Origin of the sequence: Paraburkholderia bryophila (assembly GCF_013409255.1) — a bacterium.
Lineage (GTDB): Bacteria > Pseudomonadota > Gammaproteobacteria > Burkholderiales > Burkholderiaceae > Paraburkholderia.
Window position 1 is genome coordinate 4,421,054 of the sequence record NZ_JACCAS010000001.1, and the last position, 115,343, is coordinate 4,536,396.

The window sequence follows — 115,343 nt, forward strand, 5'->3', positions numbered from 1 at the left end:
CAGCAGCGCATCCGCACCGCGCCAGTCGGTGAGGCGGATGTCGGCATCGTCGTCGGCGCCGACGCGATGCGTGCCCGGCGTGAGCTGCAACTGCGCTCCCGCGTGAACGCCCGTCAGAATCCGCAGCAGTTTCATCGTGCTCGCACAGGGTGGGTGGGAGGGGCGCCGGAGGAGCGCGCGGGTTGCGCGGCTCGGCCGGCTCGATCGTCTTTAATGTAGCCGCGCGATGTGGCGGGCCGCCGCGAGGATGCGAAGGCGCCGCATGGGATGCGAAGCCGCGCCGCAAACGGCTAGCGGCTGCCGCCTGGAAAGGCCCGGCGCGGGGTCGGCGGGGCAACGCCGGTTGCGCTGCTGTCGATGGCGGAGCGCTCGGCGGCGCCCTGCACGGCAGATGCGCCGGATGCACCAGCCGCGCCCGATGCACCCGATCCACCCGATGCACCAGCCGCACCACTAACCGTCCGCCCAAGCACACCACCGCGCAGCCCGCACAACGTATCGATCGACCGGCCGCGTTGCGTCACCGTGGCGGGTTTATCCGCATGCAGCCACAACAGCGGAAACAGCAGATTGAAGCGCTGCACCCGCTCAGGCGGCGGCAGCCGCGTCACCCCCTGCGCACCCGAGCCGCCCACATGCTCACGCAATGCGGCCACGCCCGAATTCGCCCCCGGCAGCGCCCCCGCAAGGCTGCCGATGCGCTGCTGCACACCGAGCAGATCGATCGACTGTTCGAGCACGCGCGCGTCGAGCGGCATCTGCGGATTGGCGGCCAATTGCTCGCGCAGGTTCAGCATGTCGCCGCGCCACGCGTCGCGTACCGCCGCAGCGCGCACACCTTCCTGACCCGGCTGCCCATACTGCGCGGCGACCGCGTCGAGCCGACCGGCCGGCGGCGGAGGCACCGCGCCGCGATCGCCGCGCGCCTTGATCGCGGGCGCCGTGCCGGTGCCGTGCTCGTCGCTGTGATCGCCTTGCGACTGGCCACCGCCACCACGTCCACCGCCGTCGCGGTTCACCTTATGACCTTCCGCGTGATTCGCTTCGGCGTCGTCCGGGCCGTCGTCGTCGAGGCCGGCGCCATTACTACGCTGTTTTTTGGCCGCGCGCCGCTTGCGCGCCAACTGGTCGGCCATGCGTTTCGCGCGCACCGAACTGACCGACGGTCCGTGCTGCGCGTCCGACCCATACGTGAAATTAGTGGTGCCGCGATACAGCGCCGCGAACTGCGCGCCGTTGCGCGCGCCTTGCGCATTGGCCGATTTCTGCTGCGCATCGGCGGTGTGCTGCGCGTGCGCCGCAGCCGCGTCGTTACCCTGATGAGAGATGCGGCTCATATCGATCGCCTCGCAAATTGGCCCGCTCGGGCGGAAAGGGCGGGCAGGGCGGGCCGTGCGGGCCGCGTCACAGCGGCACGGCGGCCTGCATCATTTCGTTGGCGAAGTGCAGAATCGCCGCGCACGACAACGGCGCGGCGACCACGATCACCACCGTCACCGCGATCAGCTTGACCGCGTGCGACAAGGTTTGATCCTGCATCGACGTGATCGCTTGCAGGAACGACACGCCGAGGCCGACCACGGCCGCGACGATCACCGCCGGCAGCGACACGGTCAGGCACAGCAACATGCCTTCGGTCGTGAAGCGGATCAGCGAATCGATTTCCATCTGGATCTCCGAAGGCGACGCCGCGCTATTTGTAGGACATCACGAGGCCGTGAATCAGCGTCGACCAGCCGTCCATCACCACGAACAGCAGCAGCTTGAACGGAATCGCGACGTTGGTCGGCGTGACCTGGTTCAGGCCCATCGCGAGCAGCACGTTGGCGATGATCAGATCGATCACGATAAACGCGATGTACAGCAGAAAGCCGATCTTGAAAGCGTCGGTCATCTCCGTCAGCGTGAAGGCGGGCGCGAGCACGATCAGGTCGTCTTCCTTGATCTGCGCGGCTTCTTCCTTCGGCCACACTACCGAGGCCGAGCGCAGGAAGAAACGCTTCTCGCGCTCGTTGGTGTGCTTGACGAGAAACGCGCGGAACGGTTCGCGCGCCGCGCCGAACGCCTGGATCAGCGCTTGCGACGGTTGCGTCGCGAGTTGCTGGCCTTCGAGCGTTTTCGCGGCGAGCATGCCGATCGGCGCCATCACGTAGATCGAGACGAGAATCGCAATGCCGTTGAGCACCATGTTCGGCGGCACCTGCTGCACGCCGAGCGCATTGCGCAACAGCCCGAGCACGACGACGATCTTCGCGTACGAGGTGACGACCATTGCAACGAAGGGCAGCAGGCTGATCGCGACGACGACCAGCAGCAGCCCGGTGATATCACTGAATTGGACCATGCCTATGCGCCATGCGAATGATACGGATACCGAGATGCTCGCCGACCGTCACCAGCTCGCCATAGCCGATGGTCTGGCCATGCGCGACGAGCCGCAATTGGGCGTCCGCTGCTGGGACGGGCAGTTCGAGCACATAACCTGGGCCGAGCGCCGACAACTGGGCGAGCGGTAGTGCCACCGTATCGATCTCGAACTGCACGGGCAGCTCGAGCTCACCGATCCGGATCGGATCGGCGGGGTCGTCGATGGCGAGCCCGGCGTCGGCGCTCGCCGGGTCAAGCTCTTCTGACATGTTCGGCTCCTTGACGATGACGAGCGATTGCCCGTCGATTTCCACAGCGGCACACACACGGGTGAGCCCGGGGGTTCCCCACGCGGCGACGGCACGCAGCCGCGCGCGGGGTGCAGATGATGAATCGTGCGATGTGCCGGGCAGCGCCGCATCGAGCGAGGGAAAGGTGGCGCGCAACAGCACGTCGCCGGGTTCGAGCGCATGCAGCGTGTCCACCGGCAGGCGCTTGACGCCGAGGATCAGGCTGCCCGGCACGTCGAGTTCGACGGTGGGATGGGCCGATTGATCGTCTGACTCGAAGGCGGCGCGCGGGTCGGTGTTCGCGGCGACGACGGCGGTGGCGACGGCGACGCTAGCGGTGCTCGAAGCCTGCGCCGCGGCGCGGGTATGCAGCAGCCGGTCGAGCAGGTCGTAACACGCGGCAGGCGCGCGCAGCGCGGCTTGATAACGGCGCCCGGCAAGCACGAACGACAGCGCGATTACCGGTGCGACCACTGGCGGGGCGGCATGAGTCCGGGCCGTGACCTCGCGCAACGGCCGCGTATCGTCGAGACGTCCACGGCACACATCGGCGACGCGTAGGTCCTTGAAACCGGCACTGCCGAGTCGCGTCAGCAACGGCTCCAGCACGACGCCCGCCACGGCCTGGCGCAACGCGGCATCGGCGGGCGGCTTCGCGCTCAGCGCGTCGCTGTCCGGCCACGCCGCGATCGACAGCGCCGGATACGCATGCAGATCGAGCGCCAGATGCAGGCTGACCGGTGCGCCGCCGTCAGGCGAAGCGAGTGTCAGGTCGACGATGCCGGGGTCCACATACGTAGCATCGAAATCGCGCGTGCTGGTCAGCGCCGCTTGCCATTCGGTGATGCCGAGCGTCGTGCGCAGATGACCGGCCAGGCGCGTATCGCAGACGGTTCGCGTGATCCGTGCAGCGGGGCGCGTGATGGCCGGCATCGTCAGCGGCGCGATGCGGGCGTTTTGCGTTTCGCCGGAAGCGGCAGCGTGCGCCGAGACCGCCGCCGTGGCGGTGGCCGTTGCTGCCACCGCAGGTGTAGCACTCGCCGTTCGCCGCGCCTCACTCCGCACTCCATCGCCCGACGACGCAGCCGGTTCCGTCGCGCACGCACGCTCACCGGCCGCATGCGGATCGGCGATGGCTTCGTCTTCGGTCGTCGGCTCGTCGAGCGGATAGATCATGCGCAGAGAATCTGTCACCAGACAGTGAGTTCGATGTCGCGGGCTTCACCCCACGCGCGCAGCAAGGTGTCGAGTTCTCGCTCGAGCAGTGCGCTGTGTTCCAAGAGTAATTGCCTCGCGACGGTATCCGTCGTGTCGAACCGAAGCTGCAGACTGAAACGCGAAAGCGTCAGATACAGCGTGGTCTGCGGCAGCAGTTTCTGATCGAGCGGCAGTTGCACTTCCCAGTTGCCGGCTTCGGCAATCGACGGATCGCCGCAGAACGCGCCGATCTCGCGGGCCAGCGAGCCGAGCAATTGCACGAAGCGCTGCTGCTGCCGGTAGACGGCAGACACGACGGGCTGCGCGGCGTCTTCGACGCGCGAGCCGATCGCGAGACGTTCGGTTAGGAGCGTATGGCCCGCGCTCGCTGCGCCATTCGCGCTGGAACCTGCGCCGTCTTCGGTCGCTGGCGAGCCGCTGCCGTCTTCGTGAGCGAAGAACGGGCGCGGCGCGGCAGGGATCGATGCGTGCTCGGCGACTTCGGCGTCGTCCGAGGGTTGACCGTCCTGCGAGCCGGTATCCGCATCAGCACCGGCCTGGTGATTCAACCGAAGCACCGCACGCCGACGTCCAAGCAGCGACGCGTAGTCGAAACCGCGACCGCGTGACGCTGAGCGCGCAGCAGCGTCGTCGTCGGGCGTGCCGTTGTCCAACTCGCCCGGAATCACGCGCACGTGGCGCGACACGATATGCGTCATCGCCGCGGCCTCAGATCGACACGCGGCCGAGCGGCCGCAACTCGACGTGCTCGCCGAGTTCCTGATACGAATACACCGCGAGCCAGCCGAGGCGCGCCTCGATCATGCGCCGCACGTAACGGCGAATATCCATCGACGTCACCAACGCCACGCCCTCGCGCGGCGTCGCGCCCACGAACGACTGGATCTTGTCGATCAGCAACGTGGCTTCATCCGGCGGCAAGGCGAGGAAATTGCCGGTGGGCGTTTGCTTGATCGACTGGCGAATATGCTGCTCGACCGGCATGTCGAACAGCACCGCCGACAAGGTCCGCTCGCCGCTCGCCGCCCGATGCGCAAGAAAGCGCGAGAGATCGCCGCGCACGTACTCGGTCAGCATCAGCATGTCTTTTTCTTTCGGTCCCCAGGTGATCAGGCTTTCCATGATCGTGCGGACGTTGCGGATCGAAATCTGTTCTTCGAGCAGCCGGCGCAGCACGTCGGCGATCCGTTGCGGCGGCAGGACTTTCTGCACCTCGGCGACCAGACCCGGATAGTCGTTCGCGAGCTGGTCGAGCATCCATTGCACTTCCTGAATGCCGAGAAACAGCGGTGCATGCCGCCGCATCAGCGCGACGCAGGCATGCGCAATGGCCTGTTCCGCGCGCCATACCGGCGTCTTCGGCGGCACCGCGCGTTCTTCGAGCCAACGTGTCGGCGCGCCGCTCGGATCGATCGGCGGACCGGCTTCGGCTTGTGCGATGAGCGCGTCCAGCGCCGCGCTTTCCTCGGCCGTCAGCGTGACGGCGGCAGCCGAATGTGCGAGACGGCTCGCTTCGGGCAACATCACCTTGCCGGCGGGCAGTTCGATAGTCCGTTGCGGCACGTCGTGCACGAGGATCTGACAGGTGGACGCCGGCAGCGCGGCATAAGTCCACATGGTGATGCCGGGAAACGGCAGGCCGAGTTCTTCCTGCAGCCGCGCGCGTTCGCTTTCGAACGACTTGTCGAGCGCCGGCATGGTGAGCCGGGCCACGAGGTCGGGGGCGATCCGCACACCGAGCGGGCAGGTGAACTGCGGCGCGCGCGCCAGAATAACCGGCACGTCGATCTTCGAGCCCGAGCGTTGCATGGCGTGCAGCGATTCACGTTCGTGGCTGCTCTGCTGCGGCTTTTTCGCGTCCAGCCGCCACGCGGTGAACGCAAGCGAGCCGGCCAGCAGCAGGAACAGCGCGGCGGGGAAGCCCGGCACCGCCGCGAAACCGAGCAGCAGCACCGCCGCGAAATACAGCGCGCGCGAACTGGAGCCGAGCTGGCGGCCGATTTCATCGCCGAGCGAAGCGGGTTTCGCTTGCCGCTCGTCGGCGACGCGCGTGATCATCACGCCGGCCGCGACCGAGAGCAACAGCGACGGAATCTGCGACACCATCGCGTCGCCGACCGACAGAATCGAAAAGCGGTTCGCCGCTTCGCCCGCGCTCATGTTGTGATACGCCACCCCCACCGCGATCCCCGCGACGATATTGATCATCGTGATGATCAGCCCAGCGATCGCGTCGCCCTTGACGAACTTCATCGCGCCGTCCATGCCGCCGTGCAACTGACTTTCCACGGCGAGCGTCGCGCGCTTGCGGCGGGCTTCCTCGGCGCTCAGCAGATTGGCGCGCAGGTCGGCGTCGATACTCATCTGCTTGCCGGGCAGCGCGTCGAGCGTGAAGCGCGCGCCGACTTCCGCGACCCGCTCCGAACCCTTCGCGATCACGATGAACTGCACCGTGGTGATAATCACGAACACCACCAGGCCGACCACCAGATTGCCGCCCACCACCAGTTCGCCGAAACTCTCGATAATGTGACCCGCTTCGGCATGCAACAGAATCGACTTGGTCGACGCGATGTTCAGCGACAGCCGGTAGAGCGTCGTGAACAGCAGCAGCGAAGGAAACGCCGACAGCGACACCACGTCGGGCACGTACAGCGTCACCATCAGCAAGGTCACGCTGATCGCGATGTTCACGCCGAGCAGAATGTCGATCAGCGTCGGCGGCAGCGGCAGGATCATCAGCGAGATGATCGCGACGATCAGGGCGACGATGCCGATTTCGCCGCCGGCAGGAAGTTTCAGTGTCTTCAGCATGGTGGGTCTCGTCAGTGGAGGGCGGGCGGCGGGGCGGTGGCGTCGTGCGAAGAACCGGACGACGCGGCGTCGGCGTCGTCGAACGCCGGCATGCCGGCCGAGCGCCGCGCGCCGATCGATTCGACCCAGCGCAGAATCGCCGCGACGGTCTCGAACAATTCTTCGGGAATCGGCTCGTCGAGGCCGACCTTGTACAGCGCGCGCGCCACCGGCGGATTGCCGATAATCGGCACGCCCGCATCGCGCGCCGCACGGCGCAGTTCGGCCGCACTTTCGTCCATGCCCTTGGCGATCACGCGCGGCAGCGGATGTTCGTCGGGGGCGTAGCGCACAGCGACCGAGTAGTGCGTGGGATTGACCACCATCATGTTGGCCATGCCCACTTTCGACTGCGGCGGCGAGTTCAGAATCTCGCGTGCGAGGCGCCGCCGTTCCCCCTTGATGCGCGGATCGCCCTCCTGATTCTTGTGCTCGCGTTTGACCTCGTCCTTGGACATCTTCATCTTCTTGAGGAACATGAAGCTCTGCAGCTTGACGTCCGCGGCGCCGACCAGCACGAACACTGCCGCGGCCACCATGAACAGCTTGATCAGCAACTCCCAGAACATCCGCACCAGTCCCGGCAGCGGCTGATAAAGCGAGCCGACGATCAGCGGAAACAGCCATTTGATGGTCTGCCACATCACGCAGAACACGATCGCCGCCTTGACGATCATCTTCGCGCACTCGATCAGCGTGCGGACCGAGAAGATCTTCTTGAGGCCCGCCATCGGACTGACGGCTTTCGGGTCCGGCGTGATCGGCTTGGTGGAGATCTGCATGCCGACCTGGCCGATCGAACCGGCGATCGCGGCGAGCGCCGCGATACACACGCACGGCACGATCGCCGAGAGGGCGAGGCCGCCGAGCCTGTACAACTGGGTCTGCATATTGGTCAGCGAATGATCGCCGTCCACGAACCCCGTGGCGATCAGCACCGTTTCGCGCAGCACGTCGCTGAAGTGGCTCGCGCCCGCCATCAGCAACAGCACGACCGCCGACATCGAGATCGAGTCGGTCAGATCGCTGCTGCGGGACACCTGTCCTTCCTTGCGCGCGTCTCGCAGCTTTTTCTGGGTTGGCTCTTCGGTTTTTTCGTCGCTCATGTCGGCTCGGTCGCGATTGGAGAGGGCGCTGGGTAGACGCTGGGCGGACGCTGCGCGTGCCGGGGGGCGGGTTCACGCGTCGAGCGTGACGGACGCCGCGAGGGACGCTTGAGACCCCGCCTGACGATAGCGCTCGCGCCGGCCACGCGCGCCGGGCGAGGCGAAGCGGCCGCACGCAGCGCGAAGCACCCGCGCGGCTTCGCATCCGGTGCGGCGACTTCGCATCCGGGCGTTGTCCGCCGCGCGGCGGTTGATATGTTTGCGTCATCCTTCCCGACCTGCTGCAGCCCGCAAGGTCGATTTCAACGCTTCCGTCAGGAGCCCATCGCCATGACCGTCAGCACGCCGGATTACCTGAACTGCAGCCCCGATGTCGTCGGCGGCCTGATCGAAACCGTCTCGACCGCCTTGCTTAGCCACTTCCCGAAAGTGTCGGCCGATCCGTACGACATCGAACTCGTGCTCGACGCGCTGCGCGTGCTGCGTCCGCGCGTCGCCGAAATCGATACGCTCGACGGCATCCTGCACATGGTGCGCGGCCACTGGGACGACGCCATTCACGTGCTGCGCCAGGTCGGCGAAAACGCGCCGCGCTTCGGCTACGCCAAGGCGCTGCTCGCCTTCTGTCTGTCCGCCAAGGGCGACCCCGACTGGAAGCAGTGCGCGGCCGAAGCCATGGCCGACAATCCGACCCGCGATACGCAGTCGCTGGTGCGCGCGCTCGAAGCCCGCGAGGATCTGCTCAACGCGATGAAGGTCAAGCGCGCGGGCGGCCAGTTCGTCACGCCGAAATCGTGCGAGACGCTGGCGGAGTTCGACGCCGAGACCGCTGAAGGCGCCGAAGCCACTGCCGCCGCCGGCACGGCGGAACCGGTCGCGCATGCTGCGGTGGCGGCCACGCCCGCGCCGCTCGACTACGCGAACCAGTCCTTCCTGCGCGCCTGATTGCGGAGCCGCATATGACCGTCAATGCCACCACGACCGCCCTGCAGGCGTCGCTCGATCAGATGTCGCAAAGCGCGGCCGCCGGGCCCGCCGCGCAGACTTCGCCTGAACTGGCCGACAAGTTCCAGTCGCTGATGCAGAAGGGGCAAATGAGCGCGCCCGCCACGCCGCAGCAGGACGGCACCGCGGTCGCCTCGAAGCTGGTCGCGACCCAGGACGCCGAGCTGCAACACACCGTCAACGACGCGCTGCAACTGGCGCAGCAGGCGCCGAACATGACGATGAACGAGATGAGCGCCGGCACCATTCGCATGACGCTCGAACTCGCCAGCACGCAGCTCGATCTGGAAGCGAAGATGGGCGTGGTGGATTCGTCGAAGTCGGCGATCGAAACGTTGATGAAGAACCAGTAACGCTGCCACGGACGCCGCCACCATGTTCGACCGATTGCCCACTGCGCGAGCCAGCCGCCGCGCCGCGCCGTTGCTCTGCGTGCTCGCGCTGTGCATCGCGCTCAGCGGCTGCAAGAAGGAGTTGTACGGCAATCTGTCCGAGCAGGACGTCAACGAGATGGTGGTGGCGCTGCTCGAACGCGGCGTGGATGCGTCCAAGGACACCTCGGATGCCGGCAAGACGTGGTCGCTCGACGTCGACGATACGCAGATGGTGCGCGCCATGGAGGCGTTGCGCGCGCGCGGTTTGCCGCACAGCAAGTTCGACGACCTCGGCGCGCTGTTCAAGAAGGACGGCCTCGTTTCGACGCCGACCGAGGAGCGCGTGCGCTTCATCTACGGCACGTCGCAGGAGTTGTCGTCGACGCTGTCGAAGATTGACGGCGTACTCGTCGCACGCGTGCAGATCGTGCTGCCGAACAACGATCCGCTCGCGCAGACCATCAAGCCTTCGTCGGCGGCGGTGTTCATCAAGTACCGGCGCGATTCCGATATCGGCGCCCTGGTGCCGCAGATCAAGACGCTGGTGATGCATAGCGTCGAGGGCCTCACCTACGATCAGGTCAGCGTCACCGCCGTCGCGGCCGACCCGGTCGAATACTCGCAACAGCCGCAGAGCGGCGGTATGCCGGCTTGGCTGCTGGGCGTGCTGGCGGGTGTCGTGGTGCTGGCGGCCACCGCGCTGCTGGTGCTGGCGCGCCGTGGCGTGCTGGCCGGGCGGCCGCGCGCCGACGCGGCGGGCGGCGACGGCGCGGCGAGCGGCCGGCTGGGCGGATTGCTGGCGCGCCTGCGCCGCTTGCGACCCGCGAACTGAACGGGCGACGCGGCAACGATGAACGCGCCGACCGATCTGCCTTTCCAACGCGTGGCCGCGGCGCTCGATGCGTATCGCCGCAACCTTGCCACTGTGGCCCGCTGGGCCGATCCCTCGTGGAGCGCCGCGTTGCTCGGCGCCGACGCCGCGCAACTGGAGGCCTGGCGCGGCGCGCTCGAACGCGCTGGTGCGGCGGCCGTCGAAACCTGTTCGCAGGCGCTCGCCGATGCCGCGGGCGTTAAACCCCCTTCATTCGCCGCTCTGACGCAAAGCGCGCTCAAGGCGTCGGCCTCCGGCGCGGCTCAACCGAACGCCGTGCTGCTCGACGCGTTGCCGGTGCGGCACGCGCTGCAGGTGCTGTGCATGCGCGCGTTGTCGTTCCGGCGCGCGGAAGCACGCCGTCTGATCGACAAACGCACGCGCTCGCTGCTCGCCGAGTGGACCGGGGTCGGCGTCGACCGTCTCACGCAGGACGCGCATCTGGCCGACGCGCCCGATATCGCGCGTCTCGCCACGCGCGCGGCGATGCCGCCGCTGACCGCGCTTGATGCGAACGCGCTCGCTGTCGAAGGTTGCGCGTTGCTGTTGCGCGATCTGGGCAGCGCAAGTGCAGCGCAGGGCATGCATGACGCGCAGGGAATGTACGCGGCGAACGCGGGACACGCGGCCGGCGAAGCCAACCGGCTGCCGTTCCCGTTACTGCGGCTCGCGTTGCCGCGCGTGCTGCCCGCGCCGGCCTGGCTCGCCGCCGTCCCCACAGCGCTCGATGCGCCCGGCTCGGCGCGCCTCTTCGCGCGGCTGTCCGATCTGCTACCGGAGTTTGCATGGCTATTTGGTTGAAGCACGCTCGCTCCGCTTTTGGTGAGAACGATGCACAGGGATGGGTCGCGCGCGTCGGCGTGTCGACGGATGTGATTCCGCGCGCGACCTTCGGTGAACTGGTCTCGATCGACGAAGCCTACGCCGCGCTCGCCGTTGAACGCGAGGCCTTGCTGGCCGACGCGCGCGACGAAGCCGCACGCGTCGTTGACGCCGGGCATGCGCAGGCCGCCGAGATCGCCGCGCAGGCGCAGCGCGATTACGACACCGCTAGCGAGCAGGGCTACCGCGACGGCTGCGATCGTGCGCTGGCCGACTGGATGCAGCGTCTCGCTGACGTGGCCGACGCGCAGAGCCAGTTGCAGATCCGCATGCGCGAGCGGCTGGCGCAGATCGTCGCGTCGGCGGTCGAGCAGATCGTGCGGGTGGAGCGTCACGAAGCGTTGTTCGAGCGGGCGCTCGCCACGGTCGATCGCATCGTGGAAGGCGCGACCTATCTGCGCGTGGCCGTGCACCCCGACGACTACACCGAAGCCAAAGCCACCTTCGACCGGCTCGCCTCGCGCTGGCGTGATCTCGGCCAGCCGATTCCGCTGTCGGTGATCGCGGATAAACGGCTCGATCCCGGCAGTTGCGTCTGCGAGTCCGACTTCGGCACCGTCGACGCGAGTCTCGACACGCAATTGCGCGCCATGCGCAGCGCGGTATCGCGTGCGTTGAAGCGTTCGGTGGAAGTGGCCGACGCGCAAGGCGAAACACCATCGCCTGACAGCGCGGCCGACGCGCGCACCGACGAGGACGCCGCATGAGCACGCCGTGGCTGACGGGCACGGTCGATTTCGACCGGCTCACCGACGAGATCGAACGCGAGATTCTGGCCGAGCCGGGTGTCACGCGGACCGGTAAAGTGCTCGAAGTGATCGGCACGCTGATCAAGGTCGCCGGACTCGATCTGTCGCTCGGCGAGTTGTGCGAGTTGCGCGCGGCGAACGGGACCTTACTGCAGCTTGCCGAGGTGATCGGCTTTACCCGCGACGTCGCGTTGTTGTCGCCGTTCTCGCGGCTGGAAAACATCTCGCGTTCGACCCAGGTGATCGGCCTCGGCCGTCCGCTCTCCGTCAAAGTGGGCGACATGCTGCTCGGCCGCGTGATCGACAGCCTCGGCGAACCGGTCGACGGCGGCCCGCCGATTGAGTCCGACACGCTGCGGCCGATCTTCGCAGCGCCGCCTGCGCCGATGAGCCGCCGCATGATCGACGCACCGTTGCCGACCGGCGTGCGCGTGGTCGACGCCATGATGACGCTGGCCGAGGGACAGCGGATGGGGATTTTCGCGCCGGCCGGCGTCGGCAAGAGCACCTTGCTCGGCATGTTCGCGCGCGGCGCTTCGTGCGATGTCAACGTGATCGCGCTGATCGGCGAACGCGGCCGCGAAGTGCGTGAATTCGTCGAGTTGATTCTTGGACCCGAGGGCATGGCGCGTTCGGTGGTGGTGTGCGCCACTTCCGATCGCTCGTCGATGGAGCGCGCGAAAGCGGCCTATGTCGCGACCGCGATTGCCGAATACTTTCGCGACCGCGGCCAGCGCGTGCTGCTGATGATGGACTCGCTGACGCGCTTCGCTCGCGCCGGCCGCGAGATCGGCCTCGCCGCCGGCGAACCGCCTGCGCGGCGCGGCTTTCCGCCGTCGATTTTCGCCGAATTGCCGCGCCTGCTGGAACGCGCGGGGATGGGCGAGACCGGTTCGATCACGGCGCTCTACACCGTGCTCGCCGAAGACGACAGCGGCAGCGATCCGATCGCCGAAGAAGTGCGCGGGATTCTCGACGGCCACATGATCCTGTCGCGCGAGATCGCGGCGAAGAACCAGTATCCGGCCATCGACGTGCTGGGCAGTTTGTCGCGTGTGATGCCTCAGGTCGTGCCGGACGATTATGTGCAGGCGGCCGCGCGGATTCGCGAATTGATGGCGAAGCATCGCGAAGTCGAGATGCTGTTGCAGATCGGCGAATACCAGCCGGGCATGAACGCGCTGGCCGACGAGGCGATCGCCAAGGCTGACGCGATCAAGGCGTTCCTGTCGCAGCGTACCGGCGATTACGCGGCGCCGCAGGACACCGAGGCGCAGCTCTACGACCTGAGCGGGCTCGGTGCATGAGCGCGTCGAAAGGCATGCAACAGCGGCGCATCGTCGCGCTGGAACGATCGTGCACGCGGCGTCGCCGTCTCGGCGAGACTTTGCGTGCCGCGCTCGCGGCGCAGCGCAATGCCCACGCGCCGCTCGAAGCCGCGCGCGACGCGAAGCAGGCGCAGTTCGCGCACGAAACCGGCGTGCTGCGTTTTTACGAGCATCGCATGGACGGCATGATGACGGGCACCGAGCCGTTCTCGCTCGACGACTTCAACAATTGCCGCTTGTATATCGGCGTGGTGAACGACCGGTTGCGTCTTCTCGAAGCGGAACTCGCGCAAGCGGAAGCCGCCGTGCAGGCGAATCTTGCGGCGATTGCGCAGACGCAACGCGAGATCGCGTTGAATCAAGGTCGCATCGATCTGTGCGGCGAGCGGATTCACGACATTCGCCGCGCGCAGGACAACGCCGAGAGCGACGCGAGCGACGAAGAGGCCGAAGAAACCGCGCTCGCACGACGCTTCCACGCACGCGGGGCGCACGCATGAACGACATCGCTTCCGCGCTGCCGCAACTCGGCGCGCTGCTGGTCGGCTACATCACGTTGATCGGCGTGTGCTCGTTGCGTCTGTTTATCGTGATGTTCATCTTTCCGCCGACCGCCGACGGTCTGCTGCAAGGCGTGGTGCGCAATGCGGTCGTGCTGCTGTTCAGTTCCTATGTGGCCTATGGTCAGCCCGTCGCGTTCATGCAATCGCTGCACGGCGTGATGCTGCTCGAAGTCGGTTTGCGCGAGGCGCTGATTGGGCTCGTGATCGGCTTCGCGGCGTCGATCGTGTTCTGGGTCGCAGAAGGCGCGGGCACCTATATCGACGATCTGACGGGCTACAACAACGTGCAGATCACCAACCCCACGCGCCAGGAGCAATCCACGCCGACCGCCACGCTGCTCGGGCAGATTGCCTCGGTGGCGTTCTGGGCGCTTGGCGGCATGACCTTTCTGCTCGGCACGCTGTACGAGTCGTATCACTGGTGGCCGATTGTCTCGGCGGCGCCGAACGTGTCGAACATTCTCGAATCGTTCGTGCTCGCGCAGACCGATTCGCTGATGCAAACCGTCGCCAAGCTCGCGGCGCCGATGATGTTCATTCTGCTGCTGATCGACTTCGCGTTCGGCTTTGCCGCGAAGTCCGCCTCGAAGCTCGATCTGATGACGCTCAGTCAGCCGGTCAAGGGCGCGGTCACGGTGCTGATGCTGGCGCTGTTCGTCGGTGTCTTCGTCGATCAGGTGCGCGATCAGGTCACGTTGCGCGGTCTCGCCGCGGAGTTTCGCGTGCTGTCTGATTCGACGAAGACGCCGGATGCATCGCAAACACCGCGCACGCCGGATGCCGCCACGCCGACGAACCACCCTTGAGCTTGCGTTGAGAATGTTGCATGACGTACCGCATAAATCGCTGCGTCGCAGCGAGATCGCGGCAAAACTCAAACCTTCTCAAACACGCCGCGAATGTCAGATTAATTGAAATTTCGCTCGAGCCGCCTGGCTACATTGACTCCACCGACGCAACGCGCTTGCCGCCTGCGACGCGTTCCCGCACTCAGAGGAGTCGTCCATGCTTTCGATGCTTTATTTCCCCGTGGTCTCCGCGCTCGCGACACCGACGCCGTGTGCTAACACCGCGCCGTCCAGCCGCTTCCTGGACACCTTGCTCGACGGCAAACTGAACGCCGCGAGCCAGCTCGCGAGCCGCTGGACCGATGAAGCCGGCAATGCCGATTTCGCGCCTCACGCGCTGCAATTGCACGCCGATCTGCAACTGATGCTGGGTATCGAAGTCGAGGCGGAAGAAAACTATCGCCGGTCACAGAAACTGATTCGTTCGTCGAAGCACGCGATCCGCACCGCATCCTGCCGGAATGCCGCCTGGCAGGCATTTTTTCGTCATCGGCTAGGCACGGCGCTCGCGTGTTTTTCGCGTGTCGCCGACGAGCCCGAAATCGAGCCGGCGCGTGCCGTGGAGGCCCACTTCGGGATGGTCTGCGTGCTCTATGAACTGGGTCGCACCAGCGAAGCCGCCGACGCGCTCGACGATCTGATCGAACGGGTGGAGCGCGACCTCGACGATACGCAGGGCGATTGGCACACGCTGCTCACGACCTTGCGTTTCGACTTCGCCGTGCAGGCGGAAGTGCGCGGCGCAACGGCGCTGCGCGATCACGTCTACTGGCACTCGGGTTTGTCGAGCGAACGCGCGCCGCGCCCAGGCCAAGGCACGGATGCGAGTGTCGACGGTCTCGCGCGAGCGGTGTTCGGCGTGCGCTCGCCGTTGCTGCGTGCGCGGATCGACTACTTGCAGCAATTGAGGCTGGCTGCGTGTGCGGATCGCGATGCGATCGGCGAATTGCAGCGGCATTTGCAATGGTCGCGCGAGCAGGGACTCGCCGACTATCAGCGCACGCTGCGCCTCGAAATCGCCCTTGCGACACTGGCCGGCGCGGCGCCGCATCTGGCGTGCTCGATTCTCGAACCGCTGCATCAGGTCGGCCGTAACGGCACGACCGGCCACCGTCAGCTCGAATACCTCTACTGCAGCGCGAAAACGCGTCAGGCCGAAGGGCGCGCGCAGGAATCGCTGCAGCTTTACAGCCGCTATGCGCTGGTCGCGATGCAGTGCCTGCGCGAAGACTCTCAGGTCCGCGCGCCGTTCCTGCAGCGCAGCGCGAAAGCCTCCCCGCAACTGGACGACGTGGGCGCGCGTCTGCCGGCCAAGTATCGCCGCGCCTACGTCTACGTGCTGGACAACCTCGACCGGCGCGATCTGTCGGTGCGCGAAGTGGCCGCCGAAATCGGCGTGACCGAGCGCGCCCTGCAAAGCGCCTTCAAGAATTTCCTCGGACTGTCGCCGACCGAATTGATCCGCCGTCAGCGCATGGAACGGATTCGCGCGGAACTCACCGACCGGTCGTATTCGAGCGAGCGCGGCGTGCTCGGCGCGGCCAGCAAATGGGGCGTGCAGAACCGTTCGACGCTCGTCAACGGCTATCGCAAACAGTTTCACGAAGCCCCGTCCGAGACGCTCGAACGATAGCGCGGCCACGGCTGCTTACTGCGGCCCACCGCGGCGGTGCGAGCGGGCATTCATCATTTTTCTTTCACCTTCACACAGTCGACTCCATGAAATCGAAGACGCTGTTCTGCGCCGCGTGGCTCGCGGCGTCCCTTACGTTGGGCGCGCTGCAACCCGCGAGCGCCGCGCCGGTGCGCTGGCGCGGCACGACCGTACACATTGCCGTCGAAGGCAAGGATCTGAAAGACGTGCTGCGCGATTTCACCGCCAGCCAGGGCGTGGCCGCATCGATTGCGAGCAATGTTCAGGGCGCGGTGACGGGGCGTTTCGATATGTCGCCGCAACGCTTTCTCGATACGCTTGCGTCGACCTTCGGCTTCGTCTGGTTCTATGACGGCAGCGTGCTGTCGATCAGCAGCGCCAACGACGTCACGCATCAGGTGATCAAACTCGACCACGCGTCCGCCAGCGATCTACGTGCCGCGCTGCACACCATGAGCGTCGACGACGCGCGTTTCCCGGTGCTTTATGACGAAAGCGCGGGGACGGCGATCGTCAACGGGCCGCCGCAATATGTGCAGATGGTCGGCGAGATCGCGAAGCGGCTGGACGAGAACGCCAGCCGCCGCAGCGGCTCGGTGATTCGCGTGTTCAAACTGAAGCATGCGTGGGCCGCCGATCACAAGGTGCAGATCGACGGCAATACGATCACGGTGCCGGGCGTGGCGACGGTGCTGTCGAACATGTATCACGCGAAGCAGGAGAAGGGCGGAGGCGGTGGGCAGTCGCAGACCTCGGTGTCGCCGAACCTGCAGCGCGTCCCGCCGATGACCGACGTCAATGGCGGCAACAACGGCGGCGGCCAGGTGAACAATCCGCCGTTGCCGCCCAACATGGCAGGCGGCGATGGTTCCGCGCTCGGCGGTCTGGTCGGCAATGCGCAGCCTTCGAATTACGGTAGCAGCGGCGCCGTGGGCTACGCGAATACGCCGGGCTCCTCGGGGATGAGCCAGCCGAGCGGCGGCGATCTGACGTTGCCGATCATGCAGCCCGATCCCACCACCAACTCCGTGCTGATCCGCGATACGCCGCAGCGCATCGACCAGTACGCGTCGCTGATCGAACAGCTCGACACGCGGCCCAAGCTGATCGAGATCGAGGCGCACATCATTGAAATCGACGACGACCTGCTCAAGCAGATCGGCGTGGACTGGCGCGCGCATAACAGTCATCTCGACTTTCAGACCGGCAGCGGCACGTATCAGCAGAACAGCTACGCGAACGGTTCGATCAATCCGAACTTCGGCACCTCGACGCTCGCCGACGGCACCACGGTCGTCTCGGCCACGCCGGTCGGCGCGTCGATTACCGCCGTATTGGGCGATGCCGGGCGTTATCTGATGGCGCGCGTCAATGCGATGCAGAGCAGTTCGAAGGCGAAGATCGACGCGTCGCCGAAGGTCGCGACGCTCGACAACGTCGAAGCGGTCATGGACAACAAGACCAGGTTCTTCGTGCGCGTGTCCGGCTATACGTCGGCGGATCTATACAGCGTGTCGACCGGCGTGTCGCTGCGCGTGTTGCCGATGGTGGTGCAGGAAGACGGCCAGACGCGCATCAAGCTCGAAGTGCATATCGAGGACGGCCAGCTCACCGGGCAGCAGGTCGACAATATTCCAGTGATCACCAGCAGCGAGATCAATACGCAGGCTTTTGTGGGCCAAGGCGAGAGTCTGTTGATCGCCGGTTATAGCGTGGACAACAACTCGAACGGCATGACCGGCGTGCCGGGCTTGTCGAAGATTCCGCTTATCGGTGCGCTGTTCCGTTACAACAATGACGAGCGCTCGCATATGGAGCGGGTCTTCCTGTTGTCGCCGCGAGTGCTGGATCTGTAAGCGGGTGGGCTGAGGCTGGATCGACGCAGAGCAGGGGGCAAGGCGGTGATGGTCGCGCTTGCCCCTTTTCAGCCGCTGCCTAGCGGCGTCGTGCGTTGCCGCCCAACAGCGCGGCGGGAATCGAGAACGAGGTCAGCGCGACCGATGCCTCGCCGTCCGAAGCCTCCGCGCCGGCCGCCGTAAAGCCCGCCAGCCGATGCACGACGTGCGTCGTACCGCTGTGCCACATGGCGGCATACTGGCCCCACGGTTGCGCGTTGCGTGCCGTCTCACTGTCTTTTGCATGGATGTCCGCGCGTACCGGGCGTGCCGTCTGCGTGGCGCAGTCGCTCGCGATTTCCTCGCGCGCGCTGTATACGGCCTGGGTGATCGCGACGATCGCATCCGCGGTCCGCGTGGCTCGCGTGCTTTGTGTGGGTTGTGTGGCTTGGGCGGTCCGCGTCAGATCCGCCGCGATCACCTCGCCCTCTGCCCGGCCGTCGCACAACTCAACGCGATAGCCGTGCGCATACATCGTGCGGAGTTGCACACCGGACGCACCGTTCAACGCCAGCTTCTTGCGCAGCTTGTAGATGTGCTGCTCGAGCGTGCGTCCGACGATATCTTCCGTGCTGCTCCAGATCGCACCCGCAATCTGCCGGCGGCTCACATACTCGCCGGCGCGCGAGAACAGCAGCCACGCAATCGCGAATTCGCGCACCGTCAGGCGGATTTCCTGATCGTCGACCAGTACGGTGCCCGTGCGCCGGTCAAGCCGGTACGGTCCGAGTTCGACCCAGTCTTCGGACTGCACCGGTGTAGGCGACTGGAAGCGGCGTAGCGCCTGGTAGGTGCGTGCTTCGAGTTCGCCGCGGTCGATCGGCGAGAGCACGACGTCGTCGGCGCCGATTTCAAAGGCCCGCGCGATGCTGTCGCGATCGGCAAACGCGCCGATCACGATCAACGGCGCGCGTCGGTCGCCGTAACACGCGCGACGGGCGAACACGGCGCGCGTCGCGTCGATCCCCGTAGCGGCGTCGACAAGAATGGCGTGATAGTCCTCCCGATAGATCGCCCGGGATAGCGCGACGTCATCGAGGAAACGGCAGCATTCGATTGCCTCGTCGTGAAAGCATTGGCAAATCAGATTGAACAGACTGCTGCTGGTGGTCATCACGGCGAATTTCAACATGCCCTCCCGGGACTGATGCTTAAGGTTGCTTCCCAAACCATCTGGCGTGCCCCGAAAATTACGGCCCTTAAAATATCAGGGCTGTAACGAATTGTTTCGCTCTAAGAAGTAGAGAAAGTGCATGAAATTCAGGCGAAGGGTTTCGAATCGCTTTATGCCGGCCAATAAGGTTAAAGATGGCGCACGTTGAATGGAGATGAATGGTTGAACCGGTTTACGGTATCAATTTCACCCGATATGAATAGGGCCGGTAAAAGAGACCCAAATCGGCCGGAATCGCACGCGAAGCAAGGTTCGCAGCACCTTTCAGCGTTGCAAGGCCTATTTACTTTTGTTGAGAATCGCGCGACTGCGTTTTATGCGCATAGCTTCGGATTGGCATGAGTTTTTTTGAAACTGTGGGACAGCCGGCTACTTAGACTCGCATGAGGCGCCCGGAAAGCGGCGCCACGCTATTTTTTTTCATGCCGATTCCATTGCGAGTGCGTCCATGTCCTTTCTGCTAAATGCCTGGTATGTCGCCGCGTTCTCCCACGAGGTTCGTCCCGGCACGCCGTTTTCGCGCGCGCTGCTCGGCCGGCCGGTGGTGTTGTATCGCGATGCCGAACAACGCGCGATCGCGCTGGACGATCGTTGTGCGCATCGCTTCGCGCCGCTGTCGCAAGGCCGGGTCGTCGACGGCGTGCTCGAGTGCCCTTATCACGGTCTGCGCTTCGGGGCGAGCGGGCAGTGCGTACACAATCCGCACGGCGACGGCCGGGTGCCGGCGGGCGCGAAGGTGCGCACTTATCCCGCGCTCGAACGTTACGGCGCCATCTGGTTCTGGCCCGGCGACCCGTTGCGCGCCGACGAGGCGCTGCTGCCGTCGTTTCCGTTCGTCGATCCCGCCACGCACGTCACTCACGATGGTTATCTGCACACGCGCGCGCACTATCAACTGAGCGCCGATAACCTGCTCGATCTGAGCCACTTCCAGTTTCTGCATCCCGATACGCTGGGCAGCGAGGCGATCGCGCGGGGCGACGTGCAGTCGGGCAACCTCGGCGACATCGTTTGGGTGCGCCGCAGCGCGTACGACGAAGCACTGCAGCCGTTCGTCGCGCAAGGCTTCGGGATTCCGCCGGGGACGCGGGTGGACCGCTGGATGGATGTGCGCTGGACGCCGCCGGGGCTGCTGTCGATCGTGATCGGCGTAACCGCCGCGGGCATGCCGCGCGAAGCCGGGTTGATCGCGCCGTCGGCGCATTGGCTGACGCCGGAGACGGAGCGCACGACGCATTACTTCTTCGCGTTCGGTTTGCCGAAAGAGATGGGCGAGGCCGCGCACGAACTGGTGCGCTATGCCGTCGACGGGTTGATGAAGCCGTTCGAGTGCGAAGACCTGCCGATGCTCGAAGCGCAGCAGAGGAACCTCGGCGACAACGACTTCTGGGCGATGCAACCGGCGCTGCTGCCCATCGACGCCGGCGCGATTCGCGCGCGGCGCGTGATGGAGCGGCTGATCGCGGCGGAGCGGGCGGCGGGCGAAGTGCCCGCGCGCACGATCCCGATCACGCCGGTGGCGGGCGCTTCGCGAGCGGTCGCGTGATGGCGGTCGTTTTTGATGATGCGACGATGCGCGATGACGTACTTCGCGGCAGCGACGCGATGGATGAGGAAGTGCGTCACGGTAGCGACGCGACGGACGATGAAGCGCTTCGCGGCAGTGCTGCTACGGATGACGAATCGCTCAATGCGGTCTGGGTGGAATGCATCGTCGAGATGTTGAGCGCGGCCGGTGTGCGTCATGCGGTGTTGTGCCCAGGTGGACGCGCCAGTGCGATGTGCCTCGCGGTCGATGCGCATCCGCGTATCGCCGTCGAGATGGTCTGCACCGACGAGCGCAGTGGCGCGTTCGTCGCGCTTGGACTCGCGAAGGCGAGCGGGTCGCCGGTGGCGATTGTCACGACCTCCGGCTCGGCGGTCGCGAATGTGTTGCCGGCGCTGACCGAAGCGGACGCCGCCGATGTGCCGCTGGTGGTGCTGACTTGTGATCGTCCGCGAACTTTGCGCGGTACGGGTTTCGGGCAGATGGCGGATCATCTCGGCGCGACGCGCGCGTTCGTGCGCGCCCAGGCGGATCTGGGCGATCCTGTCGATTCGCCCCAAGCGGTGGAGCAGGCGAGGGGCAGCGTGGCGGCGGCGCTCGCGGCGATGGCCGAGGGCGTGGATGACATCGACGATGGCTTGTCGCGCGCCGATGCGCATCCACCCGCCAGGCGTCCGACGCGCGGACCGGTGCATGTGAACGTGCCGCTGGCGGGTGTCTACGATGCGGTCGAGACGCAGCCGGTGTCGTGCGAAACGGTTCGCGCGGCGCGTGCGCAGCGGGGGGCCGGTGACGTGGCCGGTGTCGTACGCGGGATGGTGACGCAGCGCGATGTCGCTGACGCCGCAGAAATTCAGGCGTTGGACGCGCAGGCCGCACGCGCGGTTGAGCAGGTGAACGAGCACGTGGTTGAACGGGCGCGCGTGAACGAGCAGGCGAACGGGCACACGAACGAGCAGGCGATTGACCAGGTCGTTGCGCGCGTGATGTCCCGCGTGCTGGCGAAGCGCGGCGACCGACCTTTCACTGAACGTCTCGATGGCTTGATCGTCGTCGGACCTGAACCCGGCGTGCCGCTTGACGCGATTTTCGCGCTGGCTGCGTCGAGCGGTTTTCCGGTGCTAGCCGATGCCGGCAGCGGACTGCGTTCGGGACCGTCCGCACTAGCGCCTCAGACGGCAGCGCGCGGCGCGGCGGGCGCGCTGATCGTCAACGCCTTCGACGTATTCGGCGGTGCCGCGCGGCTCGCGACGACGCGTGCGGAATTGATCGTGCGCTTCGGCCTCGCGCCGGTGATGCCGGTGCTGCATGCCTACCTCGAAACGCAGGCCGACGTGCCCACCATCAAGATCGCGCCGTGCCGTGTGGCGCATGACTATCTGCATCAGGCGCTCGATTCGCGCGATGTCGTGGTGGCGCCTTCGGTTAGCGCTTTGCTGGAGATGGGTCGAGCATTGGGCGAAGCGGTGCGCGGCGGGACGCATTTGCATGCGTGCAACGAAGCAAACACCGGAGCAAACACCCACCCCAGCCAACCCGCCGCGCCCGTTGCCTTCTCGTGGCGCGACCGCTGGGCCAGCGTCGCGAGCTACGGCGCGCGCGAGCGACGCGCTTTCGTCGCGTCGCTCGAATGGGGCGAAGTGTCGGCGGTGCATCGCGTGCTGGCTGCGCCGGGTTTCGCCTTCGTCCATCTCGGCAATTCGATGTCGATGCGCCATGCCGATATCGGCTACGACGTGCGCGCCACCCGCCAAGACATCTATGTCAATCGCGGGGTGAGCGGTATCGACGGCACGCTGTCGACGTTCATCGGCGAGGCGCTCGCACGTCGCGACGCGGGGCTGCTGCTGCTCGGCGATCAGGCGTTGGTCCACGATCTGTCCGCGTTGGCCAGCGCGCAGCGTGTGCAGACTCCCGCCTGCGTCTGCGTGGTCGACAACGGCGGTGGCGCGATCTTCGATTTTCTGCCGATCGCGCAAGCGCCGGCTTATCGGCGCGCGATCCGCAATCCCTATCGGCTCGACCTTGGTGCGCTGGCGCAAGGATTTGGATTGGCGCACCGGCGGGTCGGCACGCGTGCCGAGCTGGACGCGGCTCTCGCCGATGCCAACGTCCACGCTGGCGTGACCATCGTCGAAATCGCTGTCGAATCGTACTCCGGCGCGACGCAGATGAATCAACTCGCGCAAGCGTTGGGGGCGGCATGATGGATTGGGACGTCGTGGCCAGTCAGTTGGAGCGCTCGCTCGCGGCCTTGAACCGGTATGCGAGCGCGAGCGCGCCGGATGAAGTGTTTCTCGATGACTTGCAGCAACGCATCGGCGCGGCGCGGCGTGCGTCGGCGCGCGGGGGACCGCGTGCGCCGGGCGAGGGGCTAGGTGCGCCGAGCGCGGCAGTTGCGTCAGGTGCCTCAACTGCGGCAACTGCCTCAACTGCCTCAACTGCGCCAGGCGCCTCAAGCGCCGCGCCGCGTGTCCTCCTGCTCGGCTACAGCGGCGCGGGCAACACCGGCGCCGATCTGCGCACGATCGAAACGATCGCGCAGCTACGCCGCCTACTCGCGCCGCGCGTGCCGCAGATCACACTGTTCGCGCTCGGCGACTGCTTCGATCATCCACTGCTGGCCGACACGCCGCGCCTCACCCCGGCGCTACCTTATCTGCCCGATGCCCTCGATGCCGCCGTGCGCGAAGCCGACCTCGTGCTGAATGTCGAAGGCTCGACGTACACGTCGAAGTTTTCGGATTCGCTGGCGGGCGTGCTGATCGGCGGCCTTGCGCTCGCGCACGCGCATGGGCGGCCGGCGATTGCCTATGGCGTCGACAGCGGCACGATGAGCGCCGCGCTGACGCGCTTCGTCGAACGTAATGCCGATGGCGGCGAGATCATCTGCCGCAACGACGCGGCGCGGCAACAACTCGCGTCACTCGGTGTGCTCGCGCAGGCCGGCGCCGATACCGCATGGACTTATCGGGCGCGGCCTGAAGCAAGCGACGCGACGTCGCCCGCCGCGCGCCGCGTCGCGCTATGTCCGAACAATCCATTCTGGTGGCCGGTGCGCGCCGATGCCGCGCGCGCTCGTGAGCTCGACGCGCGTGGTGAAGCATCGCCGTTGCGTTATGGGCCGCTGCATTTCCACAGCTGGGACGCGGCGCGCGCCGAGGCTTATCACGCGTATCTCGATCGCTTCGCACAGGTCGCCATCGGCTTGCGGGAGCAGGGTTATACGCCGGTGCTGGTGGGCATGGAGCAACTCGACCACAGCGCCTGCGTCGATCTGGCCGCGCGGCTGCCGTTCGAGATCGAGCTCGTCACGCGTGGCCCGCGGACGCTCGACGAAGTGGCCGCGGCGGTCGCGCATGCCGCCTGCGTCGTGACGACGCGCTATCACGCGGCCGTGCTTGCGATATCGCACGGTGTGCCGGTGTTCGGGCTGTCGATGGACACGCGCATCGAGCGTTTGCTTGGCGAAGTGGGATGCCCGCAATGGAGCGCGGCTTGTGACGACGCGGACGGCGCGAAAGCCGCACTGACGGCGATCGGATCGCTGTGCCGCGACGAGGTACGCACCGCACTGATCGCCGCTTACGCAGACTATGCAACGTCGCAACGCGCCCGTATCGATGCGATGGGCCACAGACTGCGCGCAGCACTCGAAGGCTGAATGCAAATCGCGCGAGTGCACGGATGCATGCGCCTTGATGTGCCGTGCCACGACGCGACTCGACCTCGCCTGACCTGACCTGACCTGACGCGGCGCGACCCGCCGCACCGCGCCGCACCCATCCGTCCCGCATCAAAACTTCCCACAACCGTCATCACGCTGACAAAAACTTCGCGTGGCCGTTCGGCAGTTCCGTTTTGCGTTGGGTCGACACATCGATTTCCGATGTACTGACGAATCGAGCCCCGACCGCCACGGAGAACCGCATGTCGACACCGTCCATTCCAAGTTCGCCCCGTGCTGGACATGTGCCGGACCCGGCCAACGGCGAGCATCCGTCCACCGATCCTTCCCACCCGGCCCCCGCATCGACGACGCCCACGCCGACGCAGCAAAGCAGCGCGCAATTGTCGACGCTCGGCAAGCTGAAGGCGAAGCTGTCGAAGACGACCAAAAAGACCGGCGAAGGCATCGCGGCAATCGAATCGCCGCTCGGCACCACGGCGTCCGGCGGCTATCTGGGGTGGGGCGTGAACAACGCAGCGTCGTCCGGCGGCGGCCTGGCAAGCGCCGCCGGCCACGCCTCCGAAGGAACGAAAACGCTCGCCGAAGTCGCGGGCTCGCTCGGCGCGGTGCCTCAGGCGCTCGACATCGTCGCCACCACCGTCAGCACCGCGCACAAGGCCTTCAAGGTCAAGAACAGCGCGAACAAGGTCAAGACGACGGAAAAGGGCACGCTGGACGGCGACGAAGCGCGGCGTGCGCTGGCTCAGGACAAAGGCAATCTCCAGCGCGCCGCGCCCGGCGCGTTTCGCGATGTCGGGCTGGGCGCGCTGAACATGACCAGCCGGATGGAATCGGTCACGCACCCGGGCACCTCGCTCTACGGCAAGGCGCCGGGGCCGGTGTATGCGGACGGCGCGCTCGCGATCGCTTCCGGCGCGATGTACACGGCGGCCGGCGCGCTGCAAAGCCGGGCGGTCGACCGCAAGGTGCAGCGCACTCACGCGTTCAGTACCGCGCTCGACCGTCCGGCGAGCGCGCGCACGGACGCGACGAGCCCGGGTCTGCAAGAGCTCGACGATCTGCACGCGCGAGGCAGGATCGACCCGAATGTTTATTCGATCCTGCGTCAACGCAGCGATGCCGAGGTCACGAAATTCACGCAGAATTTCGCGTCGGTGGGCGGCGGTGGACAGACGCGACTGAACCAGATGCTGCATTTCCCCGGCGAGCGGATCAAGCTCAACGTCCTCAACTTCAACCGCAAGACCAATCTGAATACGGCGAGTACACGTCGCGCGATTCGCGAGGACGTGATCGACGCCTTCATCGCCGCCGACGTGAGGCCGGGCCGAACCGATTCCCTGTTCTCGCATCTGGCGACGGTCCGGGAAGAGTCGCGCGGCAAACGGGCCGGCCCAGATCTGGGCAAGCTGGACCCGCACTTCGCGACACACGGCTTGCAGAAGAGCGAGTTCGACAAGAACGCGCTGACGGCGATCGCCCGCTCGGGCAATCCGGATGCGTTTCTCGAACGCTACAAAGGACTCTCCGAGACCGACCGTTCGCGGGTGCGCGACACGTTGCACTTCGGCTCATGGCGTTTCTGGAAAAGCGACGCCACCTTGCCCACGACGAAATATCAGCGCGGCGATATCCGCCAGGCGCTGGCGAAGCACTTCAACGGCGGTGCGACGATCGAGCGGATGCAGGAGCTCAAGACGCGCTACAACGCGAAAGTCGTGCCGTTGAAGTCGAGCGGCACGACACCGCAGACCGCCGCGCCGCCGGAGATGCTGAAGCAGCATCTGTCGGCTTACCAGGCTCTCAATCTCGACAATCTGAAAGAGGAAAAGCGGCACGCGAAGGTGCAGGTCGCCTACGGCGCCGTGAACATGGCGGCCGGCGTCGCCGAGCTCGCGGTGAATCCGGTCGCCGCGGCGACCGCGGGCCAGGTGAGCGCGTCGCGCGCGGTGCTGAGCCCGGTGTATCTGATCTATGCGGGTCGCCGGGGGATCGTCAGCTATATCACGCAAAAGAACGCCCGGCCGATCGACGCGAAGATGCGCGAGGAAGCGCTGATGCGCGCGCTGCCGCGGGTGCGTGAACGGATCGAATCAGGCGCCGCGTCGACGCAGCGTCTGCAGCACCGGGACATGTTCCTGCGCAACGAACTGAAACTCGGCGACGCGGACATCAAGAAGCTCGATGGACTTGAGCGCGCCGGCAACCATGCGGGCGCCCGCGAATTTCTGGCGTCTAAAAACCCGGAGAACAATGTGCTGGTCGCGCTGCGTGTTATGGCCGACGAACGCGGCGGCGTCGCCTCGCATTTTCACCGCAATCAGGCGCGGCAAACGATCGATGCCGAGGCGCAGACCCATAATTCCGCCGTCTTGCGCGCGATCGACGACGACTCGAATCCGGACGAGTCGTTTGCCGCGCTGAAGACGCATTTCCTCGATGAAGCGGCTTACCATCCGGCCGCCGGAATCGGCACGCTGTCCGAACAACTGTCGACGGGGCACGCCACGGGCGACCTCGGTTTCGATAAGGCCGGCTATCAGGGCAAGACGCCCGCAGCGATCGCGGAGCACCTGAAAACACGTTTCGCGCAGGACAATCCGCCGTTCGCGGTTCGCCAGTTCGTGGCGGGTTGGCGCGACGGCGGCGAGGGCGCGGTGGCGGCGCGGAACATGCTGCGCGATTTCCGCTTCACCGAAAAGGATATCGCTGGCCTGGAGGGTATGAGTCGCAAGGACGCGTGCAAGTGGCTCGAAGGTCATCTGTTCGGCGAAAACGTGCGGCGGCGTTTCTCCACGGTCACGCTCGATCAGGCGGGCCGCAATCGCGCGGCGGACGCGGTCGAACGGGTTCAGCTTCAGCCCTCGGATGCGGCCGAGCCGTTGCAGTGGCGCAACCATTTCGAGGAGGCTGGTGTCGATGTGATCGACAACCCGGGTACGCCGGGTCTCGATTCGATGTTGTACGCGTTGCACCAGAATATCTCGGGCAAGAGCGATGCGTCGTCGAGCGAGATGAACAGGCAGGTGATGCAGGCGCGTGCGCAAGTGATTCAGACGCTGCGTCAGAGCCAGGGCACACCGCCCGGCGCCAGCGCGCCGCCGCTGCTGCCCATCGACGTGGCGCAGCATGCCGACGTGATCGCACAGGTCGCGGCGCAGGTTTATGGCAAGCCGGGCGCGGCGGTCAAACTCGTGGATGCAACCGGCGCGCAAGCGCATCAACGGATTGGCGGCGATGGCAATCCTGCCGCGCCGGTCGCTGCCGTGCTTTGCTACGACAGTCAGTCGAAGCGCACCTTCACGTTGCACGGCGGGAAGCCGGCTCCTACGCCGGCGGTGAGCCCGCCGGCGTCCGGTTTCAGGCCGCTGCAAAATGTTGGGGGTTCCGGTCTCGACCCGAATGCCACGGGCGCGATCGAGATGCAGCCGATGGCGGCATTGCCTTCGGGTTCGTCGAGTAGGTTGCCGGGGCCGAGGCCGATGCCGATGGCTAGTCCGCAGAATAGGCCGTCGGTTACGGCGAGTGGGGCGCCGCCGATTACGCCGCCTATTGCGCCGCCGATCACCGCGAGCGTGTCGCAGTTGAACACGCTGCCGGCGTCGACGAATACGTCGGCGACGCCCAAGCCGCCGAAGCCGGCGGTCAGCGCGAGCTTGTCGCAGCCGCTCAATTCGCCGCCGCCATCGACCACGTCGCAAACGCCGCCGTTGACCACGCTGCAAACGCCCACGCCTAAATTGAACACCGTGGCCGCTTCGAGCGCTTCGAGCGCCGCATCATCGTCCAGCTCAGCGGCCACGCCGGTCTCGCCCTTGGCGCCGGAGCGCGAGGCGCGCGACGACCGGATCAATGCCGCGTTGAGCGCGCTCAAGGCACTGCCGCAAAGCACGCCCACGATCACGCCATGGAACAAATTGCCCGGCGAGATGAAGGCGGTCTACGGCAATAAGCAGTGGGAGTACGAAAAGCAAGCGACCATGGCCGCCACCGATTTCGGTTCAACGCGAGCTAGCCTCGAGCAGAGCGGCTTCAGCGTCGTGACAAACAACGGCGACATGAACAACTGTCTGCTCATTTCCATGGTGCAGCATGCGACCGGCGACTATAGCCAGCCTCACACGCAGCGGGTGGACGAGTACCGGCAGAAACTGGTGGGCGAAGGACACGTCCTCAATGGTGAACCGATGACGTTCACCGGCGATGCCGGCAAGCGTCTGGTGGCGTTGATCAACGATGACCCGAAGACACAGCATCCGCTGCATGTGGTGGGTGTCACGCAGGTGGCGGGTAGAACGCACCTGGATCACATCGGCGCGGATCAGCAGGCTGCAAACGTGCGTGAGGTGATGATCTGGGATCAGGGCGGTCACTTCGAAGCCGTCAAGCCGAAGGACCTACCGGCGGTCTGAGTGTTTCCCGCAGGTCGAGCGCCGGGCATGCCGGCGCTCGATCGCTTGAAACCGGGTGTGGTGCGCTAGTGCTGCTTGCCGCTCAGCACTCAGCACGCACCACGGCCAAATTCACCACGCCAGCGTTGACTCCCACTGCGGACGCGGCGACGACTCCTCGCGCGCATCAGCCGCCGTTTCGCGCGTGAACGCCGGCATCACATCCCGCGCGAAACGGCGCATGGATGCCATCGCCATGTCATGCGGCATCGAACCGAACCAGAAGCTCGCGCTGAAGTAGTCGCAGCCGAGCCCGGCTTGAATCCGGCGCAGTTGATGAATGCATTCGTCCGCCGTGCCGATCACCAGAAAATCGTTGCGCAACGTGTCATCCGATGGCTCGTCGGGCAGCGGCTCCGCGGGCACGATGCCGTCCACCACGTCGCCCCAATCGTGACGCAGACGCAGCGTCGCCCGTCCGTTCCAGCGCGCATGCTCGACGGCCTCGCGAGCCTGCGCTTCGTTCTCGGCGACGAACACCGGCCGCTGCGTGCCGATGCGCACCGTCGACAGCGCATCGGCGAGATCCGGATAGTGGCGCCGCACATCGGTCAACTTCGAAATCGGTTCGAGCACGCCGGTGAAGAGATTGGCGCGCCGCTTCACGGCCTGTTCGACCGACGCCCGCCGGCTCGAATTGACCACTAGCCACAGCGGTATCACGCGTTGCAGCGGCTGCGGCACGAGGCCGGTGCGGGGAATGTCGAAGTGCTCGCCGTGATGCGAGAACAAGGGCTCGCGCAATGCCTTCAGGAGTACGTCGATCGCTTCGTCGTCGCGTGCCGCGCTTGCGCCTTTGGTGAGCTGGAAGCGCTCGTACTGGTAGCGCTGATAGCCGCTGCCGAGACCGGCTTCGACACGGCCGCCGCTGAGCACGTCGAGTGTCGCGAGCTCTTCGGCGATCACCAGCGGATGATGCAGCGGCACCGGAACGATCGCCGGTCCGAGACGCAGATGACGCGTGCGCGCGGCGATATGCGAGAGCAGCATCAGCGGGCGCGACGAGTGCGAATAGTTCGTGAAGTGATGCTCGGCGAGCCACAGATGACTGAAGCCGAGCGTATCGGCGGCTTCGGCCATGGCGAGCGCGCGCTGGTAGAGCTCGGCGGCGGGCGTGGGTTCAGGCGCAGGCAGCGTCAAGAACAAACCGAATTGCATGGTCGACTCCCGGGTAGTCAATGCAGGGTCTGGTTCGCCGACAAGGCGACCGGCGCGAGCCCTTTGGCGCGATAGAACATATAGGTCGCGCCGTAGGGCACCAGCAGATGAGCGCCTTCCAGTTCGCATGCGGGCAGAGGCGGCAGGCCACCCGAGGTGTCGATGCGCTGGATCGAACTGATGTCGGCAAGCCGGCCCTCGCCGGGGCGTCGTGCCGCGACGAAGCGCGCGGTGTAACGCACCCAGGTCAGCGCGTTCGCGCCGACCTGGCTTTCGCCGGCCACGTTGCCGATCACGTAGCTGCCGTCGTACGCGAGAAAGTACCGGCCGGGTGCGATGGTGCCCACGCTCTGGCCGCTTGCGTCGACGAGCAGGGCTTCGGATCCCAGCGGATCCCACAGCAGTTGCGTGCCGTCGCGGGCGATGCCGGGCTGCAACGCGGCGCCGACGGCGGGCACGTCGGACTTGATGCGTCGGCAGACGTAGGTTTCATCGCCGTGGGTGGTCATCACTTCCTGGAGCACTTCGTTCTGGCCAGCGCGTAGGTCGAGGGGGAGGGACTCGTTGGCGGTGGGTGGCGGCGTTCTGGACGTCGTCGCGCAGGCGGCGAGCGCGAGCAGGCAGCCTGCCGCGAGACAGGTCAGCGATGGGCGCGATAAAGGCGCGAGTCGGGCGAATGGCGCGAATGGCGCGAATAGTGCGGGGCGGGGCGGGAAACCAGTCATCGGCGGAAAGGGAAGGCGAACGATGCTGGCATCACACCCGATCCTGTGCGGTGCCGTGGGCGCCGACACGAAAGACTGCATCGAAAAGCGCACGCAACGAGGCCGGGCGCGTTACCTGCCAGGCGAGGTAGCGAGGTAGCGAGGTAGCGAGGCAGCGGGACGCGGCGGTTCGCCTGAGCATGCAATGGTTCGCGCTTCGGCCAAACGCGTTCGGATGGCGGCCGATACTGACTCAGGCTTGCCGCCACGCTCAACGTAGCGTGACACCAGCGGTTTCGCCTCTCTTCCGACCAACGGCCCGAGCGCCCACCCGAACCCGCGATGGAATCGACACTTTCGAACTCCCCTGGCTTGCCCCGCGTCTCGTGGCTCGACATCGAGCCGATGCCTCTCACGCCGCTTGCGGACGAAGACCGGGCGTACCCCTATCTGGCGATGATCCGCCGCTACATCGGCGGTGCGGCGGATACCGACGCGAACACCGACGCGAACACCGACGCGAACGCCGATACGCCCGCCACGGCCGACGCCCCGATCAACGCCGCCGATTGTCTCGAACGGCTAGCCGAAGCGGATCGCGTCTTCGCCGACTGGCTCGCGCCGCTGCATCGCACGGCGGCCGAGGTCGCCGGCGTCGATCCTTCGCGCATGGCCGATGCGCTCAATCACATGCATCACGCGTCGCACCGTTTGACCCTGTGCGATCCCGTGCTGCTCGACAACGTCGTCGACCTGGCGCGCGTGACGATCGACGAACAGGTGCCGGGCGACTTCATCGAAACCGGCGTGTGGCGCGGCGGCGTGACGATTCTGCTGCGCGCCGCGCTGAACGCGTTCGGCGACCCGGGCCGCAGCGTGTGGGTGGCCGACTCGTTCGCGGGACTGCCCGCGCCGGACCCCGCGGTCGATCTGCGCGAGGCCATCTGGCATCACCTGATGGGGGCGGTCGGCGGGCTGCGCAGCGATCTGGCCAGCGTGCGCGAGTCGTTCGCCCGAGCGGGACTGCTCGACCGCCGCGTGCGCTTCCTGCCGGGCTGGTTCGCCGATACGCTGCCCGCCGCGCCGATCGAGCGGCTGGCGCTGATGCGGCTCGACGGCGACTGGTACGAGTCGACCCGCGTGGCGCTCGACGCCCTTTATCCGCGTCTGTCGCCGGGTGGCTTCGTGATCGTCGACGATTACGGCTTGCCGACCGGCTGCGCGCGTGCCGTCGATGAATATCGCGCCGCGCATGGGATCGATGCGCCACTGACGCGTGTCAACGGGCAAGCGGTCTACTGGCGTAAGCCATGGTGAGCCGTGACGCGCACGCGGCGTTGAGTGCGCTGCTGGAAGCGCGGCTCGCGGAGCACTATGTCGCGCCGCCGCAGGCGTTAGCGGTCGATCTGATCGTCAGCGATTGCGCCGAGCTTTCGCGGCGCTTTGTGCTCGGCCCTTCGATTGAGTCGATGCCGACGCCGACGCCGACTCTGACGCCGATGCCGACCGCGACCGCGACTGCGACTGCGACTGCGACTGCGACTGCGACTGCGATTGCGACTGCGACTGCGACTGCGACTGCGACTCCAGTTCCTGTTCCTATTCCGACGCCCTCTAGCGGCGCGCACCCCGCCGCAGCGCGCATCACCCTAAACCACGCGCTACTAAGCGCGATGCTCGACGACCCAACCGGTTTCGATCCGCGCAGCGCCACCTCCCTCGCTCTCGGCGGCATGCGAATCGACGGCTCAGCGCGGCTCGCGGCGTACTGGCTGCAATTGCTCAAACGTCCTTCAACAGCGGGCCGCGCGGCGCTCGAGCGGGCCAGGCAACGCGCGCCTGCCGCCCTAGCGACGGTGCGTGTGATAAGCACGCAAGGTTGCAATCACAACGGCCTGTGCACGGCCCTGGCCGACGCGCTCGACGCCTCGGTCCCACTCGTTCTGCGCCACATGATCGACTGGCCGGAAGTCTCGTGGACCCTCGACGACTGGTGCCGCCATGAAGGCTCGACGGTGCTGCGCCCGGACCCATCGAGCGGCGCGGCGCAGACCGTGGCCCGCTTCATCGACGGAATGGCCGCGCGGTGCGTATCCGAAGCCGGCGCCGCGACTTACACGGAAGGCTGCCTGCTGCCACCGGCATGGGAAGCGCGCTTTGCGTTGCCACGCTTGCCGGCGCGTCTATTCGGCGCGGGTCAGCTCTGGTTTGGCCGAGCCAGCGGGGCGGCGCTGGTGACGCGTTTGCACTGCGATCTGGCGAACTCGTTCCTCGCCCAGATTCACGGCCGCAAACGCGTGCGTCTTTACGCGCCGGGTCAGGAAGCCACGCTCTACGCGTTCGATTCGTTCAACACGTATCGCCCGTGCCGTGTCGATGTGGCGTCGCCCGATCTGACGCGCTTTCCGCGGTTTGCCCAGGCGCGGGGCGTCGATATCGTGCTGGAACCCGGCGACCTGCTGGTGATTCCAACCGGCTGGTATCACTGCGTCTGGGCGCTGGATCACGTGCTGTCCATCAGCCGTTTCACCGCCGATACCACCGATGCCACCACCGCTGCGATGCTGCGCGACGATACGACTTCTCAATCGAAACTCACGAACACGGCGAGGACTGGATGAATGATGCAACCCGAAGCGACTCGCGTCGCGCGCGCTTTCTGATGCGGGTAGGCTGCTCGTGCGCGGCGGCGCTGTTGGCGTCGGCCGCGTCGCTGAGTCCGCTTCCCGCACTAGCGCAAACGCAACCGCAACCGCAACCGCAAACGCAACCGCAACCGCAAACGCAAACGCGAGCCCCAGCGGCGATGACACAGGTCTGCGCGATGCGCGCGAACAACGCGAAGCTGATCGCGCAGGACCGCGACGCGGGCATCAGCAAACAGGACGAATTACGCAAGACGCAAGCGGTGGCGGCGGCGATGCCGATCGAGCGACAGGTCTACGCGGAAGCGGAACTGGCGACCTTTGTCGAACGGCTGTACGGGCGCTACGCCAAAACGCCGCCGCAGCAAGCCTACGACAAGTATTTCGCCTATTGCGAAGGCCAGGCCGCGCGCGGCGCCGCTCAGGTGCAGTGACGTTCAGGGGGGCAGTGCCGCCCAGATGCGTGACGCGTCGCGACGCAGTCGTCGCTTCGCATTTCCAGCGCGCTTTTCGGATGGCGCGCCATGGTCCCAATGCGACCCCCTAGCATTAGTCGACCCCGGACCGCCGCTGTGTGTGTTTCGCATCCGCTTCACCGATGGCGGTCAATCTTCCCTTGCAGAGGACGCCATGACCGCAGTCGTCAACGACACCGTTTCCAGTTTCTCCACGCCCAACACCGACGATTCGTTCTCGTCGGAGAATCAGAACATCAAGCAACTCGAGCAGCAGGTCGACCAGATGATCAATCAGGCGCTGCAGCAGAGCTCGTCTTCGCTCGGCCAGAACACGACCGGGCAGGACGCGGCGGGCACGCTCGCGAGCTACATGAATCAGAACGGCATCTCGTCGCTCGACCCGAACAAGCTGTATCAGCTCGCGAATAATCCGCCCGCCGGCACGCCGCCCGAGGTGTCGTCGGCGTCGTCGTACATGCTGCAGAATCCGGATGTCTACCAGCAGATCGAAACGCACGACGTGTCCGGCGCGGACGGCATTTCCGGCGTGGGCAATTTCGAATGGGCGGCGCAGGGCGGTCTCGACAGCGAGCCGTCGTCGAGCACGACCGACTCAATGAATTCGACGTCGACGCAGGGCGCGATGATGGGCGCGCAAGACGCGGCGGGCACGCTGTCGAGCTATATGAGCCAGAACGGCATCTCGTCGCTCGATCCCAACAAGCTCTACCAGTTGGCCAATAATCCGCCCGCCGGCACACCGTCGGACGTATCCGCAGCGGCGTCGTACATGCTGCAGAATCCGGACGTCTACCAGCAGATCGAAACGCATGACGTATCCGGCGCGGACGGCAAGTCCGGCGTGGGCAACTTCCAGTGGGCAGCGCAAGGCGGCCTCGATCAGATGGTGTCCGACGGCACGTCCAAACTGCCTGACATGAACCTCGATCTGTCGATGAACATGCCCAATATGCCGGACTATACGCAGACGCTGTCTGCGTGATTGCTTGCGGTTGCGGTCGCGGTTGCGGTCGCGGTTGCGGTCGCAGTTGCGGTCGCGCGGCGTTCAAGATCAAGTTCAGGAACTGACTGGTGGCATAGGAACCTGTGCCACCCAGTTCGCTTCACCCTTCGACGCGTGTTCGGTGCGCTGGGTTTATTTCCCCAGCGCGCCGCCAGCCGTCTTCGTTCCCCACACGACATCCCCATCCACCGCGTAAAGCCGGCAACCGCTATGACCGTTTGCGCAAGCAACGAGCGCATCGTTCATTGGATCCAAACCCGAAGCCACGCCCCACGCGCCATCGGGTGCAATCGCGAACGCCCGTGGCCGGCGACTCGTCAGGAACGCGCCATAAGCCTTACGTCCTTGCACGTTCAGATACGGAATCGCCGATGCATCCGTCAGCGCCGCAAAGTGCGTGCTCGGCGGTTCCGATTCGAGCCGAGGCCAGACGACCTTAGTGTCGACCGCGTACAACTGGCAATAGTGCGTGCGTTCCGAACAGTGCTGCATGGCGGTCGCGGCGGCATCGAAACCGCCCGATGACCAGACCGCATCGGTCGTCCCGATAGCGATCGCACGCGGCAGCGGCGCCGCCAGAAAACCGCGATACAGCGTCTCCCGTTGTTTCGCGTCCAGATAGGGCAGCGCGCTGACGTCATTGAGATCGGCATACGCGCTCGTCGTGTAGGCCTGGTTCGGAAGATACTCCGGATTGACCTCGCGACCGGGCATACCGATGCCGGTGAGGAACGCATCGGCTTTCTTCACCCACAGAGGCAAGCCCGCCGCCGACGCCGTCATTGCATGCGCATCCTTCTGGAATACGCCGTAGTCGACGAGTTCCGCAGGCGCGCCGGCCGCCGCGTATTGTCGAAACATGCCGCGCCAGGTCGACGTGGCGAAGGTCTGATCGTTGTCGCCGAAGAACCAGATCGAGTGCAGTTTCGTGTGCGCGCCGAGCTGGCCGGCGCCGTTGATCAGGCTTGCGTCCGGTTCGTGGCAATCGGATTCCTTTAGGCCGCCCGCGAAGCTGACGAGTCCTTTTACATCGGGCGGGCTCTGCGCGCCAAACACCAGCGTGTTCCATCCGCCCATACTTTTGCCGACCATGACGATCCGCGAGGCATCCACGCCAGGTTGCTGTTTCACAGAGTCGAGTACTTTGCGAATGTCCCGCGCGGCGTCCATGCCGGTTGCCACGAGATCGCAACCGTGCGGACGCATGGTGCCTTCAGACCCGGCGTAGCCGCGCATCATCGGCATGGCGACCGCGTAGCCGCGCGATAGAAAGTAGTACGGGATGAAGTTATCGGCAATGCGCGGTGCGTTCGCCGGATCGTGCGACGCACCGTGATTGATGAGCGCGAGCGGGAATGGGCCGCCGCGCGATGGCATATACACGGTCACCTTCAGCCGCACCGGCGGTGACGAGTCGACGGGCACCGTCAGGATGCGCTCGTTGAGCGGCGCGCTGGGTGAATCCGACGCGGTTGCGGCCGTATTGGCGAGACCCGAATAGGCAAGCAACGCGAGCGATGCCAGGAGCGGCAGTACTTTACGCGTGCTTGCTTTCTCCATGGGGCGCGGGATCACTTCAGAAACGAGGGGTTTTATTCGAAAGGATATCTTTGCGATAACGGCTGGTCCGGCGTTTTCTGTAGCCCGCGCAGCAACCTTTATCTTCCTGGCGCAAAATGGACGCCCCGTGCCGGAAACGATTCCGTCCACGGGCTTCCCACCACGAGCGCAGGAGACAACCATGACATTCGACGGTTCGGCCATCAAGACGTTGCTTAACGACGCGGTTTCGACAGGCGGCATTCACGGCATCGCGGCCGTGGTCGTCGACCGTAACGGTCCGCTGTTTCATCACGCGACCGGCGAGGCAAGCCAGCATACGATGTTCCGCAACGCGTCGATGACGAAGGCCGTGGCCACCACCGCGGCGCTTCAGTTCGTGGAGAAGGGGCTGCTGAATCTCGACGCCACCGTCGAATCGATTCTGCCGGCGTTCGGCGAGTTGCAGGTGCTGGACGGTTTCGACGGCGACACGCCGCGTTTGCGCGCGCCCGCCAGCAAAGCCACCGTGCGCCAACTGATGACGCACACCGCCGGTCTCGGCTACTTCTTCCTCAGCGAAAAGCTGATGCGCTATCACGAGTTGACCGGCGTGCCTCAGCCGCTCACGGGATTGAAGCAGAGTTTTTCCGCGCCGCTCGTCAACGATCCCGGCACCGTCTGGGAATACGGCACCAACACCGACTGGCTCGGGCTCGTCGTCGAAAAGCTGGCGGGGCAGAGTTTGGGCAGCTATATCAGGCAGCACGTGTATGAGCCGCTGGGGATGAACGACTCGACCTTCGAACCGAACGCGGATCAGCGCGGCAGATTGCTGCGCGTGATGCAGCGCCAGGCCAACGGCACGCTCGCGCCTTCGGCGATCGATCTTCCGCCAGCCTCCGAATGGGACGCTGCCGGTCACGGCTCGTACGGCACCGTGCAGGACTACGGCCGCTTCGTGCAGGCATGGCTCAACGACGGCGCCGGCATCCTCGAACCGGCGACCGTGCGGATGGCGCTGCAAAACCATATCGGGCAAATCACGCTTCCGGAGTTGATGAAGTCCACCCTGCCCGAACTGTCGAACGACACGCCCGGCGCGCCGTGGCCGCAGAGCTGGGGGCTGGGCTTCCACCTGACGCTCACCGATCTGCCGGGCATGCGCAGCAACGGCACCGGCGACTGGGCCGGCGTGTTCAATTCGTTCTACTGGATCGACCGCTCGAAGGGCATCGGCGCGGTGCTGATGACACAGTTGCTGCCGTTCTTCGACATGCCGGTGATCGAGACGTTGATCGGTTTCGAAACGGCGGTGTATCAGCAGGTGGGGGCGGCCGTACCGGCGGCGTGATGTCCGCGCGCGTAGAATCCCGGCTCTCTTGAAGCGCTACCGGCTTGTCACTGCAACCCACGCGGAACGGACATGGAAATCAAGTGGATCGAAGACTTCATCGCGCTTGCCCGCTATCAAAGCTTCTCCCGGGCAGCGGAATTTCGAAGCGTGACGCAGTCCGGCTTCAGCCGACGCATTCAGTCACTTGAACAATGGGTGGGCGCCGATCTGATCGACCGGAGCAGTTTTCCGCCGACGCTCACGCCGGCAGGCCGTCTGTTCCGCGAAGCCGCCGAAGACATCCTGGAGAAGCTTTTCGACACCCGCGCGATTATCCGCACCGAGCAGAGAATGGCCGGCAAAGGTCTACAGATCGCAGCCGGCCACACCATCGCGCTGAGCTTTCTGCCCGCCTGGTTGAAGGCACTGACCGCGCATGTCGGCGAGGTGCGCGCGCGGGTGATTCCGACCAACGTGCACGACTCGATTCTGATGCTCGTCAACGGCAACTGCGAGCTGATGTTTGCGTATCACCATCCGGAGTTGCCGCTGCATCTCGATCCGGTGCGTTACCAGCATCTGACGGTCGGCGTCGATACGTTCATGCCGGTGTGCCGGCCCAATGAGCGCCTCGCGCCCGCATTCCGCTTACCCGGCACCGCGAACCGTCCGCTGCCGCTCATCTCGTACACGGAAACCAGCTACTTCGGCCGCTGCCTCGCGCTGCTTCTCGGTCGCGCCAGCGCTGCGCCGGTGCTGCAACTGCATTACGAATCGGACATGGCCGAAGTGCTGAAGAAACTCGTGATGGAAGGCGAGGGTTTGGCGTGGCTGCCCAAAAGCTCGATCACGACCGAACTCGAATCCGGCGAGCTGGTTCCCGCCGGACGCGCCGAATGGCATCTCGAAGTCGAATTGCGCGTGTACCGCGACGCGTCGAATCGCAGCGAGTTTCTGGAGACGCTGTGGGGGCACATTCGCGCGGCGAGCCAGCCTTCGTGATAGGGTTTTCACGGGTTATGCGAAATCAGCATAGGCGCATGCAGTACTAGCATTGCCGTCTTTTTGAGGTTCCTTAATATCCGTCCAGACACAGAGACCGGCCAACACAGCATGGTTTCTGCCTTTCCTGCGCGTGGTGTGCAACTCGTCCACCAGCGCTACTCCTGGACGGATTCACATGAAGAATCGCCTCACTCTCTACATCTTTGTCGGCATGGTGCTCGGCGTTATCGTCGGGTACCTCTGTCACCGCTCGGTGGCGAATGCCGACGAAGCGAAGGCCGTTGCCGGCTACTTCTCGATCATCACCGACATCTTTCTTCGCCTCGTGAAGATGATCATCGCGCCGCTGGTGTTCGCGACGCTCGTCTCGGGACTCGCGGGCATGGCGGGGACCAGCGACGTGCGCCGCATCGGCTTCCGCTCGGTGGGATGGTTCCTGTGCGCGTCGCTGCTGTCGCTCGCGCTCGGCCTGGTGCTGGCGAACGTCTTCCATCCCGGCGCGGGGCTCAATCTGGTGCAGACCAGCGCCGACGTCAGCACCGGGCTGAATACCGCCGGTCTGAACTTCAAGGATTTCGTCACTCACGCGTTTCCGACCAGCATCATCGACGCGATGGCCCGCAACGACATTCTGCAGATTCTCGTGTTCTCCGTGCTGTTCGGCGTGGTGCTGAGCGTGATCAAGAGCGACCCGCGTGTCGCGCCGCTGGTGGCCGGCGTCGATGCGCTCGTACCCGCCATGCTGAAGCTGACCGACTATGTGATGCGCCTTGCGCCGATCGGCGTGTTCGGCGCGCTGGCCTCGGCGATCACCGTGCACGGGCTGGACGTGTTGACCACCTACGGCAAGCTGATCGGCAGCTTCTACGTGGGCCTCGTCTTGCTGTGGACGCTGCTCGTGGCGGTCGGCTATCTCTTTCTCGGCAAGCAGATCTGGGTGCTGCTGAAGGCGATTCGCGAACCCGCCATGCTCGCGTTTTCGACCGCGAGTAGCGAAGCGGCGTACCCGCGTTTGACGGAAAAACTCGAGGAATTCGGCGTCGACAAGAAGGTGGTCGGCTTCACGCTGCCGCTCGGCTACGCGTTCAATCTCGACGGCTCGATGATGTACCAGGCGTTCGCGGCGATTTTCATCGCGCAGGCTTTCGGCATCGATATGCCGCTGGGCACGCAGATCATGATGCTGCTCGTGTTGATGGTGAGCAGCAAGGGCATGGCGGGCGTCGCGCGTGGTTCCGTGGTGGTTGTCGCGGCGGTGGCGCCGATGTTCCACCTGCCGCCTTCCGGCGTCGTGCTGATCCTTGCGATCGACCAGATTCTCGACATGGGGCGAACCGCCACCAACGTGATCGGCAACAGCATCGCGACGGCGGTGATTGCGAAGTGGGAAAGCAAACGTGCGCTCAAGCAGGGGACAGTGGCTGTCGCGGACGAACCGGCTTTCGTGCAATTGCAAGGCGAGATGAAATGAACGAAGGGCCAGTAAAGAGCGCACGTAAGTTTGGCGTGGTGGGCGGACTCGGACCGCTCGCGAGCGCGGATGTGTTTTTCAAACTCGTTAAATCGACGCCGGCGACGAGCGACGCCGAGCACTTCGACGTAGTCTTCGAGCAGCACCCGTTCCGAACTTCCGGCACGGGAACGGAGGCGACGACGGAGCGCAAGTTGTACATCTTCGATCTGATCAGCCGCTTCGAGAAGCAAGGCGTGACGACGGTCGTGCTGCCTTGCTTTCTCAGTCATACTTTTATCGATGAACTGCGGGCCAACTCGCCGCTGCAGATCGTCGACATGGTCGAGGCCGTGCGCAGTCACGTTCGACGGCGCTTTCCGTCGGTGCGTCGCATCGGCGTGCTCGCCTCGGACTACACGCGTCGCAAAGGGCTATTCGACAGGTATTTTGCGACGCCCGAATTCGAGGTGGTCTATCCGCGCCAGCAAGATGGCCTGGATCTCGTCACCGAGGCCGTGTATGGCGCGGAAGGTGTGAAGAGCGGGAATCTGAATGGCCGGCCGGTGACGCTGTTACGCGAGGCGTGCGAAGACCTGATCGCGCAGGGCGCGACGATCATCGTTCCGGGGCTGACGGAAATCGCGCTGGTTGCCGGAGAGATCGGGCCGTTGCCGGTGCCGCTGCTCGATTCGAATCTGGCGTATGCGCAGTACGTGGTGTCGGGGCAGTACTCGTCGCCGGAAACGCTGTTCAAGGTGGGCGTGGTTGGCGGCGTGGGGCCGGCGGCGACCGTCGACTTTATCCACAAGATCGTGCGCAATACGCCCGCCAAACGGGACCAGGATCACATCAAGCTACTGGTCGAACAGAACCCGCAGATTCCGGATCGCACGGAAAGTCTGATTGGCGATGGCCCCGATCCGACCATCTCCCTTTACGCGACTTGCAAGAAGCTCGAAGCGGGCGACGCGGATCTCATCGCGATTCCGTGTAACACCGCGCACGCGTTCGTCGAACGCATCCAGCCGTATCTGAGCATACCGATCGTGAACATGCTGACGGTGACGGTTCGCTATCTGCGCGAGCACTTTCCGGCGCTGCGTTCGGTCGGCGTGCTGGCGACCTCGGGGACGGTGGAAAGCGGCGTCTACGAAAAGGCGCTGATGTCGCAAGGCTTGCAGCAGGTTCTGCCGGGCCCGGCTTTGCAGGCTCGCGTCATGGACGCCATTTACGGTGAAGAGGGCGTGAAGGCGGGTTTCACTAGCGGACAATGCCAGCTCGATATCGCCGCCGCGATCGACGGACTCATCGCGCAAGGCGTGGAAGTTGTCATTCTCGGCTGCACCGAGTTGCCGCTGCTGCTTCCGCAAGCGGACTACGTGGGGACGAATGGCGCGTCGGTCCGCCTCGTGGATCCCACCGACGTGCTTGCCCGGCAATGCGTTGCGTACGCCACGGCCGCTGCCACAGCCGCTACCGCTGCCGTTACAGCGGGAACACTCTGTGTATAACGACACCATCACCTCTTCGCCCGGCCTCGTGGCATGCACGAGCGCCGGTTGACGCACTACGTCTGTCATTTCTAACTATCGAGGAATTCATGCTCTCAGCCAACGAACGTATCGAACACGATCTTCTCGGCGACCTCGCCGTGCCCGCGTCGGCCTACTACGGCGTGCACACGTTGCGCGCATTGGAGAACTTCCCGATCACGGGTATTCCTATTTCGGTGTATCCGAATCTCATCAACGCATTGGCGAGCGTCAAGGAGGCGGCTGCGCTGGCGAATTACGACCTCGGGCTGCTCAGCGAGCTCAAGATGTCGGCGATCGTTCAAGCGTGCAGACAGGTCCGCTCCGGTGTTGCGCATGAGCACTTTGTGGTGGACGTCATTCAGGGCGGTGCCGGCACGTCCACCAACATGAACGCCAATGAAGTCATCGCCAATCTCGCGCTCGAACACCTCGGGCATCAGCGAGGCGAGTACGGCATTCTCCATCCCAATGAGGACGTCAACCTCGGCCAAAGCACGAACGACGTGTACCCCACAGCGCTGAAGATCGCGACCTATGCGGGCATCATGCAACTGATCGACGCAATGGGCGTGCTGCGTGCGTCGTTCGAACGCAAGGCGGAAGAGTTCAGAAGCGATCTGAAGATGGGCCGGACCCAATTGCAGGACGCCGTGCCGATGACCTTGGGGCAGGAGTTCAGCACCTTCGCCGTGATGCTCGGTGAAGACGAGGAACGCCTCAGGGAAGCCTCGAGATTGATCTGTGAGATCAACCTGGGCGCAACGGCGATTGGAACGGGCATCAATACGCATCCGCAGTACGCGGGACTTGTCTGTACTCACCTGAGCAGCGTGACAGGGATTGCGCTCACTACGTCGCCAAATCTGGTGGAAGCGACTCAGGACGTCGGCTCGTTCGTGCAATTGTCCGGCGTGTTGAAGCGGGTCGCCGTGAAACTGTCGAAGACCTGCAATGATCTGCGGCTTCTGTCGAGCGGCCCTCGCGCGGGGTTCGGAGAAATCAATCTGCCGCCGGTGCAGGCGGGCTCCAGCATCATGCCGGGCAAGGTCAATCCGGTGATTCCGGAAGTGGTCAATCAGATCGCGTTCGAGGTGATCGGCAACGACGTGACCGTCAGTTTCGCAGCGGAGGCGGGGCAGCTTCAGCTCAACGCGTTCGAGCCGATCATCGCGCACAGTCTGTTCAAAAGCGTGGCCCATCTGCGGGCAGGGTGCTTGACGCTGGCGTCCCGATGCGTCGACGGGATCACCGCCAATCGCGACCGGTTGCGTGCGATCGTTGAAAACTCGATTGGAATCGTGACCGCGCTCAACCCATACATCGGCTATACACATGCGACGGAAGTCGCGCAGGAAGCGCTAGCTTCCGGTCGAAGCGTGGCGGAGATCGTGGTGGAAAAAGGACTGTTGAGTCAGGCGCAACTCGATGAGATTTTGCAGCCTGCGATGTTGACTCAGCCGAGGAAGGTGGGATCCGTGTCGTAAGAGTAGATTAACCGGCGTCGCATGTGACGCCGCTGGTTATCTGTTGACTTCAGGTCCGGTGCGAGACGATCGCGCTGGCTTGCAAAGGCTGCGTCGTTATCTGACGCGAACTGCTACATCCTGGCCTGCAACAAGGTACATCTGTGCTTCTAAGCGGAGAGTTCTTGCGCGAGAGCGCGAGGCATTCGTGGCGCTATTGAGTGTTGCGTACGAAAAAGGCCGGAATCATAAGCCCTTGGGCGTTTCTCTCAATGACGATTCAGCATGATCCAATGCGTTCGCGGCATGTCATGCGATCATTCGACACCTACCCATGAACGCTGCGTGCTTCCACCAGGAGCAAATAGATGTCGTCGATGGCTGCCGGAACACCTTCCAACGCGTACGCCGTTAAAGCCGCCGCTGTCGTCGCGCCATTCGTGGACGCCAACCTTTTTTCCGGCCTGATTCTGGTCGCGCATCGGGGCAAGCCGATCTTCCACGAGGCATTCGGGCTGGCGAATCGAGAATGGATGATCGCCAACACGCCGGATACCCGATTCCGGATCGGCTCCATTACCAAGCAGTTCACGGCGACGGCCATCGTTCTGCTTGCCGGGCGCGGCAAACTCAATCTCGCGGATCCGGTGTCGACGCATTACGCAAATGCGCCCGAGAGTTGGTGTGACATCACCATTCATCAGTTGCTGACACACACATCGGGCATTCCTTCATACACGGGTCGTCCGGACTTCGTTTCGCACATTGGGCGGATTGACCATACACCCGAGCAGATTCTCGATCTGGTGCGTGACTTGCCACTGGAATTCACACCCGGTGAGCGTTTCTCCTATTGCAATAGCGGCTATGCGCTACTCGGCCTGATCGTGGAAAAAGTAAGCGGCCAGATTTACTCCGCATTTCTGCAGAGTGAGATCTTCGATCCACTCGGTATGAGCAATACGGGCTACGACGAGACTCGCGCTATTCTTCCGCGGCGGGCGGCGGGCTATGAGCGCCACGGGGGAAAGTGGATCAACGCGCTTTTCTCCGCGATGAGCGTCCCGTATGCCGCCGGCGGCCTTTATTCGACGGCCGACGATCTTCTGCGCTGGACCGAGGCACTTTCAAACGGGAAAGTCATCAGCGCGGGCTCGCTGGACGAGATGCTGCGCGATCATGGCCACGGGTACGGTTACGGCTGGTTCATCGTCAATCGATCCGACCGTCGCTTGCATCATCATGGCGGAGGAATCAACGGCTTCGTGTGTGCACTGGACCGCTACCCGGACGACGAACTGACGGTCGTCGTTCTGTCGAATCTTCAACATGCCATTATTCCCGCGATCGCGGAGCGGCTGGCGAACCTGCACTTCGGACGCCATGAACCGCGCGCAAGCGTGCCGATCGATCCGCCGCTGCTGGAGACCTACACGGGTTGCTATCGACTGGGACCGAAGTACTTTGTTCGGGTCACTACCGAAGCGGGCGCGCTGAACATTCACGCTCGCGGACAGGAGCCGTTGCGGCTAGCGTACGCGGGCGCCGATAGCTTCTTCTGCCAGGTTCGGGACATGCAGATCGATTTCCAGCGCGCCGACGAAGGCAGCGTCGTCGCGCTAGTGGACCGCGAGCGCGGTCGTGACTTCGTGGCTCATCGAGTGGACGAAGCGCTTGTGCAGCAGATTGAACAGGCGCCGCTGCAAGGCGCCGACCATGCCGGGGCGGAAGCGCGGGACTTCGCCCACTATGCCGGATGGTATCGGCTCAGCGCTTATATGGACCTTGAAGTGACCTGCGATGCAGGGCAGATCCATGTTCAGGCCACCGGTCAGGAAAAGTTGGCAACCGTTTATCGCGGCATGCGCCGTTTCGAGCTGGTAGGTCCAGTCACCGCCGCTGTGACATTCGAACTCGACGGCGACGGCACGGTGTGCAATCTGATCCTGCATCAGGCCGGGGTGGATTGGCGTGGTTTCAGGCTGAGCGAGGCAAACCGCCCAGCCCAATAGACTCCTATAGCCGCACCGATTGGTCAATAGAGACGTGTGCTCAATTGCTCATCGGCGACGCCAGTCCGATACTCGCCGTAACGTCCCCTCGCTCATAAAAATCATGGCCATGCCAACGATGAGAGCAGACCTATTCGACGCCGCGCGTTCCCGGTTCTTATCCGGGTTTGCCCGCAAGATTCAGGGCACCGCCGGCACAGGGGCCGCGAGACTCAAGGGAGCCTGACATGGCGTACACCGATCTGGCGGTACTTGGGGGAGTCGGGGTGCTCGCACTGGCTTGCCTCACCGTATGCGGCGTGTATGTGTACTGGGGCAGCGACCGATATCGCCATCGGCAGCGGCGACGCGCGGCGCAAAAAAGCGTCGCCCAGTTGGTGGCTCCAGATAACAAAAAGCTTACAGGAGCGCGCGCAACCATGGGTACGGAACTCAGTCACCTTTGCAAGACCTCCCTGTATCGGGCCGTGTTCAGCCATGATCGCGACGAGAGCGTCGTGTTTCTGAGCGCCGACAGCCGCGACGACGCGCGAGCGCGCGCGGCCGCCGCGCTAGCCGCGATTCATCGCCTCGAAGTCCAGGAAGTGACGCTCAGTAATCTCGCTTCGTTTCGCGAGCTGGTCGACATCGGCGTTAGCGACGATGAAGACATGCGGATCTTCGAGCTGGCGTGGAAAGGGCCGCAGGTCAGCGCATGGGCCGAGCATCCGCTGTTTCTGATCAACGATCCGAGTCTGCTCGGCAAGTGGGCTGAGCTCTATGCGGATCTGGCGCGGGAAGTCGCGCTTGCCGCGATCGATCGGGCGCGAGGCTAACAACGCCACCTCCCCAGCAGCGCTCGGTGATTGTCAGGGCGCATGCGCGCCCTGACAATCCTCGCCGCCGCCGCTATTACTTCTTGTCCACCGTCACCAGATCCTTGTCCTTGCTGTCCGCGACGAAAATAGCGAGCAGCTTGGCGGGTTCGGTGTCGCTCGCATTCTCGCTGACGGTGTGATGGGCGCCCGGCTTTTCGGTCCAATGCTCGCCGGCGTGATAGACGTGCGTTTCGCCGCCGTTGACCTGACTGCGGATCGCGCCGGACAGCACGTAGCCGACCACGAACGCCTGACCATGTCGATGCGCGGGCGTCTTGCCGCCAGGCGCGTAGTCGACGATCAACGCGGTCATCGTCTTGCCCGGCACGTTGGCGATCGGTTCGACGAAAGCCGGCGCGATGGTTTCGCGCGGCGCGGCGGAGGAAGCGGCGGGGGCCGAGGCTTCTGCGGCGTAGACGGTTTGCGAAGCGGTGGCAACCGAGAGAGCGGCGAACGTCGTCGCCGTGATGAGTGAACGGAGGTTCATGATGAGTTTCCTGCCTGAATGATTTCAATGGCCGTTTTAACGGCGACACGCTTCCCGACGATTCGAATCGCGAATCGTCCAATACGTCAGTACGGGAAGTAGTTCGACTGCTATTACGCAGTCAGCGACGCTTCGTCAGCTTCGACTTGCGACGGCTCATTCGCCCATTGCGCGGCGACGGCGTCCAGTTCACGATGCGCGCGTTCGAGCGCTTCGATGCGAGCTTGCTGATCCGAGAACTGCAGCGGCTGCGCATCGACGAACGTGGGGTTCGCCACGCCGATGAATCCGAACGCGGCCTTCAATGCCGGTGTGAGCGCATCCATCGACGAGAACGGGGCGGCGCGCAGATCCGCACCGCGACTCGTAATGAAGACGGTTTTTTGCCGCTGAAGTTGCCCTTCGATACGGCCGTCTTCGGTATTCACGTACGTGAGCCCGGTGCGCGTGATGTTGTCGATATAGGCCTTGAACGCGGACGGCATCGACCAGTTGTACATCGGCATGGCGAAAATCAGCGCGTCGGCATCGAGCAGGCGCCGGCACAGCGCGTCCGAAGCCGCCAACGTCTCCTTCATGGCCGGTGTGCGCTCCTGCTCCGGCGTGTAGGTGGCAATCGCAAACGCTTCGGTGACGTGCGCGGGTATGTCGACCGTGACGTCCAGATAATCGATGTCGAGCTCCACGCCTTCACTGCGCAACCGTTCGATGAAATAGCGGCTCAATGCGCGCGAATTGGAACGTTCGCGCTTGGCGCTCGCGTCGACGTGCAGGACCTTCATGACTTCTCTCCTTGATGTGCATTTCGATGAGGATTGCCGCTTTCGCTGCGGCGTGTGGACGAGCGGTGCCCGAGCCACTTGACGACCTGATGCCCGTACGCGGCGGGCGCTTTTTCGACCGTGCGTGTCGCCAGATCGGCTAGCGAATGCGCGGCGAGGGATTCGGTCATGCGCTTTTCGGCGTCCAGCATCACGGCATGGATCGAGCACACGCCGCGCGTGGCCCATGCCGGCGGCTTGTCGCCGAACACCGCGCAATTCGCGCGGATTTCGCGGCAATCGAACAGCGCCTTGTTGCCGTCGATCGCATTCACGACGTCGAGCACGCTGATCTCGGCCGCCGGCCGCGCCAGCCGGAAACCGCCCCGCACGCCCTCGGTCGCCGCGACGATGCCGGCCCGCGAGAGCTTGGTGAACAGCTTGGCGACGTACTCCACCGGCACGCCCTGAAGCTCCGCGAGATCTTTCGCGCTGGCGTCGCTCACGCCCGCAGCGGGATCGCTGAGATAGAGCAGGCAATGCAACCCATACTCGACACCTGTGCTGATGTGTGACATTTCCTTAACTCCGACTCATGATATCGTAGTTAGAAATGTAATCGACTTTGGGCTCAGGTGCAACCCCAGGTTTCTGGAACAGATTGTTGCTTGATCGTGGGGATGAGGGCTCGGCGGCGGCGCTGAGTTCGGCAGGTCTCGTGCGGCAGGGCACAGATTAGGCGGTGCGTCGGCTGCGGCAAATAGCCGGTTCCGGCGATTTTCAGGTGACCAGCGCGGAGCAGAGCGCGATGGTGGTTTAGATGTGGGGATTTACGCAATTCGGGAGCGACGAGCCGCGCTCCCGAATCGGTCTTGTGCGAAGAGCGGTGTTATTCGAGCGCCGCGGCCGGACCGAAGAACTCGTAGCGGCTTTGCGACTCCGGCACGCCGACCGCCTTCAGATGCTTCTTCATGGCTTTCATGAAGGCGATCGGGCCGAGAAAATAGACATCGACGTCGCGCGTTGTCGGCAGCCAGCGATCCAGCCGCGCCTCGTCGAGATAGCCGATCCCGTGCGCGTCGGCGTCCTGCGCGCGGCGCTGTTCATAGCAGTAGAAGCGCTTCAGTTGCGGATGACGCGCGGCCAGTTGATCGATCGTGTCGCGGAACGCATGCACGCCACCGTGCCGCGCCGAATGGATGAAATGCACCGGACGTCCGCTGCCGAGCGCAGCCTGCAACATCGCCAGTGTCGGGGTGATGCCGACGCCGCCGCTGATCAGCACGAGCGGTTTGTCGCCGGGTTGAAGGGTGAAATCGCCGGCCGGCGCGAACAGGTCCAGCGTATCGTTTTCGGCGATCTGCTCGTGCAGGTAATTCGACACCTTGCCATTCGGCTCGCGCTTTACGCTGATGCGGTACTCGCGGCCATCGGCCATGGCCGACAGCGAATAGTTGCGGCGCACTTCAACGCCGTCTATCACGAGCCGTACGCCGATGTACTGGCCAGGCTCGAACGCGAGCAACTCGCGGCCGTCGTCGGGCCGCAGATGGAACGACGTGATCTCGTCGCTCTCGCGCACCTTGCGGGCCACGCGGAACAGCCGCGTGCCGCGCCATCCGCCCGGCGCCGCTTCTCTGCTGGCGTACATCGTTTCTTCGATGCCGATCAGCAGATCGGCGAGTTGCTGATACGCGGCGGCCCACGCTTCGATCACCGCGTCGGTGGCGATCTCCGCGCCGAGCACTTCGCGGATGGAGCGCAGCAGGCACTGGCCGACAATCGGATAGTGCTCGGGCAGGATATTCAGCGCGACGTGCTTGTTGGTGATTTGTCCGACGAGGCCGCCGAGTTGATCGAGCTTGTCGATATGGCGCGCGTACATCAGCACGCCGTTGGCGAGGGCGCGTTGCTGCGCGCCGCTGGCCTGATTCGCCTGGTTGAACAGCGGGCGCACCTCGGGATGCTCATTGATCAGCAGGTCGTAGAAGTGCGTGGTCAGCGCTTCGCCGCCGCTTTCGAGAAGCGGCACGGTGGCTTTGACGATGGCGCGATGGTCGGGGGAAAGCATGGATGAGTCCTCGTGGTGAGTGGATGACGGGCCGCGACGCGGCCGATGCCTTCTCTATCCATGTTTCGTGCCAGGTGTAAAATCCAGATAAATCAACGAGATAATTTTTGATATGGTCGATTCGACTCTGGTTAAAGAGACTCCATTAGCAGTCGGATTGACTGCGCGGGCGGTGCTGGACGTGCTGACGCCGCTGATCCAGGATCTGTCGCGCGAGCTGTCCGACAGCGAGCGCTTTCGCCGCTTGTTGAGCAGCCTGCGCACGCTGTTTCCCGGCGACGCGGCGGCGCTGCTGCGCCTTGAAGGCGACACGCTGGTGCCGCTCGCCATCGACGGCTTGAGCAGCGATACGCTCGGGCGGCGCTTTCGCGTCAGCGAGCATCCGCGCTTCGCGCAATTGCTATCGCGACCCGAGCCGACCCGGTTCGCCGCCGACTCCGATTTGCCCGACCCCTACGACGGCCTGGTGCAGGGCGTGGCGGGGCATCTCGAGGTCCACGATTGCCTGGGCTGTCCGCTGTTGATCGGCGGCCGCCCGTGGGGGCTTCTCACTCTCGACGCGTTGAACCCGGCACGCTTCGACGCGATCGATATGGCTTCGCTGCAGGCCTTCCTGAGTCTCGCGGCAGCGACCGTCAGCGTGGTGGAGCGCATCGACACGCTGGCGCGCACCGGCGAAGAAGAGCGGCGGCGTGCCGAAGCGTATCGGCAGGCGAGCGGCCAGAGCCGTCGCGAAATGGTCGGCAGCAGCGAGTCGCACAAACATCTGATCGAAGAAATCGAAGTGGTCGCCGGCAGCGATCTGACCGTGCTGATTACCGGCGAGACCGGGGTCGGCAAGGAACTCGTGGCGAACGCGATTCACGCGCTGTCGTCGCGGGCCGGCAAGCCGATGATCAGCCTCAACTGCGCGGCGTTGCCGGATACGCTGGTGGAAAGCGAATTGTTCGGGCATGTGCGAGGCGCGTTTTCCGGCGCGTCGTCGGACCGGCGCGGCAAATTCGAACTGGCCGACGGCGGCACGCTGTTTCTGGACGAGGTCGGCGAATTACCGCTCGCCGTGCAAGCCAAGTTGTTGCGCGTGCTGCAAAACGGTCAATTGCAGCGCATCGGCTCGGATCACGAACACAAGGTCGACGTCCGCCTGATCGCCGCGACGAATCGCGATCTCGCCGAAGAGGTGAGGGCAGGTCGCTTTCGTGCCGACTTCTATCACCGTCTCAGTGTCTATCCGTTGCGTGTGCCGCCGTTGCGCGAACGCGGCCGGGACGTGTTGTTGCTGGCGGGCTTTTTCCTCGAAGAAAACCGCTCGCGTCTCGGCTTGCTGAGTCTGCGTCTCGCGGCCGACGCGCAAGCCGCGCTATTGCGTTATCCCTGGCCGGGCAACGTGCGCGAACTCGAACATCTGATTGGACGTAGCGCGCTCAAGGCGCTGGCGAGCAATCGCGAACGTCGGCGGATTCTCACGCTGAATGCGGCGGATTTCGCTTTTTCCGGCGCGCTCGGCGGCGAACCGCAGGAAGCCGTGCCGGCCATCGTGGAGAAGGATTTTCGCAGCGCGGTGACGGCGTTCGAACGGAGTATCGTGGTCGAGACGTTGGAGCGGCATCAGCAGAATTGGGCGGCGGCGGCGCGTGAACTTGGCCTCGATCGCGCGAACCTCAACCGGCTCGCGAAGCGGCTCGGCTTGAAGTAGCGCGGCCTGCCGGGAAGCGGGCGTGGCGCGCATCCCAGGTTAGACTTCGTGGATGGAAAACATCGATCTAACCAGCGTGGTTCGTCGGCTGTCGCCGGGAACGCAATTCATCGCCGGCAAGCCGGCCGATGAAGACGTGTGGACGTTCAACGGAGAAGCAGATGAGCAGTGAAAAATCGAAGCGCGCGCGCCGCGCCGCCGAAGACCTTTTCGGCGGACTGCCGGCCAAGGGTTCGACGGCCGCGAGCCGTCCGTCGAACCCTTTCGGCGACCCCTTCTCCAACTCAACCAGTTTCGTGCCCGCTGACGACCTGCTGGTCACCTTACCGGCTGAAATGGAACTGCCGCCTGGCTACGCCGATTCAGCGGCCATGCGCGACGCGCTCACGCGCGCCTGGCGGATGGACTGGATCAAGGTGGGGAAAGACGTGTGCGTCGTCAGATTGCCGGTCGACTGGATCGCGGACAAATCGGTGGACGGTGTGCTGCGCATCAAGGGCGGTGGAATCGTGCGCGCCGAGGGTCGGCTGGTGAAAGGCGCCACGCTGTTGATCCTGCCGCGTTACTACCTGAAGGCGGAGTTCCACGACCTGAACGAACATTGCCGGATCGTCGTGCGGGACCGTGCGCGCAACAACGCCATCCTCAAGGAATCGTTCTGGGACACCCGCAGCGGCCCGAATCATCCGCAGTGGAAGGTGTTGTCCGACTGGCTCGACACGCAATTCCCCGCGCACCGTGATCCGCTCCGCTATTGGGACGATTGCGAAGACAACGTTCGCTCTGCCTGAGTCGCGCATTGCCATGTCGCATCTGAAATACCTGACCGGCTATCCGGCGTCGCTGCAAGAGAAGGTCAAGAAGCTGATCGCCGACGAGCAACTCGGCGCGTATCTCGCCGAGCGTTATCCGAATACGCACGACGTGCAAACCGACCGTGCGTTATACGCGTACTGCGCCGATCTGAAGCGCGAACATTTGCGCAGCGCGGAGCAGATCGACAAGGTCACATACGACAGCAAGCTCGACGTCGTGCGTCACGCGCTCGGTCTGCACACCAGCATTTCCCGCGTGCAGGGCGGCAAGCTGAAGGCGAAGAAGGAAATCCGCGTTGCGTCGCTGTTCAAGGCGGCGGCGCCGGAGTTTCTGAAAATGATCGTTGTCCACGAACTGGCGCATCTGAAGGAAAGCGATCACAACAAGGCTTTCTACCGTTTGTGCGAGTTCATGCAGCCGGGTTACCACCAGATCGAATTCGATTTGCGTCTGTATCTGACGCATCGCGACCTGGCGAAGAGCCAGGTCGCGCGCTCGATGCTTTAGGTTTTAATTAACCCTCAAGCCTCAAGCCTCAGGCCGCCACGGCCTCGTGCGTTTCGAGCAACTCACCCGTTTCACTCACCATGACTTTCGACGCCTTCAACAGCACCGGAATCGACTTCGACGTCGGCGTGCCCGCGCCGTCGGCGACGGAAGAGAGCGGCACCAGCGGATTCGTCTCCGGATAGTAAGCGCCGAGGCAGCCGCGCGGAATGTCGTATTCCACCAGCAGGAAACCGTCGGCGTGACGCTCGATGCCATCGGCCCACACGCTCGTGATATCCACGCGCTGACCGACCACGAAACCGAGCATCGCGATATCGTCCTTATGGGCGAACAGCACGCGCCGTTGTCCATAGACGCCGCGATAGCGGTCGTCGAGGCCGTAAATCGTGGTGTTGTACTGGTCGTGCGAACGCGTCGTCATCAAGGTCATCAGACGCTCGCCGTATTGCTTGCGCGCCTGGTGAATCGGCGTGTCGACGGCGATCGCATGCACCAGAAACTGCGCCTTGCCGCTCGGCGTTTTCCAGATCCGCTCGCGTGACGCGACGCCCAGGTGAAAACCGCCGGGGGTCTTCAGCCGCTCGTTGTAATCGTGAAAGCCTTCGATCACCTGCGCGATGCCGTCGCGGATCAGCGCGTAATCCGCCGTCTGCGCGAGCCAGTCCACTTTCTCGCTGCCGAGCGTGGCCCGCGCCATACGCGCGACGATCGCGATCTCCGACAGCAGATTCTCCGACGCCGGTTTGTTCATACCGTACGAGATGTGCACCATGCTCATGGAGTCTTCGACGCTCACGCCTTGCGCCACGCCGTTCTGCAGATCGATCTCGGTGCGCCCGAGCGTCGGCAGAATCAGCGCGTCGCGGCCGTGGATGAGATGGCTGCGATTCAGCTTGGTGGTGATGTGTACGGTCAGTGCGCAGGAACGCATCGCTTCCCACGTACGCGGCGTGTCCGGCGTCGCGATCGAGAAGTTGCCGCCGAGGCCGATGAACACTTTCACCTTGCCGTCGAGCATCGCCTGAATCGTGTTGACGACGTCGAGTCCGTGCTCGCGCGGCGGCTCGAAATCGTAGACCTCGCCGAGACGGTCGAGAAACGCATCGGTCGGCCGTTCCTCGATGCCGACCGTGCGGTCGCCCTGCACGTTCGAGTGGCCGCGCACCGGGCACAGACCCGCGCCGCGTCGGCCGATATTGCCGCGCATCATCATCAGGTTCGACAACAGCTGAATGGTCGGCACCGAATTCTTGTGCTGCGTGAGGCCCATGCCCCACGTCGAAATCACGGCGCGGCCCTTCACGTAGATGTCGGCGAGCTTCAGCACCTCGTCGAACGGCACACCGGCTTCGGCGACGATCGTGTCCCAGCTTTCGGCGCGCAGGTCGTCGGCGAACGCATCGAAACCCACCGTGTGTTGCGCGAGGAAGTCGAGGTCCAGCACGCGCTCGAGACCGGAGGCCTGCGCTTCGTCGTCGAGTTCGATCACGCGTTTGGCCACGCCCTTGATCAGCGCGAAGTCGCCGCCGACCTTCGGGCGAATGAACACAGAGCTAATCCTGGTGCTGCCCATGGTCAGCATTTCCACCGGATGCTGCGGGCTCGCAAAGCGTTCGAGACCGCGCTCCTTCAGCGGATTGATCGACACGATGGTCGCGCCGCGCTTCGCGCATTCGCGCAGTTCGCCGAGCATGCGCGGATGGTTCGTGGCCGGATTCTGGCCGAAGATCAGCAGCGTGTCGGCGTGTTCGAAATCGTCGAGCGTGACCGTGCCCTTGCCGACGCCGACCGTGCCCGGCAAACCGCGGCTGGTCGCTTCGTGGCACATGTTCGAACAGTCGGGGAAGTTGTTGGTGCCGTACATGCGCACGAACAACTGGTACAGGAACGCGGCTTCGTTGCTGGCGCGGCCCGAGGTGTAGAAGGCGGCGTCGTCGGGATGGTCGAGCGCGTTCAGATGGCGCGCGATCAGGTCGAAGGCTTCGTTCCAGCCGATCGGCACGTAACGGTCGCGCAGCGCGTCGTAGACGAGCGGATCGGTCAGGCGGCCGTGCTGTTCGAGTTCGAAGTCGGACTGCGCCATCAGCGCTTCGACCGTGTGTTCTTCGAAGAACGCGGGCGTGACGCGTTTGCTGGTCGCTTCGGCCGCGACCGCCTTCACGCCGTTCTCGCAGAACTCGAAGGTGGACGCGTGCTCGCGATCCGGCCACGCGCAGCCCGGGCAGTCGAAGCCGTTCGGCTGATTCTGCTTGAGCAGCGTGCGGTAGTTGCCGCCCGCCACCTTTTCCTTGAGCAGGTTGATGGCGACATATTTCAGCGCGCCCCAGCCGGCGGCGGGGTGCGTGTAGGGTTCGATGCGAGCTTCAGGTTTCTTCATGATCTTGCCGCCGGATGGGCTTTGATATGGCTTTTGAGCCGATACGGTGAGCCTACTGTGTTCCAAATAGCGCGCAGCATACAGAAAATTGGAAAGGGGAGGGGTACAGTTGCTGGGCTTTTGGCATAGACTGGCGTCCCAGCCCATGCCGGTGTGAGCGTGCTCGGAGTCTGCTCTGAGTTTTCTTTTGCGCGCCCCCGGCGTTTTCTGTGAGCCCAAGTTCTTGAAACTGTACGAAAAGCTTGCCGCGGAAATGACGGAAGCCGTACGCCGCGGCGTGTTCGCGCCGGGCGAGCGGATTCCGTCGGTGCGGCAGGCCAGCCAGCAGCACGGCGTCAGCATCAAGACGGTGCTGCATGCGTACGCGTTGCTGGAAAGCTTGGGGATCGTCGAGACCCGTCCGCAGTCGGGCTATTTCGTGCGCGACGCCGCGGCGACGGCCGCCGCGCTGGACCGGGCGGCTGTCTCGGCGATCTCTGCTATCTCCGCCGTCTCCGATCAGCAGCGCCTGACCCGCCAGCCCGCGCCGCAGGCGTCGCCGGTCGCCGCCGCGGTCGACGTGAGCCGGCTGGTGCTGTCCACGCTGCGCAGCATTCGCGCCCACGACGCCGTGCCGTTCGGCTCGCCGTATCCCGATCCGTCGCTGTTCCCGTGGCGGCGCATCAACCAGTACGCGAACGCGATCGCGCGACGTCAGGCGAGCTGGAATCTGATCGACGATTTACCGCCGGGCAACCCCGAATTGATCCGTCAGATCGCGCGACGCTATGCCGAGAACGGCGTGCCGGTCGATCCGGGCGAGATCGTCATCACGCTCGGCGCGACCGAGGCGATCAACCTCAGCCTGCAAGCCGTCGCCAAACCGGGCGACACGGTGGCCGTCGAGTCGCCGACCTACTACGCGATGCTGCACGCGATCGAGCGTATGGGCATGCGCGCGATCGAGGTGGCGACGCATCCGGTGCACGGCATCGATATCGAGGCTTTGGCACGAGTGATTGCCGGGCAGAAGATCGCCGCCTGCATGGTGATGCCGAACTTCCAGAATCCGCTCGGTTTCCAGATGCCCGACGCGCGCAAACAGCAACTCGTCGAACTGCTCGGCGCGCACGACATTCCGGTAATCGAGAACGACGTCTATCAGGAACTGTATTTCGGCGACACGCGGCCTTCGACGCTGAAGAGCTTCGACACGCGCGGGCTGGTGCTGCATTGCGCGTCGTTTTCGAAGAGTCTGACCGCGTCGTACCGGATCGGTTGGGCGCTGCCGGGACGGTATCGCGCGCAGGTCGAGAAGCTGAAGTTTCTCAACACGCTGACCACGCCGTCGGTGCCGCAGGTCGCTGTTGCAGACTATCTGCGGCACGACGGTTACGATCGGCATTTGCGGCACGTGCGCAAGGTTTACCGGCAGCAGGCGCGCATCATGACGGCGATGGTGCAGCGATTTTTTCCGGCCGGCACGCGGATGTCGACGCCGCAGGGTGGCTATGTGCTGTGGGTGGAATTGCCCGAGCGGGTGGACTCGATGCGGCTCTATCAGGCGGCGCTCGCGCGTAGCATCACGGTGGGGCCGGGGATGATGTTTTCGACGCGTAACGACTACCGGCATTTCATCCGGCTGAACTACAGCTATCCGTGGACGCCGCAGACGGAAGCGGCGTTGAAGACCCTGGGCGAACTGGTCACGCAGATGGCGTGAGGGTGAGTCTGCGAAGCGGTATCGGATGAGATTGACGGGTTAGGCAGAGAGACTGGGAGACAAAAAATGGAAGACGACGAAATCGATCCCGTGCTGGTGGCCGTGCTGGCGCAGTTGTGGCGGGCGCAACGCGAAACGCCGGGCGGCGCGTGGTCGCTCGCCAAACTGTCGAAGCAGGCCGGCGTGCCGATGAGCGGCCTGCGCCGGCAACTGACGGCGTTAGCCGATGGCGGCCTGGTGGACACCACTTTCAATGAGGAAGGCACCGGCACGGCGCGCCTGAGCGAACTCGGCGAGGGATTGTGCGCGGAGTTGTTCGGCGAGGGCGATGGCGCGCGCGATGACGACGATGACGATGCGCCCGATCAACACCAAGCCGACCCGCCGCCGAAGATCCACTAAGTCATCTCCACGAGCGCGTTGCCAGACACAGCGCCGATCAACGCGTGCTCATCCAAACCTGTTTGCCTCGCGCCAATACGCGAAAAATTCATCCGCACCACCACCGCAAAAAAATTTTCGCGCTGAAATTGACCTCCGAATATGGCCCCCTATGCTGGAGCCTTGCCTGGCGATGTCGAGCCATGCCAGGCGCTGCGACGGGCACCTTTATCCATCTTCGGAGAATCCATGAAAACAAAGCTGGCGCGAGCACTCCATCATTCATTGAGCATTAGAACCGTCCGTGCCGTGCTGGCCGCGACGCTCACGTTAGGCGCGGCCGGCGCCGCCCATGTCGCGGTCGCGGCCACCGCGCAGCCGCTCGGCATTGCGTTCGTCTACCTCGGCAATCCGGGCGACGCCGGCTGGACCTACGCGCACGAACAGGGCGTCAAGGAGGTCGAGGCGAAGTTCGGCGACAAGGTCAAGGTGACGCGTGTCGAGAACGTGCCGGAGTCGGCGGATTCGGAGCGCGTGTTTCGCGATCTGGCGTCCAAGGGCAACAAGATCGTGGTCGGCTCCAGCTTCGGTTTCCAGGACTTCGAACTGAAGGTCGCGAAGGATTTTCCGGACGCCGTGTTCGAACACGCGACCGGCTACAAGAAGGCGGCCAACTTCGCCACCTATGACGTGCGCACTTATCAGAGCGCGTACCTCGCCGGTCTCGTCGCGGGATACACGACGAAGTCGAACACGCTCGGCTTCGTGGGCTCGGTGCCGGTGCCCGAAGTGGTGCGCAACATCAACGCATTCACGATGGGCGCACGCTCGGTCAATCCGAAGGCGCGCGTGAAGGTGGTGTGGATCAATAGCTGGTTCGATCCGGGCCGCGAAAAGCAGGCCGCCGAAACGCTGATCGGGCAGGGCGCCGACGTGCTGATTCAGAACACCGATTCGACCGCGACCATGCAGACCGCCGAGCAGAAGAAGGTGCACGCGTTCGGTTGGGATTCCGACATGAAGAAGTTCGGGCCGAATGCGCAACTCGGCGCGTGTGTGAGCAACTGGGGCGTGTACTACACGCATCTGGTGGATCAGGTGATGGCGGGCACGTGGAATAACGCGCCGGTCTGGTGGGGGCTGAAAGAGAAAGCGATCGACCTCGCCGACATCAACACCGACGCCGTCTCGCCGGTCGCGCAAAAGGCGTTGAGCCAGAAGCGCGACGACATCATCGCGGGCCGCTTCAATCCGTTCGCCGGGCCGATCATGGATCAATCCGGCGCGGTGAAGGTGGCGGCCGGCAAGTCGCTGAGCGATCCCGAGTTGCTGCGCTTGAACTGGTTCGTGCAAGGCGTGGACGGGTCGCTGCCTAAGTAACGATGGGCTCGGGCGTGAGTGGCCGCGTCACGGCGCAGCGGCCGCTGCCACCTCCGTCGTCGCGGCGGGGTCGAGCATCGCGACGCCGCAGAACCAGTCGCCGCCGTGCGGCTTGTATTTCCATCGACTGCCGTTCTCCCTGAGCACGGTGGCACACTGGTCGTTCACCACGATGCCGGGATTCGCGGCGGTGCATTGAAGCATCGCCGTGGTGGTTTTTGGCGCGGGTGGGAGCGGCGGTTTGTGCTGATTATTCGAGGCGGGCGGTGTGACCGCTGCGATTGATTGCGTCGGTCTGGGCGCTGCAGTTGCAGCAGTCGCAGCCGCCGGTGCAATTTGCATAGCCGACGCAGCCAGTGACTTCACCGCCGGTTGCGTGCCCGCCTGCAAAGTCGCGTTCAAAACCTGCAATTCCTCGATACGCGTCGCGTACCACGTCGAGAGACACGCCGCATCGCGGCAGTTCGCTTCCCGCCATGCCCATTTGCTGTCGCTGTCGTTGAGAAAGGCGCGCCGGTCGACGACTCGCCGACGTGCTTTCCAGTAGAGTTGGCCTAGCAGGCTGTTGAAAAGCGCCCCGTCATGAAGACGGGAGCAGTGTTCACGAGGCTTCCAAATGCGATGTGCTGCTGAATTGCGGGTTCGCACGGTGGTTTTTGTAGGCAATGCGCGTGCGCGCAGGCGGCGCGCCGTGCATTCGCCATGCCGTGGCGGCTCATCGCGTCGCTCCTTGCGGCACCACACCTGGCATTCGCGCCATGCGGGTCAGATTGCTCGCAACCATCGTCAGCTTGAAGTGCTGGTCGACTCGCCGGATGCCGCGATAGACCGTCTGCCGGATCCGACCGACGGTTTTACCCCAGCCGAAGTGCTCCTCGATACGCTTGCGGATGATCTGACTGGTCCGGTAGCCCGCATGCCGCGAAGTGCGCCCGTCGATTGCGCTGCCGCCCGAACGCTCATCGTTGCGCGCGACATGCGGTGTCACGTTGCGAGCGCGGCAATCGTTCACGAAGTCACGGGTGTCATACGCCTTGTCGGCACCGACTGTCTTCGCATGAGCGCCTGGCACGCAATCGAGCAATCGCAACGCGCTGGCCCGCTCGGCGAAACCATCCGCGTGACTAACCACGGCACCGACCACCAGCCCTGAGCGATTCTCCATCAGGATGTGCCCGTGGTAGCACAGGATGGCCGGGCTTTTGTGGCTCTTCTTGAACAATCGCGCCTCCGGATCAGTAGTCGACTCGTGCGTGGCATTGCTACGTCGCTCGCCTCTCCAGTCAGTATCGGCGTTGCGGCCACCGCCGGCGGGCGGACCATCCTCCGGGCCGTCCTTGCGGCGGAAGCTCTTGTGACTGGCCCACGCCTGAATCAGCGTGCCGTCCACCGAGAAATGGTCCCTCGACAACAAGCCCCGTTTGTCCGCCAGGCTCATGACTTCGGTGAAGAACGCTTCCACGACTTCATGCTCCAGCAACCGGTCTCGGTTCTTCGAGAACACCGAGTGGTCCCACACGGCGTCCTCAATCGCCAGCCCGACGAACCAGCGGAACAGCAGGTTGTAGCGCATCTGCTCCATCAGCATGCGCTCGCTGCGCACCGAGTAGAACACCTGCAACAGCAGCGCTCGCATCAGCTTCTCAGGTGCAATCGAGGCACGGCCAGTGTCCGCGTAGATGACGCTGAACAGCCCGTTGAGCCGTTTCAACGCATCATTCACCAGCACCCGGATCGGTCGCAACGGGTGATCTGCCGGGACGAAGTCCTCCAGCTTGACCGTCGTGAACAGGGTTTCCTGCATCTCATCCATTCCGCGCATCGCATCCGCTGCCAAAGATCATGAACACGATATCCATAACGCCCGTCCCTCAAACCCCGCTTACACGGGACCAAAATTCAACAGCCTGCTAGGGTGTCGTCGAGCGTCGAGAGCGCGGGGTCGTTGCAAATCATTCGCTCCGTGAGCGAGCGTCCCTTGTTGCAATTGAAGCTTGTCGCGTGCGCGGACAGGCTGACGAGCATCAGCGCGGCGATCAGGCAAGGGCGAAGGTTCTTCATGGCGGTCCCGGCAGTGCATGGCTTTTTCATGCCGTCGATGATCGGTCGAGTCGCCGCGACCCGGACGCCGGAACAACGCGTGAGTTCGGGTGGGTGATTACGAAATCTTGCCGGTCGAGACGAATGCGAAGGCTTATCGTGACGAATGCGAAGGCTCGACAGGCTTGGGGCCGCGCGTTGACGGAACGCTTTCAGGCATGCGCCGTGCAACTCACGGAGCAGCGGACGGGGGTGTGGGGCTGCCACGGTCTTCATCACCTGCGCAGGCAGGCCGGCAGTCGGAGCGCGGCCGTTGAGAAACGGGAAAAACAGCAGGCAACGGGAGGCAGAATGAAACAACACCTCGTTCGACGTTTTCGATGTCTTTATGCAGCGGCCGGTTTGCTCGCTGTGTCCGCGGGGGCTCACGCGCAGTCGCAGGCTTATACGAGCAGCACGGTCAATGTGCGCGCCGGTCCCGCGTCGGATTACCCGATCGTCACGCAGTTGCCCGGCGGCGTTCCGCTGACGGTGATGGGCTGTCTCAGCAACTATCAGTGGTGCGATGTCGCCGCGCCGAACCTGCGCGGTTGGGTATATGCGGGACGCCTCACTTATCCGTACCAGGGCGGCAACGTGCCGGTGATGAACTACGGCACGGTGATCGGCTTGCCGATCGTGACGTTTTCGATCGGCGCTTACTGGGGGAATTATTATCGCGGCCGGCCGTGGTATGGGCAGCAGTCGCGCTGGGCGCATCATCCGCCGCCGCCTCCGCCGCGACCCGGTGCGGGACGGCCGCCGGGCGGTGGTCGACCGGGCGGTCCGCCGCCGGGGAATGTAGGTGGTGGTCGACCGGGTGGACCGCCGCCGGGGAATGCGGGTGGTGGTCGACCGGGTGGACCGCCGCCGGGGAATGCGGGGGGTGGTCGTCCAGGTGGCCCGCCGCCGGGGAATGCGGGAGGAGGTCGACCGGGTGGACCGCCGCCGGGGAATGCGGGTGGTGGTCGACCGGGCGGCCCGCCGCCCGGGAATGGAGGTGCCGGCCGTCCAGGCGGGCCTCAGGGCAATGCGGGTGGCCGTCCTCAAGGCGGTCCTCCGCAAGGCGGTGGAGGCAGGCCACAGGGCGGCGGCAACGGCGGTGGCCGTCCACCCGATCAGCACTGAACGCGGGAGCGGCGCTCGCGACCGGAACGCCAGGTCTCGACGCGCCCGCTCAACCAGAAAACCTGCGACAACGACCGACACCGACACCTCGGTCCACGCAACGCGGCAAGCACCACCCATAACCGATCCGTCCGCCGACAAATCAAGTCAAATTTCATGCGTCGCGATTAAATCGCGACAGACTCGCGTAAACCCCGGTGCGCCGCGTACACTAAGCTGCCGATGTTGGATTGGGGGGAGCGCACATATGACTTGTGAAGCGACATCTGGTAGCGCGGCGGAAACCACGCCTGAGAGCACGCCGGACAACACGCACTATCGGCCGGAACTGGCCGAGGAGATGCTGGCGTCGGAGCGCAGCGTGTTGCGGCTGATCTCGCGCAATACGCCGCTGCCCGAACTGCTCGACGAAGTCTGCCGTCACGCGGAAGCGTTGCTCGGCGGCGGCGCGTTGTGCTCGATCCTGCTGCTCGACCCCGACGGCGTGCATGTCAGGGTGGGGGGCGCCCCTTCGCTGCCGGCGCACTACAGCGCCGCGCTCGACGGCATCGTGATCGGCCCGCAGGTGGGCTCCTGCGGCACCGCGATGTACGAACGGCGCCTCGTCGCCGTCGACGATATCGAAACCGATCCGCTGTGGGCGGATTACCGGCACCTGGCGTTGCCGCTCGGCCTGCGCGCCTGCTGGTCGGTGCCGTTCGACAACGACGCCGGCGTCGTGCTCGGCGCGTTCGCGGTGTATCACCGCACGCGGCGCCGGCCGACCGCCGAAGAAGAAACCGTGCTGCGCGACATCAGCCGCAGCGTCGGTCTGGCCGTTCAGCAGGACGCCATCTCGCAACGTCTCGAACAAAGCGAAGAACATCACCGGCTGGTGGTCGATCATCTGATCGAAGGGATCGTCGTGCAGTCGCGCGAGGGTGTCGTGCTGGCCTGCAATCCGAGCGCGCAGCGCATGTTGCGCACGACCTCGCAACTCGTCGGGCGCAGCATCCAGAGCGTCATGAAGCGCGCCTATCACGAAGACGGCGCGCTCGTGACCGAGGCCGAACGCCCGACCGTGCGCGTACTGGCAAGCGGCGAGCCGATGCTGGGCGTCACGATCGGTCTGGAATTGATCGACGGCAACGTCGTGTGGCTCACCGAAAACGTCGTGCCGATCTTCAAGCCGGGCGACACCGTGGCGGCCTCGGTGCTGATTTCATTTACCGACATCGGGCCGGTGCGCGAGGCGCAACGACAGCTCAAGTTTCTCGCCACTCGCGATTCGCTGACTGGTCTCTATAACCGCGCCTATCTGACCGAGCGGATGCGCGACCTGTTCAAGCCGGGCTCGGCGCCCGGCATGCCGGAACTGGCGAGCGTCGCCGTGCTGTTCGTCGACCTGGACAGCTTCAAGAAGGTCAACGACACCGCCGGCCACGAAGCCGGCGACGCCTTACTGTGCAGTGTCGCGGAACGGCTGTCGGCCTGTATCGGCCGCGACGACACGCTCGCGCGCGTGGGCGGCGACGAGTTCGTGATCCTGGTCAGCGCGTACGAAAACTCCGCGCATCTGATCGGCCTCGCGCGTCGCATTCTCGACATGATCGCGCTGCCGTTCGCGGTGGCGGACACCGAGTACTACCTGGGGGCATCGATCGGCATCAGCCTGTTTCCCGAAGACGGCCAGGACGTCGCCACGCTGATGCGCAACGCCGATTCGGCGATGTACCACGCGAAGCAGCGCGGCCGGAACAACTTCCAGTTTTTTACCGCCGAGCTCAATCAGCATCTGCAACGCCGCTTCGTGATCGAGCAGGCGTTGCGGCGCGCGCTCGCCGGCAACGAGCTGAGCCTCGTGTATCAGCCGATCGTCGATAGTCAGGACGGCCGCACGATCGGCGCGGAAGCCTTGCTGCGCTGGTACAACAGCGAGCTGGGCAACGTCTCGCCGGTCGAATTCATTCCGGTCGCGGAAGATTCGGGCCTGATCGCCGAGATCGGCGAATGGGTGCTGGCGCGCGCTTGCGAACAGGCCGCGCAGTGGCGGCAGACGCTGGCGCCCGAGTTGATCGTCGCGGTGAACCTGTCGCCCCGGCAGTTCAACGATAGCCTGCTGGAGCGGATCGAGCGCTGTCTCGCGCGCTCCGGGCTCGAACCGGCGGCGCTGGAGCTGGAGATCACCGAACGGCTGCTGATGCATGACAGCGACACCGTGCTGCCGATCTTACGCACGCTGAGCGGCATGGGCGTGCGGATTTCCGTCGACGATTTCGGCACCGGCTACTCGTCGCTGTCGTATCTGAAGCGGTTCCCGCTGCATAACCTGAAAATCGACCGGTCGTTCGTCGCCGGCTTGCCGGATCATCGCGATTCGATCGCGATCACGCAGGCGGTGGTGGCCATGGCGCATTCGCTCGGCATGAACGTGACCGCCGAAGGCGTCGAAACCGTCGAACAGGCGGCGTTTCTGCGGTCGATCAATTGCGACAAGCAGCAGGGCTATCTGTACAGCCGGCCCGTGGGCGCGAGCGCCTATGCCCGCGGGCTGGGCGATGCGCAGTTGGGCATGATCGACGGCGCGGTCCGGGGTGCGATTCATACGCGTTAAAGCCGCATTGAAGCCGTACTGAAGCCGCACTGAAGCCGATTGTTCTGTTTGGCAAACAACTGACTTCGCTTTCCTGGTATTTATCCGGAGGCGCGGTCTCCCTACAATTCACCCATCGAAACGTAAATGGTGCAGGGCGTCGAAGCGGCGCCGGGCGATGGGAGTTGTCATGCCAGCTTTGATCAGAGATCAGCTTTACCGGCCGTCGGTGGTTCTGCCGATGGTCGCGCTCATGCAGGTGATGGTGTCGCAGGACTTCAATCTCGGCCAGGTCGGTTGGGTCGTGGCGGCGCGCGGTGCGCAGGCGGCGTTGCAACGCTCGCGCCGGCTGATTTGCGCCGCGGCCCATTGCGAGGCTTGAGCACGCGGATAGACGGGTGAAAGAGCACCCAGCACAGGCAACCTGAAGCGCCGAGGGTAAGATGCTACGACCTGCACTCAAGCCCCTGGAGCGTTGCCATGCCACAGCACTTCGACGCGGTCGTGATCGGTACGGGACAAGGCGGTTCGCCGCTGGCCGTACGCCTCGGTGAAAGCGGCCGCAAAACGGCGGTGATCGAGCGGGGCGCCTTTGGCGGGACCTGCGTGAACGTCGGCTGTACGCCGACCAAATCTTATGTGGCCAGCGCCCGCGCGGCGCACGTGGCGCGTCATGCCGCAGAACTGGGCGTGCAGGTGAGCGGGACGGTCAGCGTCGATCTGGCGGCCGTCAAGGCGCGCAAGGACCGCATCATCGGCCAGTCGCGCGACGGCGTCGAGAAATGGCTGCGCGGCGCGGACAACGTCACGGTGTTCAACGGCCACGCGCGTTTTAGCGGCGCCCATACGCTGTCCATCAGCGGGCCGGACGGCGCGGTGATCGACGAACTCAGCGCCGACGAAATCTTCATCAACACCGGCACACGCGCCGTCGTGCCGCCGCTCGAAGGACTCGAGCGGATTCGCTACTACACCAACTCCAATCTGCTTGAACTGACGGAATTGCCGGAACATCTGGTGATTGTCGGCGGCAGCTATATCGCGCTCGAATTCGCGCAGATCTTCCGGCGCTTCGGCAGCCGGGTGACGGTGCTCGTGCGTGGCGAACGCGTGCTGACGCGCGAGGATGCCGACTTTGCCGAGTCGGTGCGCAAGGTGCTCGACCGGGAAGGCGTGGAGTTCCGCTTCGGCGTGCAGCCTTCGCGGGTCGAGCCGCATCCGCATCGCGAGAACGACGTGTGTATCGGCTTCGAGCAGAACGTGCCCGCGCTGGAGGCGTCGCACTTGCTGTTCGCGACCGGGCGCGAGCCGAATACCGACGACCTGGGGCTTGCCGCCGCGGGCATTGCCGTGGATAAGCACGGCACGATTCCCGTCGACGGACAACTGCGCACCACGGTGCCGGGCGTCTGGGCAATCGGCGATGTCAACGGCCGTGGTGCGTTCACCCATACGTCGTATGACGATTTTCAGATCGTCGCGGCCAATCTGATCGATGGGGGTTCGCGCAGCGTCGACACGCGCATCATGGCGTATGCGGTGTTCGTCGACCCGCCGCTGGCGCGGGTGGGGATGTCGGAGGCGGAGGTGCGCAAGGATGGGCGCGCGGCGTTGATCGCCACGATGCCGATGTCGCGAGTAGGCCGCGCGCGTGAACGCGGCGAGACGGCTGGCTTCATGAAGGTGATGGTCGACGCGCACAGCAAGCAGATTCTCGGCGCGGCGATACACGGAATTGAAGGCGATGAGGCGATTCACACGTTTATCGACATCATGACGGCGGGGGCGGCGTATCCGACGTTGCAGTTCGCGATGCATGTGCATCCGACGGTGAGCGAGCTGGTGCCGACTTTGCTGGATGGGTTGAAGGCGATGGAGTGAGTGGGGTGAGGGCGAGCGTCGGCGTGGCAGGCGGGGCATTCGACAAAGCCTTCCCCCATCGCACATAATCGCCCTCGGCGCGGGCCGCCGGTGACGGGTCACACACACCGGCGGGTTGTGCGCCCAACCGCATTCATCATCAGGAACCGAGCGATGGGCAAAGGACGAATCGAAGCCTTCAGCGATGGCGTAATCGCCATCATCATCACGATCATGGTGCTCGAATTGAAGGTGCCGGATGGTTTCGATCTGGCCGCGCTGCGTCCCGTGGTGCCGGTGTTTTGCGCGTACGTGTTGAGTTTCATCTACGTCGGCATCTACTGGAACAATCACCATCATCTGTTCCATACCGTGCAGAAGGTCAATGGCGCGGTGCTGTGGGCCAACCTGCATCTGTTGTTCTGGCTGTCGCTGCTACCGGCCGTCACGCATTGGGTCGGCGAAAACCATCTGGCCTCCTGGCCCACCGCGATGTATGGCGTCGTGCTGTTCATGTCGGCGATCGCGTATTTCATTCTGACTCGCGTGCTGATCCGCGAGCATGGCGTGGACTCGACCATCGCCAAGGCGGTCGGCAACGACTTCAAGGGCAAGGTCTCGGTGGTGATCTATCTGGCGGGGATCGTGCTGGCTTTTGTCGTGCCGTGGGGTTCGGTGGCGATGTATACGCTCGCGGCTGCCTGGTGGCTGGTGCCGGACCGGCGCATTGAACACGTGCTGGAAGCGTAGGGCGGCGCGGTGGCGCTTGAGGGATCAATCATGTCTTCAGCCACACTCAACCTCGTAGCATCCGCGGTCGCTCGTATCGGCTTGATCTCCGACACGCACAACCTCGTACGTCCGGAGGCGTTGCCCTATCTCAAGGGTTGCGATGCCATCATCCACGCGGGCGACATCTGCAATCAGGCCGTGCTCGACGCGCTGACGCAAATCGCGCCCGTCACCGCCGTGCGCGGGAACAACGACACGGGCGACTGGGCCGCGTCGCTGCCGACGCACGCAAAGCTAACTGTCCACCAGGTGACGATCCTCGTCGTGCACGATATCGCTGACGTACCCGCCGACCCGCGCAGCGAAGGCATCGGCGTGGTGGTGACCGGCCACTCGCACAAACCGTCGATCAGCGAGCGTGACGGCGTGCTGTTCGTCAATCCGGGCAGCGCAGGCCCACGGCGTTTCAAGCTGCCGATTTCCGCCGGCATCTTGCTGGTGGACGGCGCGCACGCCAGCGCTACGTTCGATTTGCTGCTGACATAAAAAAACGGGCCGACATGTCTGTCGGCCCGCTTCGTGCGATTTTCAATCAACCAATCAATCAGGCACGCGCCGTTGCCGCCGCCGCATAGCCTTCATCCATCTCCGCCGCTTCACGCTCGCCGCGCAGCACCGCATGCGCTTCCGCACGCGTCGCCACACACGGACCCGAGCCCAGCAACGGCTTGCGCGCCGTTTCACGCAGTGCGAGCACCGACACGATACCGATCAGCGACGCGCCCATCAGGTAGTACGCGGGCATCATCAGATTGCCGGTGCTGTTGACCAGCCACGCGGTCACCAGCGGCGTCGTGCCGCCAAACAGCGACACCGAAATATTGAAGCCGATCGCCAGCGCGCCATAACGGATTTTGGTCGGAAACAGCGCCGGCAGCGCCGACGGCATCACGCCGGTAAAGCACGACAGCAGCACGCCGAGAATCATCAGCCCGCTGAACACCGGCAGCACCGTGCCCATACGGATCAGCAGCAGCGCGGGGATCGACAGCGCGAACAGACCCACGCAACCGAACAGCATGACCGGCTTGCGGCCGATCGTGTCGGACAGGCGGCCGGCGGCGAGCGTCATCGGCATCATCAGCACCATCACGAGCAGCACGAGGAACAGGCCGTGCGTTTCGTCGAAGTGCAGCGTGGCCGACAGATAGCTCGGCAGATACGACAGCGCCATGTAATCGGTGACGTTGAAAATCAGCACCAGGCCGACGCACAGCAGCAGCGGCTTCCACTGTTGCGCGAGTAACTGGCCGAACGACTGCTTCGGCACCGCTTTGTCTTCGGCTTCGCGTTGCTCGGCCTGCTTCTTGAACGCGGGCGTTTCTTCGAGCTTCATCCGGATATACAGACCCACCAGACCCAACGGACCGGCGATCAGGAACGGCACACGCCAGCCCCACGAGAGCAGCGCGTCGTGCGAGAGCGTCGCGGTCAGCACGGCGACCGTGCCCGCGCCGAGCACGTAACCGATCAGCGTGCCGAACTCGAGAAAGCTGCCCATGAAGCCGCGGCGCTTGTCCGTCGAGAATTCGGCGATGAAGGTGGCCGCGCCGCCGTATTCGCCGCCGGTCGAGAAGCCCTGCACCAGGCGCGCGACCAGCAGCAGCATCGGTGCGAAGATGCCGATCGTCCCGTAGCTCGGAATCAGGCCGATCGCGAAGGTGCCGACCGCCATCATGATCATGGTCATGGCCAGCACGCGTTGCCGGCCGATCCGGTCGCCCAGCGGCCCGAACACCATACCGCCCACGGGCCGCACGAGGAACGCCGCGGCGAACGTGCCGAACGTGGCGATCAATTGCGCGGCCGGACTCGCCGACGGGAAGAACACTTTGCCGAGCGTGACGGCGATGTAGCTGTACACGCCGAAATCGAACCATTCCATCGCGTTGCCGAGCGCCATGGCGCCGACGGCCCGCTTGAGGAGAGATTGGTCGACGACGGTGATGTCGTCGAGAGAGAGGCGTTGTTCTTCTTTGTGATGTCGCCAGAAGCCGTTGCTGGAAGCGGTCAAGGTAAAAACTCCAATGACTGCGACGAAACTCATGATGCGCATGAACGTTCCGCCACGGGTGCTGGGGAAGTGCAGTTTCGCGAGCCAAAGCGAAGGCGGCGCGCCGTCGCCGGAGCCGGCGAAGGAGCGCAATGGGCGCCAAAACGAAAACGCCCGTGCCTCGCGAGACATCTCGCGAAAAAACACTCGTCTAGATTGTGCTTGCTGTTGCACCTGCGTGGCCGTGGAAGGGGGGCAGGTACATGAGGACGCTGGGGTGGCTGGAAGCTGGCCCACGCGCCGCTGGAAGGCTTGAAACGAAAAAGGCCGGTGTGAATTCACCGCTCACTGAGTGACATGAGGCGGGGAAGCGACCGACGAGCCTTCTTGTATAAAAACTGTTCGATTCAGGTCTGCGTGTGCCCAAAAACAGGCGCGAAACTCGCACGGCAAGCCATGTTGAAAAGAACGCGAATGAAGGTGAAATGCAGTTGGAACGACGCACATGTTAGCACGATGACAGAGGATCGCGCAAACCCAAGGCTCGGTGCAAGCCTTGGTGGGCCTGCTCAATCCCTTGCAGGGCGGGGGATTGGGCGAATTGAAACGGTATGTAAAAGCGGCTTAAAAGTGGCCCAGAAATGGACCGTTTGGAGAATTTTGGGCGAAAAAAATCCGCGCACGCGGCGCGGATTTTTGCAGGCGTCACGGGCTGCTTTAAGACCTTTTTTGCAGCGCGCAAGCGCGTCGCTTACTCCGCCGTTGGCGGCACATACCCTTGCGCGGTATCCGCGCCTTCGCCGAAGAAGAACTTTTCGGTCTGCTTCATCAGATATTGGCGTGCGCGCGGATCGGCCATGTTCAGGCGGTTTTCGTTGATCAGCATGGTTTGCTGCTTCAACCACGCCTGCCAGGCTTCCTTCGAAATGCTTTCGTAGATCCGCTTGCCGAGTTCGCCGGGCAGCGGCGGGAAATCGAGGCCTTCGGCTTCTTTGCCGAGCTTCGCGCATTGAACCATACGAGTCATGCTGTGCTTCTCCTTGAATCCTGTTATCGATGTGGGGGGGCGGGCAGTCGCCTGATCGCGGCGCTGCTCAGAGCTGTTTCATCAGCACGAGCGATTTGCGCTGCCAGTTATAAAGTCGGCGGCGATCTTCCGGCAGGTCGTCGACCGTTGCCTTGACGAAGCCGCGCTTGAGGAACCAGTGTTCGGTGCGCGTGGTGAGCACGAAAATACGCGTGAGGCCGCGCGCCCGCGCGCGCTGCTCGATGCGTTTCAACAGCCGTTCGCCGTCGCCGGTGCCTTGCGCTTCGGGGGCGACCGTCAGGCACGCCATTTCGCCGATGCGCTCCTGCGTGTACGGATACAGCGCCGCGCAGCCGAACAGCACGCCATCGTGCTCGATGACCGAGAAATGGTCGATGTCGCGTTCGATCTGATGGCGGCCGCGCCGCACCAGCGTGCCGTCCGATTCGAGCGGATCGATCAGCGCGAGAATCCCGCCGACGTCGTCCGGCGTGGCTTCACGCAGGCTTTCGAGGTTCTCGTACGAGATCATCGTGCCGACGCCGTCGTGCAGGAACAGTTCGAGCAGCAGGCTGCCGTCGAGCGCGTAGGGGATGATGTGCGCCCGCGCCACGCCGCCGCGGCAGGCACGAATCGAGTGCTTCAGGTAGAAGCCCGCGTCGCCGGTGACTTCGCCGCTTTCGTGCAGCTTGTAGGCGTCGTCGAGCGACAGTTCGCGAACCAGTTCGGGACCTTCTTCGCCTTCTTCCATCAGGCCCGGCGTTTCGGTCAGGAACACGATCTTGTCGGCGCGCAGCGCGATGGCCGCCGCCGAGGCCACGTCTTCCATGGACAGATTGAACGCCTCACCGGTGGGCGAGAAGCCGAGCGGCGACAACAGCACCAGCTTGCGGCTCGCCAGCGAATGGCGAATCGAATCCGCGTCGATCTTGCGCACCACGCCGGTGTGGGCGAAGTCGACGCCGTCGAGAATGCCGACCGGCCGCGCCGTCACGAAGTTGCCCGACACCACGCTGATGTGCGCGTGCGCCATGGGCGTGTTCGGCAAACCTTGGCTGATCGCTGCCTCGATATCCAGACGCACTTCGCCGGCCGCTTCTTTCGCGGACTCGAGCGCGCGGGCATCTGTAATGCGCATGCCGTGCGAAAACTCGGATTCGACGCCGTGCAGGCTCATCTGCTCTTCGACCTGCGGTCGCGAGCCATGCACCAGAACGATCTGGATACCCATGGCCTGCAACAGTGCGATATCGGACACGAGCGCATTCAGGAGCCCCTGATGCACCACCTCGCCGCCAAAGCCGACGACAAAGGTCTTGTTACGGAATGCATGGATGTAAGGGGCGACTGAGCGCATCCAGTCGACGAATTGCGCATGCTGGGCGAGGTTTTCCGTTGCTCCGGCGGGGGCCGGAACGCTCGCGGGCGCGGGGACGAGGTCGGTTTGGGAATTCATGCCGGGGATTATAATGCGCCCCCATGTCGAATGTACCCAAAAGTCCCGCTGCGGCGAACGAGAATCCGGCGCCGGCCGCCGATCAGTTGAACACCGGCGACGCCGGGCGCCGTCCTGCGCAGGACGCCAACCGAAACACGCCGCAAAAGGCGCGCGAAACGCGTCGTCCGGAGCAGGGCGCGCAGCCGCACGCGCAGAAAAAAAATCCGCTGCGTGAGGCTGGTGCGAGTGGCGCGCAGGCGCCGAATCAGCCGAAACGCGGTGAAGGCCGAAGCGACCAGCCGCGCCGTGAACCGCGCGCCCCTCGCCCGCCGCGTGTCGTCGAACCGAATCCGATTCCACCGATCACCTTCCCCGAAGCGCTGCCGGTTTCCGGCCGTCGCGAGGAGATCGCCAAAGCGATCGCGGAAAACCAGGTCGTGATCGTCTGCGGTGAAACCGGCTCCGGTAAAACCACCCAACTGCCGAAAATCTGCCTCGCGCTGGGGCGCGGCCTCGGCGCGGGCGGCACCGGTCTGATCGGCCATACGCAGCCGCGCCGGATCGCCGCCTCGGCCACCGGCCGCCGGATCGCCGAAGAACTCGGCACGCCGTTCGGCGAAGTGGTCGGCTACAAGGTGCGCTTTACCGACAATCTGTCGCCGGGCGCGTCGGTCAAACTGATGACCGACGGCATTCTGCTCGCCGAAACGCAGACCGATCCGCTGCTCAAGGCCTACGACACGCTGATCATCGACGAAGCGCACGAGCGCAGCCTGAACATCGATTTTCTGCTCGGCTATCTGAAGGAAATTCTCGTCAAGCGTCCCGATCTGAAGCTGATCGTGACCTCGGCGACGATCGACGCCGATCGTTTCGCGCGCCATTTCGGCAGCGACGAAAAACCCGCGCCGGTGATCGAAGTGAGCGGCCGTCTGTATCCGGTCGACGTGCGTTACCGTCCGGTCGTCGAAGACAGTCCGGCGGTGAAGGCCGCAGAGGGGACGAGGAGCGCTGCGGGTTCGCCGGCAGCTGGGCGCGAGCGCCCCGATCGTCCGAAAACCCAGCGCGAAGCCGACCGCGATCTGATGGACGCGATCGTCGACGCCGTCGACGAGTTGTGCCGCGAAGGCCCCGGCGACGTGCTGGTGTTCCTGCCCGGTGAGCGCGAAATTCGCGACGCCGCCGAAGCGCTGCGCAAACACCATCCGCCGCACACGGAAATTCTGCCGCTGTTCGCGCGACTCTCCGCCGCCGAACAGGAACGCGTGTTCCGCATTTCGAACACGCGCCGCATCGTGCTGGCCACTAACGTTGCCGAAACCTCGCTGACCGTGCCGGGCATTCGCTACGTGGTCGACACCGGCCTCGCGCGCGTGAAACGCTATTCGTACCGCAACAAGGTCGAGCAGTTGCAGGTGGAATCGATTTCGCAAGCCGCCGCGAACCAACGGGCGGGGCGTTGCGGCCGGGTCGCCGACGGTATCTGCATCCGTCTGTACGAAGAAAGCGATTTTCAGGGCCGCGTGCGTTTCACCGATCCGGAGATTCTGCGTTCGTCGCTGGCGTCCGTGATTCTGCGGATGAAATCGCTGCACCTGACCGCGATCGAAACGTTTCCGTTCATCGAGCCGCCGCCGGGCCGCGCGGTGGCCGACGGTTATCAGTTGCTCAATGAACTCGGCGCGGTCGACGACGACAACCAGCTCACGCCGCTCGGCCGCGAACTCGCGCGCCTGCCGCTCGATCCGCGCGTCGGCCGGATGATTCTGGCGGCGCGCGATCAGCAGGCGTTGAAGGAAGTACTGATCATCGCCAGCGCGTTGTCCGTGCAGGACCCGCGCGACCGGCCGATCGAAGCGCAGGAGCAGGCCGACCAGGCGCATCGCCGTTTCGCCGACGAGCGCTCCGAATTCCTCCAGTGGCTAAAAATCTGGAACTGGTTCGAAGAAGCAATCACGCACAAGAAGTCGAACAAGCAGTTGCACGAGGAATGCCGCAAGAACTTCCTGTCGCAAATGCGTCTGCGCGAATGGCGCGACGTGCACTCGCAACTGCTGACGGTGGTGCGCGAACACGGCTGGCGTTTGAACGAGGCCGAAGCGACCTTCGAGCAGATTCATCTCGCGCTGTTGACCGGTCTGCTGGGCAACATCGGCTTGAAAGCCGACGACGAACCGTATTACCTCGGCGCGCGCGGCATCAAGTTTTATTTGTGGCCGGGCTCGGCGCTGGTGAAGAAGGCGGGCAAGTGGGCGATGGCTGCCGAACTGGTCGAGACGAGCCGGCTGTACGCGCGCTGTATCGCGAAGATCGAGCCGGAGTGGATCGAGCGGATCGGCGCACATCTGTTGAAGAAGTCGCTGTCCGAGCCGCATTGGGAGAAGCGCGCGGCGCAGGTGTCGGCGTTCGAGCGGGCCATGCTGTACGGCCTGCCGATCTATCACCGCCGCCGCGTGAGCTTCGGCCAACAGGACCCGGCGCGTGCGCGTGAGCTGTTCATTCGCGGCGCGCTGGTGGAAGGCGAGTTCGACACGAAGCTCGCGTTCTTCGCGCACAACCGCAAACTGCTCGCCGACATCGAGCAACTCGAACATAAGTCGCGCCGGCAGGACGTGCTGGTCGACGACGAGCTGATTTTCGGCTTCTACGATCAGGCGGTGCCGCAGGGCATCCACACCGGCGCGGCGTTCGAGCGCTGGTATCGCGACGAGCTGAAAGCGGCCGGCCAGACCGAAGACAAACTGCGCCTGCTGTACCTGTCGCGCGACGATCTGATGCGTCACGAGGCGGCCGGCGTCACGACCGATCTGTTCCCGAAGCGAATGACGATGTCGGGCGTCGAGATGGCGTTGACGTATCACTTCGAACCGGGTTCGCCGCGCGACGGCGTGACGCTCGCCGTGCCGCTGTATGCGCTGAATCAGGTCGACGCGCGACGCTGCGAGTGGCTCGTGCCGGGCATGCTGAAAGAGAAGGCGCAACTGCTGCTGAAGTCCTTGCCGCAGAAATTGCGACGCCACTGCGTGCCGTTGCCGGAGTACGCGGCGGGTTTCGTCGACCGGCATAGCGGGCCGCGTTACGGCGCGGGCGGCTTGCTTGAGTCGCTGATCGCCGATGTTCGCGAGCAGAAGCAGATCGCGATGAAGCAGGCCGACTTCAAGCTCGAGACCTTGCCGGCGCATCTGTTCATGAACTTCAAGGTCGTCGACGAACACGGCCGTCAGCTCGCGATGGGCCGCAACATGGCGCAATTGCGCTCGGAGTTGGGCAGCCAGGCGCAGCAGCATTTCCAGAAGATCGCGTCCAGCGCGGCAGGCGTGGCGCTGGCGGATGCGGGCGGCGGCAGCGTCGCGGCGGCCGCGCAGGCCGGTGCTCGAGGTTCGCAGGGTGCGCAGGGTGCGGAGTCCGGTGCGGCAGCAAACGCGGGCGCCGCGGCGCAACGCGGCGGCAAGGGTGGGTCTGGCGCTGCTTTGTCGCAAACCGTGCAAACCGTGCAAACCGCGCAAGGCGGCACGGCCGGCACTGCGCTGTACGAAAAACTGACCACGTGGAATTTCGGCAAGCTTCCCGAGTTGCTCGAAATTCGTCGCGGCGGCCAGACGTTGTTCGGCTACCCGGCGCTGGTGGATCGTGGCACGCATTGCGACGTCGAAGTGTTCGACTCGCCGGAAGAGGCCGCGCGGATTCATCGTGCGGGTTTGCGTCGACTGTTCGGCTTGCAGTTGAAGGAACCGATCAAGTATCTGGAAAAGAACCTGCCGGGCTTGCGCGAAATGGCGATGCAGTTCATGCCGCGCGGCACGCAGGAAGAGTTGCGCGATCAATTGATCGATACCGCGCTGGACCGCGCGTGTCTGCAAGACCCGCTGCCCGCCGACGATCTGTCGTTCCACACGCGCCGCGACGAAGGCCGTAGCCGACTGACCTTGCTGGCGCAGGAGATCGCCCGCCTGGTGGGGCAGATTCTCACCGAATACGCGACGGTGACGAAGAAGCTGATGCAGGCTCGCACCTTCACGGCCGCGCATGCCGACATTCAGAATCAGCTCGATGCGTTGATCGGCAAGCGCTTCGTGGTCGACACGCCGTATTCGCAGTTGGCGCACTTTCCGCGCTATCTGAAGGGCATCGTGCTGCGTATCGACAAGCTGCGAGCGGACCCCGCACGCGACGCACGGCAGTTCGCCGAGTTTCAGCCGCTGTTGCAGAACTACCAGCGCGCGGTGGCGCAACGCGGTGGGGTGCTGGATACGCGCTTGTCGGAGTTTCGCTGGCTGCTGGAGGAACTGCGGATTTCGCTGTTCGCCCAGGAGTTGCGTACGCCGATGCCGGTCTCGGTGAAGCGGCTTTATAAGGTGTGGGAGTCGATGCAGCGGTAAGCGGTGGCGCGGGGGCGACCCTGCTCCACTCACCAATGCATGCCCGCGCCGAGCGACGCGCCGATTTGCCCGCGCGAGTCTGTCGTGCCTTGCACCTTGTAGACCCACTTGCCGGTTGGCGACAGTTGCGACACGCCGATCGCGATCGCCGACTGTCCGCCGTAAGTGCCGCCGGCCATCGCCACCATGCCGCGTCCCGGCAGCACCGCTTGCGGCAGGCCTGCCACGGCGAGCGCGGCCGCCGTGCCGCCGTAGGCGTCGCGGCGGGCGGAGCGGATCTGGTCGTCGGTATAGCTGTTGGCCTGACTGACCGCGCCGCCCATGCTCTGCTGCAACTGGTTGACGTTGACCGCGTCCGTGCCTTGCACGCCAGCCGCGACGTTGGCGATCTGCCGCTCCTGCCCGGCCGCACCTATCGACACGGTGCCGGCCCGGTCGGCCACTGAGCCCTGACCCAAAGCCACCGAGTTATCCGCACTCGCGTTCGCCGTTGCGCCGAGGGCGATCGCGTTGCTGCCGCTCGCGCTCGAATTCACGCCCAGCGCGGCGGCGTTGCTGCCGGTGGCGTTCGCCGTTGCGCCGACGGCCACCGCGCCAGTTCCCGCCGCTTGCGCGCTCGCACCGGCCGCCACCGACAGCGTGCCCGATGCCAGGGCGCTTGCGGTCGGATCGCCCGCCGCGCCGAACAGCGGATTGGCGCCCGCGCCGTTCACGGCGACGTTGCTGACCGCGCCGCTGATGGCCGCGTTCAACTGCCCGAGGTTGACCGCATCGCTCGACTCGACACCGTTTGCCACGTTGTGAATCAGCGTGCCGTTCGCGGCCGGATCGCCGCCGAGCGTCACGTTATGCCGGTCGACGCTGCCGTCGGCATTTCGCGCGTAGGAGAGCGCGCTGTCGAGCGCCGCCGCGCTGCCGTCGATCCGGGTCTGCAGCGCCTTCAACTGGCTCACGTTGACCGCGTCGGTATCGTTCGCGCCGGCGGCGACATGGGTGAGGCGGCGCTCGTTGCCCGCTGAGCCGATCGACACCTGCCCGACCGCACTGAACCCTCGGATGACGGAGGCGTCCGCGCCGGGCGGAACGTAAGCGAGCCCGCCCAGCGGCGCCGCGACCGAGGCGGCACCGAGCGCGACGCTGTTCGCCTCCGTGACAAAGGCGCCGAAGCCGAACGCCGCCGACTGGTCGGCGGTCGCCCCGGCCGCCGCGCCGATCGCGGTGCTTTGCGTGCCGGTTGCCGCCGAGGACCCGCCGATCGCGACTGCCTCCGAACCGGCGGCGCGGGCCCACGTGCCCAACGCGAAGGCATCGGCGCCGCTCGCGAGCGCGCCGGCGCCAATCGCGCTCGCGTTGGTGCCGGTCGACGTAGCGAAGTCGCCGATGGCAATCGAGCCCGGATTGCTCGCGAGCGCACGGCGACCCATCGCAACGGTGCCATCGGCGTCGGAGATCGCGCCGACGCCGATGGCGAGTGCGGCGTTGCCTGTCGCGCGCGGTTCGGCATCGCCGGTGTCGGTGCCGGTGGCGCTGAAGTAGCGCGGCGTGGCGCTGTTTGCGGCGGCCGTGACTCGGTCGTTCACCGCCTTCAACTGGCTGACGTTGACCGCATCCGTCTCGTTGGCGCCGGCCGCGACGTGAGTAAGACGACGCTCGCTCCCCGCGGCGCCAATGGCGACCTGGCCCACCGCATTGACAGCCTGGATGGCCGCGGCGTCCGCGCCGGCGGGAACGTAAGCGAGCCCGCCCAGCGGCGCCGCGATCGAGGCGGCGCCCAGCGCGACGCTGTTGGCTTCCGAGACGAAAGCGCCGGCGCCGAACGCGACGGCCTGGTCGGCGGTGGCGACCGTGCCTGCGCCGACTGCAATACTTTGCGCACCGGCCGCCCGCGACCTCGGACCCGTCGCGATGCTGGCGCCGCCGCTCGCGCTTGCGTGAAAACCGAACGCGACGTCGGCTTCTTGGGTGGCGAGTGCATAGGCGCCGAACGCGGTGCTGCCCATGCCGTTAGCCTCGGCATTGCTGCCGAAGACCGATGCGGCATTGCGGGTAGCGCGTGCCGCGTAACCGACCGACGTGGTTTCTTCCGCGCCGGCCACCGAGTAGGGGCCCAACGACACGGCTGCACCGCCCGTTGCGTTCGCATTGGCGCCGAGCGCCATGCTTTGCCAGCCGGCCGCGCTGGCCAGGTAGCCGATGGCGATCGCACCGGGGTTGCTCGTGCTGGCCCGGTCGCCGACCGCGATCGATGCGGTTGCGCCCGCCCGGGCGTTCGGGCCGACGGCCACCGCGTTCTCACCGGCCGCGGCGGCGTTGTCCGCGCCCGTGGCGGGTGCGTCGACGTCGAGATAATGCTCCGCCTTATCCCAGGGCAGGGCGGCTTGCGCGCAAGTCATGCCGCCGAGCAGCGCGGCGCCTGACAGCGTCAATCGGGCCGCGACAGCCGTGCCGATTTTAAACTGGACGCGCTGCATTAATCCGGCCGCGATATCGGCATCGTCTTTCGATGTTGATTCAATCAATTTAATCATGTTTCTCCGGGATCCAGATATTAGAAAGAAAATGAGGGGCGACAATCCGGTTTAATTCACTATTTAATGGAGTGGGCGAAATTTCATCGCCTGCAAGATAAAACCATGCGAAAGGGTGTGGGTTTCGCGCGAACGGAAGTCGGGGCGTACCTTTGCCGTAAGGGTGTGGGCTTCGAACTGTTGTTATTGTGGATTCTATTGGCCCAAAGCCGTGATGGGACAAATCCGAAAATAAAATTCCGCTTAGCTGGCGATGTTTTTTGAATTCTTATTTCGGGGAAATTGATTAAGAAGGAAGGCTGGGGCGGTGGTGATTTTGGCTAATAATCCGCAATTCGCTTCTGCTGAATTTAAGTTGTCACGGTCGATGACGTGTCATTTTGGGAGGAAATAAGAAATATCCCGACGATAGCCCTACGGTATTTCGAAGTCCGCAGCGCGAATGCGTCGCGCCTTTCAGCGCCGCAACGTGCCAAACCATCCAACGCTCGACCCATGTCAACCTTGCATCACAGTAAACGTTCTACAATGACGAACGTTCTCCCGAAGTGAGTTTTCATGCGCAATTTTTCCTTCTCCGGCTTGACCGGCACGGTCCTGGCGGGCGCGGCAGTGGTCGCGGCAACAGGTTTTTTCTCTCCCGCGGCGCACGCAAACAACGTGATCGTGCTCAACTCCGGCGAAGCCACGCTCAGCCTGATCGACGAAGCCACGCACCAGGTCGTCGGCACGGTGCCGACCGGCAAGGAACCGCACCATCTGATGGCCACGCCGGACAATTCGTCGTTGATCGTCGCGAATTCGGTGTCCAACAATCTGATGTTCGTCGACCCGAAAACGGGTCAGGTGCAGCGCTGGGTCGAGAACATTGAAGATCCTTACCAGATCGGTTTTTCGCCTGACCGCAAGTGGCTGGTCACCACCGGCCTGCGTCTGGACCGGCTCGACATCTATCACTACGACGGCCAGAAGAACCAGATGACGCTGGCCTCGCGGCTGCCGCTCGCGGTCATGCCGAGCCACATGGCGTTCACGAACGACAGCAAGACGGTGTTCGTCACGCTGCAGGTGTCGGGCGAGCTGGCCGCAATCGATCTGGCCACGCAAACCGTCAAGTGGAAGATGAAAGTCGGCAAGGTGCCGGCCGGCCTGTGGATGACGCCGGGCGAAAAATATCTGCTGATCGGCATGACGGGCTCGGATTACGTCGCGGTAGTCGACTGGCGCAACCAGAAGATCGTCAAGACCATCCAGACCGGCAAGGGCGCGCACAACTTCCGCTCGCTTGCCGACGGCAAGCACGTCGCGGTGTCCAACCGGGTGGCGAGTACGATCAGCATCATCGACGAAGACACGCTCACCAACGTCGGCGACATCACCGGTCTGATGCCGGGACCGGACGACATGGAACTGACCGCCGACAAACGCTATCTGTGGGTCACATTCCGCTTCGCGAAGCACGTCGGCATCATCGACCTGACTACCCGCAAGCTGATCCAGACGATCGCCGTCGGCCGTTCGCCGCACGGTATCTATTTCTACAATCGCGCACCGGTCACGGCGCCGAACGGCGCTTGACGCCTGTCGGCCAGGCGCGCAATGACGGATAAGGTCGCGAGGCCAGCACCATGTTCTATCTGATCGTTTCTTCACTCGACAGCTTCGTCTCCGCCGTGCAGACGTTGCTGTACGTCGACGTGGTGCAGCCGCTGCTGTTCCGCTTCGACCTGATGGGCTATGACGAAGACACCTACGACAGCCTCTACTGGGTGATCGTCGGCGTGCTGGAAGTGCTGGCCATGTACGCGGTGCTGCGCCCGCTGGAAGCACTGCGTCCGGTGGAGCGGTGGGAGAACCGCCGCGCGGTGCGCGTCGACGTGATTTACACGTGGATCGCCAAGCTCGGGATTCTCAACCTGTTTTTCTTCTTCGCGCTGCAGCCTTTGTTCGACAACGTGCAGGCATGGCTGCGGCTGCACAACATCGCGAATCTCGAGTTCGACAATCTGTGGCCCGGCGTCACCACGCAGCCGCTCGTCACGTTCGTGATGTATCTGCTGGTGCTCGATTTCGCCGGTTACTGGTATCACCGCTGGGAACACCGCATCGGCGTGTGGTGGGAACTGCACGCGGTGCATCACAGCCAGCAGCAGATGTCGCTGTGGTCCGACGACCGCAACCATCTGCTCGACGATCTGCTGCAGGCGTCGTTCTTTGCCGTGATCGCGCTGGTGATCGGCGTGCCGCCGTCGCAATTCGTCGTGCTGGTCGCGATCACCAATCTTGCGCAGAGCGTGCAGCACGCGAACATCCGCCTGTACTTCGGCTGGCTCGGCGAGCGCCTGCTGGTCAGCCCGACTTTCCATCGCCGCCATCATGCAATCGGCTACGGGCATGAAGGGCTGAAGTACGGCTGCAACTTCGGCGTGCTGTTTCCGTGGTGGGACATGCTGTTTCGCAGCGCCTCCTGGAGCCGCGTGATGGAGCCGACCGGCATCAGCGATCAACTGCAAGGCCGCCGCTACGGCGACGGCTTCTGGGCGCAGCACGGGCTCGCGTTCGTGCGGATTGCCCGACGCCTCGCGTCGAAACGCGGCGGCGAACGCGGCGCGGGCAGCGACGCCAGCGCCGTTTGAGTCTCTCTTCCTTTGCGCCGCCGGTTCCCCGGCGGCGTGTCACGTGGTTTATCCTGTTCAGGTTTTCGCACGCCCCGAACCCGAAGGCAAAAAGCTTTGGGCGCGGCGCGCGGCTTTCCTTATTCCATCGTTATGTTCACCGGCACTGGCTCGCATGAATGATCTGTTGCGCTCGTTCGGGCGCGCGCTGGCAAGCGCGCTCCACCCGCGCATGCTCTGGCTGACCTTCATGCCGTTTTTCGCGGCAACGGTCGGCTGGGGCGTGACGCTGTGGTTCTCGTGGCAGACGCTGATCGGCGCCACGCGCGGCTGGCTCGATAGCTGGTCGTTCACGCTCACGCTGTACCGGCTGTTCGACTGGCTCGGCTTTTCGGCGCTGCATACGGCGGTCGCGCCGTTTATCGTGATCGCGATGGCGATTCCGCTGATCGTCGTCACCGTGCTGCTGCTGATCGCCACGCTGTCGATGCCGTCCGTCATCCGCTTTCTCGCGGCGCGGCAATTCGCGGGGCTCGAAATGCGCCGCGGCGGAACGTGGTACGGTAGCCTCGGCCAGGCGTTGTGGACCACGCTGGTCTGTCTGGTGCTGCTGATCGTCACGCTGCCGCTGTGGCTGGTGCCGCCGTTCTTCGCGCTGATTCCGCCGCTGCTGTGGGGCTGGCTGACCTATCGTGTGATGAGTTACGACGCGCTCGCGCTGCATGCCACCCGCGACGAGCGGCGCGCGCTGGTGCGGCGCTTCCGCTTGCCGCTGCTACTGATCGGCGTGGCCAGCGGCCTGCTCGGTTCGCTGCCCACTTTGCTGTGGGCGTCGTCGGTGTGGCTGATCGTGCTGTTTCCGGTGATCACCGCGGTGACGATCTGGATCTACGCGTTCATCCTCGTGTTTTCGGCGCTGTGGTTCGGCTACTACTGTTTGCGCGCGCTGCAGCGCATGCGCGCGGAAGAGCACGGCGGCGTGCGGCACGTGGCGCCGGTTACTTATTGATGAATTACTGACTAGGCAAAAGAGGCGGCAATGGCATTTGGCGTCATCATCATCGGCGATGAAATTCTGTCGGGCAGACGGGTCGACAAGCATCTGCCGAAGGTCATCGAATTGCTGGGCGCGCGCGGATTGTCGCTCGGCTGGGCGGAATATATCGGCGACGATCCCGAGCGCATTACCGCGACGCTGCGACGCACCTTCGCGTCGGGCGATATCGTGTTCTCGACGGGCGGCATCGGCGCCACGCCGGACGATCACACGCGGCAATGCGCGGCGGCCGCGCTCGGCGTGCCGCTCGAACTGCATCCGGAAGCCGCCGCGCTGATTCAGGAGCGCATTCGCGACATGTATCCGGCGAACGCGGCGGCGCCGCTCGATCTGGAAACGCCCGAAAACCGGCATCGGTTGAATATGGGCACATATCCGCAGGGCGCGTCGATCATTCCGAACGGCTACAACAAGATTCCCGGCTTTTCGATCAACCAGCACCACTTCGTGCCGGGCTTCCCGGTGATGGCCTGGCCGATGATCGAATGGGTGCTCGATACGCAGTACGCGGATCTGCATCACGCCATGCCGCATGCGGAAAAATCGCTTCTAGTGTTCGAGTTGCCGGAGTCGCGTCTGACGCCGCTGATGGAAAAAATCGAACACGATTTCCCGAGCGTGCGGGTGTTCAGTCTGCCGAGCATCGGCGACGCGGAGCGCGGCGGCGTGTACGCGCGGCATCATATCGATCTGGGGGTGAAGGGCGAGCCGGAAGCGGTGGCGGCGGCGTTCGTCAAACTGCGGGAAGGGGTGCATCTGTTGGGCGGCGATATCGTCGAGCCCGAGGTGGCTGCTGCTGCGGTGGCCGCGGCCAAACCGCGCGATTGATACGCGCGGCTGGCCTCACGTTTGACGTTTGATGTTGGACCCGATTCGGGCGCTACGGCGCCCGTTTTCAATTGTGCTCGCGAGTGGCCCGGCGCTCGGCGCCCCCGGCAAATCATCCGCCTGTCACATTCAGCGCCGACGATGGGACTCCGTTCCCGCTACGACCCGCGGTGCCCTCAAAGAGCGCAGCGCACCGCCATCACGCGCCGATCCACGGCAAGCCCCGATAGCACCAGCCCGACACCGTCTTCCGATGCCCCTGGCCGTCCTTGTCGCCTTCGAAGCCTTCCAGCAGGTCATACGCCTTCGTAAAGCCGGCTTGCGTGGCGGCGATCGCGGCCAGCTTCGAGCGCGCGGCGCTGCGGCACAGGAACAGTACCGGCGTATCGGACGACGCCACCTGGCTCAGTTGCTGAAGGAACTCCTGATTCGGCACCGCGCCCGGATAGCGGGTCCACTCCACATGCGCGTACTGTCCGTCGCCGATCACCGGGCGGCCGACCCAGTCGAGTTCGGCGCGGGTGCGCACGTCGACGAGACGCGTGCGCGGATCGAGTTGCAACAGTTCGAACGCCTCGGCGGGCAACGCCGCGCCGGCGTAGGGCAACTGGTTGTCGGTGCGGCGGGTATCCGCCAACGCGTACAGTTGTTCGAGCGTGGCCATGAGCGTCTGTCTCCTTCGGACCAAATGATCATTCTAGCGCGCGGCGTGCGGCGCGCAGGGGCAGCGAGTCCAGAGGCGCGCGTGTTGACGAACGATCGTCGTTCAACCGTCGCCGGCGCGCAATCATGGTGCAAAATATCGTCCATGCACCAAAATGAACCGAGGTGTCGGATGCAGCTCGTCGGATGCACGAATTTGGTGCGTCGTTTGGCCTGAAGATTTCAACGTGGTTCATCGCGCGGTGCGGCCATTCCCCGCAAACGCGCGTGCAGTGTGGTTTTGCGCCGGCTTGGCGCATAGGTGGCACAGAAGCTGCTTTATTGGTGCCGATCGATTTGTTCCAGCAGTTCCTTATGGTCCTCCTCACCGATAGAGGGGTGGACGTGCCGGGGCGGGTCAGCTAGATTGGGCGGCGGCTGAATCCGCCGAATTCGTTAATCAGGAGATAGGTTATGAGTAAATCCGTGGCCGACGTCATTCAACTCGTCAAAGACGAAGACGTCAAGTTTGTCGACTTCCGTTTCACCGACACGCGCGGCAAAGAGCAACACGTTTCGGTGCCGGTGTCGGCATTCGATGAAGACAAGTTCGAAAGCGGCCATGCGTTTGACGGTTCGTCGATTGCCGGCTGGAAGGGCATCGAAGCATCGGACATGTTGCTGATCCCGGACGCGAACACGGCCTTCATCGACCCGTTCTACGAAGAATCGACCCTCGTGCTGACCTGCGACGTCGTTGAACCGGCTGACGGCAAGGGCTACGAACGCGACCCGCGTTCGCTCGCCAAGCGCGCTGAAGCGTACCTGAAGAGCACGGGCCTCGGCGACACGGCTTTCTTCGGTCCGGAACCCGAATTCTTCATTTTCGATTCGATCAAGTGGGGCACGGACCAGTCGGGCACGTTCGTCAAGATCGGTTCGGAAGAAGCACCGTGGTCGTCGTCGATGGACTTCGAAGGCGGCAACACCGGCCACCGTCCGGGCACCAAGGGCGGCTACTTCCCGGTCGCTCCGGTCGACACGTTCCAGGACATCCGTTCGGAAATGTGTCTGCTGCTCGAACAGATCGGCATTCCGGTCGAAGTGCATCACCACGAAGTCGCGGGCCAAGGCCAGAACGAAATCGGCACGAAGTTCTCGACGCTGGTGCAACGCGCCGACTGGCTGCAGCAAATGAAGTACATCATCCACAACGTGGCGCACACGTACGGCAAGACGGCAACGTTCATGCCGAAGCCGGTGGTTGGCGATAACGGTTCGGGCATGCACGTTCACCAGTCGATCTGGAAAGACGGCGCGAACCTGTTCGCGGGCAACGGTTACGCAGGTCTGTCGGAATTCGCGCTGTTCTACATCGGCGGCATCATCAAGCATGCTCGCGCGCTGAACGCGATCACGAACCCGTCGACGAACTCGTACAAGCGCCTCGTGCCGCACTTCGAAGCACCGGTCAAGCTGGCTTACTCGGCTCGCAACCGTTCGGCATCGATCCGCATTCCGCACGTGTCGAACCCGAAGGGTCGCCGTATCGAAACGCGTTTCCCGGATCCGATGGCGAATCCGTACCTGTGCTTCTCCGCGCTGATGATGGCGGGTCTGGACGGCGTGCAGAACAAGATTCACCCGGGCGAAGCCGCCGACAAGAACCTGTACGACCTGCCGCCGGAAGAGGATGCAAAGATCCCGACCGTGTGTGCCGGCCTCGACCAGGCTCTCGACGCGCTGGACGCGGACCGCGAATTCCTGACGCGCGGTGGCGTGTTCACGGACTCGATGCTCGACGCGTACATCGAACTGAAGACGGGCGAGCTGCAACGCTATCGTCAGTCGGTGCACCCGATCGAATTCGAAATGTACTACTCGCTGTAAGCGGTCATGGCGCTTCGCCCTTCACCCGGCGAAGCGCTTGACCCGACGCTCGCGATCGGTCACGAAGGGACGGCGGCGCCGTCCCTTTTTTGTTAGAGCGTGCACAACGTTTGCGGCTTCGTCGCAGCGTGCGTGGTCCATACGCCGCGTCATGGTTTGAGCAGCAAAGGCAGCACAAGCAGCACAAGCAGCAAAGGCAACCGAATTAGCTGACACCCCGTTTCATCACCATCTCCTATCGGCCAGACTGCAAGATGGTTCTTAAGAATTTGATCAAGGCAAGGAAAGGGCACGAGCAGTCGCTGTCGGACGACGTCCAACTCGTCGGCTCCGGTTTGTTGCCGGGCTTCGAGGCGTTGCCCACGGTCGTGCTGGTGCTCGACAAGCGCACGCTGCGCGTCGCGTTTGCGAATCCGTCCGCGGAGTCGATGCTCGAACTCTCGCGCAAGCAACTGACGCAGATGGCGTGGGGGGAGATCTTCTCCAACGGGGACGAACTGGTCGCGACCATTTCCGCGATCGCCGCCAACCGTTTTCACGCGACCCATCTCGACGCCGTACTTGAGCGCCCTGGCCACGAGCCGCTGCATGTGCATGCGATCGTCGGCTTTCTGGAGAGCGCGCAAGATTACGTGCTGCTCGAACTGTTCGAGAACGAGCGGCATCTGCGCACCGATCGTGAGGAACGCATCAACGACCTCACGGCGGTCAACAAGCAACTGATCCGCAATCTCGCGCACGAAATCAAGAACCCGCTCGGCGGAATTCGCGGCGCGGCGCAACTGCTCGAGTTCGAACTCAGCGAGCGTCAGCGCGACGAGTTGCGCGAGTACACGCAGGTCATCATCAAGGAGTCGGACCGGTTGCAGACGCTGGTCGACCGCTTGCTCGAACCGCACCGTCATCCGCATATCGTTGGCGACGTGAATATTCACGAAGTGTGCGAGCGCGTGCGCCAGGTGATTCTCGCGGAGTTTCCGCGCGGCCTGACGATCGAACGCGATTACGACGTGAGTGTGCCCGACTTGCGCGGCGACAAGGAACAACTGATCCAGGCGCTGCTGAACATTGTGCGCAATGCGGCCGAAGCGCTGCGCGAACGCATTTCGCAAGGCGACGCGCGGATCGAATTGCGCACCCGCATTGCCCGCAAGATCACCGTGTCGAAACGCTTATGTAAGCTGGCACTGGACTTGCGTATCACGGACAACGGCCCAGGTATTCCTGAGGAAATCCGCGACCGTATCTTCTATCCGCTCGTGTCGGGGCGCGAGGATGGTAGCGGTCTCGGTTTGACGCTCGCGCAGACTTTCGTGCAACAGCACGATGGGTTGATCGAAGTGGATAGCCGGCCGGGCCACACCGAGTTTCAGATTTTGCTGCCGCTCGACTGCTAAAACCAAAATGTATCTCTAGACTTCTGACCGACCTATATGAAGCCGATCTGGATAGTAGACGACGATCAATCGATTCGCTGGGTGCTCGAAAAAGCGCTCGCCCGCGAAAACTTCGCGACCCGCAGCTTCGCGAACGTGCGCGAGGCCTCCGCCGCGCTCGATCACGACAGCCCGCAAGTGCTCGTGTCCGACATCAGGATGCCGGGCGGTTCCGGTCTCGAATTGCTGCAAACCGTGCGTGAGAAGGTGCCGGGCTTGCCCGTCATCATCATGACTGCGTTCTCGGATCTGGACAGCGCGGTCGCCGCGTTCCAGGGCGGGGCGTTCGAATATCTCGCCAAGCCGTTCGATGTCGACAAGGCCGTCGAACTGATCCGTCGCGCGGTCGACGAAAGCATGCGCGGCGAACAGACGTGGGACGACCGTCCCGCCGAAGCACCGGAAATGCTCGGCCAGGCGCCGGCCATGCAGGACATGTTTCGCGCGATCGGCCGCTTGTCCCATTCGGCGGCGACCGTGCTCATTACCGGCGAATCAGGCACCGGGAAGGAACTGGTCGCGCGTGCGTTGCACCGGCATAGCCCACGCGCGAACGGTCCGTTCATCGCGCTGAACACCGCGGCGATTCCGAAGGATCTGTTGGAATCCGAACTGTTCGGCCACGAGCGCGGCGCGTTCACCGGCGCGCAGGCCATGCGCCAGGGGCGTTTCGAGCAGGCCGAAAACGGCACGCTGTTTCTCGATGAAATCGGCGACATGCCGTTCGATCTGCAAACGCGTTTGTTGCGCGTGCTGTCGGATGGGCAGTTTTATCGGGTCGGCGGGCATAATCCGTTGCGCGCGAATGTGCGCGTGATCGCGGCGACGCACCAGAATCTCGAATCGCGCGTGCGTCAGGGCTTGTTCCGCGAGGACTTGTATCACCGGCTCAATGTGATCCGTTTGCGCTTGCCGGCTTTGCGTGAGCGTAGCGAAGATATTCCGCTGCTCACGCGTCACTTCCTGCAGAAGAGCGCGCGCGATCTCGGCGTCGAGCCGAAGCGCGTATCGGAAGAGGCGCTCGCTTATCTGGCGTCGTTGCCGTTTCCGGGCAACGTGCGGCAACTGGAAAATCTGGCCAACTGGCTGACGGTGATGGCGCCCGCGCAGACCATCGAGATCAAGGACTTGCCGCCCGATCTCGGTCCGGCGCAAGTGGGTGTCTCCGATCTGACCGGCGGTGGCGGCGTGCTTGGCGCGGGCGAGGTGGGGCTGGCGGGCACGGCGCCGACCAACGGCGTCAGCGCGGCGGCGCATCCGGCAGCGGGCGGCGTGCCGGTCGCGTCGACGGTGAGCGCCTGGGAAGGCGGCTTGCGTACCGAAGTCGCGCGCATGCTGCGTGAAAACGCCGCGGACGTGATGGACGAACTCGCGCGACGCTTTGAAGCGGCGGTGATTCGCGAGGCGCTGGATTTCACGCGGGGCCGCAAGGTGGAGGCGGCTGAGCGGCTGGGGATCGGGCGCAATACGATTACGCGGAAGATTCAGGAGTTGAATCTCGAGCCGTAATGCGTGAATAGTTTGATCGGTCAAGGCGGTGTGTACACCGCCTTGACCTTTAAAGCCTTGTCGCTGCCGCTACGACGCGGTCTTTTCGGCGGCCTTCACCAGAACGAATTCCGAACCCTCCAGCCGGTAATAGTAGACGCCGCCGCCGGTCTCGTTCCGACTGCCGTGCACGACGATCAGACTGCTGTCGCGTCTGAACTCAATCGGTTCGTTGACGTCGACATCCCAGCAACAGACCGTGAACGGCAGCCAGATAACACCGCCGGTTTTCGCGTCGATCGCGACAGTCATAATGCAGGATGCACCGCATCCCCAGCTCGCCAGCGTGTAGTGCCCGGCGTAGTTTGGCTTCTGGCCGCTTAACTGACGCAGGCGAGTGGCGAATTTGCGATCCCGCGCCGAAATAATCTTCACTTTTGCGGGTTGACCGTTGAATACGTTTTCGACCGGGAAAGCGTCGAAGCGGGGCAGAGGTTCGTCCGCGAAGGTTCGGCCGATGCCGCACATTGCCAAAACAAATAACGCGAGGAATAGCCTTTTCATATTCAATACCAGTGATGTTTTTCCCAGAATTTTCGAGCGACCTGAACCGTGTGGTAACGGCCTAGCAAGTAGCGAATTCCACCTTGGCATTCTTCAACCGCGTTGCCAAATGATTTTTCACCATTTGGATTCAGTCCATATTGCGGGCGAAGCAATTGGAAGAGGCCTCGGGCAGTCGATTCGGAATTGCGGGTGCCGACAACGCCGCTTGACTCTTGAGCCATGATCCAGAGTAAATCGTTGAAATCGGTGAGCGGGACGCCCTCAAGTGACATCGCGGTGCGCAGCGCGTTTTGAGAAGTAACGGGGACCGCGGCGGGATTTTTTGCTATCCATCCCTTCTTGCTGTGTTTGATTTGACGATGGTTATGTGCATGCTTGCTCATACGGAATATCTAATTCGCATTTGGTCGGATTCGGTTAAATCGAAAGATCGATTAGATCATGCACGTCTTGAGATTTTCAACAACATCACACTTTTGTGACGAAATTGATGCAATGAGCAATGAGTTGAGAAGTTGATCGTAGCGAATGCGGTCACCTGGTAGCAACGTACTCCACGCGTTCCAACGTCCCCCGCCCCCCACAAGGCATAATCAACGCTGTTTTCCTCCGACAGCCGACGATGCCCGCTTCCCCCGCTTCTTTCTCCTGGCCGCTTTCCCCCGATCCTTTCCTGTCGCTCGAAGACCTCGACGACGCCGACGCTCTCGCCTGGGTCGAGCGGCAAAACGCGAGCACGCGCGCCGCGTGGTGCGATAACGCCGAATTCGAAGCGCTCAAACAGCAACTCGCCGACGCCTATCTGCCGCGCGAACGTCCGGTGATTCCCGATCGCTGGAAGGATTGGGCGTACGACCTCTGGCAGGACGAGCGCAACCCCAAAGGCATCTGGCGACGCACCACATGGGCGGCCTGGCGCAGCGGCGCACCGGTCTGGCAGACCCTGCTCGACTTCGACGCGCTCGGCGCCGCCGAAGGCACGCCATGGGTCTGCGTCGAACTCGACATTCTTTATCCCGATGGCGATCGCGCGTTGATCACGCTGTCGCCGGGCGGCTCGGATGCGCTGGTGGTGCGCGAGTTCGACATTGACGCGCAGCAGTTCGTCGACGGCGGTTTCGCGATCGCGAAGGCCGGCAAGCACACGGCGTCGTGGATCGATCGGGACACGCTTTACGTCGGCTGGGACAACGGTCGTAAGACGCTGACGCGCTCGGGCTATCCGCGCGAGGTGCGGCGCTGGACCCGCGGCACGGCACTGGCCGATGCGCCTGTCGTCTTCAAGGCCGCGTTCGGCGATATCGGCGTGGAAGCGCATTACGATCCGATCGAACAGCGCCACACGGTGGCGAGCAGCGTCGATTTCTTCGACTCGTACACCTACTACCTCGACAGCGGCGGGGCGCCCGATGTGTGGCATCGATACGAGGTGCCGTCGCACGTCGGGGTCGGCGGCTGGCAAGGCTGGCTGCTATTCGAACCGCGCCTCGATTGGGAGTGCAACGGCGTGCATCATCCGGGCGGTTCGTTGCTGGCCATTCGCGAGGACGCGTTCATGCGCGGCGAGCGCGACGTCGTGCCGTTGTTCACGCCGACGCCGCTCACGTCCGCCTGCGAGTGGACGCACACGCGCAACCATCTGATCGTCTCGTATCTGGACGACGTGCAGAACCGGACGCTGTTGTGGACGCCGTCGCAGCACAGCGATCAAACGTGGCATTGGGCACAACGTCTTTTCCCATCGCGCGACGATACGCAAGCCGACGTTTCACCGGTCGAGCCGACCCTCAACGACGAAGTGTTCGTCGACACCGACGACTATCTGCAACCACCGGCCTATTGGCTCACCGACCTCACGCGCGAGAACCTGAGCGAATGGGAATTACTCGACCGCTGGCCGACGCAATTCGACGCGACGCAGTACGCCGTGACGCGCGGACATGCGATCTCCGCGGATGGCACACGCGTGCCGTACACGGTGATCGGCCCACGTGCCGGGCAAGCGTCGCTGCGCCCCTGTCTACTGAGCGGCTACGGCGGTTTCGCGATTCCGTTGCTGCCGAGCTATCTGACCGGGCAGGGCATCGGCTGGCTGGCGCGCGGCGGCGTGTACGTGGTCGCGCATATTCGCGGCGGCGGCGAGTTCGGCACGCGCTGGCATACGGAAGCGCAGGGCGCGCAGCGCCAGCGCGCATTCGATGATTTTCTGGCGGTCGCCGTTGCGCTGGTCGCCAGCGGCGTGACGAGCGCCGCGCAACTGGGCATTCAAGGCGGCAGCAATGGCGGCTTGCTGGTGGCGGCGTGCATGGTGCAGCGTCCCGAGCTGTTCGGCGCGGTGGTCTGTGAGGTACCGTTGCTCGATATGAGCCGCTATCACCTGCTGCACGCGGGCGCGTCATGGATCGACGAATACGGCGACCCCGACGAGCCCGACGAAGCGCGTGCGCTGGCCGCGTATTCGCCGTATCACCGCGTATCGGCGGAAACGGTGTACCCGCCGGTGCTGTTCACCACGTCGACGGCCGATGACCGCGTGCATCCCGGCCACGCGCGCAAGATGGCCGCACGCATGCAGGCGCAGGGACACGAGCGCGTCTGGTATCGGGAGAATACGGAGGGCGGCCACGGCGGCTCCGATGAGCTGGAGCAGGCCGAGCACGATGCGATGGTGTTCGAGTTTCTGTGGCGGACGTTGAGCGGCGCGTCGACGGTGCTATAGAGGTCTGAAAGAACGGTGTCAAGCGAAAACGCCCGGTGCAAGACTTCTGGTTGGCGAAGTCTCTACACCGGGCGTTTTTGCGCCTGTCCGCAAACAATCAGCCTGATTCAGCCGAATTCAGCCGAGTTGGGCCACCACCGGCGCGTGATCCGACGGCTGCTCCCACTTGCGCGGCACTTTGTCCACCTCGCACGAAGTACAGATCTCCGCGAGCGCCTTCGACAGCAGAATATGGTCGATGCGCATCCCCGCGTTGCGCCGGAACGCCATCATCCGGTAATCCCACCACGAGTAGATCTTCTCCGGCTGCTCGAACTGACGGAACGCGTCGGTGAGACCGAGTGCGATCAGCCGCACGAACTCGGCGCGCTCTTCGGGCGACACCAGATTCTGGCCTTCCCACGCTTTCGGATCGTGCACGTCGCGATCTTCCGGCGCGATGTTGTAGTCGCCGAGTAGCGCGAACTTCGGAGACCGCGCCATCTCGCTCGCGACCCAGTCGTGCAGCGCGGCGAGCCAGCGCAGCTTGTACGCGAACTTGTCGGTGCCCGGCGCCTGGCCGTTCGGGAAATACGCGGAGACGATGCGCACGCCTTCGATCGTCGCGGCAATCACGCGCTGCTGCGGATCTTCGAAGCCAGGAATGTTGCGCACCACACTGTCTTCGTCGACGTTCAGGCCCGCGCGCACCACGATGCCGACGCCGTTATAGGTCTTCTGGCCGGCGAACCAGCTTCGGTAGCCTTTCTCTTCGAGTTCGGCGCGCGGGAATTTGTCGTCGGTCAGTTTCAGTTCCTGCAGGCACAGCACGTCGGTGCCGCTGGCTTCGAGCCAGTCGATCACATGTTGCTGGCGCACTTTCAGGGAGTTGACGTTCCAGGTGGCGATTTTCATTTTCTCTCACATTCCTGCGGGATTCCGATAGTCCCGCATCTTATCGCGCGGCAGAACCGGTGGTGAAGGCGCGGCAGTGAAAAAATGCCGCGCGGCGAGCGGAAAATAAAAGCGCGACCGCCTCGGGGTGCGGCGTATAGTGAGACACCACATACGCGCGATCATGCGCACCGGGGAGGCATCATGGCGGAACGGTATCCAGCGCTTTATAAGGACTTCGAAGTGCACCCGCTGGTGTTCTCGCGGGCCTTCGACAAATTCGACGGCCACAAGCGTCATGCCGAAGGCTACGACGTCGCCGTACGCGTGTGCCGGCCGGGCGCGATCAGCGGCTCGACGGCGAGCCGCGTATTCCGTCTTGTGTTGCCTGCCACCTTCTCCGATTTCGGCGTCGCCAAACGTAGCGCGAGCCAGTACGGCGCGGACATCATCGACGGCAAAGTGGAAGGCGCCACGGTGCAGGATCTTTGAGCGTTGCACGGACAGGTACGCAGTCGCGCGAAGCAGTCGCATGAAATAATTCGCACGAATGTTTGACGTTTAGATGACGCCACGCTATACTCTTTTTCTCTGACGCGGGGTGGAGCAGTCTGGCAGCTCGTCGGGCTCATAACCCGAAGGTCGTAGGTTCAAATCCTACCCCCGCAACCAAGTATTGTTGAAAGCCCGCATGACGAAAGTCATGCGGGCTTTTTGACTTCTGGGCGTGTGATTTGTTCAACGATGAAAGTGCTTGCAGTGCATCTGAAAACGCACAGCACAGCCCCCGCCCATCATCAACCTCTACGCCGACTCAATCGCCCATTCCACCGCCGCCTGCGCATGCAGCGCCGTAGTGTCGAACACAGGCAACACAGAATCCTCCGGTTTGATCAGCAACGAAATCTCGGTGCAGCCGAGAATCACGGCTTGCGCGCCACGCGCGGCCAGCGTTTCGATCACACGCTGATACACCGCGCGCGAATCGTCCTTCACTTTGCCGTGGCACAGCTCGTCGTAAATGATGCGATGCACGTCCGCGCGTTCGGCCTCATCGGGCACCCGTGTTTCGAGCCCGTGACGCTCGCGCAGCCGGCCGGTGTAAAACGTCTGCTCCATCGTATAGCGTGTGCCGAGCAAGCCGACCCGCTCGATGCCCGCGGCGCGCAATGCAGCGCCGGTCGGATCGGCGATGTGCAGGAACGGCACGTCGATCGCCTGCTCGATCGCTTCGCACACGCGATGCATCGTGTTGGTCGCGAGTATCACGAGTTCGGCGCCGCCGCGTTCGAGTTGGCGTGCGGCATCGGCCAATTGCTCGCCGAGCGCGGGCCAGTCGCCCGTGCGCTGCAGTGCCTCGATCGGTGCGAAGTCGACCGTGACCATCAGGCTGCGCGCATTGTGGTGGCCGCCCAGGCGTGCTTTCGTGTGGCGGTTGATAAGCTTGTAGTACTCGGCGGACGATTCCCAACTCATCCCGCCGATCACACCGATCGTTTTCATAGGCCTGCTCCGCGAGTAGATGACGGATGCGGTAGCGCGAAGCCCGCGCACTCCGTTTGAATGGCCGAGTATAGGCGGCTGATGGCGTGGGCAGCCGGTACGCATTGCCCGCTGCTCGCCGGTACGGCCACGTGATAAAACGTGGGCACGGCGTTTCTGACGCCGATAGAATCGTGTCAATCGAGGAGCGACCGCAACGGGTTGCATGGGGAGAAGCGACACATGGATCTGATCATCCGCCGCGCGACGCTGCCGCCGGGCGCCGCGCCGCACCACAAGCACACGGTCGACATCGGCATCGAAGCCGGCCGCATCGTCGCCGTCGAGCCGAATCTGGCCGCCATCGCGGCCGAAGAAATCGACGCCGCCGGCTCGCTCGTCACGCCGCCGTTCGTCGATCCGCATTTCCACATGGACGCGACGCTGTCGTACGGCTTGCCGCGCGTGAACGCGTCGGGCACCTTGCTCGAAGGCATCGCGCTGTGGGGCGAACTGAAGCCGGACCTGACGCAGGAAGCGTTGATCGAACGCGCGCTGCAGTACTGTGATTGGGCCGTCGCACGCGGGCTGCTGGCGATCCGCAGTCACGTCGACGTGTGCGATCCGCGCCTGCTCGCCGTCGAGGCGCTAGTTGAAGTAAAACGCCGCGTCGCGCCGTATCTCGACCTGCAACTCGTGGCCTTTCCGCAAGACGGCGTGCTGCGCAACGCGGGCGCGTTCGAGAACCTGAAGCGCGCGATCGCGATGGGCGTCGACGTGGTCGGCGGTATTCCGCATTTCGAGCGCACCATGGCCGACGGCGCGCAGTCCGTGCGGCTGCTGTGCGAGTACGCGGCGGGGCAGGGCTTGCGCGTCGACATGCACTGCGACGAATCGGACGACCCGATGTCCCGCCACATCGAAACGCTCGCCGCCGAAACGCACCGGCTCGGCTTGCAAGGGCGAGTGACCGGCTCGCATCTGACGTCGATGCATTCAATGGACAACTACTACGTCAGCAAGCTGCTGCCGCTCATGCGCGAAGCGGGCGTCGCCGCGATCGCGAATCCGCTGATCAACATCACGCTGCAAGGCCGCAGCGATACGTATCCGAAACGGCGCGGCATGACACGCGTGCCGGAGATGATGGCCGCCGGCATCACGGTCGCGTTCGGCCACGATTGCGTGATGGACCCGTGGTACAGCCTCGGCTCGGGCGACATGCTCGAAGTCGCGCACATGGGCCTGCACGTCGCGCAGATGACGGGCGTCGACGGTATGCAGAAGTGTTTCGACGCGGTCACGGTGAATGCGGCGCGTATTCTCGGTCTGGAGGGCTACGGGATCGCGCCGGGATGCGCGGCGAATCTCGTGCTGCTCGATGCGCGCGATCCGGTCGAGGCGATCCGCTTGCGCGCCGCGCGGCTTGCGGTGGTGAGCCGCGGCAAGGTGGTGAGCCGTGCGCCGGCTGCGCGCGCGGCGTTGTCGCTGGAAGGGCGGCCTGAGCAGGTGGATTTCAAGCTGCATCGCGATTAGCCGCAGTACGGGGAAAAGAAAAGCCGGTGATTTGCGAGAGCAAATCACCGGCTTTTTATCGACCGCGATCAAGCATGCAAACGCTCAACGGACCGCTCGAGCGCTAGCGTGAACCGCGCAATCAATGCTCCGCGCCAGGCGCCATGCCGCTATGACGCAGCAACGCGTCGATATTCGGCTCGCGGCCGCGGAACGCCTTGAACGACTCCATCGCCGGACGGCTGCCGCCCACCTCCAGAATCTCCTTGCGATAACGCATGCCGGTTGCCTGATCGAGCACGCTGCCGCTCGCGGCTTGCGCCGCTTCCTCGAACGCGGCGTACGCATCCGCCGACAGCACTTCGGCCCACTTGTAGCTGTAGTAGCCCGCCGCGTAGCCGCCCGCGAAAATATGGCTGAACGTATTCGGCCAACGCGAGAACGCGGCCTGCGGCACCACGTGGAAACGCTCGTTGATCTCGCTCGCGAGTTCGGTGGCGTTCTGCGTGCCGGACGCATCGAAACCGGTATGCAGTTGCATGTCGAACATCGAGAACACGATCTGGCGCAACGTGCCCAACCCGCTCTGGAAGTTCTTCGCGGCCAGCATCTTGTCGAACAGATCGCGCGGCAACGGCTTGGCGGTGTCGACGTGCGAGGTCATGTCGCTGAGCACGTCCCACTCCCAGCAGAAGTTCTCCATGAATTGCGACGGCAGTTCGACCGCGTCCCACTCCACGCCATTGATGCCCGACACACCCAGCTCGTCGACGCGCGTCAGCATGTGATGCAAACCATGGCCGAACTCGTGGAACAGCGTGATCACTTCGTCGTGCGTGAAGCAGGCGGGTTTGCCGCCGACCGGCGCCGAGAAGTTACAGGTCAGATACGCGACCGGCGTCTGCAAGCCGCCTTGCGCGTGCCGGTGACGGCCGCGCGCGTCGTCCATCCAGGCGCCGCCGCGTTTGCCTTCGCGTGCGTACAGATCGAGGTAGAACTGCGCGACCAGGCCGCCGTCCTGATTCTCGACGCGGAAAAAGCGCACGTCCGGATGCCACACGGCTGCTTCGTCGCGACGGATGCGCACGCCGAACAGCGTCTCGGTCACCTTGAAGAGGCCCTTGAACACCGTGTCTTCCGGGAAGTACTGCTTGACCTCGTTCTCAGAGAACGAATAGCGCTGCTGGCGCAGACGTTCGGCGGCGAACGTCATGTCCCACGGCTGCAATTCGCTCATGCCGAGTTCGTTTGCGGCGAATTCGCGCAGCTCTTTCCAGTCCTGCTCGGCATGCGGACGCGCGCGCGTGGCGAGGTCTTCGAGGAAGGCCATGACCTGCGCGGGCGACTCGGCCATTTTCGGCGCGAGCGAGACTTCGGCGAAGTTGTTGTAGCCGAGCATGTGCGCTTCTTCCGCGCGCAATTTCAACTGGTCGGCGAGCACGGCGGTGTTGTCCCACGCCGCTTTGCCGCCGCCGTATTGCGGCCCGAGTTCGGACGCGCGCGTCACGTAGGCGCGATACATCGTTTCGCGCATTGGACGATTTTCCGAGTACTGCATCACCGGGAAATACGACGGGAAGTGCAGCGTGAATTTGTAGCCGGTTTTACCGTCGCGTTCGGCGGCTTCTTTCGCGCCTTCGATCACGTCTTCCGGCAGGCCGGCCAGTTGCTCGGTGGCGCCTTCTTCGACGAGATACGCGTACGCGTTGGTCGCGTCGAGCACGTGGTCGGAGAATGCTTTCGACAGCCCGGCCTGGCGTTCCTGCAGTTCAGCGAAATGCGGCTTCTGGTCTTCCGGCAATTCCGCGCCGGACAGACGGAAGTCGCGCAGCGCATTGCCGAGGATTTTCTTGCGCTCGCCGGTGAGCGACGCGAAGTCGCTGCTGGCGTGCAAGGTCTTGTACTTTTCGTACAGCGCCAGATTCTGACCGACGCTCGACCAGAATTCGGTGACGCGCGGCAGGTTGTCGCCGTAGGCGGCGCGCAACTCAGGCGTGTCGGCGACGGCGTTCAGATGGCCGACCACGCCCCAGGCGCGCGCCAGCGGTTCGGTGGCGCGCTCGACCGGTTCGACCACGTCGGTCCACGAAGCGGGAGTGATCGGCTGCGCGGCGCGTTCGACTGCGGCGGCCGCGTCGGCGAGCAACACGTCGAGCGCGGGTGTGACGTGTTCGGGGCGGATGTCGCCAAAACGCGGCAGGTCGGAGAAATCGAGGAGCGGATTGTCGTGCTTCGAGGGGGTAGTGGACATAAGGCTTCCTGTCTGACGCGAGTGAACGGGTAATCGGTGGATCGGTGCTTCGGTGCTTCGGTGCATCGGCGGGCGTCCCCGAGGGGACGGCGACCTACACCCGGTAGGGACATTATTGGGGCAGGGCACGCCGATTCCAATCCGTCGGCACACAAATTATCAGATCAGCTTGTTCCGCGTGCACAGCGCCGCGCCGCCGCCCGTTTGTGCGACAGCGAACGGTGCAAATTGCTGCCGTGCCGCAAAGTGACGTGTCGCTGCCGGTCATCAGTCACCGGTCGGCGACGTTTTCTGCCTGAGAGGTATCGATGAACCCGCTTTCGCACGCTCTATCGCGTAACGGCAATAACTTCGACCTCGTGCGCCTTCTGGCCGCCGTGGCCGTCGTGTATGGCCACTCGTATCTGCTGCAGGCGCCCGACGGCACCACGGACTGGATCCAGAACGCGCTCGGTTTCGACGGTTTCGGCGCGCTCGGCGTGTACGCGTTTTTCCTGCTGAGCGGCATGCTGGTGACCGCGAGCTTCGACCGGCAACGCTCGGTGCCGCGCTTCGCGGCGTTGCGCATTGCGCGTTTGTGGCCGGCGGTGGCAGTGGGCTCGCTGGTGACGGTGTTCGTCATCGGTCCGTTGTTCACCACGTTGCCGCTGCGCGACTACTTCGCGTCCGGCATGACGTGGGCCAACCTCGACAACTTCTCGACCATCGTGCTGAAAACCGGCTGGGCGCTGCCCGGCGTGTTCGAGCACAACCGCTTTCCCGTCGACATCTGCGGCCCGCTGTGGACGCTGCCGCTCGAAGTGCGCTGCTACCTGATCGTGCTCGTGACCGGGCTGCTGGGGCTGCTGTCCAGCGCGCGCGGAGTGGCGCTGGCGGCGGCGCTGGGTTGCGCGGCGTTCGTGCTGCGCGTGCATGTGCCGCATCTGCAGATCGGGCTGCGCGATTTCAGCGAAACGCCCGGCGGCTATTCGTTCTGGCCGGAGCCGTTCTTCATGCTGGGGATGCTGCTCTACGGATGGCGCGAACGGATCAACATTAGCGGCCTGACGGCGCTTGGGCTGATGATGGTGTTTCTCGTGTTCCGCGATACGGCCGGCGCGCAGCCGCTGTTCTATCTGGCCTTCGTGGTCGGCGTGCTGTGGGTCGGTACGACGCCGTTGCTGCGGCGCCTGGTGCCGCGTCACGATTACTCGTATGGGATCTATCTGTACGGCTTCATGGTGCAGCAATGCATCGCGAATATCGCGCCGCAGTTGAGCCATGTGACGTCGCTACTGATCGCCGCGCCGTTGATCCTGCTGTGCGCGGCGCTGTCGTGGCACTGCGTGGAGCGGCCGGTGCTGAAGTGGTGCCGCGCAAGGCTGGCGCGCCGTGAGGCGCCGCTTGCCGAGGGCATGGCGGCGGGAGATCAGGCGTGAGGCGAGGGTGGCAGCAGGGTGCCCGGAATGGGCGCCCGTAGTTGACACGGAGGAGGTGCCGCGGATCTTGAAATCGGCACTCGCGCCAGCCGTTTCGCTCACTTGCCGGCGAAAACCACTCCGCCGGCTTTCCTCTTCAGCGTTATGCGTTCGCGGCCGCTTCGCGCTCGGCGGCTTCGATCGTGTTGACCAGCAGCATCGTGATGGTCATCGGGCCGACGCCGCCCGGCACCGGCGTGATATAGCCGGCCACTTCCTTGACGCCCGCGAAATCGACGTCGCCGCACAGCTTGCCGGCTTCGTCGCGATTCATGCCGACGTCGATCACCGCCGCGCCCGGCTTGACCATTTCCGCCGTCAGAATGTTGCGCAGGCCGGTGGCGGCAACCACCACGTCCGCATGGCGCGTATGAGCGGCCAGATCGCGCGTCTTGCTATGGCAGATCGTGACCGTTGCGCCCGCTTCGAGCAACAGCAGCGCCATCGGCTTGCCGACGATGTTCGAGCGGCCGATCACCACCGCGTTTGCGCCTTGCAGCGGAATTTCGTAGGCGGCGAGCATTTTCATCACGCCGTACGGCGTGCACGGACGGAACAGCGGCTGACCGGTCATCAACGCGCCGGCGTTGGCGACGTGAAAGCCGTCCACGTCTTTCTCGGGCGCGATCGCCTCGATCACCTTGTGGCTGTCGATATGCTTCGGCAACGGCAGTTGCACCAGAATGCCGTGAATGCGCGGGTCGCGGTTCAGTTCGTCGATGCGCGCGAGCAGCTCGGCTTCCGGCAGATCGGCCGGATAACGGTCGAACGACGAACCGAGGCCGTTGTCGTGGCAGGCCTTGATCTTGTTGCGCACATACACTTCGCTAGCCGGATTGTCGCCGACCAGCACCACGGCGAGGCCCGGCTGATGGCCGCGGGCGGTCAACGCGGCGGCGCGCGTGGCGACGTCGGCGCGCAGGGTCTGGGAAAGGGCTAGGCCGTCGATCAGTTTGGCTGTCATGGTCGGGTCGAGATGGGCAGTTTGAAAAGCGGGGCAGCGCACGGGCGCTGGAGCGCGCCACGCGATGGCGCTTTTCGACGGGAGCGGGTCGCCGCATGAAAAGCGCGCGGCGCGAATCGGAGATAGGCGCCACTGCGAAGTCCGACATTATACCGGCCCTACATGACGCGCCGTGGACGGATTCCCGGTCGCGAGCGACGTAGATCATGCGTCGGTCGCTTGAAGGAGGGAGACAGTGCGACGGGACGGCGGCACGACAGCGCCGCCTCGAAACGTGCTTTGGCATGCCACCGCCGCCGCGACACGCGATAGACCGATTGCGGCCGGCAGGTGCCCGCCCGCAGCCCCATGGCCACCTCTAAGGCTGTTGCACCGCCTGCCAGCTATCGTCCGGATCGAACGCCCGGATCGTGGCCGCCGCCCGCGCGGTCTGCGGGCCGAGGTTCTTCTGATACACCTGACCGTCCTGATTGACGACGAAGCTCATCACGCCGGTCTTGCCATAGTCGGCCGGCGACGCGATCAGTCCGAACCCGCCGGTCATCGACCCGTTCACCACATAGTTCTGCGCGCCGCCCTTCGCGTGCGCACCCTGCGCGGTCAGGATCCGGTAGTGATAGCCGTGATAGGCCTCTTTGGGCAGCGTGCCGTTAGGCATCGTCGCGGCGAGCGGGCCGAGCGGGCTTTCCGTTTCGCCGGGTGCCGTCACCCAGTACAGGCCGTCGTGCTGTCCCGGCGTACTGACGAAGCGTTCGGCGTAGCGCTGGGTCAGGTTGTGATAATCGTTTTGCGCATCGAGATAGGCGAGCGAGGTCTGGATCGCCGCGCGCTCGTTACGGCCGATACGGCGCGTCAGCATCTCGTTGCGCGCCGCGGGCGGATCGAAGCGCCAGCCGTGCGCGGCCTGCACGAGCGGAATCGGCAGGGTCCAGCCGCTGTCGCCGACGGCCAGATGCGCGGTCGCGTGGCCGTTGCCGGTGGCCGGGTCGTCGACGATCTGGTGACCCTTCGACCATGCGCCGAGGAACTCGTAGATATCGTCCTGGCCAATGCCCTCGGTTGGAATGAAGCGATGGAAGTCGCTGCCGAGCACGTGTTTGAGCGCCCCTTCGTCGTTACGCGAGAGGGCGTCGACGAACGCGTTGGCGGCGTCGTCGGCGCTGGGGTAGACCGCTTGAGCGTGCGCGGCCGGCGTGCCCATCAGCAAGGCCGACGCCATCAGCAGCGTGCCGGCCGTGCCGAACTCGGCGGCGAGTGTCGCAAGGTGGGCGCGCAACGCGCCGCGTGGGGATAAGCGCATCATCAGAGACTCCTCTTGATCGTTCAACGGCCGCGGCCGAAATGGTGTCCACCGGCACCGCCACCGCCGCCGCCTCCACCACCGAGCCTGCCTCCGCCTGCGCCACCACCGCCGCCCCCACCCCGCTGGACGCCGCCGCCGTTTGCGCCGAGCCCTCCGCCCGCGCGTTGCTGACCGCCACCGTTCGCACCGACGCCGCCCCCCGCGCGTTGCTGACCGCCGCGATTCGCGAGCGAATCGCGGCTCGACTGGCCGCGCTGCATATCCTGACGGGCATTGTTGCCGTCGCCGGAGCCGCGCAGCGCGTTATCGCGATTGACGTTCTGCGCGCGATTCTGCAAATCGGCGTTCGCCGTGCCGCCCTGGTGGATGCCTTGCACGCGCTGGCTCGCATTGCCGCTCAGATTTTGCCCGGTGCGATTCTGCAGGGTTTGCTGCGCCTGGGAACGCGCGTCGTCGCGGCCACGGTAGGCATCGCGCTGCGCGCCGCCGAGGTTGTTATTGCCGTTGCGATTCAGATTCGCGTTGTTGACGTTGCGATTGACGTTGGCGTTGCGGTTCCAGTTCGTCGTGTTGCTGTTGACGTTGAGCCGGTTGTTGACGTTGACGTTGTTGTAGCGATTGACGTTGATGTTGACGTCATGCGTGTTCCAGTTGAAGCCGCCCCACAGCGAATTGGCCACGGCGACGCCGGCGCCGAACGCGAGCCCCGCGGCGAGACCGCTCGCGATCGCATAGCCGGGCGGCGGCGGCACATACACCGGCGGATACGCCGGGTAAGGCCAGGTGCCGTACACCACCGTCGGGTTATAGGTCGGCACGTACACCACCTGCGGATTGGCCGGCACGATCTGAATCGTGCTCTGTTCGACCACGACCTTCTGCTGCGAGCTCGTCTTCAGATTGCCGGCGGCCTGCGCCTGCTTGCGCAAACGCTGCACGGAGTCCATCACGTCGTTGGACTGGCCGAGAAAAGCGGTGCCCAGTTGCGCGACCCAGTCGGGTTTCGAGGCCATCGTGGCGAGCACCTGCGGAAACGCGACCAGCGACTGCACGCTCGGATCCCACGGTTCGGCGGCGACGGCCTTGACCGCGTCGTCGCCTTGCAGCTTCGAGTTCGCTTTCGACCACGCGGCCGCGGCCTGCACGTCCTGCGGAAAAGTGGAGGCCATCAGCACCTGGGCGAGCAGCGCGTCGGGATAGAGCGCGATTGGCGCGGTCAGCGAGTCGAGTTGCTGGTTCGACATCTTCGGCGCGCTTTGCGCATGGACCGCGCTCGGCGCGAGCAGTCCGATGAAGAGTGGCGCACCGGCCAGAGCGGCGCAAACCAGCATCACCCGCGAGCGGTGTGCTCCGGATCGTTTCACGATGAAATCCTCCCGGTTGTATAAGACGCGAGACGTCGATGCGCAGCTAGCGCTGCGCCGGTTCACGGCAATGGAGCAAACGACGGTGCAAACGGTCGAGCAAACGGCGGAGCAAACGACTGCGTAAAAACAGGCAGCGGCGAGGCGGGACGGCACGCGTTTAGCGTTGCGGCGGCAAGGCGGGTGAGACGCGGGAAGGGCGCGAATAGGCTGAATGTGCGATGGCCGTTGCTTTGCAGGGTCGGTCGACCCTGCATGCGGCGTTCGCGGCACGTCATTCCGTGTTGATCGTGCATCAGCCATTCCCGTTTAGGCGCTCTGTTTAAATTAGGGCGCGCAGCGAGGCTTGTCAATCACGTCAGAGGAAAACGTGGTTTCAGACGCGTGTAAGCGATTGCTGAGTCATGCGTAACGATTCGAACGGGCTCGCGTGTCGAAGCAAGGCGCTGAATTTTTACTGCGGTGCGGGAGAGCGGCGGAGTGGCCGGGAAGCGAAGCAACGGGGAAGGTGAGAAGCAGGGCAGCAGACTAAAGTGACAAGCATGGCAGCGCACACCCATGGCGGGCGAGAGCGCCTTGGGCCGGACCATGTTGCGAGTCCGGCCGTGTTCCACTGTTCAGATTTCAGATCGGCGTGAAGCGGCGAGCGCCGCTGCCGGTCTTACTGCGCCTGTTGCGGCTTGTTCGACAGCGCCAGTCGCAGCAGATCGGCGACCGTGTTGACGTTGAGCTTTTCCATGATGTTCGCGCGATGCGCTTCGACCGTCTTGATGCTGATGCCGAGGTCGTCGGCGATCTGCTTGTTCAGGCGGCCGGCGATGATGCGCTCCAGCACCTGGTGCTCACGTGCGGTCAGCTTGCCCAGACGCTCGGCGGCGGCGCGCTGTTGCTGCACGCTGCTGCTTTCGCTGCGCGCCTTGTCGAGCATGCGCTCGACCAGCTTGCGCAACTCGGCTTCGTCGAACGGTTTTTCGATGAAGTCCATCGCGCCTTTTTTCATCGTCGACACTGCCATCGGCACATCGCCGTGGCCCGTCACGAAGATGATCGGCAACACAGCATTGTCGGCGATCAGGCGTTCCTGCAATTCGAGTCCGCTCATGCCGGACATCCGTACATCGAGAATCAGACACGCGATCTGGCCCGGTTGCTGATGCGGATGCCAGGCGTCGAGGAACTGCTCGGCACCGGAGAAGCATTGCACGCGGTAGCCGTTCGCCTCCAGTAGCCAGCGCAGCGAATCTCGTACGGCCTCATCGTCGTCGACGACAAAGACGGTTTCCTGTGTGGTGACTGGGCTGTTCATAGCTCTCCCGTAACGGTTTGTGGTGTCGGCGCCTCTGACCCGCCGTTGCTCGGGCCGTCAGGCTCTCCAATAGGCAGACTGCAATGGAACGTGGCGCCTGTGATGTGACCGTCGGACTCGACGTTGTTGACCACCCACAGACGACCGCGGTGCGATTCGATAATCGAACGGCAAATGTTCAGCCCCATGCCCATACCATCGGACTTGGTGCTGTAAAACGGTTCGAACAGCCGCTCGGCTGTTGCTTCGTCGACGCCCGGACCCTGGTCGACGACACTGATGCAGACAAACCCGCTCTCCAGTCGCACGACCACGCGGATCACCGGATCGACGGCATTCGGGCGCGCTTCGGCCATGGCTTCGGCGCCGTTCTTCAGCAGGTTGACCAGCACCTGCTCGATCAGCACCGGGTCGACGTAGATCACCGGCAGACGCGAGCGCAGATCGGTGACGATGCGAATCCGCCGCTTGCGCACTTCGATCTCGGCCAGGCCCACCGCGTCCGCGACGATATCGGCGACGCGCGTGGCTTGCCGCTTCGGCTCGCTGCGTTTCACGAACTCGCGAATCCGCCGGATGATCATGCCTGCCCGCACCGCCTGTTGGGCAGTCTTTTCGAGCACCGGCAGCAGATTGTCGGGCGTGGTTCGACCGGATTTAACCAGCGCGACGGTGCCGGAGCAATAGTTATTGATCGCGGCGAGCGGCTGATTCAGTTCGTGTGCGAGCGACGAGGCCATTTCGCCCATGGTCATCAGGCGGCTGGTGAACTGCAGTTTTTCGTCCTGCTGGCGCGACAGTTCCTGCGCCTGCTTGCGGGTGGTGATGTCGGTCGCGATCTGCATCTGCGCGAGGTGGCCGTCCACCCACTGAATGTACTGGCGGCGCACTTCGAACCATTTCTGGGCGCTTTGCACGTAGATTTCCTGTGCGTCGGCGGTGCTTTCGGTCAGCGCCGCGGCGGGCAGACCCGCATAGGTATCCACCATATCGATCGAATCGGACGAGGCCTGTGCGCTATCGAACCCGCCGCCCGCCAATTCCAGATGGCCGTCCGGACGAATCCCGAACAGATGGCGGTAGTAGCGGTTGGCGAACAGCAGCTCGGCTTCGTCGGCGGCCAGCACGGACACGGCCGCGTCGAGGCTTTCGAGCACCGTGGTGAAGCGTTCGTGCGCGGCGGCGAGTTCTTCGCGCGCGCGTTTCGGTTCGGTGATGTCGGTCATCGACGACATCCAGCCGGTCTGGCGGCCCGAGCTGTCGATCAGCGGCGATACATAGAGACGGGCGTGGAACGTCGAACCGTCTTTGCGGCGCACCCGCAGTTCGAAGCCCGACGACGGCGCCTTGCCGCGCAGCGTCATATCGAGCTGGCGTTGCATTTCCGGGTACGAATCGCGCGGCCAGTAGGCGAACGGCGCGTTCTTGCCGACCAGGTCGCTTTCGTCCCAGCCGGTCATGCGGCAGAACGCCGGATTCACGTGAGTGATGCGGCCGTGCATATCGAGCACGCGCATACCGATCAGCACGGAGTTTTCCATCGCGCGGCGGAAGAACGCTTCGGCGTACAGCGCCTGCTGCGCTTCGAAACGTTGCCGCGTGTGCTTCCACAAACTCCACAGACTCCACAGCACGAAGCACGACAGGCCGGCCACCAGCCAGACGAGCGTGTTGTTGGTGAAGTTGGTCATCTGCGGGAACGCGTAGACGCGCACCGAGACGCCCTGGCCCGGCGGGTCGAGCGGCAGATCGTAGAACATGTCGCGCGGCAGGCGCGGGCGGGTCGACGTGGTGGTCAACTCGCGGTTGTTCACGTCGATGATCGAGATTTTGTATTTAGCCGACAACTCGGGCGGAATGTCGTGCTTCAGGATGCCTTCCACCGAGAACACGGCGGCAATCGTGCCGAGAAAGTCGCGGTCGCGGAACACCGGCGTTTGCAGCGTGATGTAGCCGTTGCCGACGTCGTCGTAGATCAGCGGGGAGTAGACCTGGCGGCGCGTGTTGCGCGCCTCGGTGAAGGCGGCTTTGACCGCCTCGTCCATTTGCGCGTCGTTCGGCTTGGCGAGACGCTGGCCGAACACGGGCAGTGCGGTATTGGGCCAGCGCGGTTGCTGCTGGCTCGTATACCAGTTCATGTAGAGGATCTCGGGATGCCCCTGCATGATGTCCGTGGTGGACACCTGGAACGAATGCGGATCGGCGTGGCCTGCGACCAGATCGCGGGCCAGCGCCTGAATCTGTTCCTGCGCGCCAGTCATGGACAGGCGGATCTGCTGCTGCGCCCACGCAACATTACGATAAAGCGTGTCTTCCTGCTGTTGCTGTTCGCGCCGATTCAGGCTCCACAAAATCAGACTCATGACGACCAGAAACACCAGGATCGACAGGAGCGGCGTCAGCAAATAGGAATTCGACCACCATGGTCCATGGTGCCAGCGGGAGGACGGCGTCGAATCCGCCGGCGAACCCGCGGTGCGCGCCGAGCGAGCGAAAAGCCGTTCGGTCAACATGCGTGGCATTGTAGCGCAGCAGGTCGCTAGCAAATGGCGCAAAAAAGCGCTGAAAGTGCCATTAATCGGCGCAAACTAGCCGACGTATCCGTCGAAGGGCAGTCAATTCAGGTTGCGCCGCAGCAATTTTCCGCATTATGAGAAGTGATCTCGCAATTCGAAAAAATTGTTGCGCGGACGTCGGGACCCCTTTTACAATCGGCCGAAGCTGCCGCGGCCGTGCTTCGTCCGCGTCGTCTGTTCAAAGAGCGTTCCTCTAAATCCAGGAGACGAGCATGTCCGCTGTACCCGACGAAGTCATGAAATATGTCGCTGCCGAAAAAGACGACGATCCCCAGGAAACCGGCGAATGGCTGGAAGCGCTGGATGGCGTGATTTCTGCTGTGGGCCCCGATCGCGCCCACTACCTGATCGAGAAACAGATCGAATTCGCCCGCGTGCATGGCGAACATCTGCCGTTCTCGGCTAATACCCCGTACATCAACACGATTCCGGTTGCGCGCCAGGCGAAGATTCCCGGCGACCAGGACATCGAGCACCGTATCCGTTCGTACACCCGTTGGAACGCCATTGCCATGGTGCTGCGCGCCGGCAAGGACACCAACGTCGGCGGCCACATCGCTTCGTTCGCGTCGGCAGCCACTTTGTACGACGTCGGCTACAACCATTTCTGGCACGCTCCGTCGCCCGAACATGGCGGCGACCTGATTTTCGTGCAGGGCCATTCGTCGCCGGGTGTGTACTCGCGCGCCTTCCTGCTCGGCCGTTTGACCGAAAACCAGCTCGACAACTTCCGTCAGGAAGTGGGCGGCGAGGGCATCTCGTCGTACCCGCATCCGTGGCTGATGCCTGACTTCTGGCAGTTCCCGACCGTGTCGATGGGCCTCGGCCCGATCATGGCGATCTACCAGGCGCGCTTCATGAAGTACATGCACGCGCGCGGTATCGCGAAGACCACGGGCCGCAAGGTCTGGGCCTTCCTCGGCGACGGCGAAACGGACGAACCGGAATCGCTCGGCGCGATCGGCATGGCCGGCCGCGAACGCCTCGACAACCTGGTGTTCGTGATCAACTGTAACCTGCAGCGCCTCGATGGCCCGGTGCGCGGTAACGGCAAGATCATCCAGGAACTCGAAAGCGAATTCCGCGGCGCCGGCTGGAACGTCATCAAGGTGGTGTGGGGCAGCCGCTGGGATGCGCTGTTCCAACGCGACAAGTCGGGCGCGCTGATGCGCCGCATGATGGACGTCGTCGACGGCGAATACCAGACGTACAAGTCGGAGTCGGGCGCGTATGTGCGCGAACACTTCTTCAACACGCCGGAACTGAAGGCGCTGGTCGCCGAATGGTCCGACGAGGACATCTGGAACCTGAACCGCGGCGGCCACGATCCGCACAAGATCTACGCGGCGTTCACCGAAGCGTCGAATTCGCAAGGCCAGCCGACCGTCATTCTCGCGAAGACGATCAAGGGCTACGGCATGGGCGAAGCTGGCCAGGCGATGAACATCACCCACCAGCAGAAGAAGCTGCATGTCGATCAGCTGAAGAAATTCCGCGATCAGTTCCGTCTGCCGATCACCGACGAAGACCTCGTCAACGTGCCGTACCTCAAGTTCGAAGAAGGTTCGAAGGAACTCGAGTACATGCGCGCTCGCCGCCAGGACCTGGGCGGTTATCTGCCGGCGCGCCGTCAGAAGGCGGAGTCGCTGCCGGTGCCGGCACTGACCGCATTCGAGCCGCTGCTCAAGGGCACGGGCGAAGGCCGCGAGATCTCCACGACGATGGCGTTCGTGCGGATCCTGAACATCCTGCTGAAGGACAAGGCCCTCGGCAAGCGCATCGTGCCGATCGTGCCGGACGAGTCGCGTACCTTCGGTATGGAAGGTCTGTTCCGCCAGATCGGTATCTGGAATCAGGACGGCCAGAAGTACGTGCCGGAAGATTCCGACCAGCTGATGTTCTACCGCGAGTCGGAAACCGGTCAGATTCTGCAGGAAGGCATCAACGAAGCCGGTGGTATGGCGGACTGGATCGCTGCCGCGACGTCGTACTCGACGCACGGCGAGACCATGATCCCGTTCTACATCTTCTACTCGATGTTCGGCTTCCAGCGTATCGGCGACCTGTGCTGGGCCGCGGGCGACATGCGTTCGCGCGGCTTCCTGCTGGGTGGCACGGCGGGCCGTACGACGCTGAACGGCGAAGGTCTGCAACACGAAGACGGCCACTCGCTGCTGTGGGCCGCTTCGGTGCCGAACTGCATCAGCTATGACCCGACGTTCGGTTACGAACTCGCCGTCATCGTGCAGGACGGCCTGCAACGCATGGTCGCGGATCAGGAAGACGTGTACTACTACATCACGGTGATGAACGAAAACTACGAGCACCCGGCGATTCCGCAGGGCGACGCTGTAGCGGCCGACATCATCAAGGGCATGTACGCGTTCAGCAAGGCGGAAGCCGATGCGAAGGCGCCGCGCGTTCAGCTGATGGGCGCAGGCACGATCTTCAATGAAGTGATCGCCGCCGCCACCCTGCTGAAGAACGACTGGGGCGTCGCCGCCGACCTGTGGAGCGTGCCGAGCTTCACCGAACTCGCGCGCGAAGGCCACGAAGTGCAGCGCTACAACCTGCTGCACCCGAACGAAGAAAAGAAGCTCTCGCACGTCGAGAAGCTGCTCAAGGACGCACAAGGCCCGGTCATCGCATCGACCGACTACGTGCGCGCGCTGACCGAGCAGATCCGCGCGTTCGTGCCGCAGAAATTCGTCGTGCTGGGCACGGACGGCTACGGCCGTTCGGACACGCGTGAAAAGCTGCGTCACTTCTTCGAAGTCGACCGCTACTGGGTCACGGTTGCCGCGTTGAATGCACTGGCAGATGAAGGCACGATCGAACGCAAGGTCGTCGCCGAGGCGCTCAAGAAGTACAACCTTGATCCCGCCAAACCCAACCCGATGACCGTCTAAGGCATCCTTCCCCGTGTGCCACGGCGTGCGCGCCTGCTCCTGATTGCCAGGGGCAGGCTGCGTGCGCGGCCCAGGAGACACTAACAATGAGTCAAGCGATCGAAGTCAAGGTGCCGGACATCGGCGATTACAAGGACATTCCTGTGATCGAGGTGCTGGTGAAGGCGGGTGATACCGTCGAGAAAGAGCAATCGCTCGTTACGCTGGAATCCGATAAAGCGACCATGGACGTGCCGAGCTCGGCCGCCGGCGTCGTCAAGGAAGTGAAGGTCAAGGTCGGCGACAACGTGTCGGAAGGCGTGTTGATCGTCGTGCTGGAAGCGGCTGAAGGTGGTGCGGCGGCTCCGGCACCGGCACCGGCTGCTGCGCCGGCTCCGGCGCCCGCACCGGCTGCTGCGCCTGCGCCGGCCGCCGCGCCTGCTGCAAGCGGTGGCGGTCTGCAGGATGTGAAGGTCCCGGATATCGGCGACTACAAAGACATTCCCGTGATCGAAGTCTCGGTGAAGGTCGGCGATCGCGTCGAGAAAGAGCAGTCGCTGGTGACGCTCGAATCCGATAAGGCGACCATGGACGTGCCGAGCTCGGTCGCCGGCGTCGTCAAGGAAGTGAAGGTCAAGGTCGGTGACAACGTGTCGGAAGGCTCGGTGATCGTGGTGGTCGAAGCCGACGGCGGCGCGGCTGCCCCGGCTGCGGCGCCCGCGCCGAAGCAGGCCGTCGAGAAGCCGTCCGACGCGCCGGCCACGCCGTCGCCCGCACCGGCGCAACCGTCGGCGCTGGCTCAGGCACCGGTGATTCAGGCTGGCGAAGGTTCGCGTCACGCGAGCCACGCGTCGCCGTCGGTGCGCAAGTTCTCGCGCGAGCTCGGCGTGGACGTCGCGCAGGTGCAAGGCACGGGTCCGAAGGGTCGTATTACGCAAGCCGACGTCACCGCGTTCATCAAGGGTGTGATGACCGGTCAGCGTGCTGCGCCGGCGGGTGCTGCTGCACCGGCTGCCGCAGGTGGCGGCGAGCTGAATCTGCTGCCGTGGCCGAAGGTCGACTTCACGAAGTTCGGTCCGGTCGATCCGAAGCCGCTGTCGCGTATCAAGAAGATCTCGGGCGCGAACCTGCATCGCAACTGGGTCATGATTCCGCACGTCACGAACAATGACGAAGCGGATATCACCGAGCTCGAAGCGCTGCGCGTGCAGTTGAACAAGGAAAACGAAAAGTCGGGCGTCAAGATCACGATGCTGGCTTTCGTCATCAAGGCGGTCGTCTCCGCTTTGAAGCAGTTCCCGACGTTCAATGCCAGCCTCGACGGCGATAACCTGGTGTTCAAGCAGTACTTCCATATCGGATTTGCTGCTGATACGCCGAATGGGTTGGTCGTTCCTGTTATTCGTGATGCCGACAAGAAGGGTCTGGTCGAGATCGCCAAGGAAATGACCGAGCTGTCCAAGGCCGCTCGTGACGGCAAGTTGAAGCCGGATCAGATGCAAGGTGGGTGTTTCTCGATTTCGTCGCTGGGCGGGATCGGTGGCACCAACTTCACGCCGATTATCAATGCGCCTGAAGTCGCCATTCTCGGGTTGTCGCGTGGCGCGATGAAGCCGGTTTGGGATGGGAAACAGTTCGTTCCGCGTCTGGTCTTGCCGCTTTCTTTGTCGTATGACCATCGGGTTATTGATGGTGCTGCCGCGGCTCGGTTTAATGCGTATCTGGGTGCGATTCTTGCCGATTTTCGGCGTGTGATTCTTTGATTGGGTGATGTTGTGTGTGGGGCGCGGGGTGTTGTTGTCTGTTATCCGCGTCCCTCTGTAGAACCTGATTTCACGGCGGTCTATTAGCGTCGCCCCTGTGCGGGGCGGCACCTACTTTTCTTTGTCTTCCAAAGAAAAGTAGGCAAAAGAAAGGCGCGTCCTTGGGCGGACAGCAAAGGCTGATTCTGTCCTCGGCGTTGCTAGCTTTTAGGCTGCTTTTTCTTGGGTTCTTTCCTCATCACCGATCAATAAGAGAAGGGGACACTATGAGTCTCGTCGAAGTTAAAGTGCCGGATATCGGTGACTTCAAAGACGTCGATGTCATCGAAGTCAATATCAAACCGGGCGATGTCATCGAGAACGAACAAGCTCTCATGACCCTCGAGTCCGATAAAGCCTCCATCGAAGTGCCCAGCGATACCGCCGGCACCGTCAAGGAAGTTCGCGTCAAAGCCGGTGACAAAGTCTCACAAGGTACCGTGATCGCTTTGGTTGAATCCTCCGCCGATGCGGCGCCCGCGAAAGATGCACCTAAGGCTCCCGCGAAAGAACCCGAGAAGGCACCCGCTCAAGCCGAAGCGAAGCCGCAAGCAGCGCAAGCTGCCGCTGCACCGAAGGCCGCTGCGCCCGCTCCGCAAGCAGGGAGCTTCTCCGGTAGCGCCGATATCGAATGCGACATGCTCGTGCTCGGTTCAGGCCCCGGTGGTTATTCGGCGGCGTTCCGCTCGGCCGATCTGGGTATGAAGACGGTGCTCGTCGAGCGTTATTCGACGCTCGGTGGCGTCTGTCTGAATGTCGGCTGTATTCCGTCGAAAGCGCTGTTGCACACAGCGCTCGTCATGGACGAGGCCGAAGCGCTCGGCGCGCACGGTATCACGTTCGCCAAGCCGCAGATCGATCTCGACAAGCTGCGTGACTTCAAGTCGGGCGTCGTCAAGAAGCTCACCGGCGGTCTCGCCGGCATGGCCAAGGCGCGTAAGGTCGAAGTCGTGACGGGCAACGGCGCGTTCGTCGATCCGAATCACATGGAAGTGCAGACGGAAGCGGGCAAGAAAGTCGTCAAGTTCAAGCAGGCGATCATCGCCGCGGGCTCGGAAGCGGTGAAGCTGCCGTTCATTCCGGAAGATCCGCGTGTGATCGACTCGACCGGGGCGCTCGAATTGCGCCAGATTCCGCAACGCATGCTGGTGATCGGCGGCGGCATCATCGGGCTGGAAATGGCCACGGTGTACGCGACCCTCGGCGCGAAAATCGACGTGGTCGAAATGCTCGACGGTCTGATGGCCGGCGCGGATCGCGATCTGGTCAAGGTCTGGGAAAAGTACAACAGCAAGCGTTTCGCCAACGTCATGCTGAAGACCAAAACCACCGCGGCGGAAGCGAAAGACGACGGCATCTACGTGTCGTTCGAAGGCGAAAAAGCCCCGGCCGAAGCGCAACGCTACGACCTCGTGCTGGTCGCCGTCGGCCGTACGCCGAACGGCAAGAAGATCGGCGCGGATAAGGCCGGCGTCGCCGTGACGGATCGCGGCTTTATCGACGTCGACAAGCAGATGCGCACCAACGTGCCGCATATCTTCGCAATCGGCGATATCGTCGGTCAGCCGATGCTCGCGCACAAAGCCGTGCACGAAGGTCACGTCGCCGCCGAAGTCGCTCACGGCGAAAAGGCGTACTTCGATGCGCTGCAGATTCCGTCGGTGGCCTACACCGATCCGGAAGTCGCTTGGGCCGGCAAGACGGAAGACCAGTTGAAGGCCGCCGGCATCAAGTTCGGCAAGGCGGTGTTCCCGTGGGCCGCGTCTGGCCGCGCAATCGCCAACGGCCGCGACGAAGGCTTCACGAAGCTGCTGTTCGACGAGGAAACGCATCGCGTGATCGGCGGCGGTATCGTCGGTCTGAATGCGGGCGACCTGATCAGCGAAGTCTGTCTCGCGATCGAAATGGGAGCGGATGCAACGGATATCGGTAAAACGATTCACCCGCATCCGACACTCGGCGAATCGGTCGGCATGGCCGCCGAGTTGTACGAAGGCGTCTGTACCGACCTGCCGCCGGTGAAAAAGAAGTAAGGCGGTTCGGTTCGCCTGCGTCATGCAGGCGAGCTCGATAAAGCTCAAGCCAATGAAAAAACGGCGCGCCCCGCAAAGGGCGCGCCGTTTTCTTTTGAGCACGTACTCACTACCAGTCACACACCGGTACCGCGTTGCCGTTCAACCGCCGTGACACCGTTCTACGCTGAACGCCAGGCCAAGCGCCAAAAAAAATCCCGGCCATTCGCCGGGCAAACGATACGTCGTTCAACGTATCGGAGCGTCCAGCCAGTTAACACCGTGTGAGCGGCAACGGCGCGACGCTGTTGCTTAAGATAACGCCGGCGCCGCGAAAGAGCGGGGGCCGGCGTGTAGTGCTACGAATGCTGTCTGAAACGAGTGCTGCCTGAAACTTAGACCGTCTTCTTGGCCGAGCGCGATGCTTGTGCAGCGGCTTGCGAAGCTGCCTTCGAAGCGGCCGTTGCGGCTGCATTGAAGTTGCTTTCGGCGATTTCAACAGCTTGCTTCGTCGCCTTGTGAACCGTTTCGTACGTCGTGTTAGCGGCGGTGATCGCCGACTTGATCACGGCGACAGCCGTTTCCGAACCAGCCGGTGCGTTCTTCGCAACGTTCTCGACGAGCGCCTGAACCTTGCGGTTTTGCTCTTCGAATTGCGCTTCAGCGACGCGGGTGAATTCACCTTGCGTTGCCGAGACGATTTCATACACGTGACGGCCGTACGACAGCGCCTTTTCAGCAACCGGTTGCGCGAGGCTAGCTTGCAGTGCCAACAGTTCCTGGCCGTCTTTGACCGACAGCGCGCGTTGGGCATTTTCCTGACTTTCCGCAATCGTCGACTTCACGACTTGCAGGTTCAGCTCAACCAGCTTTTCGACGCCTTCAAATGCCTTGGTCGTCAGGCCGAACAGCGTTTCAAAGTTGGCTTTCTGGGCTGCAGCGAATTGCTCAGGGGTCAGCAGAGTCATGGTTTACGCTCCTGGATTGCGGTCTGTCTGTGCGGACCGCTTTGGGTAAGTGGCGAGACGCCTTGAAGCTCGTCCCCCCGAACCGCGATGTATTGTGCATCGCAGCAATGGTTCCCATTTTAGGATGGCTGCGGCGAATGTCAAGCCCTTTTTGTGCGCCGCACAATATTAAGAAAGTGTTGATAAAACAATGCCTTATGCGGACAGCATGACGATCGTATGACGCAAGTTAAATTGACTGTCGCACCGCGCTGGTGCGCGATAGATCCGCATTTGTTACCGATCCCATGAGGTGTTTTGACTATCCGGAAGCGAAGAATGGTGCGAGGCGGTAACATCTGATCTGTGACAAAAAATCGTCAAATAACAATTCGATGTAAACCGGAAACTGTCACGGAACGTTAATGCGCTATGCGTGTCGAATGCGCGTTGGCGGTTTCCAGCAGGCGTTTAACAGCGCTTCAGCGAGACCCCAGCGACGTTTCATTGCACGGGCAATGCGTCACCCGCCTGTGCTCTGACCGTATTTCCCCTGATCAAGGTTGTCTCGATATTGCCGTTATGCTGGAAGAATCATCTCGATTCGAGTGCATGGCGGCGACGACGGGGCGATGCCCGGTAGCGATTGTTTTTTTCGATCGACCGGTGGCACTTATTTGTGTTTTCGCGATCGGAGCTTACAAGCCGGTTTAAGGAGCGCGTATAAGTGCTTAAAATTGCTAATTTTTCGTTGTTTTACTACACTTGCGGAAACCTCTCGCCGCTCCCTACCGAACACCCATGAAAACCGACATGTTTTCGTCGCTAAAAGTGATCCACGGCGCGGCCCGCAGCACCGCTCTGTCGGTGGCCGCCTCCATGGTCATCGCAGCGGCGTTCGCCACGCCCGTGAGCGCTTTTGCCGCCACACCCGCCGCAGCACCAGCAAAAATTACCAAACACGCTAAAACCGCCAAGAAGCCGGCCGCCGCTACCGCCAAGGTGGCGAGCAAGTCGGCCAAGGCCGGTAAAGGCGCGGCCGTGAAGGCCGTCGCCGCGGACGACGACGCGCTCCGCGCGAGCGTCAAGCGCAAGCGCGTGACGTACACGTCGAATGGCCGCCGTCATACGGTGGTGCGCCGCGTCGCGTACGAACCGCGTCAGCCGACCGTCGGCCAGGCATTTGGTCTGCACGAAACGCCGGACGCGCTGATGCTGCGCTCGAGCGTCGCGTACGTAATCGATCAGAATTCCGGCGAGTCGCTGTTCGACAAGAACTCGCGCGCCGTGGTGCCGATCGCGTCGATCACCAAGCTGATGACGTCGATGG

At 64.0% G+C, this 115,343-nt stretch carries 87 protein-coding genes, 1 tRNA gene and 2 pseudogenes (2 of these 90 running past the window's edge); 54 read left to right on the top strand and 36 right to left on the bottom strand.

The genetic code is table 11. The features are described 5' to 3' along the window. From GGD40_RS19890 to sctU, 8 genes are all read right to left on the bottom strand, one after another. On the bottom strand, window positions 1–135 hold the beginning of the coding sequence (locus tag GGD40_RS19890) for a type III secretion protein (protein WP_179744639.1). 1,170 nt of this gene lie to the left of the window's left edge; the window shows 135 of its 1,305 coding nt (coding positions 1–135); its start codon is at window positions 133–135; its stop codon lies off the left edge, out of view. 155 nt (window positions 136–290) lie between these two features. Beyond that, window positions 291–1,337: a hypothetical protein gene (locus tag GGD40_RS19895; protein ID WP_179744640.1), complete on the bottom strand. Its 1,047-nt coding sequence runs from the start codon at window positions 1,335–1,337 to the stop codon at window positions 291–293. 67 nt (window positions 1,338–1,404) lie between these two features. Continuing rightward, the gene (gene sctS, locus GGD40_RS19900; RefSeq protein ID WP_035546645.1) at window positions 1,405–1,668 is read right to left on the bottom strand and encodes a type III secretion system export apparatus subunit SctS; all 264 of its coding nucleotides are present in this window, start codon (window positions 1,666–1,668) and stop codon (window positions 1,405–1,407) included. A gap of 25 nt (window positions 1,669–1,693) precedes the next feature. Next, entirely contained in the window at window positions 1,694–2,344 is a 651-nt protein-coding gene (gene sctR / locus GGD40_RS19905; RefSeq protein WP_035546643.1) for a type III secretion system export apparatus subunit SctR, read from the bottom strand. After that, window positions 2,328–3,851 (bottom strand): type III secretion system cytoplasmic ring protein SctQ, encoded by a 1,524-nt coding sequence (gene sctQ, locus GGD40_RS19910; RefSeq protein ID WP_373565303.1) that lies wholly within the window; start codon window positions 3,849–3,851, stop codon window positions 2,328–2,330. Before sctQ ends, sctR begins: the two co-directional genes overlap by 17 nt. Next, entirely contained in the window at window positions 3,848–4,573 is a 726-nt protein-coding gene (gene sctP, locus GGD40_RS19915; protein WP_179744641.1) for a type III secretion system protein SctP, read from the bottom strand. Before sctP ends, sctQ begins: the two co-directional genes overlap by 4 nt. 10 nt (window positions 4,574–4,583) lie before the next feature. Further along, window positions 4,584–6,689: a type III secretion system export apparatus subunit SctV gene (gene sctV, locus GGD40_RS19920; protein ID WP_179744642.1), complete on the bottom strand. Its 2,106-nt coding sequence runs from the start codon at window positions 6,687–6,689 to the stop codon at window positions 4,584–4,586. 11 nt (window positions 6,690–6,700) lie between these two features. Further along, window positions 6,701–7,834 (bottom strand): type III secretion system export apparatus subunit SctU, encoded by a 1,134-nt coding sequence (gene sctU, locus GGD40_RS19925; protein ID WP_179744643.1) that lies wholly within the window; start codon window positions 7,832–7,834, stop codon window positions 6,701–6,703. A gap of 330 nt (window positions 7,835–8,164) precedes the next feature. Between sctU and GGD40_RS19930 the strand changes: the two genes are divergently transcribed. The 10 genes from GGD40_RS19930 to sctC all read left to right on the top strand — a co-directional run bounded on the left by GGD40_RS19930 (window position 8,165) and on the right by sctC (window position 17,964). Next, on the top strand, window positions 8,165–8,779 hold the full coding sequence (locus GGD40_RS19930; RefSeq protein WP_179703754.1) for an HrpB1 family type III secretion system apparatus protein: 615 nt from the start codon (window positions 8,165–8,167) through the stop codon (window positions 8,777–8,779). Between the two features lie 14 nt (window positions 8,780–8,793). Beyond that, complete coding sequence (locus GGD40_RS19935) at window positions 8,794–9,192, top strand: type III secretion protein HrpB2 (protein ID WP_179703755.1); 399 nt, start codon at window positions 8,794–8,796, stop codon at window positions 9,190–9,192. 22 nt (window positions 9,193–9,214) lie between these two features. Then, the gene (gene sctJ, locus GGD40_RS19940) at window positions 9,215–10,045 is read left to right on the top strand and encodes a type III secretion system inner membrane ring lipoprotein SctJ (protein ID WP_179744644.1); all 831 of its coding nucleotides are present in this window, start codon (window positions 9,215–9,217) and stop codon (window positions 10,043–10,045) included. Between the two features lie 18 nt (window positions 10,046–10,063). Beyond that, window positions 10,064–10,885, top strand: a complete 822-nt coding sequence (locus GGD40_RS19945; RefSeq protein ID WP_179744645.1) for a type III secretion protein HrpB4 — start codon at window positions 10,064–10,066, stop codon at window positions 10,883–10,885. Further along, on the top strand, window positions 10,870–11,673 hold the full coding sequence (gene sctL, locus GGD40_RS19950) for a type III secretion system stator protein SctL (protein WP_179744646.1): 804 nt from the start codon (window positions 10,870–10,872) through the stop codon (window positions 11,671–11,673). The genes GGD40_RS19945 and sctL overlap by 16 nt, the downstream gene beginning before the upstream one ends. Continuing rightward, a complete protein-coding gene (gene sctN, locus GGD40_RS19955) occupies window positions 11,670–13,022 on the top strand; it encodes a type III secretion system ATPase SctN (protein WP_179744647.1) in 1,353 nt (450 codons plus the stop codon). Before sctL ends, sctN begins: the two co-directional genes overlap by 4 nt. Continuing rightward, entirely contained in the window at window positions 13,019–13,543 is a 525-nt protein-coding gene (locus tag GGD40_RS19960) for a type III secretion protein HrpB7 (protein ID WP_179744648.1), read from the top strand. Before sctN ends, GGD40_RS19960 begins: the two co-directional genes overlap by 4 nt. After that, on the top strand, window positions 13,540–14,412 hold the full coding sequence (gene sctT / locus GGD40_RS19965; RefSeq protein ID WP_179744649.1) for a type III secretion system export apparatus subunit SctT: 873 nt from the start codon (window positions 13,540–13,542) through the stop codon (window positions 14,410–14,412). The genes GGD40_RS19960 and sctT overlap by 4 nt, the downstream gene beginning before the upstream one ends. Before the next feature lie 199 nt (window positions 14,413–14,611). Next, complete coding sequence (locus GGD40_RS19970; RefSeq protein WP_179744650.1) at window positions 14,612–16,087, top strand: helix-turn-helix transcriptional regulator; 1,476 nt, start codon at window positions 14,612–14,614, stop codon at window positions 16,085–16,087. Window positions 16,088–16,173: 86 nt separating this feature from the next. Next, window positions 16,174–17,964: a type III secretion system outer membrane ring subunit SctC gene (gene sctC, locus GGD40_RS19975; protein WP_179744651.1), complete on the top strand. Its 1,791-nt coding sequence runs from the start codon at window positions 16,174–16,176 to the stop codon at window positions 17,962–17,964. A 79-nt stretch (window positions 17,965–18,043) separates the two neighbouring features. Here sctC and GGD40_RS19980 read toward each other — a convergent pair whose 3' ends face one another. Then, complete coding sequence (locus GGD40_RS19980) at window positions 18,044–19,135, bottom strand: response regulator transcription factor (RefSeq protein WP_257030441.1); 1,092 nt, start codon at window positions 19,133–19,135, stop codon at window positions 18,044–18,046. 490 nt (window positions 19,136–19,625) lie between these two features. On the opposite strand from GGD40_RS19980, the gene GGD40_RS19985 reads away from it, so the two are divergent. The 4 genes from GGD40_RS19985 to GGD40_RS20000 all read left to right on the top strand — a co-directional run bounded on the left by GGD40_RS19985 (window position 19,626) and on the right by GGD40_RS20000 (window position 28,826). Beyond that, window positions 19,626–20,723, top strand: coding sequence for an aromatic ring-hydroxylating dioxygenase subunit alpha (locus tag GGD40_RS19985; RefSeq protein WP_179744652.1), 1,098 nt, complete (start codon window positions 19,626–19,628; stop codon window positions 20,721–20,723). 26 nt (window positions 20,724–20,749) lie between these two features. After that, the gene (locus GGD40_RS19990) at window positions 20,750–22,930 is read left to right on the top strand and encodes a thiamine pyrophosphate-binding protein (protein WP_179744653.1); all 2,181 of its coding nucleotides are present in this window, start codon (window positions 20,750–20,752) and stop codon (window positions 22,928–22,930) included. Next, complete coding sequence (locus tag GGD40_RS19995) at window positions 22,927–24,387, top strand: polysaccharide pyruvyl transferase family protein (protein ID WP_179744654.1); 1,461 nt, start codon at window positions 22,927–22,929, stop codon at window positions 24,385–24,387. Before GGD40_RS19990 ends, GGD40_RS19995 begins: the two co-directional genes overlap by 4 nt. 266 nt (window positions 24,388–24,653) lie before the next feature. Continuing rightward, the gene (locus GGD40_RS20000; protein WP_179744655.1) at window positions 24,654–28,826 is read left to right on the top strand and encodes a hypothetical protein; all 4,173 of its coding nucleotides are present in this window, start codon (window positions 24,654–24,656) and stop codon (window positions 28,824–28,826) included. Between the two features lie 111 nt (window positions 28,827–28,937). Here GGD40_RS20000 and GGD40_RS20005 read toward each other — a convergent pair whose 3' ends face one another. Together GGD40_RS20005 and GGD40_RS20010 are read right to left on the bottom strand one after the other, a co-directional pair. Next, window positions 28,938–30,023 carry an LLM class flavin-dependent oxidoreductase gene (locus GGD40_RS20005; RefSeq protein ID WP_179744656.1) on the bottom strand — a complete coding sequence of 362 codons (1,086 nt, stop codon included), beginning with the start codon at window positions 30,021–30,023 and terminating at the stop codon, window positions 28,938–28,940. Window positions 30,024–30,040: 17 nt separating this feature from the next. Further along, window positions 30,041–30,532, bottom strand: a complete 492-nt coding sequence (locus GGD40_RS20010; protein WP_257030442.1) for a DUF3455 domain-containing protein — start codon at window positions 30,530–30,532, stop codon at window positions 30,041–30,043. Window positions 30,533–31,069: 537 nt separating this feature from the next. Here GGD40_RS20010 and GGD40_RS20015 point away from each other — a divergent pair. From GGD40_RS20015 to GGD40_RS20030, 4 genes and pseudogenes are all read left to right on the top strand, one after another. Continuing rightward, window positions 31,070–32,044 (top strand): TylF/MycF/NovP-related O-methyltransferase, encoded by a 975-nt coding sequence (locus GGD40_RS20015; RefSeq protein WP_218900939.1) that lies wholly within the window; start codon window positions 31,070–31,072, stop codon window positions 32,042–32,044. Further along, window positions 32,038–33,348 carry a cupin-like domain-containing protein gene (locus GGD40_RS20020; protein WP_179744657.1) on the top strand — a complete coding sequence of 437 codons (1,311 nt, stop codon included), beginning with the start codon at window positions 32,038–32,040 and terminating at the stop codon, window positions 33,346–33,348. Before GGD40_RS20015 ends, GGD40_RS20020 begins: the two co-directional genes overlap by 7 nt. Then, window positions 33,345–33,806, top strand: a complete 462-nt coding sequence (locus tag GGD40_RS20025; protein WP_179744658.1) for a hypothetical protein — start codon at window positions 33,345–33,347, stop codon at window positions 33,804–33,806. Before GGD40_RS20020 ends, GGD40_RS20025 begins: the two co-directional genes overlap by 4 nt. A 307-nt stretch (window positions 33,807–34,113) precedes the next feature. Next, window positions 34,114–34,731: pseudogene (locus GGD40_RS20030) on the top strand (hypothetical protein); the annotation flags it as partial. Between the two features lie 255 nt (window positions 34,732–34,986). On the opposite strand, the gene GGD40_RS20035 reads toward GGD40_RS20030, so the two are convergent. Further along, window positions 34,987–36,414, bottom strand: a complete 1,428-nt coding sequence (locus tag GGD40_RS20035; RefSeq protein ID WP_179744660.1) for an alpha/beta hydrolase family protein — start codon at window positions 36,412–36,414, stop codon at window positions 34,987–34,989. A 181-nt stretch (window positions 36,415–36,595) separates the two neighbouring features. On the opposite strand from GGD40_RS20035, the gene GGD40_RS20040 reads away from it, so the two are divergent. From GGD40_RS20040 to GGD40_RS20070, 7 genes are all read left to right on the top strand, one after another. Continuing rightward, window positions 36,596–37,747, top strand: coding sequence for a serine hydrolase domain-containing protein (locus GGD40_RS20040; RefSeq protein WP_179703774.1), 1,152 nt, complete (start codon window positions 36,596–36,598; stop codon window positions 37,745–37,747). A gap of 72 nt (window positions 37,748–37,819) precedes the next feature. Next, a complete protein-coding gene (locus GGD40_RS20045; protein WP_179744661.1) occupies window positions 37,820–38,731 on the top strand; it encodes a LysR substrate-binding domain-containing protein in 912 nt (303 codons plus the stop codon). A gap of 178 nt (window positions 38,732–38,909) precedes the next feature. Continuing rightward, window positions 38,910–40,205 (top strand): dicarboxylate/amino acid:cation symporter, encoded by a 1,296-nt coding sequence (locus GGD40_RS20050; protein ID WP_179744662.1) that lies wholly within the window; start codon window positions 38,910–38,912, stop codon window positions 40,203–40,205. Further along, window positions 40,202–41,698 carry an aspartate/glutamate racemase family protein gene (locus GGD40_RS20055; protein ID WP_179744663.1) on the top strand — a complete coding sequence of 499 codons (1,497 nt, stop codon included), beginning with the start codon at window positions 40,202–40,204 and terminating at the stop codon, window positions 41,696–41,698. The genes GGD40_RS20050 and GGD40_RS20055 overlap by 4 nt, the downstream gene beginning before the upstream one ends. Before the next feature lie 89 nt (window positions 41,699–41,787). Further along, a complete protein-coding gene (gene aspA / locus GGD40_RS20060) occupies window positions 41,788–43,206 on the top strand; it encodes an aspartate ammonia-lyase (RefSeq protein ID WP_179703778.1) in 1,419 nt (472 codons plus the stop codon). A 347-nt stretch (window positions 43,207–43,553) separates the two neighbouring features. Next, complete coding sequence (locus GGD40_RS20065) at window positions 43,554–45,197, top strand: serine hydrolase (RefSeq protein WP_179744664.1); 1,644 nt, start codon at window positions 43,554–43,556, stop codon at window positions 45,195–45,197. 419 nt (window positions 45,198–45,616) lie between these two features. Continuing rightward, on the top strand, window positions 45,617–46,012 hold the full coding sequence (locus GGD40_RS20070; protein ID WP_257030443.1) for a hypothetical protein: 396 nt from the start codon (window positions 45,617–45,619) through the stop codon (window positions 46,010–46,012). Between the two features lie 76 nt (window positions 46,013–46,088). Here the strand turns inward: GGD40_RS20070 and GGD40_RS20075 are convergent, their stop codons facing one another. The 4 genes from GGD40_RS20075 to hmpA form a co-directional block, all read right to left on the bottom strand. Continuing rightward, window positions 46,089–46,541, bottom strand: a complete 453-nt coding sequence (locus GGD40_RS20075) for a cupin domain-containing protein (RefSeq protein ID WP_179703781.1) — start codon at window positions 46,539–46,541, stop codon at window positions 46,089–46,091. Window positions 46,542–46,654: 113 nt separating this feature from the next. After that, on the bottom strand, window positions 46,655–47,323 hold the full coding sequence (locus tag GGD40_RS20080) for an FMN-dependent NADH-azoreductase (RefSeq protein ID WP_179744666.1): 669 nt from the start codon (window positions 47,321–47,323) through the stop codon (window positions 46,655–46,657). Then, the gene (locus tag GGD40_RS20085; RefSeq protein WP_179703783.1) at window positions 47,320–47,880 is read right to left on the bottom strand and encodes an RrF2 family transcriptional regulator; all 561 of its coding nucleotides are present in this window, start codon (window positions 47,878–47,880) and stop codon (window positions 47,320–47,322) included. The genes GGD40_RS20080 and GGD40_RS20085 overlap by 4 nt, the downstream gene beginning before the upstream one ends. 311 nt (window positions 47,881–48,191) lie before the next feature. Next, complete coding sequence (gene hmpA / locus GGD40_RS20090) at window positions 48,192–49,373, bottom strand: NO-inducible flavohemoprotein (protein WP_179744667.1); 1,182 nt, start codon at window positions 49,371–49,373, stop codon at window positions 48,192–48,194. Between the two features lie 112 nt (window positions 49,374–49,485). On the opposite strand from hmpA, the gene norR reads away from it, so the two are divergent. From norR to GGD40_RS20105, 3 genes are all read left to right on the top strand, one after another. Continuing rightward, the gene (gene norR, locus GGD40_RS20095) at window positions 49,486–51,069 is read left to right on the top strand and encodes a nitric oxide reductase transcriptional regulator NorR (protein ID WP_179744668.1); all 1,584 of its coding nucleotides are present in this window, start codon (window positions 49,486–49,488) and stop codon (window positions 51,067–51,069) included. A gap of 161 nt (window positions 51,070–51,230) precedes the next feature. Next, entirely contained in the window at window positions 51,231–51,860 is a 630-nt protein-coding gene (locus tag GGD40_RS20100; RefSeq protein WP_179744669.1) for a hypothetical protein, read from the top strand. Window positions 51,861–51,873: 13 nt separating this feature from the next. After that, on the top strand, window positions 51,874–52,392 hold the full coding sequence (locus tag GGD40_RS20105; RefSeq protein WP_179744670.1) for a M48 metallopeptidase family protein: 519 nt from the start codon (window positions 51,874–51,876) through the stop codon (window positions 52,390–52,392). 28 nt (window positions 52,393–52,420) lie between these two features. Here the strand turns inward: GGD40_RS20105 and GGD40_RS20110 are convergent, their stop codons facing one another. Next, the gene (locus GGD40_RS20110) at window positions 52,421–54,772 is read right to left on the bottom strand and encodes an FdhF/YdeP family oxidoreductase (protein WP_179744671.1); all 2,352 of its coding nucleotides are present in this window, start codon (window positions 54,770–54,772) and stop codon (window positions 52,421–52,423) included. 223 nt (window positions 54,773–54,995) lie between these two features. On the opposite strand from GGD40_RS20110, the gene GGD40_RS20115 reads away from it, so the two are divergent. The 3 genes from GGD40_RS20115 (at window position 54,996) to GGD40_RS20125 (ending at window position 58,235) form a co-directional block, all read left to right on the top strand. Next, complete coding sequence (locus GGD40_RS20115; protein ID WP_179744672.1) at window positions 54,996–56,474, top strand: aminotransferase-like domain-containing protein; 1,479 nt, start codon at window positions 54,996–54,998, stop codon at window positions 56,472–56,474. Window positions 56,475–56,540: 66 nt separating this feature from the next. Further along, entirely contained in the window at window positions 56,541–56,876 is a 336-nt protein-coding gene (locus tag GGD40_RS20120) for a helix-turn-helix transcriptional regulator (protein ID WP_179744673.1), read from the top strand. A 228-nt stretch (window positions 56,877–57,104) separates the two neighbouring features. Further along, on the top strand, window positions 57,105–58,235 hold the full coding sequence (locus tag GGD40_RS20125; RefSeq protein ID WP_179744674.1) for a BMP family ABC transporter substrate-binding protein: 1,131 nt from the start codon (window positions 57,105–57,107) through the stop codon (window positions 58,233–58,235). Between the two features lie 27 nt (window positions 58,236–58,262). Here GGD40_RS20125 and GGD40_RS20130 read toward each other — a convergent pair whose 3' ends face one another. The 3 genes and pseudogenes from GGD40_RS20130 to GGD40_RS20140 form a co-directional block, all read right to left on the bottom strand. Next, window positions 58,263–58,853 (bottom strand): hypothetical protein, encoded by a 591-nt coding sequence (locus GGD40_RS20130; RefSeq protein ID WP_373565342.1) that lies wholly within the window; start codon window positions 58,851–58,853, stop codon window positions 58,263–58,265. A gap of 97 nt (window positions 58,854–58,950) precedes the next feature. Further along, window positions 58,951–60,057 (bottom strand): IS5 family transposase, encoded by a 1,107-nt coding sequence (locus GGD40_RS20135; RefSeq protein ID WP_373565298.1) that lies wholly within the window; start codon window positions 60,055–60,057, stop codon window positions 58,951–58,953. Window positions 60,058–60,146: 89 nt separating this feature from the next. Then, a pseudogene (locus tag GGD40_RS20140) lies at window positions 60,147–60,326 on the bottom strand (hypothetical protein); the annotation flags it as partial. A gap of 300 nt (window positions 60,327–60,626) precedes the next feature. On the opposite strand from GGD40_RS20140, the gene GGD40_RS20145 reads away from it, so the two are divergent. From GGD40_RS20145 to GGD40_RS20170, 6 genes are all read left to right on the top strand, one after another. Then, complete coding sequence (locus tag GGD40_RS20145) at window positions 60,627–61,442, top strand: SH3 domain-containing protein (RefSeq protein WP_179744676.1); 816 nt, start codon at window positions 60,627–60,629, stop codon at window positions 61,440–61,442. Window positions 61,443–61,689: 247 nt separating this feature from the next. After that, window positions 61,690–64,035, top strand: a complete 2,346-nt coding sequence (locus GGD40_RS20150; protein WP_179744677.1) for a putative bifunctional diguanylate cyclase/phosphodiesterase — start codon at window positions 61,690–61,692, stop codon at window positions 64,033–64,035. Between the two features lie 169 nt (window positions 64,036–64,204). Continuing rightward, on the top strand, window positions 64,205–64,396 hold the full coding sequence (locus tag GGD40_RS20155) for a hypothetical protein (protein ID WP_035546560.1): 192 nt from the start codon (window positions 64,205–64,207) through the stop codon (window positions 64,394–64,396). A gap of 98 nt (window positions 64,397–64,494) precedes the next feature. Continuing rightward, window positions 64,495–65,895: an FAD-containing oxidoreductase gene (locus GGD40_RS20160; RefSeq protein WP_179744678.1), complete on the top strand. Its 1,401-nt coding sequence runs from the start codon at window positions 64,495–64,497 to the stop codon at window positions 65,893–65,895. Between the two features lie 153 nt (window positions 65,896–66,048). Next, window positions 66,049–66,624, top strand: coding sequence for a TMEM175 family protein (locus tag GGD40_RS20165; RefSeq protein WP_179703795.1), 576 nt, complete (start codon window positions 66,049–66,051; stop codon window positions 66,622–66,624). 30 nt (window positions 66,625–66,654) lie between these two features. Continuing rightward, on the top strand, window positions 66,655–67,152 hold the full coding sequence (locus tag GGD40_RS20170; RefSeq protein WP_179703796.1) for a metallophosphoesterase family protein: 498 nt from the start codon (window positions 66,655–66,657) through the stop codon (window positions 67,150–67,152). Between the two features lie 58 nt (window positions 67,153–67,210). Here the strand turns inward: GGD40_RS20170 and proP are convergent, their stop codons facing one another. From proP to argA, 3 genes are all read right to left on the bottom strand, one after another. Next, on the bottom strand, window positions 67,211–68,713 hold the full coding sequence (gene proP, locus GGD40_RS20175) for a glycine betaine/L-proline transporter ProP (protein ID WP_257030528.1): 1,503 nt from the start codon (window positions 68,711–68,713) through the stop codon (window positions 67,211–67,213). A gap of 697 nt (window positions 68,714–69,410) precedes the next feature. After that, complete coding sequence (locus GGD40_RS20180) at window positions 69,411–69,686, bottom strand: oxidative damage protection protein (protein WP_035546551.1); 276 nt, start codon at window positions 69,684–69,686, stop codon at window positions 69,411–69,413. 67 nt (window positions 69,687–69,753) lie between these two features. Further along, window positions 69,754–71,142, bottom strand: a complete 1,389-nt coding sequence (argA, locus tag GGD40_RS20185; RefSeq protein WP_035546550.1) for an amino-acid N-acetyltransferase — start codon at window positions 71,140–71,142, stop codon at window positions 69,754–69,756. Between the two features lie 23 nt (window positions 71,143–71,165). Between argA and hrpA the strand changes: the two genes are divergently transcribed. Beyond that, entirely contained in the window at window positions 71,166–75,503 is a 4,338-nt protein-coding gene (hrpA, locus tag GGD40_RS20190; protein ID WP_179744680.1) for an ATP-dependent RNA helicase HrpA, read from the top strand. 29 nt (window positions 75,504–75,532) lie between these two features. On the opposite strand, the gene GGD40_RS20195 is transcribed toward hrpA, so the two are convergent. Next, complete coding sequence (locus tag GGD40_RS20195; protein ID WP_179744681.1) at window positions 75,533–78,031, bottom strand: YadA family autotransporter adhesin; 2,499 nt, start codon at window positions 78,029–78,031, stop codon at window positions 75,533–75,535. 558 nt (window positions 78,032–78,589) lie between these two features. Between GGD40_RS20195 and GGD40_RS20200 the strand changes: the two genes are divergently transcribed. The 4 genes from GGD40_RS20200 to GGD40_RS20215 all read left to right on the top strand — a co-directional run bounded on the left by GGD40_RS20200 (window position 78,590) and on the right by GGD40_RS20215 (window position 82,531). After that, window positions 78,590–79,609: a YVTN family beta-propeller repeat protein gene (locus GGD40_RS20200; protein WP_179703800.1), complete on the top strand. Its 1,020-nt coding sequence runs from the start codon at window positions 78,590–78,592 to the stop codon at window positions 79,607–79,609. A 50-nt stretch (window positions 79,610–79,659) separates the two neighbouring features. Next, window positions 79,660–80,667 (top strand): sterol desaturase family protein, encoded by a 1,008-nt coding sequence (locus tag GGD40_RS20205; RefSeq protein WP_179744682.1) that lies wholly within the window; start codon window positions 79,660–79,662, stop codon window positions 80,665–80,667. Between the two features lie 154 nt (window positions 80,668–80,821). Then, a complete protein-coding gene (locus GGD40_RS20210) occupies window positions 80,822–81,655 on the top strand; it encodes an EI24 domain-containing protein (protein WP_179703802.1) in 834 nt (277 codons plus the stop codon). A gap of 30 nt (window positions 81,656–81,685) precedes the next feature. After that, window positions 81,686–82,531 carry a competence/damage-inducible protein A gene (locus tag GGD40_RS20215; protein ID WP_179703803.1) on the top strand — a complete coding sequence of 282 codons (846 nt, stop codon included), beginning with the start codon at window positions 81,686–81,688 and terminating at the stop codon, window positions 82,529–82,531. 199 nt (window positions 82,532–82,730) lie between these two features. Here GGD40_RS20215 and GGD40_RS20220 read toward each other — a convergent pair whose 3' ends face one another. Continuing rightward, window positions 82,731–83,195, bottom strand: a complete 465-nt coding sequence (locus GGD40_RS20220) for a rhodanese-like domain-containing protein (RefSeq protein WP_179744683.1) — start codon at window positions 83,193–83,195, stop codon at window positions 82,731–82,733. Between the two features lie 452 nt (window positions 83,196–83,647). On the opposite strand from GGD40_RS20220, the gene glnA reads away from it, so the two are divergent. The 3 genes from glnA (at window position 83,648) to ntrC (ending at window position 88,008) form a co-directional block, all read left to right on the top strand. After that, the gene (gene glnA, locus GGD40_RS20225; RefSeq protein ID WP_035546536.1) at window positions 83,648–85,063 is read left to right on the top strand and encodes a type I glutamate--ammonia ligase; all 1,416 of its coding nucleotides are present in this window, start codon (window positions 83,648–83,650) and stop codon (window positions 85,061–85,063) included. 254 nt (window positions 85,064–85,317) lie between these two features. Continuing rightward, entirely contained in the window at window positions 85,318–86,460 is a 1,143-nt protein-coding gene (glnL, locus tag GGD40_RS20230; protein WP_179703806.1) for a nitrogen regulation protein NR(II), read from the top strand. 36 nt (window positions 86,461–86,496) lie between these two features. After that, entirely contained in the window at window positions 86,497–88,008 is a 1,512-nt protein-coding gene (ntrC, locus tag GGD40_RS20235) for a nitrogen regulation protein NR(I) (RefSeq protein WP_179744684.1), read from the top strand. Window positions 88,009–88,077: 69 nt separating this feature from the next. Here ntrC and GGD40_RS20240 read toward each other — a convergent pair whose 3' ends face one another. Further along, on the bottom strand, window positions 88,078–88,551 hold the full coding sequence (locus GGD40_RS20240) for a hypothetical protein (RefSeq protein ID WP_179703807.1): 474 nt from the start codon (window positions 88,549–88,551) through the stop codon (window positions 88,078–88,080). A gap of 2 nt (window positions 88,552–88,553) precedes the next feature. Then, the gene (locus GGD40_RS20245) at window positions 88,554–88,937 is read right to left on the bottom strand and encodes a hypothetical protein (protein ID WP_179744685.1); all 384 of its coding nucleotides are present in this window, start codon (window positions 88,935–88,937) and stop codon (window positions 88,554–88,556) included. Window positions 88,938–89,176: 239 nt separating this feature from the next. Here GGD40_RS20245 and GGD40_RS20250 point away from each other — a divergent pair, with 239 nt between their 5' ends. Then, window positions 89,177–91,273, top strand: a complete 2,097-nt coding sequence (locus tag GGD40_RS20250; protein ID WP_179744686.1) for a prolyl oligopeptidase family serine peptidase — start codon at window positions 89,177–89,179, stop codon at window positions 91,271–91,273. 117 nt (window positions 91,274–91,390) lie between these two features. Here GGD40_RS20250 and xth read toward each other — a convergent pair whose 3' ends face one another. Continuing rightward, complete coding sequence (gene xth, locus GGD40_RS20255) at window positions 91,391–92,167, bottom strand: exodeoxyribonuclease III (protein ID WP_179744687.1); 777 nt, start codon at window positions 92,165–92,167, stop codon at window positions 91,391–91,393. Between the two features lie 183 nt (window positions 92,168–92,350). Between xth and GGD40_RS20260 the strand changes: the two genes are divergently transcribed. Next, a complete protein-coding gene (locus tag GGD40_RS20260; RefSeq protein ID WP_035546527.1) occupies window positions 92,351–92,638 on the top strand; it encodes a hypothetical protein in 288 nt (95 codons plus the stop codon). A 103-nt stretch (window positions 92,639–92,741) separates the two neighbouring features. Further along, window positions 92,742–92,818: transfer RNA gene (locus GGD40_RS20265), tRNA-Met, on the top strand. A 132-nt stretch (window positions 92,819–92,950) separates the two neighbouring features. Here the strand turns inward: GGD40_RS20265 and GGD40_RS20270 are convergent. Continuing rightward, window positions 92,951–93,649, bottom strand: coding sequence for an aspartate/glutamate racemase family protein (locus GGD40_RS20270; protein WP_179744688.1), 699 nt, complete (start codon window positions 93,647–93,649; stop codon window positions 92,951–92,953). A 222-nt stretch (window positions 93,650–93,871) separates the two neighbouring features. On the opposite strand from GGD40_RS20270, the gene GGD40_RS20275 reads away from it, so the two are divergent. Continuing rightward, window positions 93,872–95,164: an amidohydrolase family protein gene (locus GGD40_RS20275; protein WP_179744689.1), complete on the top strand. Its 1,293-nt coding sequence runs from the start codon at window positions 93,872–93,874 to the stop codon at window positions 95,162–95,164. 121 nt (window positions 95,165–95,285) lie between these two features. Here the strand turns inward: GGD40_RS20275 and GGD40_RS20280 are convergent, their stop codons facing one another. Beyond that, window positions 95,286–97,394, bottom strand: a complete 2,109-nt coding sequence (locus GGD40_RS20280; protein WP_179744690.1) for a M3 family metallopeptidase — start codon at window positions 97,392–97,394, stop codon at window positions 95,286–95,288. A gap of 308 nt (window positions 97,395–97,702) precedes the next feature. Here GGD40_RS20280 and GGD40_RS20285 point away from each other — a divergent pair, with 308 nt between their 5' ends. Beyond that, window positions 97,703–98,812: an acyltransferase family protein gene (locus GGD40_RS20285; RefSeq protein WP_179703819.1), complete on the top strand. Its 1,110-nt coding sequence runs from the start codon at window positions 97,703–97,705 to the stop codon at window positions 98,810–98,812. Between the two features lie 142 nt (window positions 98,813–98,954). On the opposite strand, the gene folD is transcribed toward GGD40_RS20285, so the two are convergent. The 5 genes from folD to fixL all read right to left on the bottom strand — a co-directional run bounded on the left by folD (window position 98,955) and on the right by fixL (window position 106,301). Further along, entirely contained in the window at window positions 98,955–99,815 is an 861-nt protein-coding gene (gene folD, locus GGD40_RS20290; protein WP_179703820.1) for a bifunctional methylenetetrahydrofolate dehydrogenase/methenyltetrahydrofolate cyclohydrolase FolD, read from the bottom strand. A gap of 358 nt (window positions 99,816–100,173) precedes the next feature. Continuing rightward, on the bottom strand, window positions 100,174–101,118 hold the full coding sequence (locus GGD40_RS20295) for a DUF2950 domain-containing protein (protein WP_179744691.1): 945 nt from the start codon (window positions 101,116–101,118) through the stop codon (window positions 100,174–100,176). A gap of 20 nt (window positions 101,119–101,138) precedes the next feature. Then, window positions 101,139–102,482, bottom strand: coding sequence for a DUF3300 domain-containing protein (locus tag GGD40_RS20300; RefSeq protein WP_179744692.1), 1,344 nt, complete (start codon window positions 102,480–102,482; stop codon window positions 101,139–101,141). 661 nt (window positions 102,483–103,143) lie between these two features. Further along, complete coding sequence (gene fixJ / locus GGD40_RS20305; RefSeq protein WP_179703823.1) at window positions 103,144–103,788, bottom strand: oxygen response regulator transcription factor FixJ; 645 nt, start codon at window positions 103,786–103,788, stop codon at window positions 103,144–103,146. Next, window positions 103,785–106,301: a PAS domain-containing sensor histidine kinase gene (fixL, locus tag GGD40_RS20310; protein ID WP_208459106.1), complete on the bottom strand. Its 2,517-nt coding sequence runs from the start codon at window positions 106,299–106,301 to the stop codon at window positions 103,785–103,787. The genes fixJ and fixL overlap by 4 nt, the downstream gene beginning before the upstream one ends. Before the next feature lie 275 nt (window positions 106,302–106,576). Here fixL and aceE point away from each other — a divergent pair, with 275 nt between their 5' ends. From aceE to lpdA, 3 genes are all read left to right on the top strand, one after another. After that, on the top strand, window positions 106,577–109,273 hold the full coding sequence (gene aceE / locus GGD40_RS20315) for a pyruvate dehydrogenase (acetyl-transferring), homodimeric type (protein ID WP_179703824.1): 2,697 nt from the start codon (window positions 106,577–106,579) through the stop codon (window positions 109,271–109,273). An 86-nt stretch (window positions 109,274–109,359) separates the two neighbouring features. Next, window positions 109,360–111,015, top strand: a complete 1,656-nt coding sequence (aceF, locus tag GGD40_RS20320) for a dihydrolipoyllysine-residue acetyltransferase (protein WP_179744693.1) — start codon at window positions 109,360–109,362, stop codon at window positions 111,013–111,015. Window positions 111,016–111,281: 266 nt separating this feature from the next. Next, complete coding sequence (gene lpdA / locus GGD40_RS20325) at window positions 111,282–113,087, top strand: dihydrolipoyl dehydrogenase (protein ID WP_179744694.1); 1,806 nt, start codon at window positions 111,282–111,284, stop codon at window positions 113,085–113,087. 374 nt (window positions 113,088–113,461) lie between these two features. On the opposite strand, the gene GGD40_RS20330 is transcribed toward lpdA, so the two are convergent. After that, the gene (locus tag GGD40_RS20330) at window positions 113,462–114,034 is read right to left on the bottom strand and encodes a phasin family protein (protein ID WP_179703826.1); all 573 of its coding nucleotides are present in this window, start codon (window positions 114,032–114,034) and stop codon (window positions 113,462–113,464) included. 780 nt (window positions 114,035–114,814) lie between these two features. On the opposite strand from GGD40_RS20330, the gene pbpG reads away from it, so the two are divergent. After that, window positions 114,815–115,343, top strand: the 5' portion of a protein-coding gene (gene pbpG / locus GGD40_RS20335; RefSeq protein ID WP_179744695.1) for a D-alanyl-D-alanine endopeptidase. Its footprint extends 659 nt past the window's final position; the window shows 529 of its 1,188 coding nt (coding positions 1–529); its start codon is at window positions 114,815–114,817; its stop codon lies beyond the right edge, outside the window.

Bases quoted from the DNA above. Each gene is read 5' to 3' on its own strand.
- GGD40_RS19895 (WP_179744640.1), bottom strand. From the start codon at position 1,337: ATGAGCCGCATCTCTCATCAGGGTAACGACGCGGCTGCGGCGCACGCG.
- sctS (WP_035546645.1), bottom strand. From the start codon at position 1,668: ATGGAAATCGATTCGCTGATCCGCTTCACGACCGAAGGCATGTTGCTG.
- sctR (WP_035546643.1), bottom strand. From the start codon at position 2,344: ATGGTCCAATTCAGTGATATCACCGGGCTGCTGCTGGTCGTCGTCGCG.
- sctP (WP_179744641.1), bottom strand. From the start codon at position 4,573: ATGACGCATATCGTGTCGCGCCACGTGCGCGTGATTCCGGGCGAGTTG.
- sctV (WP_179744642.1), bottom strand. From the start codon at position 6,689: ATGCTGAAGACACTGAAACTTCCTGCCGGCGGCGAAATCGGCATCGTC.
- sctU (WP_179744643.1), bottom strand. From the start codon at position 7,834: ATGAGCGACGAAAAAACCGAAGAGCCAACCCAGAAAAAGCTGCGAGAC.
- GGD40_RS19930 (WP_179703754.1), top strand. From the start codon at position 8,165: ATGACCGTCAGCACGCCGGATTACCTGAACTGCAGCCCCGATGTCGTC.
- GGD40_RS19935 (WP_179703755.1), top strand. From the start codon at position 8,794: ATGACCGTCAATGCCACCACGACCGCCCTGCAGGCGTCGCTCGATCAG.
- sctJ (WP_179744644.1), top strand. From the start codon at position 9,215: ATGTTCGACCGATTGCCCACTGCGCGAGCCAGCCGCCGCGCCGCGCCG.
- GGD40_RS19945 (WP_179744645.1), top strand. From the start codon at position 10,064: ATGAACGCGCCGACCGATCTGCCTTTCCAACGCGTGGCCGCGGCGCTC.
- sctL (WP_179744646.1), top strand. From the start codon at position 10,870: ATGGCTATTTGGTTGAAGCACGCTCGCTCCGCTTTTGGTGAGAACGAT.
- sctN (WP_179744647.1), top strand. From the start codon at position 11,670: ATGAGCACGCCGTGGCTGACGGGCACGGTCGATTTCGACCGGCTCACC.
- GGD40_RS19960 (WP_179744648.1), top strand. From the start codon at position 13,019: ATGAGCGCGTCGAAAGGCATGCAACAGCGGCGCATCGTCGCGCTGGAA.
- sctT (WP_179744649.1), top strand. From the start codon at position 13,540: ATGAACGACATCGCTTCCGCGCTGCCGCAACTCGGCGCGCTGCTGGTC.
- GGD40_RS19970 (WP_179744650.1), top strand. From the start codon at position 14,612: ATGCTTTCGATGCTTTATTTCCCCGTGGTCTCCGCGCTCGCGACACCG.
- sctC (WP_179744651.1), top strand. From the start codon at position 16,174: ATGAAATCGAAGACGCTGTTCTGCGCCGCGTGGCTCGCGGCGTCCCTT.
- GGD40_RS19980 (WP_257030441.1), bottom strand. From the start codon at position 19,135: ATGTTGAAATTCGCCGTGATGACCACCAGCAGCAGTCTGTTCAATCTG.
- GGD40_RS19985 (WP_179744652.1), top strand. From the start codon at position 19,626: ATGTCCTTTCTGCTAAATGCCTGGTATGTCGCCGCGTTCTCCCACGAG.
- GGD40_RS19990 (WP_179744653.1), top strand. From the start codon at position 20,750: ATGCGCGATGACGTACTTCGCGGCAGCGACGCGATGGATGAGGAAGTG.
- GGD40_RS19995 (WP_179744654.1), top strand. From the start codon at position 22,927: ATGATGGATTGGGACGTCGTGGCCAGTCAGTTGGAGCGCTCGCTCGCG.
- GGD40_RS20000 (WP_179744655.1), top strand. From the start codon at position 24,654: ATGTCGACACCGTCCATTCCAAGTTCGCCCCGTGCTGGACATGTGCCG.
- GGD40_RS20005 (WP_179744656.1), bottom strand. From the start codon at position 30,023: ATGCAATTCGGTTTGTTCTTGACGCTGCCTGCGCCTGAACCCACGCCC.
- GGD40_RS20010 (WP_257030442.1), bottom strand. From the start codon at position 30,532: ATGACCACCCACGGCGATGAAACCTACGTCTGCCGACGCATCAAGTCC.
- GGD40_RS20015 (WP_218900939.1), top strand. From the start codon at position 31,070: ATGGAATCGACACTTTCGAACTCCCCTGGCTTGCCCCGCGTCTCGTGG.
- GGD40_RS20020 (WP_179744657.1), top strand. From the start codon at position 32,038: ATGGTGAGCCGTGACGCGCACGCGGCGTTGAGTGCGCTGCTGGAAGCG.
- GGD40_RS20025 (WP_179744658.1), top strand. From the start codon at position 33,345: ATGAATGATGCAACCCGAAGCGACTCGCGTCGCGCGCGCTTTCTGATG.
- GGD40_RS20035 (WP_179744660.1), bottom strand. From the start codon at position 36,414: ATGGAGAAAGCAAGCACGCGTAAAGTACTGCCGCTCCTGGCATCGCTC.
- GGD40_RS20040 (WP_179703774.1), top strand. From the start codon at position 36,596: ATGACATTCGACGGTTCGGCCATCAAGACGTTGCTTAACGACGCGGTT.
- GGD40_RS20045 (WP_179744661.1), top strand. From the start codon at position 37,820: ATGGAAATCAAGTGGATCGAAGACTTCATCGCGCTTGCCCGCTATCAA.
- GGD40_RS20050 (WP_179744662.1), top strand. From the start codon at position 38,910: ATGAAGAATCGCCTCACTCTCTACATCTTTGTCGGCATGGTGCTCGGC.
- GGD40_RS20055 (WP_179744663.1), top strand. From the start codon at position 40,202: ATGAACGAAGGGCCAGTAAAGAGCGCACGTAAGTTTGGCGTGGTGGGC.
- aspA (WP_179703778.1), top strand. From the start codon at position 41,788: ATGCTCTCAGCCAACGAACGTATCGAACACGATCTTCTCGGCGACCTC.
- GGD40_RS20065 (WP_179744664.1), top strand. From the start codon at position 43,554: ATGTCGTCGATGGCTGCCGGAACACCTTCCAACGCGTACGCCGTTAAA.
- GGD40_RS20070 (WP_257030443.1), top strand. From the start codon at position 45,617: ATGGGTACGGAACTCAGTCACCTTTGCAAGACCTCCCTGTATCGGGCC.
- GGD40_RS20075 (WP_179703781.1), bottom strand. From the start codon at position 46,541: ATGAACCTCCGTTCACTCATCACGGCGACGACGTTCGCCGCTCTCTCG.
- GGD40_RS20080 (WP_179744666.1), bottom strand. From the start codon at position 47,323: ATGAAGGTCCTGCACGTCGACGCGAGCGCCAAGCGCGAACGTTCCAAT.
- GGD40_RS20085 (WP_179703783.1), bottom strand. From the start codon at position 47,880: ATGTCACACATCAGCACAGGTGTCGAGTATGGGTTGCATTGCCTGCTC.
- hmpA (WP_179744667.1), bottom strand. From the start codon at position 49,373: ATGCTTTCCCCCGACCATCGCGCCATCGTCAAAGCCACCGTGCCGCTT.
- norR (WP_179744668.1), top strand. From the start codon at position 49,486: ATGGTCGATTCGACTCTGGTTAAAGAGACTCCATTAGCAGTCGGATTG.
- GGD40_RS20100 (WP_179744669.1), top strand. From the start codon at position 51,231: ATGAGCAGTGAAAAATCGAAGCGCGCGCGCCGCGCCGCCGAAGACCTT.
- GGD40_RS20105 (WP_179744670.1), top strand. From the start codon at position 51,874: ATGTCGCATCTGAAATACCTGACCGGCTATCCGGCGTCGCTGCAAGAG.
- GGD40_RS20110 (WP_179744671.1), bottom strand. From the start codon at position 54,772: ATGAAGAAACCTGAAGCTCGCATCGAACCCTACACGCACCCCGCCGCC.
- GGD40_RS20120 (WP_179744673.1), top strand. From the start codon at position 56,541: ATGGAAGACGACGAAATCGATCCCGTGCTGGTGGCCGTGCTGGCGCAG.
- GGD40_RS20125 (WP_179744674.1), top strand. From the start codon at position 57,105: ATGAAAACAAAGCTGGCGCGAGCACTCCATCATTCATTGAGCATTAGA.
- GGD40_RS20135 (WP_373565298.1), bottom strand. From the start codon at position 60,057: ATGCGCGGAATGGATGAGATGCAGGAAACCCTGTTCACGACGGTCAAG.
- GGD40_RS20145 (WP_179744676.1), top strand. From the start codon at position 60,627: ATGAAACAACACCTCGTTCGACGTTTTCGATGTCTTTATGCAGCGGCC.
- GGD40_RS20150 (WP_179744677.1), top strand. From the start codon at position 61,690: ATGACTTGTGAAGCGACATCTGGTAGCGCGGCGGAAACCACGCCTGAG.
- GGD40_RS20155 (WP_035546560.1), top strand. From the start codon at position 64,205: ATGCCAGCTTTGATCAGAGATCAGCTTTACCGGCCGTCGGTGGTTCTG.
- GGD40_RS20160 (WP_179744678.1), top strand. From the start codon at position 64,495: ATGCCACAGCACTTCGACGCGGTCGTGATCGGTACGGGACAAGGCGGT.
- GGD40_RS20165 (WP_179703795.1), top strand. From the start codon at position 66,049: ATGGGCAAAGGACGAATCGAAGCCTTCAGCGATGGCGTAATCGCCATC.
- GGD40_RS20170 (WP_179703796.1), top strand. From the start codon at position 66,655: ATGTCTTCAGCCACACTCAACCTCGTAGCATCCGCGGTCGCTCGTATC.
- proP (WP_257030528.1), bottom strand. From the start codon at position 68,713: ATGAGTTTCGTCGCAGTCATTGGAGTTTTTACCTTGACCGCTTCCAGC.
- GGD40_RS20180 (WP_035546551.1), bottom strand. From the start codon at position 69,686: ATGACTCGTATGGTTCAATGCGCGAAGCTCGGCAAAGAAGCCGAAGGC.
- argA (WP_035546550.1), bottom strand. From the start codon at position 71,142: ATGAATTCCCAAACCGACCTCGTCCCCGCGCCCGCGAGCGTTCCGGCC.
- hrpA (WP_179744680.1), top strand. From the start codon at position 71,166: ATGTCGAATGTACCCAAAAGTCCCGCTGCGGCGAACGAGAATCCGGCG.
- GGD40_RS20195 (WP_179744681.1), bottom strand. From the start codon at position 78,031: ATGATTAAATTGATTGAATCAACATCGAAAGACGATGCCGATATCGCG.
- GGD40_RS20200 (WP_179703800.1), top strand. From the start codon at position 78,590: ATGCGCAATTTTTCCTTCTCCGGCTTGACCGGCACGGTCCTGGCGGGC.
- GGD40_RS20205 (WP_179744682.1), top strand. From the start codon at position 79,660: ATGTTCTATCTGATCGTTTCTTCACTCGACAGCTTCGTCTCCGCCGTG.
- GGD40_RS20210 (WP_179703802.1), top strand. From the start codon at position 80,822: ATGAATGATCTGTTGCGCTCGTTCGGGCGCGCGCTGGCAAGCGCGCTC.
- GGD40_RS20215 (WP_179703803.1), top strand. From the start codon at position 81,686: ATGGCATTTGGCGTCATCATCATCGGCGATGAAATTCTGTCGGGCAGA.
- GGD40_RS20220 (WP_179744683.1), bottom strand. From the start codon at position 83,195: ATGGCCACGCTCGAACAACTGTACGCGTTGGCGGATACCCGCCGCACC.
- glnA (WP_035546536.1), top strand. From the start codon at position 83,648: ATGAGTAAATCCGTGGCCGACGTCATTCAACTCGTCAAAGACGAAGAC.
- glnL (WP_179703806.1), top strand. From the start codon at position 85,318: ATGGTTCTTAAGAATTTGATCAAGGCAAGGAAAGGGCACGAGCAGTCG.
- ntrC (WP_179744684.1), top strand. From the start codon at position 86,497: ATGAAGCCGATCTGGATAGTAGACGACGATCAATCGATTCGCTGGGTG.
- GGD40_RS20240 (WP_179703807.1), bottom strand. From the start codon at position 88,551: ATGAAAAGGCTATTCCTCGCGTTATTTGTTTTGGCAATGTGCGGCATC.
- GGD40_RS20245 (WP_179744685.1), bottom strand. From the start codon at position 88,937: ATGAGCAAGCATGCACATAACCATCGTCAAATCAAACACAGCAAGAAG.
- GGD40_RS20250 (WP_179744686.1), top strand. From the start codon at position 89,177: ATGCCCGCTTCCCCCGCTTCTTTCTCCTGGCCGCTTTCCCCCGATCCT.
- xth (WP_179744687.1), bottom strand. From the start codon at position 92,167: ATGAAAATCGCCACCTGGAACGTCAACTCCCTGAAAGTGCGCCAGCAA.
- GGD40_RS20260 (WP_035546527.1), top strand. From the start codon at position 92,351: ATGGCGGAACGGTATCCAGCGCTTTATAAGGACTTCGAAGTGCACCCG.
- GGD40_RS20270 (WP_179744688.1), bottom strand. From the start codon at position 93,649: ATGAAAACGATCGGTGTGATCGGCGGGATGAGTTGGGAATCGTCCGCC.
- GGD40_RS20275 (WP_179744689.1), top strand. From the start codon at position 93,872: ATGGATCTGATCATCCGCCGCGCGACGCTGCCGCCGGGCGCCGCGCCG.
- GGD40_RS20280 (WP_179744690.1), bottom strand. From the start codon at position 97,394: ATGTCCACTACCCCCTCGAAGCACGACAATCCGCTCCTCGATTTCTCC.
- GGD40_RS20285 (WP_179703819.1), top strand. From the start codon at position 97,703: ATGAACCCGCTTTCGCACGCTCTATCGCGTAACGGCAATAACTTCGAC.
- folD (WP_179703820.1), bottom strand. From the start codon at position 99,815: ATGACAGCCAAACTGATCGACGGCCTAGCCCTTTCCCAGACCCTGCGC.
- GGD40_RS20295 (WP_179744691.1), bottom strand. From the start codon at position 101,118: ATGATGCGCTTATCCCCACGCGGCGCGTTGCGCGCCCACCTTGCGACA.
- fixJ (WP_179703823.1), bottom strand. From the start codon at position 103,788: ATGAACAGCCCAGTCACCACACAGGAAACCGTCTTTGTCGTCGACGAC.
- fixL (WP_208459106.1), bottom strand. From the start codon at position 106,301: ATGTTGACCGAACGGCTTTTCGCTCGCTCGGCGCGCACCGCGGGTTCG.
- aceE (WP_179703824.1), top strand. From the start codon at position 106,577: ATGTCCGCTGTACCCGACGAAGTCATGAAATATGTCGCTGCCGAAAAA.
- aceF (WP_179744693.1), top strand. From the start codon at position 109,360: ATGAGTCAAGCGATCGAAGTCAAGGTGCCGGACATCGGCGATTACAAG.
- lpdA (WP_179744694.1), top strand. From the start codon at position 111,282: ATGAGTCTCGTCGAAGTTAAAGTGCCGGATATCGGTGACTTCAAAGAC.
- GGD40_RS20330 (WP_179703826.1), bottom strand. From the start codon at position 114,034: ATGACTCTGCTGACCCCTGAGCAATTCGCTGCAGCCCAGAAAGCCAAC.